This is a genomic window from Streptomyces sp. NBC_00775, from assembly GCF_036347135.1.
GTDB classification, from domain to species: domain Bacteria; phylum Actinomycetota; class Actinomycetes; order Streptomycetales; family Streptomycetaceae; genus Streptomyces; species Streptomyces lutosisoli.
Genome location: NZ_CP108938.1, coordinates 10428032 through 10542421, shown reverse-complemented (window position 1 = coordinate 10542421; position 114390 = coordinate 10428032). Strand labels below are relative to the sequence as shown.

General features: G+C 68.9%; 108 protein-coding genes and 11 pseudogenes (1 of these 119 running past the window's edge). 67 read left to right on the top strand and 52 right to left on the bottom strand.

Translation table 11 applies throughout. The features are described 5' to 3' along the window. Window positions 1-741 carry the 3' portion of a hypothetical protein gene (locus OIC96_RS47080; protein ID WP_330301922.1) on the top strand. The gene continues 156 nt to the left of window position 1, outside the view, so only the last 741 of its 897 coding nucleotides appear in the window; the start codon falls outside the window, past its left edge; it ends in the stop codon at window positions 739-741. A gap of 163 nt (window positions 742-904) precedes the next feature. Here OIC96_RS47080 and OIC96_RS47075 read toward each other — a convergent pair whose 3' ends face one another. Beyond that, on the bottom strand, window positions 905-2002 hold the full coding sequence (locus OIC96_RS47075; RefSeq protein ID WP_443058598.1) for an IS110 family transposase: 1098 nt from the start codon (window positions 2000-2002) through the stop codon (window positions 905-907). 1433 nt (window positions 2003-3435) lie between these two features. Here OIC96_RS47075 and OIC96_RS47070 point away from each other — a divergent pair. The 7 genes and pseudogenes from OIC96_RS47070 to OIC96_RS47040 form a co-directional block, all read left to right on the top strand. Beyond that, window positions 3436-3732, top strand: a pseudogene (locus OIC96_RS47070) (urease subunit gamma); the annotation flags it as partial. Beyond that, complete coding sequence (locus OIC96_RS47065) at window positions 3709-4212, top strand: urease subunit beta (RefSeq protein ID WP_330462176.1); 504 nt, start codon at window positions 3709-3711, stop codon at window positions 4210-4212. The pseudogene OIC96_RS47070 and the gene OIC96_RS47065, both read left to right, overlap by 24 nt. Next, entirely contained in the window at window positions 4209-6200 is a 1992-nt protein-coding gene (gene ureC, locus OIC96_RS47060) for an urease subunit alpha (protein ID WP_330301924.1), read from the top strand. Before OIC96_RS47065 ends, ureC begins: the two co-directional genes overlap by 4 nt. Window positions 6201-6315: 115 nt before the next feature. Beyond that, complete coding sequence (locus tag OIC96_RS47055) at window positions 6316-6990, top strand: urease accessory protein UreF (RefSeq protein ID WP_330301925.1); 675 nt, start codon at window positions 6316-6318, stop codon at window positions 6988-6990. A gap of 39 nt (window positions 6991-7029) precedes the next feature. Beyond that, entirely contained in the window at window positions 7030-7719 is a 690-nt protein-coding gene (gene ureG / locus OIC96_RS47050) for an urease accessory protein UreG (protein ID WP_330301926.1), read from the top strand. Continuing rightward, window positions 7716-8570 (top strand): urease accessory protein UreD, encoded by an 855-nt coding sequence (locus OIC96_RS47045; RefSeq protein ID WP_330301927.1) that lies wholly within the window; start codon window positions 7716-7718, stop codon window positions 8568-8570. Before ureG ends, OIC96_RS47045 begins: the two co-directional genes overlap by 4 nt. A 273-nt stretch (window positions 8571-8843) precedes the next feature. Further along, window positions 8844-11069 carry a haloacid dehalogenase-like hydrolase gene (locus OIC96_RS47040; protein ID WP_330301928.1) on the top strand — a complete coding sequence of 742 codons (2226 nt, stop codon included), beginning with the start codon at window positions 8844-8846 and terminating at the stop codon, window positions 11067-11069. A gap of 1063 nt (window positions 11070-12132) precedes the next feature. On the opposite strand, the gene OIC96_RS47035 is transcribed toward OIC96_RS47040, so the two are convergent. Beyond that, complete coding sequence (locus OIC96_RS47035; RefSeq protein ID WP_330301929.1) at window positions 12133-12723, bottom strand: isochorismatase family protein; 591 nt, start codon at window positions 12721-12723, stop codon at window positions 12133-12135. Between the two features lie 788 nt (window positions 12724-13511). On the opposite strand from OIC96_RS47035, the gene OIC96_RS47030 reads away from it, so the two are divergent. The 4 genes from OIC96_RS47030 to OIC96_RS47015 all read left to right on the top strand — a co-directional run bounded on the left by OIC96_RS47030 (window position 13512) and on the right by OIC96_RS47015 (window position 17461). After that, the gene (locus tag OIC96_RS47030; protein WP_330301930.1) at window positions 13512-14534 is read left to right on the top strand and encodes a polyprenyl synthetase family protein; all 1023 of its coding nucleotides are present in this window, start codon (window positions 13512-13514) and stop codon (window positions 14532-14534) included. An 81-nt stretch (window positions 14535-14615) separates the two neighbouring features. Next, window positions 14616-15677 (top strand): terpene synthase family protein, encoded by a 1062-nt coding sequence (locus OIC96_RS47025; protein WP_330301931.1) that lies wholly within the window; start codon window positions 14616-14618, stop codon window positions 15675-15677. Next, the gene (locus tag OIC96_RS47020) at window positions 15674-17209 is read left to right on the top strand and encodes an MFS transporter (protein ID WP_330301932.1); all 1536 of its coding nucleotides are present in this window, start codon (window positions 15674-15676) and stop codon (window positions 17207-17209) included. The genes OIC96_RS47025 and OIC96_RS47020 overlap by 4 nt, the downstream gene beginning before the upstream one ends. A gap of 69 nt (window positions 17210-17278) precedes the next feature. Beyond that, window positions 17279-17461 (top strand): hypothetical protein, encoded by a 183-nt coding sequence (locus OIC96_RS47015; protein ID WP_330301933.1) that lies wholly within the window; start codon window positions 17279-17281, stop codon window positions 17459-17461. Between the two features lie 289 nt (window positions 17462-17750). Here OIC96_RS47015 and OIC96_RS47010 read toward each other — a convergent pair whose 3' ends face one another. The 4 genes from OIC96_RS47010 to OIC96_RS46995 all read right to left on the bottom strand — a co-directional run bounded on the left by OIC96_RS47010 (window position 17751) and on the right by OIC96_RS46995 (window position 23742). Next, the gene (locus tag OIC96_RS47010) at window positions 17751-18611 is read right to left on the bottom strand and encodes a helix-turn-helix domain-containing protein (RefSeq protein WP_330301934.1); all 861 of its coding nucleotides are present in this window, start codon (window positions 18609-18611) and stop codon (window positions 17751-17753) included. Between the two features lie 87 nt (window positions 18612-18698). After that, window positions 18699-19667, bottom strand: coding sequence for an alpha/beta hydrolase (locus OIC96_RS47005; protein WP_330301935.1), 969 nt, complete (start codon window positions 19665-19667; stop codon window positions 18699-18701). Between the two features lie 165 nt (window positions 19668-19832). Beyond that, window positions 19833-20828 carry an alpha/beta hydrolase gene (locus OIC96_RS47000; protein WP_330301936.1) on the bottom strand — a complete coding sequence of 332 codons (996 nt, stop codon included), beginning with the start codon at window positions 20826-20828 and terminating at the stop codon, window positions 19833-19835. 121 nt (window positions 20829-20949) lie between these two features. Further along, on the bottom strand, window positions 20950-23742 hold the full coding sequence (locus tag OIC96_RS46995; protein WP_330301937.1) for a helix-turn-helix transcriptional regulator: 2793 nt from the start codon (window positions 23740-23742) through the stop codon (window positions 20950-20952). 817 nt (window positions 23743-24559) lie between these two features. Here OIC96_RS46995 and OIC96_RS46990 point away from each other — a divergent pair. Together OIC96_RS46990 and OIC96_RS46985 are read left to right on the top strand one after the other, a co-directional pair. Beyond that, window positions 24560-25285, top strand: a complete 726-nt coding sequence (locus tag OIC96_RS46990) for an alpha/beta fold hydrolase (RefSeq protein ID WP_330301938.1) — start codon at window positions 24560-24562, stop codon at window positions 25283-25285. Between the two features lie 250 nt (window positions 25286-25535). After that, complete coding sequence (locus OIC96_RS46985) at window positions 25536-26369, top strand: alpha/beta fold hydrolase (protein ID WP_330301939.1); 834 nt, start codon at window positions 25536-25538, stop codon at window positions 26367-26369. 17 nt (window positions 26370-26386) lie between these two features. Here the strand turns inward: OIC96_RS46985 and OIC96_RS46980 are convergent, their stop codons facing one another. After that, entirely contained in the window at window positions 26387-26893 is a 507-nt protein-coding gene (locus tag OIC96_RS46980) for a carboxymuconolactone decarboxylase family protein (RefSeq protein WP_330301940.1), read from the bottom strand. A 124-nt stretch (window positions 26894-27017) separates the two neighbouring features. On the opposite strand from OIC96_RS46980, the gene OIC96_RS46975 reads away from it, so the two are divergent. From OIC96_RS46975 to OIC96_RS46960, 4 genes and pseudogenes are all read left to right on the top strand, one after another. Then, complete coding sequence (locus OIC96_RS46975) at window positions 27018-27998, top strand: pirin family protein (protein WP_330301941.1); 981 nt, start codon at window positions 27018-27020, stop codon at window positions 27996-27998. A 10-nt stretch (window positions 27999-28008) separates the two neighbouring features. Beyond that, on the top strand, window positions 28009-28350 hold the full coding sequence (locus OIC96_RS46970) for a GNAT family N-acetyltransferase (RefSeq protein ID WP_330301942.1): 342 nt from the start codon (window positions 28009-28011) through the stop codon (window positions 28348-28350). 518 nt (window positions 28351-28868) lie between these two features. Then, window positions 28869-29333, top strand: a complete 465-nt coding sequence (locus OIC96_RS46965) for a hypothetical protein (RefSeq protein ID WP_330301943.1) — start codon at window positions 28869-28871, stop codon at window positions 29331-29333. 19 nt (window positions 29334-29352) lie between these two features. Then, window positions 29353-29664, top strand: a pseudogene (locus OIC96_RS46960) (helix-turn-helix domain-containing protein); the annotation flags it as partial. Window positions 29665-29711: 47 nt separating this feature from the next. Here the strand turns inward: OIC96_RS46960 and OIC96_RS46955 are convergent. Beyond that, entirely contained in the window at window positions 29712-29918 is a 207-nt protein-coding gene (locus OIC96_RS46955) for a hypothetical protein (RefSeq protein ID WP_330310431.1), read from the bottom strand. Window positions 29919-30213: 295 nt separating this feature from the next. Here OIC96_RS46955 and OIC96_RS46950 point away from each other — a divergent pair, with 295 nt between their 5' ends. From OIC96_RS46950 to OIC96_RS46920, 7 genes are all read left to right on the top strand, one after another. Further along, complete coding sequence (locus OIC96_RS46950; RefSeq protein ID WP_330301944.1) at window positions 30214-32961, top strand: helix-turn-helix transcriptional regulator; 2748 nt, start codon at window positions 30214-30216, stop codon at window positions 32959-32961. Window positions 32962-33050: 89 nt separating this feature from the next. After that, window positions 33051-33818 carry an alpha/beta hydrolase gene (locus tag OIC96_RS46945; RefSeq protein ID WP_330301945.1) on the top strand — a complete coding sequence of 256 codons (768 nt, stop codon included), beginning with the start codon at window positions 33051-33053 and terminating at the stop codon, window positions 33816-33818. 223 nt (window positions 33819-34041) lie between these two features. Next, on the top strand, window positions 34042-35292 hold the full coding sequence (locus tag OIC96_RS46940; protein ID WP_330301946.1) for a sugar ABC transporter substrate-binding protein: 1251 nt from the start codon (window positions 34042-34044) through the stop codon (window positions 35290-35292). Window positions 35293-35407: 115 nt separating this feature from the next. After that, the gene (locus tag OIC96_RS46935; RefSeq protein ID WP_406502229.1) at window positions 35408-36301 is read left to right on the top strand and encodes a carbohydrate ABC transporter permease; all 894 of its coding nucleotides are present in this window, start codon (window positions 35408-35410) and stop codon (window positions 36299-36301) included. Between the two features lie 11 nt (window positions 36302-36312). Next, window positions 36313-37128, top strand: coding sequence for a carbohydrate ABC transporter permease (locus OIC96_RS46930; RefSeq protein ID WP_406501221.1), 816 nt, complete (start codon window positions 36313-36315; stop codon window positions 37126-37128). A 161-nt stretch (window positions 37129-37289) separates the two neighbouring features. Continuing rightward, window positions 37290-38318: a helix-turn-helix domain-containing protein gene (locus OIC96_RS46925; protein ID WP_330301947.1), complete on the top strand. Its 1029-nt coding sequence runs from the start codon at window positions 37290-37292 to the stop codon at window positions 38316-38318. A 126-nt stretch (window positions 38319-38444) separates the two neighbouring features. After that, entirely contained in the window at window positions 38445-38870 is a 426-nt protein-coding gene (locus tag OIC96_RS46920) for an SsgA family sporulation/cell division regulator (protein WP_330301948.1), read from the top strand. Window positions 38871-38990: 120 nt separating this feature from the next. Here the strand turns inward: OIC96_RS46920 and OIC96_RS46915 are convergent. Continuing rightward, window positions 38991-39164 (bottom strand): annotated as a pseudogene (locus OIC96_RS46915) (hydrolase); the annotation flags it as partial. On the opposite strand from OIC96_RS46915, the pseudogene OIC96_RS46910 reads away from it, so the two are divergent. After that, a pseudogene (locus OIC96_RS46910) lies at window positions 39159-39323 on the top strand (transcriptional regulator); the annotation flags it as partial. The pseudogenes OIC96_RS46915 and OIC96_RS46910 overlap by 6 nt on opposite strands. Window positions 39324-39486: 163 nt before the next feature. Here the strand turns inward: OIC96_RS46910 and OIC96_RS46905 are convergent. After that, entirely contained in the window at window positions 39487-40506 is a 1020-nt protein-coding gene (locus tag OIC96_RS46905) for an aldo/keto reductase (RefSeq protein ID WP_330301949.1), read from the bottom strand. A gap of 33 nt (window positions 40507-40539) precedes the next feature. Beyond that, a complete protein-coding gene (locus OIC96_RS46900; RefSeq protein ID WP_330301950.1) occupies window positions 40540-41436 on the bottom strand; it encodes a helix-turn-helix transcriptional regulator in 897 nt (298 codons plus the stop codon). A gap of 243 nt (window positions 41437-41679) precedes the next feature. On the opposite strand from OIC96_RS46900, the gene OIC96_RS46895 reads away from it, so the two are divergent. From OIC96_RS46895 to OIC96_RS46865, 7 genes are all read left to right on the top strand, one after another. Then, window positions 41680-43158: an MFS transporter gene (locus tag OIC96_RS46895; protein ID WP_330301951.1), complete on the top strand. Its 1479-nt coding sequence runs from the start codon at window positions 41680-41682 to the stop codon at window positions 43156-43158. Then, a complete protein-coding gene (locus OIC96_RS46890) occupies window positions 43158-44042 on the top strand; it encodes an aldo/keto reductase (RefSeq protein WP_330301952.1) in 885 nt (294 codons plus the stop codon). The genes OIC96_RS46895 and OIC96_RS46890 overlap by 1 nt, the downstream gene beginning before the upstream one ends. Before the next feature lie 31 nt (window positions 44043-44073). Further along, window positions 44074-45144, top strand: a complete 1071-nt coding sequence (locus OIC96_RS46885) for an NAD(P)-dependent alcohol dehydrogenase (protein WP_330301953.1) — start codon at window positions 44074-44076, stop codon at window positions 45142-45144. Between the two features lie 172 nt (window positions 45145-45316). Then, window positions 45317-46117, top strand: coding sequence for an SDR family oxidoreductase (locus OIC96_RS46880; protein WP_330301954.1), 801 nt, complete (start codon window positions 45317-45319; stop codon window positions 46115-46117). Window positions 46118-46153: 36 nt separating this feature from the next. Next, window positions 46154-46537 carry a nuclear transport factor 2 family protein gene (locus tag OIC96_RS46875; protein WP_330301955.1) on the top strand — a complete coding sequence of 128 codons (384 nt, stop codon included), beginning with the start codon at window positions 46154-46156 and terminating at the stop codon, window positions 46535-46537. 374 nt (window positions 46538-46911) lie between these two features. Then, window positions 46912-47883: an alpha/beta hydrolase gene (locus OIC96_RS46870; protein WP_330301956.1), complete on the top strand. Its 972-nt coding sequence runs from the start codon at window positions 46912-46914 to the stop codon at window positions 47881-47883. Window positions 47884-47927: 44 nt separating this feature from the next. Next, window positions 47928-48650, top strand: a complete 723-nt coding sequence (locus OIC96_RS46865) for an alpha/beta fold hydrolase (protein WP_330301957.1) — start codon at window positions 47928-47930, stop codon at window positions 48648-48650. A gap of 105 nt (window positions 48651-48755) precedes the next feature. Here OIC96_RS46865 and OIC96_RS46860 read toward each other — a convergent pair whose 3' ends face one another. Together OIC96_RS46860 and OIC96_RS46855 are read right to left on the bottom strand one after the other, a co-directional pair. Then, window positions 48756-49883, bottom strand: coding sequence for a low temperature requirement protein A (locus OIC96_RS46860; RefSeq protein ID WP_330301958.1), 1128 nt, complete (start codon window positions 49881-49883; stop codon window positions 48756-48758). Window positions 49884-49933: 50 nt separating this feature from the next. Further along, a complete protein-coding gene (locus tag OIC96_RS46855) occupies window positions 49934-51301 on the bottom strand; it encodes a dihydrolipoyl dehydrogenase family protein (protein ID WP_330301959.1) in 1368 nt (455 codons plus the stop codon). A gap of 243 nt (window positions 51302-51544) precedes the next feature. Here OIC96_RS46855 and OIC96_RS46850 point away from each other — a divergent pair, with 243 nt between their 5' ends. From OIC96_RS46850 to OIC96_RS46830, 6 genes and pseudogenes are all read left to right on the top strand, one after another. Further along, entirely contained in the window at window positions 51545-52123 is a 579-nt protein-coding gene (locus OIC96_RS46850) for a Dps family protein (protein WP_330301960.1), read from the top strand. Window positions 52124-52278: 155 nt separating this feature from the next. After that, a complete protein-coding gene (locus OIC96_RS46845; protein WP_330462155.1) occupies window positions 52279-52533 on the top strand; it encodes a helix-turn-helix domain-containing protein in 255 nt (84 codons plus the stop codon). A 465-nt stretch (window positions 52534-52998) separates the two neighbouring features. Then, window positions 52999-54096 (top strand): LLM class flavin-dependent oxidoreductase, encoded by a 1098-nt coding sequence (locus tag OIC96_RS46840; protein WP_330301961.1) that lies wholly within the window; start codon window positions 52999-53001, stop codon window positions 54094-54096. Continuing rightward, a complete protein-coding gene (locus OIC96_RS46835) occupies window positions 54093-54707 on the top strand; it encodes an FMN reductase (RefSeq protein WP_330301962.1) in 615 nt (204 codons plus the stop codon). The genes OIC96_RS46840 and OIC96_RS46835 overlap by 4 nt, the downstream gene beginning before the upstream one ends. 53 nt (window positions 54708-54760) lie before the next feature. Beyond that, window positions 54761-54877 (top strand): annotated as a pseudogene (locus tag OIC96_RS50030) (IS200/IS605 family transposase); the annotation flags it as partial. Window positions 54878-55068: 191 nt separating this feature from the next. Then, window positions 55069-56289, top strand: coding sequence for a metallophosphoesterase (locus OIC96_RS46830; RefSeq protein ID WP_330301963.1), 1221 nt, complete (start codon window positions 55069-55071; stop codon window positions 56287-56289). A gap of 352 nt (window positions 56290-56641) precedes the next feature. Here the strand turns inward: OIC96_RS46830 and hypE are convergent, their stop codons facing one another. The 18 genes from hypE to OIC96_RS46745 form a co-directional block, all read right to left on the bottom strand. Then, complete coding sequence (gene hypE / locus OIC96_RS46825; RefSeq protein ID WP_330301964.1) at window positions 56642-57721, bottom strand: hydrogenase expression/formation protein HypE; 1080 nt, start codon at window positions 57719-57721, stop codon at window positions 56642-56644. Beyond that, complete coding sequence (gene hypD, locus OIC96_RS46820) at window positions 57714-58841, bottom strand: hydrogenase formation protein HypD (RefSeq protein ID WP_330301965.1); 1128 nt, start codon at window positions 58839-58841, stop codon at window positions 57714-57716. The genes hypE and hypD overlap by 8 nt, the downstream gene beginning before the upstream one ends. After that, on the bottom strand, window positions 58841-59143 hold the full coding sequence (locus OIC96_RS46815) for a HypC/HybG/HupF family hydrogenase formation chaperone (RefSeq protein WP_330301966.1): 303 nt from the start codon (window positions 59141-59143) through the stop codon (window positions 58841-58843). The genes hypD and OIC96_RS46815 overlap by 1 nt, the downstream gene beginning before the upstream one ends. Before the next feature lie 31 nt (window positions 59144-59174). Further along, window positions 59175-61559: a carbamoyltransferase HypF gene (hypF, locus tag OIC96_RS46810; protein ID WP_330301967.1), complete on the bottom strand. Its 2385-nt coding sequence runs from the start codon at window positions 61557-61559 to the stop codon at window positions 59175-59177. Further along, entirely contained in the window at window positions 61556-62311 is a 756-nt protein-coding gene (hypB, locus tag OIC96_RS46805) for a hydrogenase nickel incorporation protein HypB (RefSeq protein ID WP_330301968.1), read from the bottom strand. Before hypB ends, hypF begins: the two co-directional genes overlap by 4 nt. A 3-nt stretch (window positions 62312-62314) precedes the next feature. Beyond that, a complete protein-coding gene (locus OIC96_RS46800) occupies window positions 62315-62710 on the bottom strand; it encodes a hydrogenase maturation nickel metallochaperone HypA/HybF (RefSeq protein ID WP_330301969.1) in 396 nt (131 codons plus the stop codon). 144 nt (window positions 62711-62854) lie between these two features. Beyond that, the gene (locus OIC96_RS50025; RefSeq protein WP_406501228.1) at window positions 62855-62959 is read right to left on the bottom strand and encodes a DUF6893 family small protein; all 105 of its coding nucleotides are present in this window, start codon (window positions 62957-62959) and stop codon (window positions 62855-62857) included. Between the two features lie 11 nt (window positions 62960-62970). Then, entirely contained in the window at window positions 62971-63522 is a 552-nt protein-coding gene (locus OIC96_RS46795; protein ID WP_330301970.1) for a hydrogenase maturation protease, read from the bottom strand. Next, complete coding sequence (locus OIC96_RS46790; protein ID WP_330301971.1) at window positions 63519-64949, bottom strand: hypothetical protein; 1431 nt, start codon at window positions 64947-64949, stop codon at window positions 63519-63521. Before OIC96_RS46790 ends, OIC96_RS46795 begins: the two co-directional genes overlap by 4 nt. After that, window positions 64946-65629 (bottom strand): DUF6084 family protein, encoded by a 684-nt coding sequence (locus tag OIC96_RS46785; RefSeq protein WP_330301972.1) that lies wholly within the window; start codon window positions 65627-65629, stop codon window positions 64946-64948. Before OIC96_RS46785 ends, OIC96_RS46790 begins: the two co-directional genes overlap by 4 nt. Then, window positions 65626-66267, bottom strand: coding sequence for a DUF5947 family protein (locus OIC96_RS46780; protein WP_330301973.1), 642 nt, complete (start codon window positions 66265-66267; stop codon window positions 65626-65628). The genes OIC96_RS46785 and OIC96_RS46780 overlap by 4 nt, the downstream gene beginning before the upstream one ends. Beyond that, window positions 66264-66797 (bottom strand): hypothetical protein, encoded by a 534-nt coding sequence (locus OIC96_RS46775; protein ID WP_330301974.1) that lies wholly within the window; start codon window positions 66795-66797, stop codon window positions 66264-66266. Before OIC96_RS46775 ends, OIC96_RS46780 begins: the two co-directional genes overlap by 4 nt. Then, window positions 66794-68578, bottom strand: coding sequence for a nickel-dependent hydrogenase large subunit (locus tag OIC96_RS46770; protein ID WP_330301975.1), 1785 nt, complete (start codon window positions 68576-68578; stop codon window positions 66794-66796). Before OIC96_RS46770 ends, OIC96_RS46775 begins: the two co-directional genes overlap by 4 nt. Window positions 68579-68661: 83 nt before the next feature. Continuing rightward, window positions 68662-69750, bottom strand: coding sequence for a hydrogenase expression protein HypE (locus tag OIC96_RS46765; protein WP_330301976.1), 1089 nt, complete (start codon window positions 69748-69750; stop codon window positions 68662-68664). Between the two features lie 138 nt (window positions 69751-69888). Further along, window positions 69889-71694: an enoyl-CoA hydratase-related protein gene (locus OIC96_RS46760; RefSeq protein ID WP_406501230.1), complete on the bottom strand. Its 1806-nt coding sequence runs from the start codon at window positions 71692-71694 to the stop codon at window positions 69889-69891. Between the two features lie 94 nt (window positions 71695-71788). Next, window positions 71789-72046 carry a hypothetical protein gene (locus OIC96_RS46755; protein WP_330301977.1) on the bottom strand — a complete coding sequence of 86 codons (258 nt, stop codon included), beginning with the start codon at window positions 72044-72046 and terminating at the stop codon, window positions 71789-71791. Then, window positions 72033-72347: a DUF6400 family protein gene (locus OIC96_RS46750; protein ID WP_330301978.1), complete on the bottom strand. Its 315-nt coding sequence runs from the start codon at window positions 72345-72347 to the stop codon at window positions 72033-72035. The genes OIC96_RS46755 and OIC96_RS46750 overlap by 14 nt, the downstream gene beginning before the upstream one ends. A 663-nt stretch (window positions 72348-73010) precedes the next feature. After that, window positions 73011-74375, bottom strand: a complete 1365-nt coding sequence (locus OIC96_RS46745; protein WP_330301979.1) for a lipocalin-like domain-containing protein — start codon at window positions 74373-74375, stop codon at window positions 73011-73013. A 358-nt stretch (window positions 74376-74733) separates the two neighbouring features. On the opposite strand from OIC96_RS46745, the gene OIC96_RS46740 reads away from it, so the two are divergent. Further along, window positions 74734-75198, top strand: a complete 465-nt coding sequence (locus tag OIC96_RS46740) for a hypothetical protein (RefSeq protein ID WP_330301980.1) — start codon at window positions 74734-74736, stop codon at window positions 75196-75198. Window positions 75199-75442: 244 nt separating this feature from the next. Beyond that, window positions 75443-75850: an NUDIX hydrolase gene (locus tag OIC96_RS46735; protein ID WP_330301981.1), complete on the top strand. Its 408-nt coding sequence runs from the start codon at window positions 75443-75445 to the stop codon at window positions 75848-75850. A 399-nt stretch (window positions 75851-76249) separates the two neighbouring features. Here the strand turns inward: OIC96_RS46735 and OIC96_RS46730 are convergent. Continuing rightward, window positions 76250-77412 (bottom strand): IS3 family transposase gene (locus OIC96_RS46730; RefSeq protein ID WP_406501232.1). Its coding sequence is split into 2 segments (ribosomal slippage): window positions 76250-77143 and window positions 77146-77412, totalling 1161 coding nucleotides; the frame shifts between segments, so codons are not numbered across the junction. 183 nt (window positions 77413-77595) lie between these two features. On the opposite strand from OIC96_RS46730, the gene OIC96_RS46725 reads away from it, so the two are divergent. Next, window positions 77596-77931 (top strand): cupin domain-containing protein, encoded by a 336-nt coding sequence (locus tag OIC96_RS46725; protein ID WP_330301983.1) that lies wholly within the window; start codon window positions 77596-77598, stop codon window positions 77929-77931. A 3-nt stretch (window positions 77932-77934) separates the two neighbouring features. On the opposite strand, the gene OIC96_RS46720 is transcribed toward OIC96_RS46725, so the two are convergent. Both OIC96_RS46720 and OIC96_RS50020 read right to left on the bottom strand, forming a co-directional pair. After that, entirely contained in the window at window positions 77935-78318 is a 384-nt protein-coding gene (locus OIC96_RS46720) for a transposase (protein ID WP_330309947.1), read from the bottom strand. A gap of 115 nt (window positions 78319-78433) precedes the next feature. Next, on the bottom strand, window positions 78434-78649 hold the full coding sequence (locus tag OIC96_RS50020) for a transposase (protein ID WP_443058493.1): 216 nt from the start codon (window positions 78647-78649) through the stop codon (window positions 78434-78436). Here OIC96_RS50020 and OIC96_RS46715 point away from each other — a divergent pair. Both OIC96_RS46715 and OIC96_RS46710 read left to right on the top strand, forming a co-directional pair. Further along, a pseudogene (locus OIC96_RS46715) lies at window positions 78632-78898 on the top strand (transposase family protein); the annotation flags it as partial. The gene OIC96_RS50020 and the pseudogene OIC96_RS46715 sit on opposite strands and share 18 nt — an antisense overlap. Before the next feature lie 573 nt (window positions 78899-79471). Continuing rightward, window positions 79472-80278, top strand: a complete 807-nt coding sequence (locus OIC96_RS46710; RefSeq protein WP_330301984.1) for an SCO2400 family protein — start codon at window positions 79472-79474, stop codon at window positions 80276-80278. Window positions 80279-80364: 86 nt separating this feature from the next. Here the strand turns inward: OIC96_RS46710 and OIC96_RS46705 are convergent, their stop codons facing one another. Then, window positions 80365-80505 carry an NAD(P)(+) transhydrogenase (Re/Si-specific) subunit beta gene (locus tag OIC96_RS46705; protein ID WP_330301985.1) on the bottom strand — a complete coding sequence of 47 codons (141 nt, stop codon included), beginning with the start codon at window positions 80503-80505 and terminating at the stop codon, window positions 80365-80367. A gap of 152 nt (window positions 80506-80657) precedes the next feature. Here OIC96_RS46705 and OIC96_RS46700 point away from each other — a divergent pair. Together OIC96_RS46700 and OIC96_RS46695 are read left to right on the top strand one after the other, a co-directional pair. Continuing rightward, window positions 80658-81102: pseudogene (locus OIC96_RS46700) on the top strand (sigma-70 family RNA polymerase sigma factor); the annotation flags it as partial. A 277-nt stretch (window positions 81103-81379) separates the two neighbouring features. Beyond that, window positions 81380-83674: a serine/threonine protein kinase gene (locus OIC96_RS46695; protein ID WP_330301986.1), complete on the top strand. Its 2295-nt coding sequence runs from the start codon at window positions 81380-81382 to the stop codon at window positions 83672-83674. Between the two features lie 467 nt (window positions 83675-84141). Here the strand turns inward: OIC96_RS46695 and OIC96_RS46690 are convergent, their stop codons facing one another. Both OIC96_RS46690 and OIC96_RS46685 read right to left on the bottom strand, forming a co-directional pair. After that, window positions 84142-84975, bottom strand: a complete 834-nt coding sequence (locus tag OIC96_RS46690; RefSeq protein WP_330301987.1) for a PIG-L family deacetylase — start codon at window positions 84973-84975, stop codon at window positions 84142-84144. A gap of 484 nt (window positions 84976-85459) precedes the next feature. Continuing rightward, window positions 85460-85906: a DUF1772 domain-containing protein gene (locus OIC96_RS46685; RefSeq protein WP_330301988.1), complete on the bottom strand. Its 447-nt coding sequence runs from the start codon at window positions 85904-85906 to the stop codon at window positions 85460-85462. A gap of 91 nt (window positions 85907-85997) precedes the next feature. On the opposite strand from OIC96_RS46685, the gene OIC96_RS46680 reads away from it, so the two are divergent. Both OIC96_RS46680 and OIC96_RS46675 read left to right on the top strand, forming a co-directional pair. Continuing rightward, on the top strand, window positions 85998-86576 hold the full coding sequence (locus OIC96_RS46680) for a TetR/AcrR family transcriptional regulator (protein ID WP_330301989.1): 579 nt from the start codon (window positions 85998-86000) through the stop codon (window positions 86574-86576). An 805-nt stretch (window positions 86577-87381) separates the two neighbouring features. Beyond that, window positions 87382-87639, top strand: coding sequence for an ATP-binding protein (locus tag OIC96_RS46675; protein ID WP_330301990.1), 258 nt, complete (start codon window positions 87382-87384; stop codon window positions 87637-87639). A 20-nt stretch (window positions 87640-87659) separates the two neighbouring features. Here the strand turns inward: OIC96_RS46675 and OIC96_RS46670 are convergent, their stop codons facing one another. Continuing rightward, entirely contained in the window at window positions 87660-87887 is a 228-nt protein-coding gene (locus OIC96_RS46670; protein WP_330301991.1) for a helix-turn-helix domain-containing protein, read from the bottom strand. Beyond that, a complete protein-coding gene (locus tag OIC96_RS46665) occupies window positions 87887-88531 on the bottom strand; it encodes a DUF2975 domain-containing protein (RefSeq protein WP_330301992.1) in 645 nt (214 codons plus the stop codon). The genes OIC96_RS46670 and OIC96_RS46665 overlap by 1 nt, the downstream gene beginning before the upstream one ends. Before the next feature lie 352 nt (window positions 88532-88883). Here OIC96_RS46665 and OIC96_RS46660 point away from each other — a divergent pair, with 352 nt between their 5' ends. The 3 genes from OIC96_RS46660 to OIC96_RS46650 all read left to right on the top strand — a co-directional run bounded on the left by OIC96_RS46660 (window position 88884) and on the right by OIC96_RS46650 (window position 92066). Then, complete coding sequence (locus tag OIC96_RS46660; protein ID WP_330301993.1) at window positions 88884-89528, top strand: GAP family protein; 645 nt, start codon at window positions 88884-88886, stop codon at window positions 89526-89528. A gap of 814 nt (window positions 89529-90342) precedes the next feature. Next, entirely contained in the window at window positions 90343-90972 is a 630-nt protein-coding gene (locus OIC96_RS46655) for a hypothetical protein (RefSeq protein WP_330301994.1), read from the top strand. Between the two features lie 143 nt (window positions 90973-91115). After that, the gene (locus OIC96_RS46650; protein ID WP_330301995.1) at window positions 91116-92066 is read left to right on the top strand and encodes a discoidin domain-containing protein; all 951 of its coding nucleotides are present in this window, start codon (window positions 91116-91118) and stop codon (window positions 92064-92066) included. Window positions 92067-92188: 122 nt separating this feature from the next. On the opposite strand, the gene tnpA is transcribed toward OIC96_RS46650, so the two are convergent. Continuing rightward, entirely contained in the window at window positions 92189-92584 is a 396-nt protein-coding gene (gene tnpA / locus OIC96_RS46645) for an IS200/IS605 family transposase (RefSeq protein ID WP_330309948.1), read from the bottom strand. Window positions 92585-93093: 509 nt separating this feature from the next. Between tnpA and OIC96_RS46640 the strand changes: the two genes are divergently transcribed. From OIC96_RS46640 to OIC96_RS46610, 7 genes are all read left to right on the top strand, one after another. Continuing rightward, window positions 93094-93324 carry a hypothetical protein gene (locus tag OIC96_RS46640; RefSeq protein ID WP_330301996.1) on the top strand — a complete coding sequence of 77 codons (231 nt, stop codon included), beginning with the start codon at window positions 93094-93096 and terminating at the stop codon, window positions 93322-93324. Beyond that, window positions 93309-94148, top strand: a complete 840-nt coding sequence (locus OIC96_RS46635; RefSeq protein ID WP_330301997.1) for a DUF6192 family protein — start codon at window positions 93309-93311, stop codon at window positions 94146-94148. The genes OIC96_RS46640 and OIC96_RS46635 overlap by 16 nt, the downstream gene beginning before the upstream one ends. Before the next feature lie 2 nt (window positions 94149-94150). Next, window positions 94151-94564, top strand: coding sequence for a RacP protein (locus tag OIC96_RS46630; RefSeq protein WP_330301998.1), 414 nt, complete (start codon window positions 94151-94153; stop codon window positions 94562-94564). Window positions 94565-94663: 99 nt separating this feature from the next. Then, the gene (locus tag OIC96_RS46625; RefSeq protein ID WP_330301999.1) at window positions 94664-95527 is read left to right on the top strand and encodes an IS5 family transposase; all 864 of its coding nucleotides are present in this window, start codon (window positions 94664-94666) and stop codon (window positions 95525-95527) included. Between the two features lie 1041 nt (window positions 95528-96568). Next, window positions 96569-96907, top strand: a complete 339-nt coding sequence (locus tag OIC96_RS46620) for a helix-turn-helix domain-containing protein (RefSeq protein WP_330302000.1) — start codon at window positions 96569-96571, stop codon at window positions 96905-96907. A 52-nt stretch (window positions 96908-96959) separates the two neighbouring features. After that, on the top strand, window positions 96960-97502 hold the full coding sequence (locus OIC96_RS46615) for a helix-turn-helix transcriptional regulator (RefSeq protein ID WP_330302001.1): 543 nt from the start codon (window positions 96960-96962) through the stop codon (window positions 97500-97502). 169 nt (window positions 97503-97671) lie between these two features. After that, on the top strand, window positions 97672-98895 hold the full coding sequence (locus tag OIC96_RS46610; RefSeq protein WP_330302002.1) for an RNA-guided endonuclease InsQ/TnpB family protein: 1224 nt from the start codon (window positions 97672-97674) through the stop codon (window positions 98893-98895). A gap of 185 nt (window positions 98896-99080) precedes the next feature. Here the strand turns inward: OIC96_RS46610 and OIC96_RS50015 are convergent. The 3 genes and pseudogenes from OIC96_RS50015 to OIC96_RS46595 form a co-directional block, all read right to left on the bottom strand. Next, window positions 99081-99245: pseudogene (locus OIC96_RS50015) on the bottom strand (IS30 family transposase); the annotation flags it as partial. A gap of 290 nt (window positions 99246-99535) precedes the next feature. Beyond that, window positions 99536-99838: a hypothetical protein gene (locus tag OIC96_RS46600; protein ID WP_330302003.1), complete on the bottom strand. Its 303-nt coding sequence runs from the start codon at window positions 99836-99838 to the stop codon at window positions 99536-99538. 247 nt (window positions 99839-100085) lie between these two features. Continuing rightward, complete coding sequence (locus OIC96_RS46595) at window positions 100086-101657, bottom strand: S53 family peptidase (RefSeq protein ID WP_330302004.1); 1572 nt, start codon at window positions 101655-101657, stop codon at window positions 100086-100088. 366 nt (window positions 101658-102023) lie between these two features. Between OIC96_RS46595 and OIC96_RS46590 the strand changes: the two genes are divergently transcribed. Further along, window positions 102024-102455 carry an SRPBCC family protein gene (locus OIC96_RS46590; protein ID WP_330302005.1) on the top strand — a complete coding sequence of 144 codons (432 nt, stop codon included), beginning with the start codon at window positions 102024-102026 and terminating at the stop codon, window positions 102453-102455. Window positions 102456-102661: 206 nt separating this feature from the next. Here OIC96_RS46590 and OIC96_RS46585 read toward each other — a convergent pair whose 3' ends face one another. Beyond that, window positions 102662-102961, bottom strand: coding sequence for a hypothetical protein (locus OIC96_RS46585; RefSeq protein WP_330302006.1), 300 nt, complete (start codon window positions 102959-102961; stop codon window positions 102662-102664). Between the two features lie 727 nt (window positions 102962-103688). Here OIC96_RS46585 and OIC96_RS46580 point away from each other — a divergent pair. After that, window positions 103689-103910, top strand: coding sequence for a transposase (locus OIC96_RS46580; protein ID WP_443058491.1), 222 nt, complete (start codon window positions 103689-103691; stop codon window positions 103908-103910). Between the two features lie 565 nt (window positions 103911-104475). On the opposite strand, the gene OIC96_RS46575 is transcribed toward OIC96_RS46580, so the two are convergent. From OIC96_RS46575 to OIC96_RS46560, 4 genes are all read right to left on the bottom strand, one after another. After that, a complete protein-coding gene (locus OIC96_RS46575) occupies window positions 104476-104949 on the bottom strand; it encodes a hypothetical protein (RefSeq protein WP_330302008.1) in 474 nt (157 codons plus the stop codon). A gap of 206 nt (window positions 104950-105155) precedes the next feature. Beyond that, entirely contained in the window at window positions 105156-105677 is a 522-nt protein-coding gene (locus OIC96_RS46570) for a hypothetical protein (protein WP_330302009.1), read from the bottom strand. A 186-nt stretch (window positions 105678-105863) separates the two neighbouring features. Further along, window positions 105864-106370, bottom strand: a complete 507-nt coding sequence (locus OIC96_RS46565) for an SUKH-4 family immunity protein (protein ID WP_330302010.1) — start codon at window positions 106368-106370, stop codon at window positions 105864-105866. A 200-nt stretch (window positions 106371-106570) separates the two neighbouring features. Further along, entirely contained in the window at window positions 106571-107023 is a 453-nt protein-coding gene (locus OIC96_RS46560; protein WP_330302011.1) for a hypothetical protein, read from the bottom strand. Between the two features lie 83 nt (window positions 107024-107106). Here OIC96_RS46560 and OIC96_RS46555 point away from each other — a divergent pair, with 83 nt between their 5' ends. From OIC96_RS46555 to OIC96_RS46525, 7 genes are all read left to right on the top strand, one after another. After that, on the top strand, window positions 107107-108261 hold the full coding sequence (locus OIC96_RS46555) for an IS256 family transposase (RefSeq protein ID WP_330302012.1): 1155 nt from the start codon (window positions 107107-107109) through the stop codon (window positions 108259-108261). Beyond that, window positions 108258-108590, top strand: coding sequence for a hypothetical protein (locus OIC96_RS46550; protein ID WP_330302013.1), 333 nt, complete (start codon window positions 108258-108260; stop codon window positions 108588-108590). The genes OIC96_RS46555 and OIC96_RS46550 overlap by 4 nt, the downstream gene beginning before the upstream one ends. 651 nt (window positions 108591-109241) lie before the next feature. After that, window positions 109242-109544 carry a hypothetical protein gene (locus OIC96_RS46545; protein ID WP_330309949.1) on the top strand — a complete coding sequence of 101 codons (303 nt, stop codon included), beginning with the start codon at window positions 109242-109244 and terminating at the stop codon, window positions 109542-109544. Beyond that, a complete protein-coding gene (locus OIC96_RS46540; protein WP_330302014.1) occupies window positions 109531-109992 on the top strand; it encodes a hypothetical protein in 462 nt (153 codons plus the stop codon). Before OIC96_RS46545 ends, OIC96_RS46540 begins: the two co-directional genes overlap by 14 nt. A 47-nt stretch (window positions 109993-110039) precedes the next feature. Then, window positions 110040-110534, top strand: a complete 495-nt coding sequence (locus OIC96_RS46535; RefSeq protein ID WP_330302015.1) for a hypothetical protein — start codon at window positions 110040-110042, stop codon at window positions 110532-110534. 504 nt (window positions 110535-111038) lie between these two features. Continuing rightward, window positions 111039-112295, top strand: coding sequence for an SLC13 family permease (locus OIC96_RS46530; protein ID WP_330309950.1), 1257 nt, complete (start codon window positions 111039-111041; stop codon window positions 112293-112295). 5 nt (window positions 112296-112300) lie between these two features. Next, window positions 112301-112801, top strand: coding sequence for a universal stress protein (locus OIC96_RS46525; RefSeq protein ID WP_330302016.1), 501 nt, complete (start codon window positions 112301-112303; stop codon window positions 112799-112801). Between the two features lie 215 nt (window positions 112802-113016). On the opposite strand, the pseudogene OIC96_RS46520 reads toward OIC96_RS46525, so the two are convergent. The 4 genes and pseudogenes from OIC96_RS46520 to OIC96_RS46505 form a co-directional block, all read right to left on the bottom strand. After that, window positions 113017-113208, bottom strand: a pseudogene (locus OIC96_RS46520) (MMPL family transporter); the annotation flags it as partial. A gap of 8 nt (window positions 113209-113216) precedes the next feature. Continuing rightward, a pseudogene (locus tag OIC96_RS46515) lies at window positions 113217-113515 on the bottom strand (transposase); the annotation flags it as partial. A gap of 69 nt (window positions 113516-113584) precedes the next feature. After that, window positions 113585-113712 (bottom strand): annotated as a pseudogene (locus OIC96_RS46510) (transposase); the annotation flags it as partial. Between the two features lie 41 nt (window positions 113713-113753). Beyond that, window positions 113754-114155 (bottom strand): hypothetical protein, encoded by a 402-nt coding sequence (locus OIC96_RS46505; protein ID WP_330302017.1) that lies wholly within the window; start codon window positions 114153-114155, stop codon window positions 113754-113756. Window positions 114156-114390 lie beyond the last annotated feature (235 nt).

Genomic DNA, 114390 nt, shown 5'->3' with positions numbered 1-114390 from the left:
TTCCCGCGCTTCTTCGCCGTACTGAGCAAGTGGAAGGGTCAGGAGAAGGACCGCTCGTCACAGCTGTTCTACTTCGCACAGACTCAGCCCGGCGGACCGTGGAAGGCCACCGCCTCCATCTGGGCGCTCACCGAACCACTCAAGAAGCCCTCCGCCACCGATCCCGCGCCGGGTCCGACGTCGACCGAAAAGGGCCGCACCATCGTGCGGATGAAGCCCAAACAACTTCCCGCCCTGCGCCGCAATCCGGACGACACCGTGCAGCTGTCTCCGACCGGATCAGCGGAGCGCTCCGTGTGTGGCGCCTTCGCGGACTACCTCACGTTCGATCCTCCGCAGGGAAAACTCGCGGATCGGCGCTTCGCCCGCGGTCCCATGACCAGCGATCTCGTGAAGTTCTTCAATGGATGGGCGGACCCCGAACTCGAGCGCAGCCTGTCGCACCGGCCGGCGGGCACCGCGCTGCCGGTGCTGCGCCTGGACTCGGGTAGTTCGCTGGTGGCGTGCACCCTGCAGCAGACGCACCGGGTGGCCGGAGTCGGTGCGAGCGGAACAGTGGTGTTCGAAAAGGACTCGGACACCCAGATCATGCTCGGAGGCGGACCGGAGTGGCGCGAAGCCACGTCGATCAGCAGCATGACGGTGCTGCTCGAGGTGCCAGCCAAGGCAGGTGCTGCGGCGACCGTCCTGTCCTGCGACTGCTACGACCCGACCCTGTTGTCGGCGACCGGAGTGCGATGACGTCCTCAACGTCGGGCCAAGGCGCCGCAGGACAGCTGCTGCACCTGAGCCTCGACGTGGGCGCGATGCGGGAATGATGTCGCGCCGGGCCTTCACTTGCCCGTCCGCCGAACACGGAGTCCCCGCCAGCATCATCAGATCGGGGCTCCTCAAATCACAGCCCCTACGAGCGGGGGCCTGGCTGTAGCTGTTTGACCAGGTGGAAGACCTCCCGGGCCGCATAGCGCTTGAGGCAACGGACGATTTCGCGCCGGGTCTTGCCCTCCTTGATCCGACGCTCGTAATAGTCCTGGGTGCGCGGGTCGACCCGCAGGCGGGTGAACACGATGCGATGGAGCGCGGCATTGGCCTGCCGGTCGCCACCACGGTTGAGGCGACGGAACTGCCGGCGTCCCGAGGAACGCTCGACAGGGCTCACCCCGCACAAGGCAGCGAAGGACGCCTCGCTGTCCAGCCGTTCCGGGTTGTCCCCCACCGTGATCAGCAACGTGACCGCCGTGTCCGGACCGATCCCCACCACCTCGAGAAGCTGCGGGGCATGCCGTTCCACAAGCCGGGTCAGACGAGCCTCGACCTCCCGGATCTCCTCGGAGAGCTGGCCGATCCGGTGAGCCAGCAGGCCCAGCGTGATCCGGGTGGCCTGCAGCACCGACTCCTCGCCGACCTCCTTGCGACTGCTCACGTCAGCGAACCGCGCACAGGTACGGAAGAGTTCGGCATTGCCCAGTCCGGCCAGTTCTTCCCGCAAGGCGGGATCGGCAGTGATGAGGACGGCCTTGAGCTGATTGATGGCCTGCGTGCGGGCCTTGACGGCCGACGCCTTCGTGAGTTTGTACATTCTCGCGATCTGCACCGGCCCGTCGCCCGCTTTGGCCCGGGCGCGGGCCCGCCCGCTCAATACGGCTCGCGCCGCGTTCTGGGCATCGAGCGGATCCGATTTGCCGCGCCGACGGCGATCCGCCCGGTCCATCCGATTCACGTCAAACACGTCGCCCTGGGCCAGCAGATAGCGCGACAAGGACGCCCCGTAGGAGCCGGTCCCCTCCACCCCGGCCCGCTGCACGGCTCCCAACTTCCTGGCCCACTTCAGCAGATCCCGGTACCCCGCCGCGGTGGCCGAGAACTCGTCAGTGGCAAGCACTGTCCCCATCAACGAGAGCACCGCAGCCACATGAGCATCCCGGTGCGTGTCCACACCCAAAACCACCTCCCCCGCAGGGCGACGACGACGGGTCTTCGGAGTAGGCGACGTACTGGACATGGTCGAACTGGACATGCCCGTTCCCCCTTCCGGTGCGATGACGTGTCGCGTTGCCGGTACCGGGCCGCGTCGGGCGGTCAGAATCGTGAGGACGCCACAACGTTCGGCAGGCCCCTATCGGGACACACCCCGCCAGCCCGGCACCGACAACGCACCATCCCCGGCCAACGGCCGACACTGTGATACCGGGACCCTTTGGTCAGTCATGTCATGAGTCAGACCCCAGACCCGGGACAGCACCCGCCCATCCTCCCGCCCTCATCTCGATCCCGCTCAGGGGCCGCAGAACATGTTCAATCCCTCTCACGCAACACCCAGAGCTTGATCCCAGCCGACCACAACAACGCATAAAGGCAAGCGGCGCGTTCAGGGGGCGGGGTTGCTCGTCGGCAAGGGCACCGCCACCGACCAGCCCGGATGCGGCAGCCAACTCTGTTGTCAGAGGCAGGACTTACTCTCAAAGCATGACCCACAACGTGCTGCATCGCGGTCACGGGATAACTATCGACTTGAGTGCGTCAGACCTGGGTAACCCCGACCGCCCGGGGCTCCTGCAGGAGATTCACCGCAACTACAAGCCCAACCTTCTCTACTGCCTCGGGGCCCATCGACGGGGTGACGCGATCGGTGGGACCGAGGGCTCAGCGCCGGACTCCAGGTGGGCGCCGAGCCCTCGATCCTCACAATGGGCCGCGCCCTGCGCAGTCAGCGAGCCTGCTTCAGGCGAGCGAACTCCTGGGCGCGGACTGTCAGCCACGCGGCGCAGGAAGGCGACCGTGTCGTGTCCGTGGCCCCGGTCCGGGGCGCAGTCGACGGTCATGCCCGGCAAGTTTCCGGTCACCCGTGCGATCTCGTCGGCCGGGCTCCCCGTGAAGGCGAGGGCCTGGTTGAACTCGGCGACCTGACAGTCCCCTCCGGCCTCGATCATCTGCAAGTCGCGCCGCCCTGGCACCTCTTCGGGCCCGTCGAACCAGAGTCGACAGCCTTGTCTCCCCTAGCCGCCGGTGCCGGTGCTCATGACCTCTTTCAATGCGATGCCGCACCACGGGTGCGTGAGATGCTCGATGAGCACCTCCGGGTCCGTCCAGTGGGCGCGGGCAGTGTCAGGCGGAATCCGTAGGTGTCGGCGTGCTTGGTGAAGCCCGCCATGTCCAGCCAGTCGGCGGCCGTACGGAAGATCAGCAGCCGGCGCAGCAGCGCGCTGCCCAGCGGCGCCGCCGTGCGCCACGGAACCGGGCTTCTCCTGCTTGGCAGCGTGAAAACGGCGTACTCCGCGGATTCATCAGATGGTGTAGATCAGCCGCCGTTCGGCCGTCTCGCCGTTCTTCCCCGCTGATGATCGGAGAGCGGCCGTCGCCTTCCGGGGGAAACGGTGTCCGTGACCTGGGCATCCCCGGCCGCACGCACCATCCGACCAACAGAGACGAGTCATCGTGCATTTGACTCCGCATGAGCAGGAGCGCTTACTGATCCACGTGGCGGCCGACGTGGCAGGAAAGCGCCGCGACCGGGGGCTGCTTCTGAACTACCCCGAGACGATGGCCCTGCTATCCGTTCACGTCTTCGAGGCGGCGCGCGACGGTAAGACGGTCAGCGACATCATGGACTCGGGCCGGCGGGTGCTCACCCGTGACGACGTGATGGACGGCGTTCCGGAGATGATCAAGAACGTCCAGGTGGAGGCGACCTTCCCGGATGGCACCAAGCTGGTCACGATCCATGACCCCATCCCGGAGGCCACGGAGGAGCCCGAGGTCTACCCGGGCAAGGTCGAGCACCCCCAGTCGGCGCGCAGCCCGGAGTGCCCGGTCGCCTGCGACGACACCGACTCGTCCGCGTGTTGCGATGCGTGCGAGGACGCCGCGTCCTGGCACGAGGCGATCGCGTTCAACAAGCTCCTGCAGGGCGACAAGAAGACGATCAAGGTCAGGAACACGTCCGACCGTCCTATCCAGGTCGGCTCCCACTACCACTTCGCCGAGGTCAACCCCGGCCTCAAGGTGGTCGTGAACTCCTCCGGCGGGGGCATGACCTATGACGAGCTATGGACGTGCGCTGAGGCGAAGGGGCGACGGCTCAACATCGCCGCGGGCACGTCCGTGCGGTTCGAACCAGGAGACGAGTGCTGCGTTGAGCTGGTGAAGATCGAAGGCGACGCCAAGAGCGACACCAGCAAGATTCAGGGACTGCGCAAGGGAATCGTCCGATGAGCGGCCAGCCGGAGCAGACGGGCCGGCAGCGGCCGAGCAACTTGCTGAAGCGGGCGGACTACACCGCTCTGTACGGGCCCACCACCAAGGACCGTGTCCGCCTCGCCGACACCGATCTCACGATCGAGATCGAAGCCGACTGGAGCGGCGGACCGGAATACAGCGGCAATGAGATGATCTTCGGTGGCGGCAAGGTGATCCGCGAGTCGATGGGCATGTCCCACATCCCGAGGGACGGGGGCGGCAAGAAGGATCGCCGTCCCGTGGACACGGTCATCACGGGGGCGCTGATCGTCGACTGGTGGGGTGTGATCAAGGCCGACGTCGGCATCAGGGACGGCAAGGTTCATGCCATCGGCAAGGCGTACAACCCCGAGACGATGGACCCGATCTCGGACTTCGAGAAGCCCGCTCGTGAACAGGCGGGCGAGCAGCTGCCGGTGACGGCGACGAACTTCGTGGTCGGCCCGAGCACCGAGGTCATCTCCGGCAACGGCCGGATCCTCACCGCGGGCGGTGTGGACACCCACGTTCACTTCATCTGCCCCGAGGAGATCCACGAGGCCCTGGCCTCGGGCGTGACCACTCTCATCGGCGGCGGCACCGGCCCTGCCGAGGGCAGCACTGCGACCACCGTGACCCCGGGCGCGTGGCACATCACCCGCGTCTTCGAGGCCCTGGACGAATACCCGGTCAATATCGGTCTGCTCGGCAAGGGCAGCACGATGAACAAAAAGGCTCTGAACGAGCAGGTGGACGCCGGTGTCATCGGCTTCAAGATTCACGAAGACTGGGGCGCCACCCCTGCGGTGATCGACTTGGCGTTGAAGGTCTGCGAGGACCGAAAGGTCCAGCTCGCCCTGCACGCCGACTCGCTCAACGAGTCCGGTTTCCTGGAGGACACCAAGGCTGCCTTCAAGAAGCGTTCCATCCACATCTTCCATGTCGAGGGCGCCGGAGGGGGCCACGCCCCGGACATGATCGAGCTGGTCAAGGAGCCGAACGTCCTGCCCGCCTCGACCAACCCCACCCGGCCCTTCACGGTGAACACCGTCAAGGAGCACGTCGACATGATGGTCGTGTGCCACCACCTCAACCCGGACATTCCGGCGGACATGGCCTTCGCGGACTCCCGTATCCGCCCGTCCACCATGGCGGCGGAGGACCTCCTCCACGACATGGGCGCCATCTCGATGATGTCCTCCGATGCCCAGGCGATGGGACGCATCGGCGAGATGATCATGCGGACCTGGCAGACCGCGCACGTCATGAAGTGCCGCTATGGCCCGCTTCCCGAAGACCTGCAGAGCGCGAAAGTCCGCACGATCAAGGATGACGAAAAGGACCACTCCTACAATGAGGACAGGCTGAAGCCGAACGACAACTACCGGGCGCGCCGGTACGTCGCCAAGTACACGGTCAACCCGGCGATCACTCACGGCATCGACACATACGTCGGTTCCGTGGAGACCGAGAAGCTGGCAGACCTGGTGCTGTGGGAGCCGAAGTTCTTCGGCGTCAAGACGCACATGGTCCTCAAGGGCGGCCAGCTCGCCTACGCCCAGGTCGGCGACGCCAACGCCTCCATCACAACGCCGCAGCCCTACCTGCCGCGGCCGGTGTGGGGCTCCACCGGCCGCTCCCCAGGGAGCAACTCGGTGAACTTCGCCGCCCCCGGCGTGGCCGACAGGCTCAACACCCGTTTCGTCATCACCCAGGACAGCAGCAACAAGGTCACAGACGCAAAGACGCAGGGGCTCGGACTCAACAAGAAGTTCGTCGAGATCACGGACACCCGGGACGTCAAGAAAGACGACATGAAACTCAACGACACGTGGCGTCTCAGCCTCGAAGTCGACCACAACAGCTTCGAGGTCACCATCGGCGGCGCGACGACGAGCGACGCCCGCACCGAACTCAACGGTGCGACCGTACCGCGCTCCTACGTCACCGAAGTCCCCCTGGCACAGCGGTACTTCCTCTTCTGATCAGACACCTGCCCGGCCGCCGGCCCGCGGCCACGGCCGGGCCCCGGGGCGGGCTGATGCGCTCGCCTCGTCCACCGCATCACCATCCGACCCTGTGAAAGGCAGCCGCTCGCCCATGAGCCGCGCAGCCCTGCTCCTCCTGGCCGATGGCCGCTTCCCCGCCGGTGGGCACGCCCACTCCGGCGGCGTCGAGGCCGCCGTCGCCCACGGAGCCGTACACGACACCCACAGCCTGGAGGCGTTCTGCCGCGGGCGCCTGCACACCACCGGCCTGACGATGGCCGCCCTGGCCGCCGCGGCCGCCGGCGGATACGACCCGCTGTTGCTCGACAACGCCGCCGACGCGCGCACCCCCGCCCCCGCACTACGTGCCGTCGCCCGCAGACTCGGCCGGCAGATGATGCGCGCGGCCCGCGCCACCTTCCCGTCGACCGAACTCGAACACCTGGCCGCTGCCCGTCCCCAGGGCGCCCACCAGCCCATCGTCCTGGGCCTCGCCGCCCACGCCGCCGGGCTCGCCCCGCTGGACGCCGCCTATGCCGCCGCGTACGAGAACATCGGCGGCCCGGCCACCGCAGCGGTGCGCCTGCTGAGCCTCGACCCGCTCGACGCCTCGGGGCTGCTGGCCCGCCTCGGCCCCGAAACCGACGACGTCGCACAAGCCGCGGCCAGCGCCGCAACCCGCGCCATGACCGAGGGCCTCGACGCCCTGCCGTCGGCCTCCTCCCCCCTGCTGGACATCACCGGAGAGCAGCACGCCGCCTGGTCCGTCCGGCTCTTCGCCTCCTGACCAACACCCTGAACGCCAAGGGCCCCAAACGGAGTTGCCATGCACCTCGACCACTCTCTGCCTCACCAGCACGCCTCCAGCGCTTCGGCGACCCGGCCCGACGGCAGCCGCCGCGCTCTGCGCGTCGGACTGGGCGGCCCCGTCGGCTCCGGCAAGACCGCGACCGTCGCCGCGCTCTGCCGCACCCTGCGCGACCGCTGGTGCATCGCCGCCGTTACCAACGACATCTACACCCGAGAGGACGCCGAGTACCTGCTGCGCGAAGCCGTCCTGCCGCCCGAGCGCATCACCGCCGTCGAAACCGGCGCCTGCCCGCACACCGCGATCCGCGACGACATCTCCGCGAACCTGGAAGCCGTCGAGCACTTGGAAGCAACCCTCCACCCCCTCGACCTCGTGCTCGTCGAGTCCGGTGGTGACAACCTGACCGCCACCTTCTCCAAGGGCCTCGTCGACGTGCAGATCTTCGTCATCGACGTAGCCAGCGGCGACGACATCCCCCGCAAGGGCGGCCCCGGCATCACCACCGCCGACCTCCTCATCGTCAACAAGACCGACCTCGCCCCGCACGTCGGCGCCGACCTGGACACCATGGCCATCGACGCGAAACGACAGCGCGGCGATCTTCCCGTCGTCTTCACCAGCCTCACCTCCGACGACGGCATCGGCGAAGTCGCCGACTGGGTCACCGGCCACCTCACCAAGTGGCGTGCCGGGGCAGCCGTATGAGCCCCTCGTACCAACTCGCCGCAGCCCGAGCCACGTCCAGCCTCGGCAAACCTCCAGCCGGCGCCCAGGAGCCCGCCGGACACCCCGACGGCGTGCGAGCCACGGCCCGGATCCGCGCCGCGCACAACGGACGCGTCACCACCCTCCCGCAACTGCGCAGCGACGGCCCCTTCCACCTTCGACGCCTGCGCACCGACGGCAACGCCGCCACGGTGGGGATCATCAGCGCGATGAGCGCCCCGCTCGGTGGCGACCGGCTCACCCTCGACATCACCGCCGAGGACCGGGCAGAGCTGGAGGTCACCACGGCCGCCGCCACACTCGCCCTGCGCGGCCCCACCACCGACGCGGCCACCTACGACGTGCGCCTCACCGCCGGAGAACACGCGCATCTGCGCTGGCTACCACAGCCCCTGATCAGCGCCGTCGGCAGCAACCTGCGACAGACGTACACCGTCGAACTCGCCGCCACCTCACGGTTCGTACTGCGAGAAGAGCAACTCCTGGGCCGGGCCGACGAGGGACCAGGCCACCTCGTCAGCCGGATCCTGGTCCGCCGCGCCGGGCGCCCGCTACTCGACCAGCACACGGCGTACGGGGCCCCAGAACCCGGCTGGGACGGCCCGGCCGTCCTGAACGGGCACCGCGCCGTCGGCCAGCTCCTGGTCGTGGACCCGCGCCTCGACGTCCGACGAGACCCCGTGCTGCTCGGCGAAGGCGCCAAGGACGGGTGCGCCGTCCTCGCACCGCTGGCCGGTGGGCCCGCACTGCTCGCCACCGCCGTCGCGCCCACCACCTCAACGCTGCGGGAACTGCTCGACGAGGCGCACGCACACGCCCTCGCCCGCTAGCGCGGATGGGCCGCCGACCCGGCGTGCGACGGGCCCGCAGCGTCGGACCAGTCGCCACTGAGGTTTGAGATGAGCGGCTGCACCGGATCGTCGGTCACGGCGGCGGACGCGTGAACGCTGCTGGGTTGGATCGAGCCCGCCGAATCAGTCGAGGTCCACGCTTCGGCGCGTTGCTGGCGGAAGGGGGAGGTCGACGTGGCGCTGGTGTCTTCGATCGGGTGACAGGGCGGGGAATCGGCGTGGATGCGGTGGCGTGCCCGCGAGGCTCGGAGGATGCGTATCGCGGTGCTGGATGTGGACGGGACTCTGATTGCGGGCACGCTGGCCGGTCCGCTGCCGGCGATGCTTGCCGAGGTGGGGCTCGTTCCCCGGGACCGGCTGGCGCGGCTGCGCCGGGCGCAGGTGGCCTCGGATGCGGAGGATCCGCAGGCGGCGGCGCGGATGAACGAGTTGTTCGCCGCGATGCTGAGCGATGTGCCGTGCCGGGCAGTGTCCGCGGTGACGGCCCGGCTGTGGCAGCGGCAACGCAACCGGCTGTTCAACTTCACCAGGCCGCTGACCGCGGCGCTGAAGGAGGCCGGCTACGTGCCCCTGCTGATCTCGGGTGGCCCGCAGGAGATGGTGGCGTACCTTGCGTGTGAGCTGGGCGTGACCCTGTTCTGCGGCACGCGGTTCGAGGCGGCTGACGGGCTGTTCACCGGCCGGGTCGCCGCACCGGTCGCCGACGGCAAGGACAGGGCTGCACAGGCCCTGGCAGGCGCCGGGCGCATCGACTGGCCGGGGTCGCTGGCGGTGGGCAACTCCCTGGGCGACGTCTCGTCGCTGAGCCGGGTCGGCCGGCCCGTGGCGTTCGAGCCCTCCCCCGCTCTCAGGATGCTGGCCCGCCACCACTCATGGCCCGTGTGTGACCGCACCAGCCTGCTCACGTATCTGCGCGACCAGGCCGCCCTGCCCGTCTCCCCGCCAGCCCCGGCCCGCGACACGCGGTCGGCCCACCGCGCGGCGCCCCCGGCATCGGTGAGCAGCGCGACCCGGCGGCTGACCGAGCGGCTCCTCGCCCAGGTTGGCGGACAGGGAGCCGTCACGGGCGAGTGCAGCGGCCGGGTCACCGAGTCGGCCCTGATGCTGACCCTGCTGCGCCGTCAGAAGGCCCTGCCCGAGGTGCAGAGCAGGCTGCACGCCTACCTGTCGCGCAGCCGTGCGGCCGCAGACGCCTTCGATGCGGCGGTCATCGATGCCACCCTGGACGGCATTCCCGCAGGCGACCGGCACCGGCTCATCGAGCAGACCTTCGACGGTGCCGCCCAGCACTCCTCCGACCGCAAGAAGCTCGCTCTGGAGGCGATCCTCGCCGTCGTGGGACCCGAGCCCTTCCACGTCGACGCCCCGTCGCACGCGTTCGAGCACCACAACGAGGCCACCTGGACCCGCCTGCGGCAAATCGCCATCCACCACCTGCAGGTTCCCGACCCGGTTGCCCCGGAACTGACCGCGCGCCTGCTGCGGCTGACCGAACGCGGCCAGGACCGGGGAATCATCGAGGGCAACGTGTTCGCTCACCTGTTCGCCCTACTGTCGCTGCAGCGGACGGTGCCCGGCCACCGGGTCATCCACGACGGCATCATCGCGCTGGCCAAAGCCGTCCGCGACGACGGCGGCATGCCCTTCATCGCCAGCGAGGAGATCTTCTGCACCGCCACCGCCGGCCTCGCCCTGGCGCGCGCCGGCGCCGACCGGCAGGTGCTGCACACGATGGGCGACTACCTCGCATCGCAGCAGGCCGGCAATGGCGGCTGGGCCTACGCGCAGGACGTCGTACAGACCGACACGGACACCGCCACCCACGTCCTGTCCTTCCTGCGCGCCCTCGGCCCTGAGCGGTACCGGGCGAACCTCCACGCCGCCCGCCAGTTCCTGGCGGCGCACCTGGGCGAGGACGGCGGGATGCCCACCTATCTGCCCGGTCAGCCCTCCGAGCCGACCATGACCGCCAACACGATCACCGCCCTGCAGCCTTATCACTTCGTCCACGGCCCCCTGCTGGAGCGGGCAACCCGCTACCTCCTCAACGCGCAAAAACCCGACGGCACTTTCGAACGCAGCTGGAGCCTGAGCGAAGCCAACGCCATGCTCCGCGCCCTGAACGCCCTCACGCTCGCGCACCGCCACAACCCCTCAATGCATCACGGACGCCTGGGCCCGGCCATCGACTCCATCCACCAGCGCCTGCTCGTCACCGCCAACCCCGACGGCGGCTGGGGCCAGACCCCAGGGGAGGACAGCGACCCGATGAGCACCGCCTACACCCTCACCGCGCTCGCCCCCACCCACCGCACCCACCCCACCGCCCACAGCGGCCTGCACTACCTTCTGGGCGAACACAACCCCGACGGCGGATACACCTCACCCTCCGATCAAGCCGCCCCCCGCCCCCTGCGCTACACCATCCCCGTCCTCACCGACATCTTCGTCCTCCTCGCACTCACCCACTACGCGTGAAACAGCACCCGACCGGGCTCGAAGGGCAGGACACGGCTGCCGCACCAGGTGCTTCGGGGAGCCACCGGAACTCGTTGCTGAAGAGCGCAGGGGCCGCTCGTCGCCGAGTCGCCAGAGCTGGTTGTCCCAGCCCGAGCGGACCGGCCGAATCTCAAGGTCCGCCAAGTCAGGGGTGCTGGTCACCAACAAGATCACGGACAAAGCTCCTGCAGGTGCCGGCTCATTCCACGTGCTCCCCGAGTAGTGAGGGCGAGGGCCCGCGCAGATTCCCTCTGCGCGGGCCCTCGCTGTGTGGGCTTCATACAGGTGCTTTCCGCAGGCATGCGTTCAGGCAGACCGTGTGGTGAGGATCGCGGCGGCGCTGGCGGGCGGTCGGTGGCTATATGTCCCGTCGCGTCGAACACGGCGGTACCGCTGCCGGAGTTGTACGTCACCGACAGCCGGCTGCCGTCTGCGACCGGCGGCGGAGCCGAGGCGGAATCATCAGCCGCTCCACATCGCCCCTGATCGCAGCCATGCCTGGATGGAGGGAACTGCGTGTCGGCAGGAGCCGAGTCCGGACGCCGCCAGAAGGCCCTATCTCGTCGGCCCGTGGACTACCAACGCATGCCCAACTCGGTCAGTCTGCTGAGCCCTCGGAGTTGAGTCACTCAGGGCGGCGAACGCGGAAAGGAAGAAGCCCCCGTTGTTTGAGGTACTTGCCTCTCGGCCCGGAGGGCTGTTCCTTGCGGATCGACGACCCGGAACTGCGGGTCGCCGGGGCGAGACCGCGTAGCGCGCATCTCTATGGCAAGTTGGCCAGTTGTGCGGGCCCATCCCAGTGACGGTCGCTGACGAGCCATCAGGTCAATGTCTACCCCCAAGTGCCCCCGGCCTTGACCGTCCGGCGGATATCCGCGTGTTGACCAACTCAATCGCCTCCGTGGCACACGTTTGCCGGTCCCCCGGCCTGAGGGCTGCGCCTCCGCACGAGTCCAATAACAACCACTGCAGGCTCCGAGACTCGCAACACGGACAGCGCGCCCGTTGCGGGCTGGTCTCGCGGCGGAAGCGTCAGTGGTGTTCAGGTGAGGACGACTGGCTCGCCGCTCAGCGCCACACCTGCCTGACGTAGCTCACTGATCGCGGTGCTGGTGGTGTCGGCGGCAACGCCGGCGGTGTAGTCGAGCAGGACCCGTACGGCGAAGCCCGCTCGTACGCCGTCGAGCGCGGTGGCCTTGACACAGTGGTCGGTAGCGATGCCGACGACGTCGAGGTCACTGATGTGGCGGGAACGCAGCCAGTCGGCCAGCGACGTGCCGTCCTGGGCCGAGCCCTCGAAACCGCTCTTCGAGGCGGAGTATGCCCCCTTGTAGAACACCTCGTCCACGCCGCCAGAGGTGACGGCGGGCGCGAAGTCTGGATGGAATTCGCCTCCATCGCTGCCGACGACGCAGTGCTCGGGGAAAGAGCTCTGGAAGTCTGGGTGCTCGGAGAAGTGGGCCCCCGGGTCGATGTGGTGGTCACGGGTGGCGACGATGTGCGCGTAGCTTCCATCGGCACGCCTCACCAGGTCGGCGATGGCCACGGCCCTGCCTGCGCCGCCCTTCACCGGAATACTGCCGCCCTCGCAGAAGTCCTTCTGCACATCAACAACGATCAATGCACGGCGCACGGAGACCCTTTCCCTCGGGAGAACCCATTGCCGGTATGCTCGCTCCCTCCGTCGGTGGGCTGACGCAGCACTCGCCAGCACTCACCCGATAGGGACGCATTTGGTGAAAGCGTCCAGCTGCGGGTCGAGCACCTGGCCGAGAGACGAGCACCTGGCATAGCCCATGCGGTTGTCCGCCGTCCGGTGCATCGGGTCGATCGGCCGGCCTTGGAACCATGCGGTCGTCAGCCAGATGGTTCAAGGAAGTCGACCTCGACTGGGCCCGCAACCGCAGAGCTCCCTCTCTGTGGGGGCTGCGTAGAGCCGAGCCCGCACCCTTACGGGTGTGCTGGCTGGCCGGTGTCGGCGTACAAGGTCATGCGCAGAGGTCTGTACAAGATCACGTACAGAAGCCGGGTGCCACTCGATGGGGGCCGGCTGATAGCTGCCGAATTTCGGGCCGGGACGAGTTGTCCAGGGTGGGCGGAGCCCAGCGCGGAGCGCCGCCGTAGGCGCCCTTGACCACTCGGAGTGGCCCATAGACTTCCTCATCGGGCGACCCCACCACCCACTTCTTGCGGCTCAGTTGAGGCATCTGGATCTTTGTATTTGAGCCTGTACCGACCTGTGTACGTGAGCCAGTACCCCGACAGCCGGTATTGGCCGGGCGCGTGCGGCGCAGTGTGTCGTGCACGGGAGTGGAGTGGGTCAGGGGTGTGCGTCGGGCGCTGGTCGTCACACCCTGCCCCTCGTGCCGCTTGCACCCTGATGCTGGCGTGGACATGACCTGATCCCTGGAAGGGGTTCGAGTGGCTGACTCACCTCGTGACTGCGAGACGATTCTCGTGCAGGCCGCGACCTTGGTGCGGCCGTTGGTCCGGTCCCGGGTTCACGCACTGCCTCCTCAGGTCCGGCATGTCGCGGGGCTGCATTTCGGGTGGTGGACCGACGACGGCACGGTCCTGAACGCTCCGTCCGTCAGCAAGTGCGTCCGCCCGGCCCTTGCCCTGTTGGCGTGCCGGGCGGTGGGCGCAGACCCGTACGCCGCGCGGGCGGCGGCCGTGGCGGTGGAACTGGTCCACAATGCGAGCTTGCTCCACGACGACGTCATCGACCAGGATCCGCTACGCCGCGGCCGGCCCGCGCTCTGGGCTGCCAAGGGCGTTCCGGCGGCGATCCTCGCGGGCGACGCGCTGTTCTTTGCCGCCGTCCAGACCCTCGCCGAGGCGCCGGACGCGGGCCGGACGGTACCGGTGCTCCTGGCCGCCGTGCAGGCGCTGATCGAAGGCGAGTACCTCGACACCCTCATGGAAGCCGGCACCGACGTCAGTGAGGACCGGGCCGCGGCGGTCGCAGCCGGCAAGACCGGCGCGCTGCTGGCTTGCGCCTGCGAACTCGGCGCGATCGCGGGCGGCGCCACCGAAGAGCGTGCCCAGCTCCTTCACGCTTTCGGACGGCGTCTGGGTATCGCCTACCAGTGCGTCGACGACGTCCTCGGCATCTGGGGCGACGAGCCGGTGACGGGCAAGCCCGCCCTGTCCGACCTGCGCTCCCGCAAGGTCACCATCCCCGTCGCAGCCGCCATGGCCGGCCACACCCCACAGGCCCAGTCCCTGCGCGCCCTCTACCGCGCGAACGGGCCACTGGGCGAAACCGACCACGCGCGGGCCAGGGACCTGATCGAGCAGACCGGCGCACGGGAGGCCACGCTACGCCGCGCCCGCCGCCACACCACCGATGCCATGCACCTTTTGGACCAGGTGCAGCCGGAGCCGTTGGCGGCCGCCGAACTGGCGGCCCTCGCCGACCTGATCACCCGCCGCGACCGCTGACCCTTCTGGGGCAACGCTGTTCCCGAAGCCCACACCCGGTTCCTCACGCCGTTCGACCATCCGAAAAGGGAGAACTCAGAGATGAACCCTGCCGACCTCCCCGAGGGGTTCTGGACCTTCTACTGTCCCCTCGATGAGGAAACCGGTGCCGATGCGGAACGCCTGAGTGCCAACAGCGCCGCCTGGGCGCAGAAGTTCGACCTCGGCTGCGGTGACCCGAACCTTTCTGCGCTGTACGGGGTGGGAGGGGCCAGCTTGATCACCCATGTCTTCCCCCACGCCACCACGGACCCCGACCTGGCCCAGGCGTTGGCCGACTACAGTGGCTGGGCGTTCATGACCGACGACTTCATCGTGCCCGACCCGGACGCCAGGGCCGACGTCCTCCACACCGTGTACCGCTGGGCGCGCACCATGCACTGCCCGCGCTCCTGGGAGAGCCAGGGAACCCATCTCGACGACGCGCTGCGCAACGTCCTCGAGCGCCTGCGAGCCTGCATGAGCGATGTCCAGTACGAACGGTTCACCACCACGCAGGCGGGCTGGCTGCACGCCATGCTCTGGGAGAGAGCCCTGCGCGAACGCGGCACCGCTCTGACGGTCAACGACTACCTGGCCGTGCGCATCGACGCCGTCGGCGTCCACGCCACTCTCGGCTACCTCGACGCGGTCGAAGGCACCGAGACCACCGCTCAGGAATGGTCCTCGCCCCCAGTCAAAGCAGCAACCGAAGCAGGTCTCTTCGCCGCCGCTCTGGACAACGACCGCTACTCCTTCTACAAGGAGAGGGACCTGACGCAGGTCAACTACAACCTCTTCGGCGCACTCCAGCACGAACATCCAGACTGGACCCTCGCGCAGGCCATGCTCGAAGGCATCACGATCCGTGACACCATGCTCGCCTGCTACCTCCGCCTGCGCGACCAGATCCTCCCCGCTGCCAGCCCGGACCTACGCAAGTACCTCACCGGCGTGGAGCGGGTGATCAGCGGCGACATCACCTTCGGCACCACCTGCATGCGCTACTTCGCCCCCGAAACCGCCCCGGAAATCCGGCGCACCCCAACGCCCCCCACACACCTGAGCGATGAGCCGCTGCCCTACCCGACCATCGCCTGGTGGTGGGAGCACATCGCACCATGACAGCACCCCCGCATACCACGCACCCGCACAAGGCCCTGGCAGTGCTATGCACCGGACTGTTCCTGATCGGCCTCGACGTCACCGTCATGAACGTGGCACTGCCCAGCATCCAGTCCGAACTGGATCCGAGCCCGCAGGGCCTGCTGTGGATGGCCGACGCCTACACCCTCGCGCTGGCCTGCTGCGTCCTGGCAGCCGGAGCGTGGAGCGATACGCACGGCCGGCGCCGCGCCTTCACTCTCGGCCTGGCCCTGTGCGGAACGGCCTCGGCGGGCGGCGGGCTGGCCACCGGCACCGGCCAGGTCGTCGCGGCGCGGCTGGCGATGGGCTGCGGTGCGGCACTGCTGATGCCCTCCACCCTCTCGTTGATCACCGTGGTGTTCCCCGATCCTGCCGCGCGCCGGAAGGCCATCGCGGTGTGGACGTTCGTGGCCGGACTCGGGGCGCTGGCCGGGCCGGTCATCGGCGGCCTGCTGGTGGAGCACTACGGCTGGCGGGCCGGATTCTGGATCAACGTGCCCGTGGTCGTCGTGGCCCTGGCGGCGACCGGGCGGTGGGTGCCCGAGTCCCGGCACCCCCGCCCCGGGCCCCCGGACCGGGCCGGAATGGGGGCGGTCACCTGCGGGCTGGGGACCCTGGTCTGGTCGATCATCGAAAGCCCCGTCCGTGGCTGGACCGATCCTGCCATCGGAGCCGGATTCACCCTCGCAGCCCTGGTGTTCGCCTTCCTCCTGCGGTGGGAGAGGCGCCATCCCGCACCGCTCCTGCCGCCAAGGCTCCTTGCCGACCGCCGGTTCACCGCCGCCGCGGCCGCGCTGGCCTGGATGTTCTTCGCCCTCTTCGGCTCCCTGTTCCTGCTCACCCTCTACCTCCAGACCCAGCTCTACCTCACCCCCGCCCAGACCGGCCTGCGCCTGCTGCCGCTGGCCGCGGCCCTGGGCGCGGGGGCAGGCGCGTCGCTGCTGATCGCACCGCGCTGGGGCGACAGACTCCCTGTCACCACGGGGATGGTGCTGGTCGCGTCCGGGTTCGGATTCCTGGCCCTGGCCCCGCCCGCTTCCGGATACGGTCCCGCTCTCGGCTACCAGCTGGTCGCCGGCTTCGGCGCAGGGCTCGCGGCTGCACCCGCCACCGAGGCAGTCCTGGGCGCGGTGCCCGGCGAGCAGGCCGGCACCGGGGCCGCCATCAACGACCTGGTCCGCGAGGTCGGCGGAGCCCTCGGAATCGCCATCCTCGGCTCCCTCCTCGCCGCACACCACACACACCGCCCAGAACCCGGCACCCCACAGGGACCGTTGTCGCAGTCCACACCAGGTTCCTCCGCCGCGCCCCCGGAGGCGTCCTCGGTGACGTTCATGAACGGCCTGCACACCGCCTCCTGGGCCGCCGCGGCGGCCGCCCTGTCCGCCACGCTCATCGCCGCCGCCTGGCTGCCCCGCCGTGCAGGGCCCACGCACCCTGCCGGGCCTGCTCGCGCACCACAGCTGGAGAGTGAACCCCGAGGGACGTCACCTCCAGGCAAGCTCTACTGAACCGGCAAGGGCGTTGACCTGCGCCGGCAGACGTTCCTGCCGAAGTTCGACCTGAAAGACGCGTCCCGCGTGATCAAGCAGACCCTGGGTTGGAACCCGTCCGAAGCTCCGGGCTCCGAGGTCGGGGCGGTTGGCGTCTTCTCCGTCGAGGTTCGACGGCGTCGCCAACCGTCCGGCTATGACAGCGTCGCGACGAACCAACGCGACCCGGACGCGCCGGAGTTGGACGAGGACGACGACGGCGCGGAGTGAACCCGGGCGGGCACTCTTCGCAATTCATCGAAGCTGCAGCGATACGAGTCGTAGGCCAAGAACAGAAAGCACGGCTGCACGTTCCAGTCGGGTCGAACACCGAGGCGTATCCAGATCAACCCTCTGATCAGGCCTTTTGAATCGAACCTTCCGTGAGGCGGAAGCCGTATTGCGTCCCCGTGACGCCCTTCCGGACGATGTCGCCATCACCCAACGACGGGAGCCGCAGCCATGCCGCACATGACCGCCTTCGCCAGGAACCAGTGGTACTCGGCGAGCCCGGCTCCGGCTACGCGCATGCCTGCCATTCCCTGGGGGACATGCCGTAGGCGTCGCGGAACACCCGGCTGAAATGCGACGCGCTGCGGAAACCCCAGCGCCGTGCCACGGCGGCCACGGTCAGCTTTCTGTGTGACAGACGGCCCAGATCGTGCCGGCAGAATTCGAGCCTGCGCTGCCGCACCCACTGGCTCACCGTGGTGCCCTCGTTCTCGAAGAGCTTGTGCAGGTACCGGACGGAGATGTGGTGCGCGTCCGCGACCGACTGGGGTGACAGGTCCGGATCCATCAGGTGCTCGTCGATGAAAGCCCGGATCCGTGCCAGCGTCTCGGCGCTTACGTCTGCCGCGTCGGCTGTCTCCCGTCTGGTCCCCGTCCCCTCCGTGCAGAGTTCCATGACGAGCACGGCGAGCATGTCCACCGCACTGCGGGCGAGGCGATCGCCGATCCTCGACCCGTGAAGCTCCTCCTCGACGGCGAGCGAGGACAGAAAGACGGAGACCAGCGCACCCACACCTTCGCCACCCCGCACCGGAACGCCGACGACATGACGGAGGTCCGACTCCGATACACCGAGATGGCGCTTGGACACGCGGAAGACCGTCACCTGGCAATCGCCGTCGGACTGCACGACGTGGGGCCGATCGTGGTCGCAGAAAACCAGGTCACCGGGCTCCAGTGAGACCTGCGTCCCTTTGTGGGAGATCGTGGCCGCTCCGCTTACGTGCATTCTCAGGTAAAGGAATTCGGAGTCTCCCTTCTCCGGAAGCTGCGAGAGTACGTGGATGATCCCGGAATCAGTGTGCAAAGAGCGGGCGAATCGTTGCTTGAAAGGGGTTTTCGGCATGTGTGTCATCGTCAACTCCGCCATGAGAACTCCCACCGGGTCGTAGTTCGTTGTGCGTGATGGGGCTGCGCCGCTCCGGCGCCATCGCCGAGGTGTTCTCCGTACCGGGTGTCAGGCCCGACAGCAGGAGTGCAGCGCGTCGTGGAGGAATGCGCCGCCCTGCTGGGTCGCGGCCCTGGCGGCGCAGGTGTCCCTCATCGCGTTGAGCATGACGAAGTCATGGATGACGCCCTGGTAGCGCACGGCCGTGGTCAGCACGCCCGCGGCGCGCAGCTTGGCGGCATACGCCTCGCCCTCGTCGCGCAGGACGTCCGCCTCGGCCACGATGACCAACGCCTGTGGCAGCCCGCGCAGTTCGTCCAGGCTCGCCCGCAGTGGGGAGGCTGTGACCTGCGCGCGCTCGGCCGGATCGGTCGTGTACTGGTCCCAGAACCACTTCATCCCGTCGCGGCTGAGGAAGTAACCGCTCGCGAACTGCTGGTAGGAATCGGTGTCGAAACGCGCATCGGTGACGGGGTAGAGCAGTAGCTGCGCCGCGAGTTTGGGCCCCTTGCGCTGCTTGGCCAGGAGAGTGGTGGCCGCGGCCATGTTGCCGCCGACCGAGTCGCCAGCCACCGCGACGCGGTCCGGGTCGAGCCCGTGGGCGGCTCCTTCCTTCGAGATCCACAGCAGTGCGGCGTAGGTCTCCTCGATAGCCGTGGGGTACTTCGCTTCGGGCGAGAGGCTGTAATTGACGAAGACCGTCGCGGCGTGCGCGCGTACGGTGAGTTCGCGCACTAGCCGGTCATGGGTGTGGGCGTTGCCGAAGACCCAGCCGGCGCCGTGGAGGTACAGGACCACGGGCAGCGGGCCCTGGGCACCGGCCGGGCGGAAGACGCGTATCGAGACCTCGCCCGACGGGCCGCCCGAGATGGACAGGTCCTCCACGTCTGCGTCCGGGACCGGGACGTCGCCCTCCTGGGCTCTGTCCACGGCCTTTCGCCCCTCGACCGGGCCCAGGTCGTACAGGAAGGGAGGGTGTGCGGTCGCGTCGGCGAAGTCTTGCGCGGCCGCCTCGAGCATGGGTGGGACGGTGGACATGCTGTCCTCTTGCTGTGCGGGACGTGCCGCCAGAGGCGGCCTTACGCCCTTCACCCTCGCAAGCAGCCTGGCCCGCACGCATCAGTAAGTTGACGGTCCATCTCCGACGGCAGCAGCGACAGGTCGCCTCACCCGTCATCCGCGCCGTTCCTGTTGAGCCGGTCGTCAGCGCCGGTCGGCGAGAGCCTCCCTGAGGAAGTGGCCGCCCTGCTTGATCGCCGCCAGCGTCGGCGGGCTGTCCTGCAGAGGAATCAGGGACACGAAGTCGTGCACTGTCCCCAGGTAACGGGCGGCGATCACCGGGACGCCGGCCTGCCGCAGCAGGCGGGCGTACTGCTCACCCTCGTCCCGTACGACGTCCGCCTCCGCCGTCACGATCAAGGCGGGCGGCAGTCCCGCGAGGTCGGCCGTGGTCGCCCGCATCGGCGAGGCCGTGGGCTCCGCGAGTTCGCCCGCGTCGTCGGTGTACTCGTGCCAGTACGAGTCCAGAGCCTCACTCGTCAGGAGGTAGCCGGAATCGAACTGGTCCCGCGACGGGGTGGCGGAGTCCGGCTCGGTCATCGGGTAGTAGAGCAGCTGTGCGCGGATATCGGGGCCGCCACGCTGCTTGGCCATCATGGTGAGCGCCGCGGCCATGGTCGCGCCAGCGCAGTCGCCGGCCAGCGCCAGCCTGCGGCCGTCCAGGCCCAGGGCGTCGGCCTGCTCCGCCACCGAGGTCAAGACCGCGTAAGACTCCTCCAGCGCGACCGGGTAGCGGGCCTCCGGGGTGCGGGTGTATTCGGGCACCACGAAGGCGGCAGCGCTCGTGGTCGCCAGCTCGCCGATCATTCGCGCGTGGGTCCGGGCGTCGCCCAGCATCCAGCGGCCGCCGTGCAGATACACGACCACGGGAACGGGGCCCGTCGGCCGTGTCGGCCGGAACAACCAGAAGCCGACCAGCCCACGCGGGCCCACCGGTGCCACCCGGAACTCGGCGTCCAGGCCGAAGTCGTCGAACGTGTGGCCTTGGATCTCCAGCAGCGCCTGCCGTCCGTCGGCCGGACCGAGCTGGTGCAGGTAGGGCGGTGTGGAAGAGGCGTCGACGAGCCGTTGCACGAGGGGATCCAGGACGACGGCGGGGCGTTCCGGCCCGCCTCGGCCCCTTACGGGCTCGAATTTCAACGGTTCACCTTTCCTTCCATCGTCACGATCGATCGTCCGCTGGATGGTCTCCGACATCGCCCTACCCCGAGGGGCCCCGGTGACACTGCGGGAGCGGCCAGCGGTGCGGCTCGCGGTGGGATCACAGATCGTCGAACAGATCGCGGAGCTGGTTGCGGCTGCTGACACCGAGTTTCGGATACACGTTATAGAGGTGCGAACTGACGGTGCGCGGGGAGAGCATCAGTTGCTCCGCGATCTCCCGGTTGCGCAGGCCTCGTGCCGCGAGCCGTACGATCTGGCGCTGCTGGGCGGTCAGTTCCGCCAGTGGGTCGGCCTGGGCGGGAGCGGTGGCCACGCCGCTCGCCCGTAGCTCGGCGCGGGCTTCCTCGGCCAGGGCTGACGCTCCGAGCCGGGTGAACGACTCGAGCGCGGTGGCCAGGAGCGGGCGGGCCTCCAGGGAGCGCCGCCGTCTGCGCAGCCACTGCGCGTAGTGGAGCCTCGCCTGCGCCCGGGCCAACGGCCACTGATCTCCCACCGGGTTCACCGTGGCGAGTCGGAAGTGGTGTTCGACGTCTTTCGGATCACCGGTCAGCGCGGCGGCGTGGTGCATGAGCAGCGTCATCCGGTTGGTCGGCCGCGGCCCCGCCGCGGCGCGCACTGCCGCGAGGACGTGTGCCGCCTCGTCCTGCCGGCCCGTCCGCTGGGCGGCCGCGGCGAGGTCCGCGATCGACCTGGGTGACAGGAAGTAGTGCAAAGGCGTGCCGTCGTCATCGAACAGCGACCGGTACTGCCGGAACGCGCTGTCGAAGTCGCCGGCCGCCGTGGCAGCGGTACCGGCGGCCCGCAGGATGCGTGCGTGGGTGGCACGGTTCTCCTCCAGTGCGACTGCCGTCCAAGCCGGGTCCGCCGTCATGCCGACGGTGTCGCCGCGCAGGGCCCGCAGGGTTGCCCGCAGTGCCTCGACGTCAATCTGCACAAACGTCAGCTTGTGCACCGCCGCCAGCGCCGCGGTCCTCTCCAGGTGTTCGTCGGCCTCCGCCCACCGGCCCGTGTCGATGAGCGCCCCCGCCATCGCTGTGAGCGTGGGCACGGCGGGGCCCATGGCACCGTACGCGCTGAGCAGGGCGTACACCCGACGGAAGGTCTCCACGCACAGGTCGGACTCGTCGGCGTACCAGGCCACCCCGCCGATCCCGAGGGCCCGGGTCATCTCCGCGACGCTGGTCGCCGGCGCCGGCGCGCCCGCCCGCCGACGGATACCCCGCAACATCTCGGTGGCCTCTGCCGGGTCGGCCGCGGCCAAGGTCACGGCCCGCACGGCGGCCCAGCTGTCACTCGTCGCCAGTTCGGAGTAGGGCGTGTCGCGGTTCCTGGCCCCGGCCTCGTCCACCAGGCCGGCGACCGGGCGCCCGACCTCGGGCAGGCCCGACTGGTACGCGACGGCCGCGAGCACGCTTGCCACGGCGAACACGGTCATGCCGGACTTGGGGGGATCCGGCTCCAGCGCGCTCATCAGCACCCGGGACGCCTGGCGCTGGTAACCGAACAGCGACAGGGCCATGCCCGCACCACAGGCCGCCATGCCCAGCAAGTCACGGTCCTCGGTCAGTGCGGTGGCCTTGTCGTACAGCTCGCTGACCCACGAGGGGTCGGCGGCGTTGGTGGCGGCGTGCAGCGCCTTCACGTACCGGCGCGCCCGGTCGGCGGTCGCGGGGCTGCACTCGGCGGACCGCTGCAGCGCCTGGGCCGCCGCGTAGAAGCCGCCGCGCCGCTCGGCGAGTTCGGCGGTGTCCTCCAGCGCCGCGGCCACGGACTCGTCGTGGCCGATGCATGCGGCGGCCAGGTGCCAGGCGCGGCGGGCCGGTTCGGCCGTGAGTGCGGCCGCCAGATCCCGGTGCGCCTGTTGTCGGAGGTAGGCCGGTGCCGTGTGGTAGGAACCCGTGCGTGCCAGCGGGTGCCGGAAGAGCACCCGCCCGTCCATGATGGCCACGAGGCCTGCCTCCTCGGCCGAGGCCCACGCCGAGAGATCGGGCCCCATGCCCGCGGCGGCCATGATCGTGGCGAGGTCTTCGCCTTGCGACGCCGCGGCGTACAGGATCAGCCGCTGGGTCGTCATGGGCAGGCCGCGCAGCCGGGCGGCGTACAGCTCCTGGATGCGCTCCGTCTGCGGCAGTGCGCTGCCCGGCAGCACGCCCGTGCCGTCTGCTCCGGGCGCACGGCACAGTTCGATGATGGCCAGCGGGTTTCCTCCGGCCTGCCGCAGCAGTTCGATCCGCGTCCGGCCGGTGGGTGCCTGCGGCTGGGCGTCCAGGAGTTCGGCCGCGGCCTGTTCGGTCAGCGGCCCCAACAGCACGGTAGGCAGGTCTGCCGTAATCCCCGCGGGGGCCGTCTGCCCGCGTGCGGTCAGCAGCACGGGCACGTCCTGTGCCGTGATACGGCGCATCACGAAACCGAGCACGTCGAGGGAGTCCCGGTCGAAGTCCTGGACGTCGTCGAGGGCCAGCAGGACGCGCTGCCTGTCCGAGACCTCGCTCAGCAGGGTCAGAACGGCCACACGCAGCAGCATGGGGTCGGGCGGACTCTCGGCGGGAGCGATACCGAACGCCGTTTCGAGCGCATTGCGCTGGTGGTCGGCCAGGGTGGCGACGTCGGGCAGCACGGGCAGGAGCAACTGGTGCAGGGACGCGAAGGACTGCTGCGACTCGGTCTCGACGCCCTGGGAGGCCAGGACGAGCGTTCCACCGTCCCGCGCGTGGTCGACGGCGACCGCCAGCAGCCTCGACTTGCCCGTGCCGGCCTCGCCGAGCAGAAGCAGCATCCGCGGTTGGCCGCGGCCCTCGACGATCGCCAGGAGGCGGGCGATCTCCACCTCCCGGCCCAGCAGGGACCCACCAGGTTCGTACGGGCGCAGGGTGCTGCGGCTACTCACCATGCCGGGCCTCGGCTCCAACGCCCGCGCAGGTTATCCGGGGAACATCCTTCAAGAGTTCGGCCAACACGATGTTCTCCCTTGCCACGTGCACACCACCCTGCCCGTCACAGCGCGGGGCAGGTGGCCCATATCTTGCCATCTGTCTCATTCGGCCTGTCCCGAAGAGCGATCTTGGGCAGAGCCAGATCACGGTGGGGCGCGCCAAAGCCACAGGCTCACCGAACCGTAGCGCGCCACCCTCGCGGAGCTGGGCGTGGATTGGGCGTGACACCAGCATCGGGCGGCCGTTGAACCGGCCGGGCACACCCAGCAATGTCACCGGGATGCCGTGTCTGCGGGCGCTCGCATCCGGGCAGCGATGGGCAAAGCGGAGCCGCCAAGCCACCCGCGTGATCGGCTCTTTGGGGCAACGGCTCAGCTTCTCGGCGAGCGCGGAGGGCGACCATCTCGCCGCCTGTTGTCCTCGAACGCACCGCTTCTTGCCTGGAAGTGACAGGAAGGGACGTGTCCCGTGTCCCGCCCCGCTGCTGCGCAAGGCCTTCGCGGACGTCCATCCCCGCACCCCTCAAAGACGCGGACGGAACACAGCTGGTGCACCAACAGACAAGGCGCCTCCCCCGGCCGCCCCTAGCGTGCTGCTCAAGCCTGCGGCCTACCACCCGACTCGGACACCGCCTGCGCCACTCCCACCCGGCAATGCGCCTCGACCAAGGCAACCGTCCATGCCTCGTGGCGCCACTCGTTCCCAGCACAGGCAGCGGACCCGACCCCGGCCGCACATCATCCGATCACCACGACATCAACAGGGAGTTGTACCTTGTCCCGTTCCGACAGCCCGACCGTCGTCCTGGTCCACGGCGCCTTCGCCGACGCGTCCAGCTTCGCCCGCGTCATCCCCGAGCTGATCGCCCGCGGCCTGGAGGTGGTGGCGCCTGCGGTGCCCAACCGCAGCCTGCTCGGCGACTCCGCCTACATCGCCTCGATCGTCCGTGAGATACCCGGACCGGTCATCCTGGTCGGACACTCCTACGGCGGTGCCGTCATCACCGTCGCCGGTGTGGAGGACAACGTCAGGGCGCTGGTCTACCTGGCCGGGTACGCCCTGGAGGAGGGCGAGAGCCTGGGCGAGCTGCAGGGTGGCTTCCCGGACTCCGACCTCGCCGCCGCGCTCGTCTACACCCCCTTCCCGATCGAGGGCTCCACCACTGCCGGCACCGATGTGACGGTCCAGATCGACAAGTTCCCGTCCATCTTCGCCGCCGACGTCGACCCCCGCCTCGCGGCCGTCCTCGCCGTCTCCCAGCGTCCGCTTGCCGCACAGGCCTTCACCGAGAAGGCACCAAAGGCGGCGTGGAAGACCAAGCCCTCCTGGGGTCTGGTCGCTGCAGCCGACCACACCATCAACCCTGATGTGGAGCGCTACGGCTACCAGCGGGCCGGCATGACCACCGTCGAAGTCGACTCCTCGCACCTGGTGATGCTCGCCCACCCCGAGCGCGTCATCAAACTGATCGAGGAGGCCGTCCGGGCCACCGCCCACTGAGTTCGGCCTGCCCCTCGGCCGGTTGCCGTCGGGCGCCGACCACAGGCCGACAGCCGCTTCTCCGCGCCCTGACGCTCAGGGCCACGCCGCCCCCGCATGACGGCTTTGACCGGCGGCACTCTCCCGCTGCCCGACCGCGCGATCATCTTCGGACGCGGCTGATCCGGGCTGCCGCCGAACCCTGAGGCGACTGCTCACGCGCCCCCGTCCCGTCCCGGGACACATCCCTTCCCCCGGTAGGAAGTCAACGATGAACTCACCGATCTCCCGCCGCACCGTCACCGCCTCCCTCCTGGCCGGCGCCGCCGTCCTGGCGACCCCCCGCGCCGCGTTCTCGGCCACGTCACAGGCGGACCGGTCGGCCGACTCGCACCAGCACCCGGCCAAGCCCACGATCGTCCTGATCCACGGCGCGTTCGCCGACGGCTCCAGTTGGAGCGCCGTCGTCGCGCGCCTCCAGCGGCAGGGACACCACGTACTGGCACCAGCACTGCCGTTGCGTGGGCTGGCGAGCGACGCTGCCTACATCCGCAGCGTCCTGGACAGCGTCCCGGGACCGATCGTGCTCGTGGGCCATTCCTACGGCGGATCGGTCATCAGCCAGGCCGCGGCCGAGTTCCCGCGGGTCAAGGCACTGGTCTACATAGCCGCCTTCGTCCCCGACGTCGGTGAAAGCGCGCTGGAGTTGACGAACAAGTACCCCGGCAGCACCCTGGCGCGGGCCACGTCCACCCAGTCCTACCCGCTGCCCGGCGGCGGCACCGGCGAGGAGCTGATCATCAAGAGAGGCCTGTTCCGCGAACAGTTCGCGGCCGGCGTCCCCGTCCCGACCGCCCAGGTGATGGCCGCGGGTCAGCGTCCGATCGCCGTGGCCGCCCTCCAGGAGAAGGCCACCGCGGCCGCGTGGAAGAAGATCCCCAGCTGGTACCTCGTGGCCACCGAGGACCGCAACATCCCACCGGCCGCCGAGCAATGGATGGCCGACCGGGCCGGCGCCCGCACCATCACCGTGCGCGCACCCCACGCGGTCGCCGTGAGCGACCCCGGCCCCGTCACCGACCTGATCCTGCGCGCTGCCCGCTGAGCGGACCGAGGTGGGGATCACTCACGTGGGGAACCGGGCATCAGGGGGATCCCGCGGACGGGATGCTTGCTCAGGACGGAGACCCGGTTGAACGCGTTGATGGTGATCGCCACCCAGATCACCGCGGAGATCTCGTCGTCGTTGAGAACTTGGCGAGCTGTTTCGTAGGCGCCCTCCTGCGCGACGGCGTTCGCGGGCTCGGTGGTCGCCTCAGCCAGGGCAAGCGCCGCGCGTTCCCGTTCCGTGAACAGTTCGGTGTCGCGCCAGGCGGCCAGCACGCCCAGACGCTGGGTGGTCTCGCCGGCGCGCAGCGCGGCCCTGGTGTGCACGTTGAGGCAGTAGGCACAGCCGTTGATCTGTGACACGCGGAGGTTGATCAGCTCTACCAGGCTACGGTCCAGCCCCGCCTCGGCGGCGACCGTGCGGACCGCATCGGCCGTCTCGACCAGTGCGTGGTAGGCCTTGGGGCTCTGCTTGTCGATGAAGACCCGCCGGCTCGCGGGGTCTGCCGTGGTGTCACTCAACGTGGACTCCTTCAGGGCCGCTCCCGGCCCTCGCTCGCTCTGCCGTGCATGTGATGGGGCATGGAATTACTATCAGGCATGATTGTTGAATATGAAATCATCCTCGAGCGTGAGAGGGCATGCGATGAGCAACGTCGAAGCGGATCCCACCGAACTGCGCTGCGGCGCCGCGGACCACGGTGATGCCGCGCCACAGGTCGACGTGCTGACCGCGCGGGACGTCCCGTTGGGCGGGCCAAGGGCGATGCCGGTACGGCGCACGCTGCCGCAGCGTGCCCGCACGCTGATCGGAGCCTGGTGTTTCGTCGACCACTACGGCCCCGACAACGTCGCCGACACGGGCGGCATGGACGTCGCTCCCCATCCGCACACCGGCCTGCAGACCGTGAGCTGGCTGTTCAGCGGAGAGATCGAGCACCGCGACAGCCTGGGCAGCCACGCGTTCGTACGGCCCGGTGAGCTGAACCTCATGACGGGCGGGTACGGCATCAGCCATTCGGAAGTCTCCACCGCCCGCACCACGATCCTCCACGGCGTCCAGTTGTGGGTGGCGCTTCCCGATGAACACCGGTACACCGGCCGGGACTTCCGGCACTACGTGCCGAGCCCGGTCCGGGTGGGCGGGGCAGACATCAGAGTGTTCCTGGGATCCCTCGCCGGTGACACCTCTCCGGTACGGACGTTCACGCCCTTGCTCGGCGCCGAACTCGTCCTCGATCCGCGCTCGACGGCCACACTCCCCGTGGATGCCGCGTTCGAGTACGGCCTACTCGTCGACCAAGGCGAGGTCCGCATGGCCGGAACACTCCTGCGCCCGGCGGAACTGGGCTACCTCGGCACGGGAATCGACACACTGACACTGACGAACGAGACGGACACCACCGCGCGGGCGGTCCTGCTCGGCGGGACGCCGTTCGAGGAACAGATCGTCATGTGGTGGAACTTCATCGGCCGCAGCCACGAAGACATCGCCGAAGCCCGGGATGCGTGGGAGAGCGCATCCGACCGCTTCGGCAGCGTCGATGGTTACGACGGCGACCGCCTTCCCGCGCCTGCCCTTCCGAACGTCACCATCACACCGCGCAAAAACCCGACGCGCCGCTGAAAGGCATACGATGACACAGCCCACCTCCGCTCCGATCGTCCTGCAAGTGGACGCCAAGCACAGGTACGAAATTCTGGTAGCCGGCAAGACCGCCGGCCTCACCGCGTACCGCGACCGCGATGACCAGCGCGTCTTCTACCACACCGAAATCGACGACGCCTTCGCCGGGCAGGGCCTGGCCTCGCGCCTCGTCCAGGAGGCCCTGACCGACGTACGTGCCTCCGGGAAACGGATCGTGCCGGTCTGCCCCTACGTTGCGAAATTCCTCAAGAAGCACGACGAGTTCGCCGACATCACCGACCCCGTGACCCCCGAAGTCCTGCAGTGGCTGGAGACCGCGCTGGCGAGGTGAACTCCAGGCACTCATTTCGTCTTGCGGACTCGAGTGCGATCTCGTCCGTATCCACCAGAACAGCCGCCCGAGGCACATGGCCGACGGCACCAGGCCAGGCCTGTGCTGGCGCGGGGCACGGGTGTTTCTTTGTGTAGCACCCCACTGTGCGGTGAGGGACAACAAGCAGTGCGCGGCCACGAGGGTCGTGCTCAGTTCGCGCTCAGCTTGTCCCTCAGCCGGCCGCGAGAGGTGATCCCGAGCTTTCGGAAGATGCGGTACAGGTGCGCGCCGATCGTTCGCGGTGACAGCTACAGTCCTGGCCTGTCTCCTTGTTGGAGAGGCCTTCCGCCACGAGCTGGGCGATCTGCAGCTCTTGAGGTGTCAGCAGGTCCCACTCGGTACGGCTTCGACGCTTGCTCTGCCCTCGCCCGCTGAGCGGAGTTCCTGGCGGGCGCGTTCATACCAGGGCTCCACGCCGAGGGCCGCGAAGGACTCTCGGGCGATCCGGAGCAGGCCGATCGGAAGCACTCTTCCGCATGCTCATCGGCGGAGAGCAGCGCACGGGCGAATCCCAGGTCTATCCGGATCAGTTGGGCCTCACTGGATCCGGCGGACGCGTCGAGCTGTTGCAACGCGACTCTCGTCATGGCTCGTCGATCGTCATCCGTTGCAGCCTCGGCCAACTCCGCGATGGCGATGGTCTGCAGGGACGGATGGTAAGCCGGGTCGGTCGGGTCGAACACCCGCCAGACGCAGTGGAACGCCTCGGCGTCGTTGCCGGCGGCGAGCCCGATGCGGCCGCGCGTGATCTGGATGAACGCGAGGTTGGAGAGATTGGCCACGGACAGCCCTTGCCGCTCCGCCTCGTCGATGGCAGAAAGCGCCGTGTCCAGATCTCCGTGCAATGCGGCGAACTGAGCCTTCGCGATTCGCGCGCCGGTCAGTCAGCGCGGCTGGGGGTTCTCCTCGGCCAGACGCGTCGCCTCGGCGACAGCCGGTAGTCCGGTCTCCCAGTCGACCGTGTGCACGGTGCTGAAAGCAAGGGACACCGGTGTTTGGGCCAGCAGGCCCAGACCGACTTGGTGGCCACCCTCATCACCGAGCGTGCCATCGGTGACGTGGAGGGCACGCTCGATTCCCGATACGCCCAGGCCTGGGAGGTCTGCGCCAACGTGGAACGACACCTTTCAGCGCCGTCGGCTGCAGGAGTGTGCCAGGGATCTCGCCCGGGGCGACAGCGGTGAGAGGACGGTCGTCGGCGTGGTCCGGCGTTGGGGTTTCACCAATCCGGCCCACTTCAGCCGGCTCTTCCGCGATACGTACGGCATGACTCCGAGCCGGTGGTGCGACACTCGGGCGGCGCTGCGTCGTCCGAGCCGTCAGCCGTGGTGGACGGGCCTTGCCCGACGCCAGTGGAGAACAACTGCATTGCGCCGGAACAGGTGCAGCGGGAGGCTCGCCATGGCTGTGGCGAGCAGTGCCTTCACGATGATCAGCAAGTGGAGCGGACCGCTGATCGCGTCCGCCTCCCACTCGACGTCGAGGAAGACGATCTCCGTCGTGCTCCGCGTGCTTACAAGAAGCACGACCTCAGACCCGCAGTGACAGAGCGCTCGGAGACGGTGGGCTCGACCTGCCGCGAGGCGGCCACGCATGGCGTGCCCGCGGAGAGCCGCGACCTGCTGGACTTCACGCACGCCCTCGGGCGTTTCCACGCCGACGTAGAATGTGAGCCCGCCACCGATCTGCCGCCCGAGGTGCTCGCCGGTCCTTCCGGCTCTGAAACCCCAGCACCGGCAGGCGGCCCCGGAGGGCGCAGTCACGAGTCGGCATGGGCTGAGCCCTGTTTCGGCCGACGAGTGCGGACAGGAAGGCGCGTGAATGGCGGGGTCAAGCGGATCGCTGTCCCGTAACGGTCTGCGCGGTCGAGAGGTCGAGCTCGAAGAGCTGCAGGCATTGATCGCCTCGGTGGCCCGGACCGGAAGCGGCGGGTTGGCCCTGATCCAGGGGGAACCCGGCATCGGTAAAACCACGCTGCTCGCCGAGACCGTCACCAGGGCCAGGGCAGCGGGATTCTCGGTCGGCCTCGGTAAGGCCGATGAGCTGCATCACATGGTGCCGCTCTCGTCGTTGGCGGCCTCCCTCCTGCACGGCGATCAGCCGCTGCTGTCCGGCGATGCCTTTGCCGACCTTGCGCGCAATCAGGATCAGCGGATCTGGCTGGTGGAGCGCCTGGCGGAGGCGATCGAAGCCAGAGCCGGCAGCGTGCCGGTAATGATCGCCCTGGACGACGTGCAATGGGCCGACCCGCTGAGCCGGTTCGCCCTGAAGCAGCTTCCGAGACGCCTGCGGACCTCACCGGTTCTGTGGATGCTGGCCGGGCGACTGGAGCCCGCCGGCCCAGCGGAAGAGGTCGTCGCCGCCGCGACGGACGCACTCCCGACGCTCACTGTGCCCTTGGGGCCGCTGTCCGGCGCGGCCATCGGCCAACTGGCCGGCGACACGCTGGGTGCCGCCGTTGACGAGCGGGTACGGGACTTGCTCGACGGGGCCGGCGGGAACCCGTTTCTGGCGGTCGAGATGCTCGCGGGACTGCGGACCGCCGGGGCCTCGGGTGAGCTTGTGCCCCCAGGGCTGGTGGTGGGTGTGCGCGGCAGACTCAGGTCCCTGCAGCCCAGCACCCTGCGCTTCCTTCAGATGGGAGCGGTGCTGGGACACAGGTTCGCCTTCCACGACGCCGCCGCGCTCTGCGGCCAACCGTCCACCGCGTTGATCGCGGCGCTCGAGGAGGCGGTGCGCGCCGGGCTTCTGGACGACGACGGCGATCAGCTGGTCTTCCGGCATGATCTGCTGCGCCAGGCGGTGTACGTCGACATCCCGCCGTCAGCTCGCAAGGCCCTGCACCGAGAGGCTGCCCACCACCTTGTCTCCGCAGGCCACCAGCCGATCGACGCGGTGCCGCACATTCTCAAGGGTGCCCTGCCCGGAGACGAGGAAGCCGTGGCGCTGCTGCGGCGAGCCGCTGACGAGCTAGTGCCCGTCTCGCCGGGCCTGGCGGCCGACCTGATGACGCGCGCCCTGGAACTGGTGCCGTCTGCCCGGCCGCTGAGGTTCGACGTGGGTGAGCAGGCGATCGTCTGCCTGACACGGGCCGGCAGGAATCGAGAGGCGTTGTCGACCGGCGACCAGCTGCTGGCCTGCCGACCGCCACTGGAGGCGTTCAGCCGGCTGCAGGCCGCCCTCGGCAAGACGCTGTGGAACATGGATCTCGCCGACGAGTTGCGCCGCCGGGCCGAAACGGCCCTCGCGATCGGGGGCGCCGCCCCGGAGGTCGGGGCGAGGCTGGCCGCCCTGCGTGCGTTGGCTCTGTCCCGGGGTCACGATCTTGTCGCGGCGCGTGAGGCCGGCGAGACCGCGCTGGGTCTCGCTACCGCGATCGGTGACCGGGAGGCGCACGTCCTGGCCCTGTCCGGGCTCGGCGAGATCGCGCAGAACGCGGGTGAGAACGCCGTCGCACTGGAGCGCTTTGCCGCGCTCAGCGCCGTCGATTCCGCCTTCCTTCCCGAAGAGATCGTCGCGCACCAGCACGTGGACGACTTCGTGTCGAGCGAACGACTGCTCCTGCGGGCAGCCGACAAACCCGGGGCGATGCGTCAGGCAATGGTGCTGTGGGCACAGGGCCAGCACGATCTGGCGCTCGGACGGCTCGACGACGCCGACGCCGACTTCGTGACCATGGAGCGCCTGGAAGACGACGTGCAGGTCCCCGTCCAGCAGGTGAACTCTCGCGTGATCCGCTCCCAGATCGCCCTGCTGCGCGGCGATCGGGAAGCGGCGCGGGAGCACCTGGCCGCAGCGCAGGAAAGGCTGGCGGTCAAACCGAACCCGGGCAACACGGCCGCGGTGCGCTTCCTGGAAGCGGTCCACGCCGAGGCCGACGGGGAGATCGGGCTTGCCATCGACAAGATTCGCCAGGTGCAGCAGGAAGGTTTCTTCATGCGCTGGCGGCTGTTGCGCACCTGGGTCGATTCCGCGATACGCATGGCTCTGCGAGGCGCGGAGCAGGAGCTCGCCGAGGATCTGGCCGCACAAGCCGAAGCCCACGCCGAACGCAACCCGGCCGTGCCCACCGCCACGGGCATCGCCGCGCAGGTCCTCGGGCTCGTGAAAAACGATCTCGCCTTGCTGGAACGCTCCGTAGCACTGCTCAAGGCAAGCCCTCGCCCGTTGGTCCGGGCCGCCGCCTACGCCGATCTCGGACAGGCACTCCTGGCAGCAGGCCGCAGACCTCAGGCCGTGGCCGCCCTGACGCACGCCCACGGCACCTTCGCCGAGTCGGGCGCCCACGCGGCAGCGTCACGCGTACAGCGCGATCTGGAGGGTGCGGGTGCCGGCAGCCGCGGGGCAGCGGCCATGCAGCGCCCTGTCCAGGGATGGGGGGCCCTCACGGTCTCGGAGAAGAAGGTCGCGCACCTCATCGCGGAGGGTCACACCAACCGGTCGGCCGCCGACGTACTCATCGTCTCCCCGCACACGGTCAACACCCACCTGACCTCCGTCTTCCGCAAACTGTCGGTCAGCTCCCGGGTTCAGCTCGCCAACGTGGTCATGGCCTTGCCCGACAGCTGAGGGGACCTGTTGGTACGTTCGCGCGATGCCCCGCCCTACCTGAATGCGTTTGGCTGAGGCACCCCCAAACTCAGTCGGAGGCCACCGGCATGCACGAACCCACCCCCACAGCGCCGATCATCGTGCTTGTACATGGGGCGTTCACCGATGCCTCATCCTGGGCGGGGGTCATCAGCCTCCTTCACGCCACCGGATCAACGGTGCGCGCCCCGGCGAACCCGCTGCGCGGCCTGGCGCAGGACGCCGCCTACATCAGGAGCGTGGTGCGCGACATCGACGTCCCCGTCGTGCTGGTCGGCCACGGCTACGGTGGCGCGGTCATCACACACGCCGCCACCGACGCAGACAACGTCATCGCGTTGTGCTACGTCGCGGCATTCGGCCTCGACGCCGGCGAGTGCGTCCTGGACATCACGAGCCGCTTCGCCCCCATGCCGGTGGCCGACCCGACCGTCACCGCCGCACTCCCCGCCCGGTTTCCCGACGGCCCGGAAAGCGAGCTGTACATCCGTAAGGAACGGTTCCCGCAGATGTACGCCGCCGACCTGCCCTCCCGCGTCACGAGTGTGATGTCCGTGGCACAGCGCCCGATCGCCCGGAGCGCACTGACCGGTAGATCCGGCCCGCCGGCATGGGCCTCCAAGCAGTCCTGGTACGCCATCGCGATCGCCGACCGGATGCTCAACCCCACCGCTCAGCGCTTCATGGCACAGCGGATGGCGGCGACCGAATATGTGCTGGACGGTTCGCACGCCGTTGTACTGTCGCAGCCCCGCGCCGTGGCAGCGATGATCCGGGAAGCCGCCGGACAGGGCACTGGGCGCGACGACGGCGATGGGCTTCGACCAACCTTCTGAGCAGGTGAAGGAGGTGATCGCAGAGTCTCTCCGAGCGCCGCTTCACTGACAGTCGTTCGAATCGGATGACGCTGGTAGGGACCGTCTCATCTGGCGACCTCGGGCGCCTGGCCTTCGCCCGCGCGCTTAGGCTGAGCGGGTCGCCACGGGAGGTCCTGGACTCCGCTTTCACCTTCCGACACCGACACTCCGGCCACAGACGTCACTCGGTAAAGGCACCACCATGATCTCACCGGCCAGACCGCCGGCGCGGCGGATCGCCGCCCTCCTGGGCACCGTCGCCCTGATTCTGGCTGCCACCGGGTGCGGTGGCGGAACCGGCACCGGATCCGCCACAGGCAAGGTCACCTCGATCACCGCACTTGACTATTACACCGACGAACCTGAACACGCTCAATGGGGCGAGTTGCTCACCGCCTGCGGCAAGAAGGTCGGCGTAACGGTCGAGCACACAAGCGTTCCGGGGGCGTCGCTCGTCCCCAAGGTCCTTCAGCAGGCATCGTCGCGGACCCTGCCCGACCTGCTGATGCTGGACAACCCCGACGTGCAGCAGATCGCGCAGTCCGGCGCGCTGACCCCGCTGGACCAGTACGGCATCGACTCCAGCGGCTTCGCCAAGGGCATCCTGTCGGCGGGCACCTACAAGGGAAAGGTGTACGGGCTGGCGCCCAACGTCAGCACGATCGCCCTCTTCTACAACAAGGACATGCTCTCCAAGGCCGGCGTCACCGTGCCGAGGACCTGGGACGAGCTGAAGGCTGCGGCGGCCAAGCTGACCCGCCCGGGGCGCTACGGCATGGCGGTCGACGCGAACGCCACTTTTGAGGGCACCTGGCAGTTCCTGCCCTTCCTGTGGTCCAACGGCGGAGACGAGAAGCAGTTGGACACCCCGCAGGCCGCGCAGGCACTCAAGCTGTGGGTCGACCTGGTGAAGAGCGGATCCATGTCGAAGTCGGTGCTGAACTGGACGCAGGCCGACGTCCACGATCAGTTCGTCGCCGGCAGGACGGCCATGATGATCAACGGCCCCTGGCGGATCCCCGCCCTGAACAAAGACAAGAACCTGCACTGGGGGGTGACCCCCATCCCCGTCCCGCAGACGGGGCAGACCCCTGTCACACCGCTCGGCGGTGAGGTGTGGACGGTCCCGCAGAGCGCTTCCAAGGCCCGGCAGCAAAAGGCGGCCCAGGTCCTCGCCTGCCTGAACGAGTCCACGAACATGCTCACCCTGGCCAAGCAGCACTTCACCGTGCCCTCCCGCTCCACGGTGGCCTCCCAGTACGCCGAGCAGGTGCCGTCGATGGCTGCCTTCGTCAAAAGCGTTGAAGCGGCACGGGCCCGTACCAGCGAACTCGGCGTCAAGTGGCCCAAAGCGGCGACCGGGATCTACACCGCGATCCAGTCCGCGCTCACGGGCGAGCAGACACCGGAGGAAGCGCTCAGACATGCGCAGCAGATCGCGACCGGTTCCTGACCCGTCCCCGGCCCTGCGGATGCGCACCGGGCAAGACGACGGCGACGGCGACGCCGGGACACCCGCCGGCGGCGCGGCTAAGAAGGACGAGGACGCGCACGCCAGGGACCGGGCCGTGGCCCGGGCACGCCTTTGGGAGCCGCTCGCCCAGTGGATGTTCATCGTGCCCGCCGCGGCATACCTGCTGCTGTTCTTCGGCTACCCGATCGTCAAGAACATCGTGATGAGCTTCCAGCAGTACACGACCACGACGTTCTACACCGGTGCCGCGCCGTTCGTGGGGCTGCAGAACTACGCGAAGATCCTGTCGTCGGACCTGTTCTCCAAGGCCCTGCTGACCACGGTCCTGTTCACCGCTGGTTCGCTGGTCGGGCAGTTCGTGCTCGGCCTGGGCTTCGCCCTGTTCTTCCAGCGCCGTTTCCCGCTCGGCCGCGTTCTGCGGTCGCTCCTGTTGCTGCCGTGGCTGCTGCCGCTGGTCGTCTCCGCAACGACGTGGAGGTGGATGCTCGACCCCGACACGGGAGTCGTCAACCACGCGCTGCGCGGCCTCCATCTCTCGTCGTCCGGCATCCCCTGGCTCACCGACACCTCACAGGCGCTCGTGTCGGTGATCCTCATCAACATCTGGGTCGGAATCCCCTTCAACACCACGATCCTGTACGGCGGCCTGCAGGACATCCCGACGCATCTGTACGAGGCGGCGAAACTGGACGGCGCCGGCCCGCTGGCGTCGTTCCGCCATGTCACCTGGCCTCTGCTGAGGCCCGTGGTAAGCGTCGTGCTGGTCCTGGGCGTGGTCTACACGGTCAAGGTGCTGGACATCATCCTCGTGGTGACGGGCGGAGGACCGGCCAACGCCACAGAGACCATTGCCACCCAATCCTACGAACTGTCCTTTCAACAGTTCGAGTTCGGGCGCGGTGCCGCGATGAGCAACGTACTCATCGTCATCTCGCTCGCCTTCGCCCTCGTCTACCTGCGCGCCAACCGTCGCGCCCGGAACGTCTGAAAGGCCATCCCGTGAAGCGCGCACCGGGCCGTGGCTGGCCGTCCACCATCGTCGGGATCATCCTGCTCGCGCTGATGCTGTTTCCCGTCTACTGGATGGTGAACGCCTCCCTCCAGCCGGCGGGCAACACACTGCAGGGAGGCTGGTTCCCCTTCCACCCGGACTTCAGCGGTTACGCCACCGCGCTGCGCGATCAGGGACGCAACCTCGTCACCAGCCTCGTCGTAGCCCTCGGCAGCGTGACGCTCAGCCTCGGGCTCGCCGCCCCAGCGGCCTACGCACTGGCCCACTTCCCCGTCCGAGGAACCAACCTCGTGCTCTTCGGCATCCTGATCACCCAGATGGTGCCGGGCATCGTCGTGGCCAACGCGCTCTACAGCGCCTACAACGACCTGGGACTCCTGAACTCCTACCTCGGACTGATCCTCGCCGACTCCACCGCCGGGGTCCCCTTCGCGATCATCATCATGCGTTCGTTCATGCAGAGCATCCCCAGGGAGATCATCGAGGCCGCGCGCGTGGACGGCGCCGGGAAGCTGCGCACCTTCCGCTCCGTGGCACTCCCGATGAGCACCAACGCACTGATCACTGCCGCCCTCTTCACCTTCCTCTTCACCTGGAGCGACTTCCTCTTCGCCCTCACGCTGACCACCACGGAGACCGTACGGCCCATCACCCTGGGCATCTACCAGTACATCGGGGCTCACACGAACCAGTGGAACGCCATCATGGCCACCGCCGTTCTGGCATCCATCCCAGCGGCCGTGCTGCTCGTCGTCGCTCAGCGCTACGTCACCGCCGGCGCCTCCAGCGGAGCCATCAAGTAGTGAGGGCGGTCCCGTCTCCGCCCAGTCCGTCGTCGACCTGCCGGTAGTCATCGCAGGTTCCAGCTCTCCTGCATCCCTGATCTAGCGGATTCACGCGATGTGCTGCCCCAGGCCCGCTGGCACGGTGTTTCAGAAAGCACACCGGCTGAAGGGCGTAGACCATGTCGCCGAATTCCTCGATACTGGAGCCCGAGCAGGTCCGGGGCACCCTCTACACCACGGATTCGGTGCCCGCCCACCGCAGACGGGCGTACTGGCGCGAAGCCCTGTCCCGGACATTCGGCGCCGTGGACATGACCGTCCCGGACGAGGTGTATTCCGGCACGATCCGCACGGCACCGCTCGGCCGCCTCCAGGCAGTTACCGTGGAGGGCGACTGCCTGTCCGCCCTGCGAACTCGCCGACTCGTCGCGCAGGGCAGCGAAGACGAGTACGTGGTCGTCAAACTGCTGGACACAGGAGTCGCCCGAATCGAGCAGGACGGCCGCGAAGCGCTCCTCGGGCCGGGGGATGTTTTCGTCTATGACATGGCGCGCCCCGTTCGGCTGAGCCTTCCCCAGTCCTTCCGGACGAAGTCCCTCGTCCTGCACAGAGACGTTCTGGGCCTGAGCGAGTCCGAGATGGCTCACGTCACGGCCTCCCCACTCGGCCCCGACACCCCCCTGGGCGCGCTGCTGTCGCCCTTCCTGGCCGGGCTCGTGGACGACGCGGGAACCTACCCGCCACGCACCAACGAGCTGATGGCCCGCAGTGTCGTGGACCTGCTCGGTGTGCTGGCCGACGAGCGGCTTGGCCGGACGAGCACGGACACGCCCGGAGGGAACCGGGCACTGCTGCTGCGAATTCAGGCGTTCATCGACCGTCACATCGCGGACCCCGACCTGACCCCGCAGGCCATCGCCCGAGCCCACCAAATATCCCTGCGCTATCTGCACAAGCTGTTCGAGAGCGAAGACGCCACTGTCGGCCGGTACATCCAACGACGTCGACTGGAGGAGTGCCGGCGTGATCTGGCGCGCCACGCACATGGCTCCACGATCGCCGCGGTGGCGCACCGATGGGGCTTCATCAGTGCCGCGCATTTCAGCCGGGTGTTCCGGGCCGCCTACGGGTTGTCCCCCCGTGAATGGCGCGACACCAAAGGCCTGATGCCGCACCCCCTGTCACCCACGCAGCTCATCGACACCTGAACCCGGTTCCCGGTTCTTCATCGGGCTACATTCCGTGCATTCCTCGACAAGATGCACCCTCTATGGGGTTTTAGGGTCATTCACAGGAAATCCGCTCCTGGAGCCATCCATTGTTGGGGGAATGAAATGAACCAGCCTCTTCCCTCGGTCATGTGCATGGTGACGGTGCACGTCCGTGTCCCGGACGAGCTGCCCGCCCCGCTGCCCGCGGAGCTGCACTACGACATGACCGACCCCTACGCCGTCCGACTTTCCCTCGGCGCACCCGCGGCCAGACCCGTGGACTGGGTGTTCGCCCGCTCACTGCTCACGGAGGGCCTGCGCCGGACCACCGGTACCGGGGACGTGCTGGTGATTCCCCCGCATCGTTGCCAACCGGGCTCTGTGCGCATCGTCCTGAGGTCCGCCGCCGGCCACGCACTGGTCGACATCGCGGCGTCAGCGGTCGCCGCGTTCCTGCAGCGGACGGTCTCGCTGGTGCCCCCGGGGACGGAGAGCCTTCACATCGACATGGACCGTGCCCTCGCCGAGCTCACGGGCAGGCAGGACTGAGACGCACTCGACCTGCCGGAATGCCGGGGAAGTCTACGGCGTGTCGCCCAGCGAGTGGCGGGCTGCCTCGGCCTTGTCGGACGCGGACGCGCCCGTTCCTGCCCGATCCCGCCCGATCCAGATCTTGTTGCCGGGGAAGACGTCCGCGAGCTGCGGCATGATCGGGCCGGAGAAGGACTCGGCCGCCACGGTGCTCAGTACGGCCGACACGTCGAACGCCTTCGCGGCCTTGGCCAGGCCCACCGCGGAGTTGATGATCGCGGTGCGGTCGCCGCTTCCGGTACCGAAGGCGAGCTCTGCCTGGACTGGGACAGTCTCACCGCCGGCACCGATCCCGACCAGCAACTCGTCGTCTGGACCGCTGAAGTCGGCTCCACCACCCACGATGGCCTGCGCATCCTCGCCTCCTGGGCCGCAGACCAGTACCAGGCCACCGCAGAACCGGCCGAGTGAGGCCACCTACCTGGTCATGCCGTCCTACGTACTGGCCGTACACCGGTGATCGGCCCGGCCCCGGAGACGAGCAGAGTCTGCGGACCCTCGGCGGCGGTGCGCCTTTCCTGGTCGCGGGGAAGTCGGTGCGGCTGGCCGGCGTGACCGGCCAGTCCGGGACGCGTCAGCGGCGTCGCTGGTCGGCGCGCAGTTCGAAGTCGCCGTAGCTGTTGTCGACCGGGTTGACCGTGACGCCGGACGGGACGATCTCGTCGATGGCGTCGAGCACGTCGGACGACAGCGTGACGTGGGCGGCGGGCAGGAACGCCTCCAGCTGGTCCATGGTGCGCGGTCCGATGATCGCCGAGGTGACGCCGGGGTGGTTGATGACGAAGGCGACGGCCAGTTCGATCAGCGTGAGGCCCGCTTTCTCGGCCAGGAGTGCGAGCTGTTCGACGGCGTCGAGCTTGCGCTGGTTGGCGGAGGTGCTCAAGTCGAAGCGGGCCTGGGGGCGTGCCGCGGAGGCGGGGCCCTCGGTGGCGTTCTTGCGGTAGCGGCCCGAGAGCCAGCCGCCGGAGAGCGGGCTGTAGGTGAGGGTGCCCATGCCGTGGCGGCGCGCGGTGGGCAGGACGTCCTCCTCGATGCCGCGGACCAGGATCGAGTACGGCGGCTGCTCGGTCACGAACCGTTCCAGGTGGCGCTCCCGCGAGGTCCACTGGGCCTCGACGATCTGGGAGCCGGAGTAGGACGAGGAGCCGATGTAGCGGATCTTGCCCTGGTGTACGAGGTCGGAGAGGGCGCCGAGGGTCTCGGCGACGTCCGTGTCGGGGCTGGGGCGGTGGACCTGGTAGAGGTCGATGTGGTCGGTGTCGAGCCGGCGCAGGGAGTTCTCGACCTCGCGGATGATCCAGCGCCGTGAGCCGCCTCGCTGGTTGGGGTCGTTCTGGTCCATTGGCATGAAGAACTTGGTCGCCAGGAACACGTCCTCGCGGCGGCCCTTGAGGGCCTTGCCGACGATCTCCTCCGAGACGCCTGCGGAGTACACGTCCGCGGTGTCGACGAAGTTGATGCCCGCGTCCAGGGCACGGTGGATGATCCGGATCGAGTCGGCCTCGTCCTCGTTGCCCCAGGGGCCGAACATCATCGCGCCCAGGCAGAGCGGGCTGACCTGGACACCGGTGCGGCCAAGCGGTCGGTACTGCATGAAGTGGTTCTCCTCGGGTGTACTCAGTCGTCATCAGTCGTTCGCGGTCGGGACGACGGTTCCGGTGTTTGCCCAACTGGCCAGCAGGCCCAGGGCCTCCCTTGCCGGGGAGTCCGGTTCGGGCGTGTAGAAGTTGAGGCGAAGTCCGGGATCGGCCGGCAGCTCCATCGCCTCGTAGGGCAGGGCGAGATCACCGACTAGCGGGTGGTGCAGGTTCTTCACTCCGGAGCGGTGGAACTTCACGTCGTGGCGGGCCCACCGGCGGGCGAAGTCGTCGCTCTTGGTCGTCAGCTCCCCGATCAGGTCGGTCAGCGCCTTGTCGTGGGGTGCCCGGCCCGTCTCGTTGCGCAGAAAGGCGACCGCGTCGTCAGCGCCCTTGTCCCAGTCGACCCAGAAGTCCTTGCTCGCGGGGTCCAGGAACATGAAGCGGGCGCTGTTGATCGGGCCGCGCTGGGCGAACAGCGGCGAGTCGAAGAGGGGTGCGTACAGTGCCCGCCCCAGCGTGTTCGCGGCCAGGATGTCAAAGCGCGCGTTGCGCACGTACGCCGGCACATCGGCCATTGAGTCGAGCAGGCGCAGGATCGTGGGCCGCACCCGGGACGCGGTCGCCGTGGGGCGCCGGCCCGACGGGGTCGCCGCGTGGGCCAGGTCGTAGAGGTGAGTGCGCTCGGCCTCGTCCAGCTGCAGCGCGTGCGCGAGGGATTCCAGTACCGAGTCCGAGGCGCCGGAGAGGTTCCCGCGCTCCAGGCGGACGTAGTAGTCGACGCTCATGCCCGCGAGCAGCGCGACCTCCTCACGGCGCAGGCCCGCAACGCGCCGGTTGCCGCCGTAGACCGGCAGTCCGGCCTGCTCGGGGGTGATCCGGGCACGCCGGGTGCTCAGGAACTCGCGGACCTCGGCGGCCACGCTCTTCTTGTCTCTGTCTGCCATCGTCCAGATTCCTGAAATCGCTCCGCCGCCGGTGATCGCGCCCCGGTGGGACGGTCCAGCCCGACCTACGACGGTCCTGCCTTGAACTTCACCGTAGGTCCGTCCGCGAGGGCCTGCGAGGTACTGCCAGTACCTGGAAGACCAGTGACTCCCACCCCTGTACCCGCGCGGGGTTCTCTTGGAGAGAGAAGCGAGGACCAGGAGTCCGACACCAGGCCCTCACCCTGAAGTGAAGGACACACCGTGCGCGCAGCACCGAGGTACGACGGGACCGGCGACGTCGCCATAGCGGAACCCATGCCGCCCATGGCGGTGCGTGCGCCAGCCCCTGCCGCCCCGGCCCGGGCGACGCTGATCCTCACGATCATCTGCGTCAGCTACTTCATGGTCATCCTCGACAACTCGATCGTCTTCACCGGCCTGCCGCAGATCCGCTCCGACATGGGGTTCTCCGAGACCGGCCTGTCCTGGATCACCAACGCCTACGTCCTGGTCTTCGGCGGCCTGCTGCTGTTGGGGGCCCGGGCCGGTGACCTGTTCGGACACCGCAGGGTGTTCCTGTTCTCCCTGGTCGTCTTCGCGCTGACCTCACTTCTTGTCGGCGCCGCACAGAATCAGTGGTGGCTGATCGGAGCTCGGGCGCTGCAGGGCGTCGGGGCGGCGGTCCTGGCCCCCTCCGCTCTGTCCCTGCTCACCCGCAGCTTCGCCGAGGGCCGGGTCCGTAACCGGGCGATGGCCGCCTACAGCGCGGTGGCCGGGCTCGGCGCGGCTCTCGGCCTGGTGGTGGGCGGTCTGGTCGCCGACCTGATCTCGTGGCGGGCCGGGTTCTTCCTCAACGTCCCGGTCGGCATCGCGATGGTGGCGCTGGCCGTGCGGCTCCTGCCCGAGACCGAGCGCCAGGGCGGCCGCTTCGACGTCGCCGGGGCGCTCCTGGCGACTGCGGGCTCCACCGCTCTGGTCTTCGGCATCGTGGACGCCACCGACATCGGCTGGACCGCTCCGGCCACCCTGATTCCGCTGGTGGCGGGACTGGTGATGCTGGCCCTGTTCGTCCTGGTGGAGCAGCGGGCCGCGCAGCCGATCGTGCCGCTGCGGCTGTTCGCGAGCCGGGAGCGCAGCGGCGCCTACGTCACCCGGATGCTCTACATGGGCGCGATGATCGGGTTCTTCTTCTTCACGGCGCAGTTCGTGCAGAGCGTCTACCACTGGACGCCGCTGCAGGCCGGTCTCGCCTTCCTGCCGATGACGCTGGTCAACTTCGTCTTCGCCGTCCAGGTGCCGCGGCTGCTTGAGCGGGCGAGCAGGCCGCAGGTGCTCACCACCGGGCTCGTCCTGACCATGGTGGGCATGGTGTGGCTCAGCCGCCTCGACCTGCACACGCCCTACCTGACGGGCGTGGCGTTGCCGATGGTGCTCATCGGCGCCGGCCAGGGCCTGGCGCTGGCCCCGCTGACCTCCAGCGGAGTGGACGGGGTCGCCCCTGCGGACGCGGGAGCCGCCTCGGGCCTGGTCAACACCGTGCACCAGATCGGCAGCGCGCTGAGCCTGAGCATCCTGACCGCTGTGGCCGCCTCTGTCTCCACCGGCCATGGGGCCGTCGACATCGCGGCCCGCTCGGGTGCCGCGCTGACCGGCTCCGCCGTCCTGCTCGCCATGACTCTCGCGGCCACCCTCACCCTCATCGTCCCCGCACGTACCCGCCCGCACGAAAGGTCCCTCTGATGCAGACCCTCACCCTCAACAACGGCGTCGAGATGCCCGCCCTCGGACTCGGTGTCTTCCAGACCCCGCCGGACGAGACCCGGGCCGCCGTCACGGCCGCGCTCGAACTCGGCTACCGGCACATCGACACCGCCGCCGCGTACGGCAACGAACGCGAGGTCGGCCAGGCCATCCGCGCCTCCGCCGTACCCCGCGACGACATCTTCATCGAGACGAAGATCTGGATCAGCGACTACGGCTACGACGAGACCCTGCACGGCTTCGACAAGAGTGCCGCCAAGCTCGGCGTGGACCAGATCGACCTGCTGATCCTGCACCAGGCGCTGCCGTCGGACTTCGACAAGACCCTCGCGGCCTACCGGGCCCTGGAGCAGCTCCTGGCAGACGGCAAGGTCCGGGCGATCGGCGTCAGCAACTTCATGGTCGACCACCTGACCACGCTGCTCGACACCACCACGGTCGTGCCTGCCGTCAACCAGATGGAGATCCACCCGTACTTCCAGCAGCGCGCGGTCCTCGACTTCGACGACGAGCACGGCATCCTCAACCAGGCGTGGTCCCCCATCGGCGGCATCACCTTCTACCCCGGATACGGAGAGGACCGCAGGAGCGTCCTTGAGGACCCGGCCGTCACCGCGATCGCCGAGGCGCACGGCAAGAGCCCGGCCCAGGTACTGCTGCGCTGGGGCATCCAGCAGGGCCGCTCGGTGATCCCCAAGTCGACCAAGCGCCACCGCATCGCGGAGAACATCGACGTCTTCGACTTCGCCCTGACCACGGACGAGCTGAAGGCCCTCGACGCCCTGGAGACCGGCCGACGCGGCGGCCCCGAGCCCACGAACGTCACCCTCGCGGCCTACGGCCGCGCCATCCCCGAAGCCTGACAGCACCTCATACCTGCGCAAAGGAACCACCATGCCCACCACCGTCAACGCGTTCGGCACCCACGAAGCAGGCAAGCCACTCGTTCCCGTCACCATCGAGCGCCGCGACGTCGGCCCGCACGACGTCAAGCTCGACATCCTGTACTGCGGGATCTGCCACTCCGACATGAACTACGTCGACGGCACGTTCGGCCCGCTGGCCATCAGCCCGCTCGTCCCCGGCCACGAGATCGTCGGCCGGGTCACCGAGACCGGCCCCGACGTCACCCGCCACCAGGTCGGCGACCTGGTCGGCATCGGCTGCATGGTCAACTCCTGCCGCACGTGCGAGAACTGCCGGGCAGGCCAGGAGCAGTACTGCCTCAAGGGCAACACCCTGGTCTTCGGGGCCCTTGACCCCGCCGAGCCCGGCGCCCACACCCAGGGCGGCTACTCCGAGGCGATCGTCGCCCCGGAGGACTTCGTCGTCCGCGTTCCCGAGACTCTCGACCCGGCCGCCGCCGCTCCGCTGCTGTGCGCCGGCATCACCGTCTACTCCCCGCTCAGGCGGTTCGGCGCCCGGCCCGGCACCAAGGTCGCGGTCGTCGGCCTCGGCGGGCTCGGCCACCTCGGCGTGAAGATGGCCAAGGCCATGGGCGCCGACGTGACCGTCCTGTCGCAGTCCAGCAGCAAGCGGGAGGCCGCTGCGGCCCTCGGCGCCGACCACTACGCCGTGACCGGTGACGGCTCGGCGTTCACCGAGCTGGCCAACGCCTTCGACATCATCCTGAACACCGTCAGCGCGCCTGTGTCCCTCCCCGACTACCTCGGGATGCTGCGCCTGCACGGCACCATGGTGAACGTCGGTGTGACGACCGAGCCGATGCCGATGGAGGTCTTCGCCCTCCTGCAGAACGGCCGGTCCTTCGTGGGATCGCTGTTCGGCGGCATCGCCGAGACGCAGGAGATGCTCGACTTCGCGGCCGAGCACGATGTCACGGCCGACATCGAGCTGATCGACGCGCAGGACATCAACACCGCCTACGAGCGGATCCACGCCTCCGACGTCCGCTACCGGTTCGTGATCGACGGCGCGACCTTCGCGAAGCCGAAGCAGGCATGACGAACCACCACGTGGTCGCCGTCCACGGGCGCGGGAATCGCCCTTGTACGAGAGTGACCTGCGGCGACGGCAGCGCAGGATGAGTCGCCGCACAGAGCCCGTGATCGTGACGCCCGAGTGAAACTGTCGACATGGGCTCCCCATTGCGCCCACCTCCTTCAAGGAAATGAACATGGCAACACACCCCCTGACCGTGCTGGTGGTCGGCGCCACCGGCAGCATCGGACGGCTCGTGGTGGCCGAGGCGATCGCTCGCGGGCACACCGTCCGGGCCCTGGTACGTGACCGCGCGAAGGGCGCCCAGCTGCTCCCCGCCGACGCCGAGCTTGTCGTCGGCGATATCACCCGGCCCGAGGCCCTGCCCGAGGCGGTGGCAGGTGCCGACGCCATCGTGCTCACCCTCGGCTCCTTCGGCACCGGCGCTTCCTCGCCGGAGACGGTGGACTACGCAGGCGTACGCAACGTCCTCACCGCCCTGGCCTCCGTGGACGCCGCACGGCCCCGCATCGCACTGATGACCTCCATCGGGGCCACCACCCGCAGCAGCAGCTACGGCCACCTGCTGGAGTGGAAGCGCCGCTCCGAACGTCTGGTACGGGCCAGTGGCCTCACGTACACCATCGTGCGGCCGGGCTGGTTCGACATGAACGGACCCGACGAGCAGCGCCTGGTGTTCCTCCAGGGCGACCGCCGCCGCTCCGGCGGCCCTGCCGACGGATGTGTCGCGCGCGCCGACATCGCACGGGTCCTGGTGGCGGCCCTCACCGCTCCCGAGGCGGCCGGCCGTACCTTCGAGCCGGTGGCCGAACAGGGAGCCGCACCAAGCGACTTGGGGCCGTTGTTCGCGGCGCTGGACCAGGACCCGCCCGGCTCCCTGGACGCGGTACGGGACGAGGCCAACATGCCGCTCGACGCCGAGCCGCAGCGGGTCCGCGACGACCTCGACGCCGTCCGGGCACGCGCCGCGGCCTGACGACAGCCCAGGCCCGCCACGCAACAAGGAGTCAGCGTGCCACCCACCCCCAGCCAGACGGACCGGGAGGCCATCCTCCAGGCCCACCACGCCTACTTGGACGCCATGGTCGAAGGAGACACACCGTCACTCGACGACCTGCTCGACGACGGTTTCACCCTCACCCACATGACGGGCTACGTGCAGCCCAAGGCGGAGTGGCTGGCCGAGATGAGGGCCGGGCAGTTCGTCTACCACTCCATCGACGAGGTGGACACGGCGCTCGACCTCGGCGGCGGCACGGCGCGTCTGACCGTCCGGACCATGACCGACGCGAAGGTGTACGGAAGCCGGGCCGACTGGCGGTTGCTCCTGACCACCGACTACGGCCGCCGCGGCGAGACGTGGGTCCCTCTGAGAACGGTCGCCACGACATGGTGACCCGCAGCAGCCGAGGGGCCATGGGAGCCCTGAGGACTCCCATGAATCCAACAGTCCCAACGGCCCCGAGGAGACTGCGTCGTGGCGGCCCTTGAGTTCGTCGTGCATCGTGCTGACCGCGCTCGGCGTCGAGGGAGTCGTGGCGCACGCACCGAAGCGTCTGCGTGTCCCGGCAGTGCACTGGATTCGTTCCGGCAGTGCACTGCCTCCCCTTCCATGCGCTGCGGGGTCAGCGCCGGTGCGCTGGTGGTCAATTGCCGCTGCCTTCGCGGTTTTAGCCTGATGATGGCCGGCTCCGCAGATCTCTGTGTCCGACCGGAGTCGCCTCACCTCGCCGGAGAGACCGGCGCACCACATGAACCCGGGAGAATCACATGTCCGACGCCGTCGTACCGGTCCAGCCGGTCCTGGAGCCGGCCGCCGCCGCGTTCGCCGAGGCCACCGCCAACCCGCCCTACCTCTTCGACCTGCCGCCCGCCGAGGGCCGCAAGGCGGTCGACGAGGTGCAGTCCGGCGAGATCGACAAGCCGCAGATCGACGAGGAGTGGATTACTGTCTCCGGCGGTCCGACCGGCAGTGTCCGGGCGCGCATCGTCAAGCCGGCCGGTGCCACGGGAACGCTGCCGGTGATCCTCTACATCCACGGCGCCGGCTGGGTGTTCGGCAACTCCCACACGCACGACCGCCTGGTGCGCGAGCTCGCCGTCGGAGCGAACGCCGCCGTGGTGTTCCCCGAGTACGACCTCTCTCCCGAGGTCCGCTACCCGGTCGCCATCGAGCAGAACTACGCGGTCGCCCAGTGGGTCGTCGAGCAGGGCGCGTCCAAGGGCCTGGACGGCTCCCGGCTGGCCGTCGCCGGCGACTCGGTCGGCGGCAACATGACCGCCGCGCTGACGCTGATGGCCAAGGAGCGCGGCGACGTCCCCCTGGTCCAGCAGGTGCTGTTCTACCCGGTCACCGACGCCAACTTCGACACCGGCTCCTACCACCAGTTCGCCACCGGGTACTTCCTGCGCCGCGACGGCATGCAGTGGTTCTGGGACCAGTACACCACCGACGAGGCCGAGCGCGCCCAGATCACCGCGTCCCCGTTGCGCGCCACCACCGAGCAGCTCACCGGACTGCCGCCGGCACTGGTCATCACCGGCGAGGCCGATGTCCTGCGCGACGAGGGCGAGGCCTACGCCAACAAGCTGCGCGAGGCCGGCGTCCCGGTCACCGCCGTCCGCTTCCAGGCCATCATCCACGACTTCGTGATGCTCAACCCCCTGCGCGAGACCCACGCCGCCGAGGCCGCCATCACGCTGGCCACCGGCACCCTGCGCACCGCGCTCCACGGTCACTGACCCAACACCCCGCAATCACCGAAACCAAGGAGGAGAACCCAGGCATGGCCACCCACACCACCCCCACAGCCGTTCTCGTGCACGGAGCGTTCGCGGACGCAGCCAGCTGGTCCGGGGTCATCGCAGAACTGCAGAACCACGGCATCCCCGTGGTTGCGCCGCCGAACCCGCTGCGCGGCCTGGCGGCCGACTCCGCGTACATCGCTTCCGTAGCTGCTCAGATCGACGGTCCGGTGGTACTGGTCGGCCACTCCTACGGCGGTGCGCTCATCTCCGTGGCCGGCACCACCGAGAACGTCGTCGGGCTGGTCTACGTCGCCGCGTATGTCACCGAAGAGGGCGAGAGCCTGGTCGAGTTGCAGGGGCGTTTCCCCCTCTCGTCGCTCGTCAGCAACCTGAAGGAGGCGACGTACCCCGTGGAGGGAGCGGAGCCCGCGGTCGAGGTCACCATCAAGACCGAGGCGTTCCCGGACATCTTCGCCGCCGACGTCCCGGCCGCCGTCACCAAGGTCCTGGCGGTGGCGCAGCGTCCGCTGGCCGCCGGGGCGTTCACGGAGACGGCCTCGGCCGCCGCGTGGAAGACCAAGCCCTCCTGGGCGCTCGTGGCCGGCGCGGACGAGGCGATCAACCCCGAGGTCCAGCGCTTCGGCGCGAAGCGGGCCGGGGCGACGATCGTCGAGGTCGAGGGCGCCTCGCACGCCGTGGCCGTGTCCCAGCCCAAGGAGGTCGCCGATCTGATCCGTGACGCGGTGCGCGCGACGAGCTGACAAGGCGAGGGGCGGCATGGCGGCCGCGCGGACGGACTCCCCGTAGGGTGCCCGTCCGCGCGGCCCGTCCGTCGTGGCCGGCGGTGAGATCCCGCCGCGGGCCCCTCACCGACGCGGCACCGTGACCACGACAACCAGGACCGCCAGCAGCGCACCGGCGGCGAGGGCAGGTGCCGGGGACCAAGCGGCCAGCAGGACGCCGACCGCGACGACGAGATACGGAACCCTCTCGGCCGCGCTCCTTTGGTGAGGCCGCAGATGCACGGCCCACACCGTGATCAGGAAGACGGCCGCAGGGACGGTGACCGCCGAACCGGCAGCCGGCGACGAGGCCTCGGTGTGCCGCGTGACGTGATCGGCGTACGCGGCCAGGCCGGCTCCCTCCGCGGTCGCCGAAGCGAAGATCAGGTAGTGGCCGTAGGCCCAGGGGAATCGCCTGCGATGGGCCTGGTGCGTCGTGGCGAGCAGGGTGTGCGCGGGTCTGGCGAAGTACAGCCACCACATGGCATAGGCCATGAGCAGGCCGCCGGCCGCCACCGCGTACAGCGAACCGGTGCCGTGATGCCGGTCGAAGGCGCTCCGGACGGCGACGGTGGCCGCCGCGACGGACTCTCCGAGGACGATGAGGGTGAAGAGTTCATAGCGCTCGGCGATGTGGCGCGGATGCCATGGGGTCATCCCGGCGGACTGCGCCCACACGGGGACGGAGACCTCGGCGAGGATCATCACCGCGATGCCCGGCAGCCGCACCGGTGCCGGGAGGCCGAGCAGGGTGATCCAGCCGAGCTGACACACCGTCACTCCGGTGGCGAAACGCAGAGTCGTCCTTCGCCGAGCGGGGTCGGACAGCGCGGCCCGGAGCCACAGCGCGGCCAACACCGTACGCAGCACGACGTATCCGAGGGCGATGACCCGCAGATCGCCCTCCTCGAACGCGCGGCGAACGCCGGCAGCGAGGACGAGTGAGCCGGTGATCTGGAGCAGCACCATCAGCCGGTACGGGACGTCGTCCGGGTCGTAGGCGGAGGCGAACCAGGTGAAGTTCATCCACGCCCACCAGATGGTGAAGAAGACCAGCGCGAAGCGCAGGACACCGGTGGCGTACTCCCCGTGGGTCAGCGCCTCGTGCAGGCTCGCGGACGCCTGCGCCACCGCGATGACGAAGCACAGGTCGAAGAGGAGTTCCAGCGAGGTGGCAGACCTGTGCGGCTCGCCGGGGTCGCGGCCCGGCATGGTGCGCCATCGCCTGGGCGCCGGGTCGGCGTGGGCGATCGGGGGGCGGCTCAGCGGAGGGCTCCGAGCGCGGCCTCTACCGTCCGGTGGAAGGTGGGATAGGTGTAGATCATGTGCCGCAGCCGGTGAACGGGCACCTCGGCGTGGACAGCCACGTTCAGCCCGTAGAGCACCTCGCCTCCCGCCGGCCCCGCCGAGGTCGCGCCGACCAGCACGCCCCGGTCGGCGTCCTCGACGAGCTTGATGAATCCCTCGTTGCCCGGTCCGTGGATCCAGCCTCGCGTGGAGGAGGCGATGGTCAGCACGCTGGTGCGCACCCGCAGCCCCTGCTCACGCGCCTGACGCTCCGTCAACCCCACGGCTCCGATCTCCGGATCGGTGAATGTGACGCGGGGCAGCGCCCGGTAGTCGGCGTCGGGACCGGGCTGCCCGAGGATGTCCTGGACTGCGATCCCCGCCTGGTACATCGACACATGGGTGAAGGCGCCACGGCCCGTGATGTCGCCGACCGCCCACAGCCCCTCCCCTGCCCGCATCTGCCCGTCCGTGTGCACGGCTCCCGCCGTCGGATCGAGCCCCACCGTGTCGACCGCGAGCGCGGCCAGATCGGCGTGGCGCCCGGTGGCGACCAGAAGCCTCTCGGCACGCAGCGGCTCCCTGTCACCCTCCAGCCATACGGTGAACTCGGTGCCGTCATGGCTGACCTGCCGTGCCCGAGTACCCGTGAGTACGGTGACGCCGTCCGCCCCCAGAACCTCCGCGGCCAGCACCCCGGCTTCCGGTTCCTCCTGCGACAGCAACCGGTCCTGCCCCTCGATCACCGTGACGGCGCATCTGAAGCGGGCGAAGACCTGCGCGAGTTCGACGCCTATGGCGCCCCCGCCAAGCACGAGCATCGACGTGGGCAGCTCCTTGGCCGCCATGGCGTCCCGGTTCGTCCAGTACGGCGTTTCCTCGAGCCCTGTTATCGGGGGGATCCTGGGCCGCGTGCCGGTGGCCAGCACGACACCGCGTCGGGCTTCGAAGGTGCGGTCGCCGACCGTCACCCGGCGCGGCCCGGAGAGGCGGCCCGTTCCCCGGACGAGTCGACCACCCTTGGCCGCGAGACGATCGGCGGCCACCTGGTCGTTCCAGTCGTCGGTGGCCTCGTCCCGTATACGCCTGGCAACCCGGGCCCAGTCCGGGGTCACGACCGCTTCGCCGGCGAGGGCGGGCACCCGGCCCGCCTCGGCGAGCAGGTTCCCGGCCCGGATCATCATCTTGCTGGGCACGCACCCCCAGTACGGACACTCGCCTCCGACGAGTTCCGCCTCGACCCCCACCACGTCAAGGCCGGCCTCGGCCAGCGTTCCCGCGACGTACTCACCACCCGGACCCAGCCCGACGACCACCACATCCGCCTGCTCGTTCGCGCTCATGCCTGCCTCTCCTCGCTCCTCGGGCTCCACGGGCGTGGGCTGTACCGCCGAGGCTAGATCGGCCGACTGACGGCCCGTGCCCGCCAGCGCACGGGTGCTTGCCCGAGAGTGAACGACGGGCACGGGACACCGCGCACAGTGCGCTGGTGGGCACCACCGCATGCGCTACCGGGCAAGGCGCCGTGCGTCGGGGCACCTAGCGTCACTCGGGTACGCACAGCTCGGCACCGCAGGAGGCAGACCATGACCCCCAGTTCCAAGCCCGTGAGCAGCAGCCAGCCGTGGCTGCACCAGAAGGGCGAGGTGATCCAGGAGTTCGGCACCGTCAAGCAGTTCCCGGTCGGCCTGTCCTACGAGGCGCGGATGTACTCCTGCCAGCGCCTCAACAAGGTCCTGGCGGACACGCAGATCCTCTACGGCCTCTACAAGAAGCATCACTGGCTGATGCGCGGCGCGACCTTCTACCAACTGCACCTGGTGCTGGACAAACACGCGGGAGAACAGCTCGAACTCATCGACACCATCGCCGAACGCGTCCAGTCCCTGGGCGGCGTCGCGGTGGGAGACCCCAGGCACGTCGCGGAGATCACGTCGATTCCGCGGCCTCCGGACGGGGTGGAGGAGGTGCCGGCGATGCTGTCACGGCTGCTGGAGGCCCACGAGAGCATTCTCATCGATGCCCACGACGGCGCTGCCCGGACCGTCGAGTTGGGTGACGACGGCACCAACGATCTGCTGGTCTCACAGGTGATCAGGACCGGGGAACTGCAGGCGTGGTTCCTGGCCGAGCATCTGGTCGACACCCCGCTGGTCCGCGCCTGAAGAATGGCCTCGGTCCGCCGCCTCAAACGTACGCGAGCAGGGACCTGAAGAGGCATGAGCCGGCACCCGCACACGCTCCGCCGTCCGCATACGATGCGGCGAAGTTCGAAGACCGTCGCCTTCGTACCAGACCGAGCGCTGCTGGACCGGAGCGGATGGTGGATCTGCGGCAGATGGAGGTCGTCGTCTCGGTGGCGGATGCCGGCGGTTCCACTGCGGCGGCAAGGCAGCTATCACGTGTTCAGTCCGCCGTGCCCAGCTCAGTCCGGGCCCTCGAACGGGAACTGGCAACCCCTTGTTCGACCGCACCACGCACCGCGTCGCCCACCCCCGGCCGGAGAGGCGTTCGTGCCCGCCGCACGCGCGGTATTCCGGGCGGCACGCGCCGAACTGGAAAATCACTGTGGTGAGACCTCGCGGCTAGGCGCCCCTGGTGGTCGCCGCTCTGCTGCGGCACAGCACTTGACGGCGACCGGGGCGCCTCTCGGCCATCCCAGCCGTCACACGTCGAACATCGTGCGGGCTGTGGGCCTGTATTGAGCTGACGGAGCTCCGCGCGAGCAGGGCGCGGACCGCCCGCCGCTGCGGCGAGGTCGGCGAACGGGCCGTCGACGCGTCCGCGCCCATTGCCATGGCGTGGCCGTGACGCGCCGCGCCGCGCCGTGACGCGCCGCGAGGGAGCCAACCCCCTCTGCGAGCACTGCCCTCTCTGTGTCGCAAGCCACGGCTTGCGATTCGGAAACCTCCGCTCGGATGACCGGGGCAGGAGAGGAGAACGCCGTGGGACCACTTCCCGTGCACGCACAGTCATCCCAGCCATGCGGTGGACTCCTACCGTTCGAGAACCACTCAATTACCTGATAACTGGAGGAATCTTGCAGTTCGGGATCTTCAGCGTCGGCGACGTCACCCCGGACCCGACCACGGGCCGTACGCCGACCGAGCGTGAGCGCATCAAGGCGATGGTCGCCATCGCGCAGAAGGCCGAGGAGGTCGGGCTCGACGTCTTCGCGACCGGCGAGCACCACAACCCGCCGTTCGTGCCGTCGTCGCCGACCACGATGCTCGGCTACATCGCCGCGAAGACGGAGAAGCTGGTCCTGTCCACCTCCACCACCCTCATCACCACCAACGACCCGGTGAAGATCGCCGAGGACTTCGCGATGCTCCAGCACCTGGCCGACGGCCGGGTGGATCTGATGATGGGCCGCGGCAACACCGGCCCGGTCTACCCCTGGTTCGGGCAGGACATTCGCGAGGGCATCAACCTCGTCATCGAGAACTACGCCCTACTGCACCGGTTGTGGCGCGAGGACGTCGTGAACTGGGAGGGCAAGTTCCGTACGCCGCTGCAGGGCTTCACGTCCACGCCCCGCCCGCTTGACGGCGTGCCGCCGTTCGTCTGGCACGGGTCGATCCGCTCGCCCGAGATCGCCGAGCTGGCCGCCTATTACGGCGACGGCTTCTTCCACAACAATATTTTTTGGCCCGCCGACCACACCAAGCGGATGGTCGAGCTGTACCGGAGCCGGTACGCGCACCACGGGCACGGCACGGCCGAGCAGGCGATCGTCGGCCTCGGCGGACAGGTGTTCATGCGGCACAACTCCCAGGACGCCGTGCGCGAGTTCCGGCCGTACTTCGACAACGCTCCGGTGTACGGGCACGGGCCGTCCCTGGAGGACTTCACCGACCAGACCCCGCTGACCGTCGGCTCGCCGCAGCAGGTCATCGAGAAGACGCTGAGCTTCCGCGAGTACGCCGGCGACTACCAGCGGCAGCTGTTCCTGATGGACCACGCCGGACTGCCGCTCAAGATCGTCCTGGAGCAGCTCGACATGCTCGGCGAGGAGGTCGTGCCGGTGCTGCGCGAGGAGTTCGCCAAGGGGCGCGCGGCCGGGGTGCCAGAGGCGCCCACCCACGAGTCCCTGCTCGCCGCCTCCTCGGAACCGGAGGAGGTGACCGCCGCGTGAAGCTCGTCGCCGTCTCGGCGGGGCTGAGCGTCCCGTCCTCCACGCGGCTGCTCGCCGACCGGCTCACCGATGCGGTCCGCGACGAGCTCGCCGACCGGGGCCACGAGGTGGAGGTCGAGGTCATCGAGCTGCGGGCCCTGGCCGTCGCCATCGCCAACAACCTCGTGACCGGTTTCCCCGCACCACAGCTGGCCACCGTGATCGAATCGGTCACGGGCGCCGACGGCCTGGTCGCCGTGACTCCGGTGTTCACCGCCTCGTACAGCGGGCTGTTCAAGTCCTTCTTCGACCTGATCGATCCCGAGGCCCTCACTGGCAAGCCGGTCCTGATCGCGGCAACGGGGGGCACAGCCCGCCACTCGCTGGTCCTGGAACACGCCCTGCGCCCGCTGTTCGCCTACCTGCGCGCCGTCATCGTCCCCACGGCGGTCTACGCCGCGTCCGAGGACTGGGGCTCCGGCGGCGATGCATACACGCAGGGCCTGCCCGCACGCATACGGCGGGCAGGTGGGGAGTTGGCCATGCTCCTGGCCGCCAGGGCAGCCGATCCGGCACCCGAAGACGACGTCACCTCGTTCGAGAAGCAGCTCTCCGACCTGCGCTTCGACTGAGCGCAGGTCAATCGCATTCCCGTGGGTCACATAGCACCTGGCGAACGGCCCTCAACCTGGTACGGCACTACTGGCGCGCCAGCAAGCTGTGGTCGTCCGGGTCCTGCTTCGCCGGGTCCGTCGGCGGCGGCGCCCCACTCTCGGTGGTCAAGCAGTACATCGAACAGCAGAAACTGGCCGGTGTGAGCCGCTCCACCCCCGGCCTGAAGGCCGGAGCACTACGAATGAATCCTGGTAGCGGCCGTAGTGGTCGGCGTCGTGCGTTCTGCCCAAGGGGCCGCGGCCATGAACGCCGGTCCGGCCGGCCCGAGGGCGACCGGATACAGTGCGCGGGACGGCAGCCTGGTTTGTGAGGGGAAGCGTGACCGACACCAGCGACACCCGACCCGCCGACAGTGAAGCGCAAGCGCCGCGGCAGAGCCGACTGCTCCGCCTGATGCGCTACCTCCCCCTGATCGCCCCCGTCCTGCTGTGGGCCGTGCCCTGCTGGGTGCTCCTGCACAGCGGCCAGCACTGGCCGCTGCCCGTCACGCTCGCCGGCACCGCCCTGTTCGCCCTCGGCCTCGTCGGTATGCCGCTCGCGATGGTGCGCGGCCACGGCCGGCGGCAGCAGGACTGGGCGGCGATCGTCGGTGACACCCTGCTTGGAGTCAGCTGGGTACTGTTCACTTGGTCCGTCCTGCTCGGCGTCCTGCTGCGCCTCGCCCTGACCGTGGCCGGCGTAGGCGACGGTCAGAACCGGGCCCGGATCGTCACTTGGGCGGTCCTCGGCGTAGCCGCCGTGCTGCTCGCCTGGGGGTACGCCGAGGCCCGCCGCGTGCCACGCGTGCGCCGACTCGACGTGCAACTCCCACGGCTGGGTGCCGGGTTGGACGGCATCCGCGTCGTCCTCATCACCGACACCCACTACGGTCCCCTCGATCGCACTCGCTGGTCGGCACAGGTATGCGAGAGGGTGAACACCCTGGAAGCCGACCTGGTCTGCCACACCGGTGACATCGCGGACGGCACGGCCGAACGCCGCCGCGCCCAGGCCGCCCCACTCGGAACCGTGCGGGCCACCCGGGCCCGTGTCTACGTCACCGGCAACCACGAGTACTACAGCGAGGCCCAGGGCTGGGTCGACCTGATGGACGAGCTGGGCTGGGAGCCGCTGCGCAACCGCCATCTGCTGCTCGAACGCGGAGGCGACACCCTCGTGGTCGCCGGCGTGGATGACGTCACCGCTGAGTCCTCCGGCCTGGCAGGCCACCGCGCCCACCTTGCCGGAGCGTTGAACGGCGCCGACCCCGACCTACCCGTCCTGCTCTTGGCCCACCAGCCCAAGTTCATCGACCGGGCGGCAGCAGGCGGCATCGACCTCCAGCTCTCCGGCCACACCCACGGCGGCCAGATCTGGCCCTTCCACCACCTGGTCCGCATCGACCAGCCCGCCCTCGCCGGCCTCAGCCACCACGGCCCCCGCACCCTCCTCTACACCAGCCGCGGCACCGGCTTCTGGGGCCCGCCGTTCCGCGTCTTCGCCCCCAGCGAGATCACCCTGCTTGTGCTCCGCTCCCCGCAGCGGCCTCCCACGCGATAGCACGGAGTGGGCCGACAATCCCTCATGGACCGGTTCACCGAGTCAGATCCTGCCTCGTCCTCCCTTGCGCGGACGCCGCCGGTCGGCCATTTCAACCCAGAACGCATCTCTGACCTTGCGCCGCCATCCGACGCGCACCGCCGTTGAAACCGCTGGACAACACAGACTGCGGCCAACCTTCCCGGTCAGAGCTCTTCCCCGCGTGCGCCGACACCTGGGCACCGGGGCCGGGCGGCACCAGGGACGCTTCTGCCACAACCGGCGTGGACCCACAGGACCCGCCGTCCGGGCGCCGACCGGGTTGACGGTCCCGGCGCCTGGACGGCCGACTCCTCGACGAGCGACGCCCCTGTCAGCAGATCCGCGGCAGTTGCTCCCCGATCGGCAGATCGACCACCCGCGTTCCCCCCAGGCCGGTGCGGGCCACGACCATGCCGGGATGTGCCTCGACGGCCTCACCGATGATCACGGAATCCGCGCCCAGAGGATGGGCTCGCATCGCCTCGAGGACGGCGTCGGCGTGCTCGCGCGGGACGAAGGCCACCAACTTGCCCTCATTGGCGATGTACATGGGGTCCAGTCCGAGAATGGCGCAGGCATTGGCCACGGTCGGCGGGACCGGGACGTCGCGTTCCCGGATGACCACCCCTGCGCCGGAGGCCTCCGCGATCTCGTTGAGCGTGGCCGCCAGGCCGCCACGGGTGGGATCGCGCAGTACGTGCAGATCCGGGGTGACGGCGAGCATGGCGTCGACCAGGCCGCCGAGCGCCGCGCAGTCGCTCTTGATCTCCACTCCGAATTCCAGGCCTTCGCGCACGCTCATGACCGCCACCCCGTGGACACCGATGGCGCCGCTGACGATCACGACGTCGCCGGGGACGACCCGCTGAGGACGCAGATCGACACCCGCCGGGACGAGACCGATGCCCGCGGTGTTGATGTAGATCCCGTCGCCGTGGCCGGCCTCCACCACCTTGGTGTCACCGGTGGCCACCTCCACACCGGCGGTGCGCGCGGCCGCGCCCAGCGCCTTCGACACCCGCGTGACCACGTCCAGCTCGACGCCCTCCTCCAGGATGAATCCGCAGGAGAGGTAGGCGGCGCGGGCGCCGCTCATGGCGAGGTCGTTGACGGTGCCGTTGACCGCCAGGTCACCGATGCTGCCGCCGGGGAAGAACAGCGGCCGCACCACGTAGGAGTCGGTGGAGAACGCCAGCCGGGCACCGCCCAGGGAGAAGACGGCGGCATCACCCATCTGGGCGAGCACCTCGCCCCCGAAGGCGGGGGCGAAGATCTGCTGGACCAGTTCGGCGGAAAGGGCTCCACCGCCGCCGTGGCCCATGACGACGCGGGGCAGGTCGCGTACCGGTGCCGGACACGTCCACGCCTCGATGTCCAGGGCGGGGGCGGGGAGATCGGTGGTGTCAGACAACGGGGGTCGCCTCCCGGGCCTTGGTGGCGGGCAGGTCCAGACGCCGGTAGAGGTAGTACGCCGCGCAGGCGCCCTCGCTGGAGACCATGGTGGCTCCCAGGGGGGTGCGGGGGGTGCACAGGGTGCCGAAGGCCTCGCACTCGTGCGGCTTGAGCAGTCCCTGCAGGACCTCTCCGCTGCGGCACTCGGCGGGTTCGGCCGTCTGGATTCCGCCGACCGAGAAGCGGTGCTCGGCGTCGTGGTCGCGGTACTTCGACGACAGCCGCCAGCCGCTGTCGGGGATCACCCCGATGCCGCGCCAGGCGCGGTCGGTGACTTCGAAGACGTCCTCCAGCATGGCCCGGGCGGCCGGGTTGCCCTCCGGGCGGACGGCACGGGCGTAGGCGTTGTCGACGGTGTGCTCACCGCGTTCCAGCTGGCGGACGGCCCGGCGCACGCCTTCGAGGATGTCCAGTGGCTCGAAGCCCGTCACGACGATCGGGACACGGAAGCGTTCCGCCAGTTCCGGGTACTCCCCCATGCCCATCACGCTGCAGACGTGCCCGGCCGCGAGGAAGCCCTGCACACGGCAGCTCGGCGACGACATGATCGCCTCGATGGCCGGAGGTACGCGGACGTGGGACACCAACATGCTGAAGTTCGGGATGCCGAGCTTCCGGGCCTGGTGGACCGTCATGGCGTTGGGGGGCGCGGTCGTCTCGAAGCCGATGCCGAAGAACACCACCTCGCGGTCCGGGTTCTGCTGGGCGATCCGCAGCGCGTCGAGTGGCGAGTAGACGACGCGCACGTCGCCGCCTTCCCCGCGGACCTGGAACAGGTCCCGTCCGGTACCCGGCACGCGCAGCATGTCACCGAAGGAACAGAAGATCACCCCCGGTCGGGACGCGATCTCCAGAGCCTTGTCGATGACCTCCAGCGGGGTGACGCATACCGGGCAGCCAGGCCCGTGGATCAACTCGACCTCGTCCGGAAGGAGTTGGTCGATGCCGTGGCGGATGATGCTGTGCGTCTGCCCTCCACACACCTCCATCAGGGCCCACGGCCTGGTCACCGTGGCGTGGATGTCGTCGAGGAGCCGCCGTGCCAGCTCCGGGTCCTGGAACTCGTCGATGTACTTCACTACTTGCGCACCTCTTCCACCGGGTCCACGCCCGCCTCTGCCGCCGCCGTCTCCCAGGGGTCGCCGAACTCCTCCTGCAGCATGCCGAGTTCGGCGAAGAGTTCGAGGGTCTGCCGCGCCGACTCCTCGTCCAGCCGTTGCAGGGCGAACCCGACGTGGACGATGGCGTACTCGCCGACCTCAAGGTCGGGCAGGTACTCCAGGCACACCTCCTTGACCACGCCGCCGAAGTCGACGGTGGCCATCCGGGTGCCGTCCCGTTCCTCGATGTCCAGCACTTTGCCGGGTACCGCCAGGCACATGAGCCTCTCCTCGCTGTGGGTCGCGCGTTGCTCAGTCGGGGGAAGTGGCCCGAGCGGCCACCATCAGCTGGCCCAGCGCCAGGCCTCCGTCGTTGGGCGGCACCAGGTGGTGCCGCAGGACCGTGAAGCCGTCCTCGCGCAGGGTGGCGGCACAGGCCGAGGAGAGCAGCGTGTTGGCGAAGACGCCTCCCGTCAGGGCGACCGTGTCCAGCCCGTGCCGCTCTCGCGCCCGCACGCAGATCCGGTGCACCAGAGCGGTCACGCCCCGATGGAAGCGAGCCGCGACCAGGGCCGGCCCGATGTCCGCGCGCAGGTCGTCGACGATCGCCGCGAGTACGGGTGCCGGATCGGCCCGTACGACGCCGCCCCCCTTCTCCGCCGACGTGTGAAGGGCGAAGGCGTACGCGGTGGGGTCCTCGGCGGGTGCGTGCAGAGCCGCACCCTCCAGCTCGACGGCGGCCTGTGCCTCGTATCCGGCTCGGTGGCACACCCCGGCGAGAGAGGACACGGCGTCGAAGAGCCGGCCCATGCTGGACGTGGGGACACAGTTCAGGCCGCGCTCCAACTGCCGTTCCAGGAGGCGGAGTTCGTCGGGCGGGCAAGCAGCCGTACAGGCGAGGTCGTCGGACCAGCCGATCCCGGCCGCCCTCAGGTGGGCCAGCGCCATGCGGTACGGCCGGCGCACCGCAGCGTCGCCACCGGGCAGCGGGACGTACGCGAGGTGCCCGAACCGGGTGAAGCGGTCGTAGTCCGCGAGCAGGAACTCCCCGCCCCACACGGCGCCGTCGTCGCCGTGGCCCGTGCCGTCGAAGGCGACGCCGATCACCGCCCGGGTGCCGTCCAGCCCGTGTTCGGCCATCGCGGCGGCGACATGTGCGTGATGGTGCTGGACGCGCACGACGGGACGACGGGAGGCGTTGCGGTCGGCCCAACGGGCGGAGCGGTAGCCGGGATGCCGGTCGGACACCAAGGTCTCGGGCCGTACCCCCGTGATGGACTCCAACTGCGCCGCCGCGCGCTCGAAGGCCCGCTGCGTACCGACGTCGTCCATGTCACCGATGTGCGCCGACAGCCAGGCGCGACGGCCCGCCCCCAGGCAGAAGGCGTTCTTCAGGTCTCCGCCGACGGCGAGAGCCGGCCGCACGGGCAGCGGGAGGGAGACCGGCAGCGGGGCGTAGCCACGCGAGCGGCGGATCACCAGCGGCTCCCCGTCGCAGACGCGGACCACGGAGTCGTCGCACGGGACGTGGATCGGCCGGTCGTGCGTGAGCCAGGCGTCGGCCAGGTGCGCGAGCCGCTCCAGCGCCTCCGCGTCGTCGGTGACGATCGGCTCACCGGACACGTTGCCGCTGGTCATCACGAGCAGCCGGGGGCCGTCCGCGTCGCCGGGCAGGCCGAGCAGCAGATGGTGCAGGGGCGTGTACGGCAGCATCACGCCGAGGTCGGGGCTGCCGGGCGCGACGTCCTCGGCGGGCCTCGGGTCCCCGGCACTGTACGAAGGGTGCGGACGCCGCCTCACCAGGACGACCGGTCTGGCCCGGTCTTCGAGCAGGCTTCGCTCCTCGGGGCTCAGCCGGACGAGGTGACGGACGTCGTCCGCGGTCCTGGCCATGACGGCAAACGGCTTGTCCCCGCGCGCCTTCCGGCGTCGCAGGAGGGCCACTGCCGCCTGGTTCGTGGCATCGCAGGCGAGGTGGTAGCCGCCCAGGCCCTTCACGGCGAGGATCGCGCCCCGCGTCAGCAGGGTGCGCGCCTCGGTGACCGGGTCCGCACCGTCGACACTCCTGAGCCCTGGCTCCTGGGCGACGAGCAGCCGCAGACGCGGCCCGCAGGCCGGGCAGGCGACCGGCTGCGCGTGGAAACGGCGGTCGGCCGGATCCGCGTACTCCCGAGCGCATTCGGGGCACATCTCGAAGTCGGCCATGGTGGTGTTGGCCCGGTCGTACGGCACGCCGGTGACGATCGTGAAGCGCGGGCCGCAGTGGGTGCAGTTGACGAACGGGTGGCGGTAGCGCCGGTCCGCCGGGTCGGCCAGCTCCGCGAGGCAGTCGGCGCAGGTGGCGGAGTCCGGGGAGACCAGGGTGCGGGCCGGTCCGTCGGTGCGGGAGGTGAGGATGGTGAACGCGGTGCCGCCGACGGGAGGCATCTCCCGGTGGTGGACGGACTCGACGCGGGCGAGCGGGGGTGCCTGGGCGGCGATCCGGTCGCAGAACCGGGCCACGGCCGAGGCGGTGCCCTCGACCTCCACGACGACGCCCTCCGGGGTGTTGGTCACGTGTCCGGCGAGGGCGAGTTCGGTGGCGAGGCCGTACAGGTAGGGCCGGAAGCCCACGCCCTGCACCACTCCCCGGACGGTGACCCGGCGGCGTCGCGGAGTGTCCTCGGCGACGGCGGCCGGGGCCTGCGGACCGCTCACGAGTGGGTGTGGGCCATGGTGCCGGTGGCCTCCGTGTGCGCGTGGGTGTGACCGTGGTGATGGGGCAGCCGGGCCATGACCGGCGAGTGGACGGGTGCGCCGTCCGCGGCCGCCAGCGCCCTGTCGAGCAGCGCGCCGACTCCCTGCCCCCGGCGTGCCGAGGTCAGGACCACTTCGACTCCCGGGTTGACCTGTTCCACATTCGCGCGGAACGCGGCCTCGTCGAACTCGACGGCCTCCGCGATGTCGGTCTTGGTGACCACGATCAGGTGGGCGAGGCCGAAGGCGGTGGGGTACTTGAGCGGCTTGTCCTCGCCCTCCGTCACGGAGGCGAGGGTGACCCTCAGCGTCTCCCCCAGGTCGTAGGAGGCCGGGCAGACCAGGTTGCCGACGTTCTCCACGAACAGCAGCCGGGTGTCGTCGGGCAGCCACCCGTCCAGGTGCCCGGCGAGCATCCCCGCTTCCAGATGGCACAGTCCGTCGGTGAGCACCTGTTTGACCGGGACGCCCGAACGCGCCAGGCGCGCCGCGTCGTTCTCGGTGGCGAGATCGGCGGTCAGCGCGGCGACAGGAACGGACCGCTCTCGTGCCCGCAGCAGTTCGCGCTCCAGCAGCGCGGTCTTGCCGCTGCCCGGACTGGACAGCAGGTTGACGACCGCGGTGCCTCGGGCCGCGAGGTGTGCACGCAGTTCGTGGGCGCTCGCGTCGTTCTTCGCGAGTACGGCCTGGCGCAGGTCGACGACACGACACATGGTTCAGCGCTCCTCGGAGATCGGTTCGCGGGTGGGCACGTGCGTGGGGCCGTCCTCCCAGTGCACGTCGACGATCTGCAGTTCCCGGCCCGCGAGCAGCTCGGTACGCGTCCCGCCGCACACGGGGCAGGTCAGCCGGGGCGGCATGCCGACGGCCCATTCGTGCGCACAGGGCGTGCAGCGGGCCCGCCCCGGCACCGCTTCGGTAACCAGTTCGGCGCCTTCCAGCAGGGTTCCGGCGCAGGCCAGTTCGAAGGAGAAGGCGAGCGCATCGGGTACGACGCCGGCCAGTTCGCCCACCTGGAGCCGTACCGATCGCACCGCCGAGACGTCACCGGCCCGCGCGGCGGCCTCTGCCACCTGGTCGACGACGGCCAGCGCGACGGACATCTCGTGCATGGGTCTCCGTCCTTCCGCGGCCTGTCTCCGGTCGGCCTTCATTAGAGGCGCGCACACCCGGGTCGCACGGACCGGCACGCCGTCACCGGCCGACAGGTACGCCGTTCGACGCAAACCGCACGGCACACCGGTGGCGCCCACGGTTCACATCCGTCGGATCCGCAGGTAGCGCCTGAGGTCGGGAAGCACCTCGGCGAAGACGGCGACCATGACGGCAAGGGCCGCTCCGCCGATGACGATCTTCTTCATCCCGTCTCTCCTCATGTCGAGATCCCCCCGGCCGTGGCCCGCGGCGCGGACTCTCCCGGCTCACCGTTCCGCAGCAGCTCTTCGATCAGCCGGACGGCCTCCGGTACGGCGTCGGACACCGGCGCACTGAGACCGATGCCCTCGTCCACCGTGGCCGGTTCGCATCCGACGACCAGGACGCGGCGTGGTGGCTCGCCGCCGGTCCCGGCACAGAGGGTGCCCAGTAGCGCCAGGACGGCGTCGGGGGTCATCCGGTGGCCGTCCAACGCGGGGGTGCCGGGCACAGGGCTCCCGCCGCCGACGTCGTGTTCGATCACATACAGCGTGCCGGGGGCTCCGCCGCGTGCCGTGGCGTCCACGAGGACGAGCGTGTCGTAGCCGTCCAGGAGCTGATAAGCCAGGTGCACCCCACGCACCCCGATGTCCACGACCTCGATGTGTCCGGGCAGGTCGCGCTCGGTGAGCCGGCGTGCGGTCTCCACGCCGAAGCCGTCGTCTCCGAGGAAGATGTTGCCGATGCCCGCCACGAGAGTCCTTGGACCTGCCTGTGCGGGAAGGTTCATACGTCGTCCTCCAGCGGTGTGACCTCGTCGGGCTGGAAGTACAGGAACCGTCCCTGCTCGCGGCGGATGTCTGCGCCCGGGTCGCCCTCGACCGTGACCGCCAGGTGCACGCCGCCGTCGACGTCGTGCAGCACCGCCTCGACCTTCGCGGTGCGGCCCCGCAGGAAGATGTCCTGGGCGTCGGTGCGCCGCAGGCCCGGGTGCAACTCGACGCGGCTGCCCTTGCCCACCGACCGGCCGTCCACGACCACACGGTCCTGCGCCGGGTCGAAGCCCGCCTCGCTCGCGGGGTCCCACCAGGGGGTGTCCGGCCGCTGCACCCCATACTCGTCGGGGAAGCCGCCGTCCGGGGCGGCGGGGCCCGGGCCGGTCACCTCGCGCAGACTGCGCACCGCCCCGTGCAGACGCTCCAGCACCTCGGCGGGCATCGAGTCCGCCAGCTCGATCACGGCGGCCGCCCGCTCATCGGTGCCCCGGGCCTCGCGTTTCTCCTCGTCGGTGAGGGCCGCGGTGCGCAGCGCGAGGATCTCGTCGATCTCGGTGGCGTCGTAGAGCGCGCCGGGGCTCTCCGGCGCGATGGCCGGATGGTCCTCCAGGATGATCGGTGAGGACAGCACGAGGTCGGCGCGGCCGGGTTCGCCGGCGAGTACGGGCCAGGTGTGCAGGTTGCGGCATGCGGCGACCGCGCCCTTCGCCCACTCGGGGGGATCGGTCATCGACAGGAACGATCCGGCGCTGAGGGCCATGAGGAGATGGGTGGCCACCAGCGAGCGCGGCAGCGCCGTGTCCCGGTCGGCGCCGCGGCCCTCGGGCGGTGTCCAGTCGCTGGTGTTCTCGACGACGGCGGTCAGCCGCATGGCCCGGTAGGGACCGTCGAGTTCGCGGGCGGACAGCCGCACCGTCCCGCTGATCTCCTCGCACCGCCGGACCAGTCGGCCGACGGTTCGGCCGGCCGCGTCCAGGACCGGTTCGGTCTCCTCCCGGGCGGGGCGCCGGAAGGGATGCGTGACGCCGTCGCCGAGGAGCTCGTCCATCGACGCGACCACCTCGACGCGCTCCTCGCCCCCCTCGTCCCAGGGCACCAACACCCGGTCGTCTAGGCGGAGTTCGGCAACCGTGTCGAAGCCGCCGTCCGGGCGGGCCCGCTGCACCGTGCGCCGCCGGGCGTGCAGGAAGCGCACCTCGACCGAGAGGATCGCGCCCGCCTTCGGTTCCATCAGGCATTCGGTGTGCTGGAAGTCGTGCTCCTCGCACTCGGCGCCCCAGCCGGGCGGTACGAGCACCCCGAACTGCCAGCGCAGCCGGTTCTTGGCCGCCGAGGCGCGGTACGGGTAGAGCACATAGCCCTCGAAGAGGACGGCGTCGGCCACCTGCCGGGCGAGGGCGAACCGCTCCTCCGTCTCGGAGGCGAACGCGGTCACGGTCACGGATCGGTCCTTCCGGTGGTGGCGGTGAGGGCACGCAGCGGGTCGTGCGCGGGCGGGTCTGCACTGTCCAGCAGCGCCTGGACGGTCGACTTCCAGGAGGCCAGGGCGTGCCGTGAGCGGTAGGCCAGGAGGGCGTCCATGGTGTCGCGCGGCAGCCGGATCCAGCCGCACCCGGGGAAGTGCTGCTCGAGCATCTCCCGCCAGGTGGCGACCGGCATCCGGAAGGCCGCCTCCCGGTCCCACGGGACCGGCTCGACCTGGAAACCGCCAGCTCCGGTGAACGCCGTGCCGGAGAACAGCATCAGCAGCGGGACCTCGCCGCCGGTGAGGGCGGTGAGGTAGCGGGTCGCGGCGACGTCCATGTCGTAGGTGCAGGGCACGACGAGGTCGGCTTCGATCTCTCCGGTGAAGCTGGGGACCATGACCGAGACCTGGGCGAACTGCACCGGCTGGAGCGTGCTGCCCCAGCGTGAGCGCTCGCCGAAGAGGTCCGCGAGGCCGTCGGCCTCGGCGGACTCGTAGCCGCGGCGGGCGGGTTCGATGCGGATCTGACAGCGCAGCGCGAGGGCGTGCACGCGTGCGTTGCCGGCGGCGGTGACGCGCAGCCGGAAGACGAGGGTCGGTCCGGCGGCGAACCGGTCGGCGCGGACGCCGGTGCAGGCGAAGGAGAACTCCGTCACGGCCGCACCGCCTCGCCCACCGGCCGGGCGCGTCGCGCGACGTCCGCGAAGAACACGTCCAGAGCGGCGCGGGCTTCGGCTCCGCCGTCGAAGCCCTGCCACAACAGGCGCATGCGGCCGACGAGTTCGTAGCAGATGTCGATCGGTACGAGGTGGCACTCGCATCGGCCGTCGGTGCGGCGCAGCAGCAGCGCCTCCACGTCGGGTTCGAGCAGTTCGGCAAGGCGGCTGCCGCCGAGGACCTCCGTCCACGTGGCCGCTTCAAGTTCGCTCTCGGTGGCTCCGGCCGGGCTCGGGTAGAGGGCGACCAGCCGGTCGAGCGCCGCGTTGCGGAAGAGGAAGGCGACGCCGACCGGGATCTGCAACGCCTCCCACGCGCTCTCGTCGAGGCGATGCCCGGGGTCGGCGAGGTAGCGGGCCGGGACCGTGCGGAAGCGGCCCGCCGCGGCACCCGGCTGTTCCATCAGCAGCGCGCAGGGGGTGCAGGCGCAGACGAGGGCGCGCTTCTCGGTGTCGACGAGATGACGGTGGTCCGCCTCCACCGTCACGGCGCACAGCTCGCACCGCTCGGGCTGCGGGGGTCTCTCGGAGAGGAACCGCCGCAGGCCGGGCGTGCGCGTCACCGGGGACGCCGTCATCGGGCCCCCGTCGGTGCCGTGCTGATCTGGAGGAGCGTGGGACCGGCGGGTGCGGTCTGTACGTCGACGACCCTGACCTCCGGTGCGAAGCAGGCGAGCGCCGTCTCCGCGGCCTCCCGGGCGCCCGCGCCGGAGCCGCAACCGCAGCCACCTGCCTCCCGGGCCCGCAGCTTCAGGGTGCCACTGTCCTCCTCGAAGTCGACGACCTCCAGGGCGTGTTCCCGGACGCTGTCGAGGGCCCGGGCGATGCGGGTGTCGCGGTCCTCGGGGTGCAGGTCGTGCAGGACGAGCAGGCTCGCGACCAGTTCGTCACCGAGCAGTCCCGCAGGCGGTTCGCCGGGAGCGGAGGACAGCAGGTGGAGAATGCGGGCCAGGCCGGCACCGTAGAAGTCCATGAGGGACCGGACGAGTTCCTCTGCCGCCTCGGCGGCGGCCGGGTCGCCGCTCGCGGCCAGTCGGTCCAGCACCTCCTCGACACGGCGTCCGGTCTGCTCCGCGTTCACCGGCACGGCCGCAGTCCCCGCGCTCATCCGCCCAGTCCGCTCAGGCCGGTGGGCACGTGCATCGACTTCACCGTCTTGCCGCCCCCGACGTACATGTGGACGCCACAAGGCAGACAGGGGTCGAAGCTGCGGACGGCGCGCATGATGTCGATGCCCTTGAAGTTCTCCGGGGTGTTCTCCTCGAAGATGGGGGTGTTCTGCACGGCGTCCTCGTACGGGCCCGGCGTGCCGAAGGTGTCCCTGGTGCTGGCGTTCCAGGGGGTGGGCGGGTACGGGTGGTAGTTGGCGATCTTGCCGTCGCGGATCACCATGTGATGGGAGAGGACGCCTCGTACCGCTTCGGTGAAGCCGACGCCGATGCTCTCGTCCGGGACCTCGAACTTTTCCCAGGTCTGGGTGCGTCCGGCCCGGACCTCCTCCAGGCCCTTCTCCGCGAAGTGCAGCGCGACGGCGGCTGTGTAGGCCTGGAAGTAGGTGCGCGCGCGGTTGCGTTCCAGCGCGTTGCTCCACTTCGGGATCTTCCACTCGAAACTGGTCTCGGGCTTGGTCATCGTGCGCGGCAGGTTGATGACCACGCTGTGGCCGGTGGCCTTCACATAGCCGGTGTCGACGAGTCCGGACAGGGCGGTGGACCACAGACGGGCGATGGGGCCGCCGCCGGTGTCCAGGGCCAGGTGGTCCTTGCCGTCGAACCAGCGGGGCGACATGACCCAGCTGTACTTGTCGTCGAAGTCGCGCTTCTGCGGGGCGGGGATGGTGTGCTGGTTCCACGGGTGGCGCGGGTCCACCGGGTTGCCGAGCGGGTCGTGGGTGACGAACTGTTCCTGGCCCTGCCAGTCCTCGTAGTAGGAGCTGCCCAGCAGGATGCGGATGCCGAGGTTGATCTCGGTGAGGTCGTTGGTGACGAGCTTGCCGTCGACGATGATGCCGGGCGTGACGAACATGCGCCGGCCCCAGTCGGTCATGTTGGCGTAGGTGAAGTCGCAGTACTCGGGGTCGTTGAGCGCGCCCCAGCAGCCGAGCAGGACACGCCGCCGGCCCACTTCCTCGTACCCGGGCAGCGCCTCGTAGAAGAAGTCGAACAGGTCGTCGTGCAGGGGCACTACGCGCTTCATGAACTCCACGTAGCGCATCAGGCGGCTGAGGTAGTCCGTGAAGAGCTGCACGGAGGCGATGGTTCCGACGCCGCCCGGGTAGAGCGTGGAGGGGTGCACATGGCGGCCCTCCATCAGGCAGAACATCTCCCGCGTGTAGCGGCTCACCTGGAGGGCCTCGCGGTAGAACTCGCCCTCCAGGGGGTTGAGCGAGCGCATGATGTCGGCGATCGTGCGGTAGCCGTGCTCGGCGGCGTGCGGAGCCTCGGTGCGCTCGGCGAGTTCGAGGACGCCGGGGTTGGTCTCCTTGACCATCTTCTCGCAGTAGTCGACCCCGACCAGGTTCTCCTGGAAGATGTTGTGGTCGAACATGTACTCCGCGGACTCACCGAGGTTGATGATCCACTCGCCGAGGTGCGGTGGCTTCACGCCGTACGCCATGTTCTGCGCGTACACCGAGCAGGTGGCGTGGTTGTCCCCGCAGATCCCGCAGATGCGGCTGGTGATGAAGTGGGCGTCGCGGGGGTCCTTGCCGCGCATGAAGACGCTGTAGCCGCGGAAGACCGACGACGTGCTGTAGCACTCCGCGACCCGCTTCTGCTTGAAGTCGATCTTCGTGTGGATTCCCAGGCTTCCCACGATCCGCGTGATCGGGTCCCAGGCCATCTCCACCAGGCCGCTGCCGTCGCCGGCCGCCTTCGTCTTCGGTGCCATCTGTGTGCCGTGCCCTTCGTTGCGCGGGAGGTTCGTGTGGGGGGAGTGCACGAAGCAGGGAGCGGATTACTTGCGGCGGATGCTCACCACGGGGGTCGGTATCCGGTGGTGATCTTCTCTCCGGTACGGCGCCACTTGGGCTCCTTGTCCACCGTCTTGGCCGTGATCGACCTCAGCCTGCGGACCACGGCGCCGTACGCTTCGCTGGCGCCGCTCGACACCTTGGCGCCGGGCGGCTCGTCCATGAACGGCATGAACTTGTCGGGGAACCCGGGCATGGTGCAGGCGATGCAGATGCCGCCGACGTTGGGGCAGCCGCCGATCCCGTTCATCCAGCCGCGCTTGGGCACGTTGCACTTGACGACCGGGCCCCAGCAGCCGAGCTTGACCAGGCACTTCGGCGAGTCGTACGACAGGGCGAACTCACCCTGCTCGTAGTAGCCCGCGCGGTCGCAGCCCTCGTGCACGGTGGCCCCGAACAGCCAGGTCGGGCGCAGCTTGTCGTCCAGCGGGATCATCGGGGCGGCGCCGGCCGCCTGATAGAGCAGATAGGTGAGCGTCTCGGAGAAGTTGTCGGGCTGGATCGGACAGCCGGGGACGCACACGATGGGGATGCCGGCGTGGGACTTCCAGTCCCAGCCGAGGTAGTCCGGCACGCCCATCGCGCCGGTCGGGTTGCCCGCCATGGCGTGGATGCCGCCGTAGGTGGCGCAGGTGCCGATGGCGACGACCGCCAGTGCCTTCGGGGCGAGCCGGTCGATCCACTCGCTGGTGGTGATCGGCTGGCCGGTCTCCGGGTTGTCGCCGAAGCCGCACCAATAGCCCTCGGGCTTGATCGCCTCGTTGGGGACGGAGCCCTCGACGACCAGGACGAACGGGTCGATCTCGCCCCGCTCCCCCTTGAAGAACCACTCGATGAACGTGTCCGAGCCGCCGACCGGACCGCACTCGAAGTCGATGAGCGGCCAGTGGACGGCGATCTTCGGAAGACCCGGCAGCACACCGAGCACGATCTCCTCGATGCTGGGCTGCATCGCCGCCGTCAACGCGACCGAGTCGCCGTCGCAGCTCAGCCCCGCGTTGATCCAGAGAATGTGGATCGTGGGTGTCTCGTCGGCGGGCGCGCCGTCTGCGTCCGCAGCGCCGACCGTGCCCGGCGTCGCCTCACTCATGGGACCGCCTCCTGGGGAGGTAAGGGGCGAAGGCCTGCATTTCGACCTTCACTCTTCTTCGTATCAGCCGTTGGGCCGTGACGAAACGCCATCGAGGGCCGTTCCGGTGACATCGGCGACGGAGGGGATCGGACCGGTTTACGCAACCGCGGGCGGACCGAGGTGCGGCGGGGTGCACGATGGCCGCTCCTTGTGGACGAAGGAACGACGCAGAGCGTGAAACGGGGCGTCCGGGTCGTCGAAGGTCCGGCGCATCCGGGCCAGCTCCTGCTCGCGGAAGCCGGCCAGCGGGGTCACGCTCTCCAGCCGGTCCAGCTCCGTCTTCTTGGCGGTGATCCGCGACGCCGTCGCCGGAAGTTGCGCCAGCCGCGCCGCCAGGCCGCCGGCCTCCCGCGCGAACTCATCAGGACCGCAGTCGACCACCCGGTCGACGAGCCCGAGGCGCAGTGCGCTCGCCGAGCTCACCGGCAGAGCCTCACGCATGAGCCGTTCGGCCGTCGCGGGACCCACCCTGCGCGGCAGAGTGTGCGTCCAGTACTCCGAGCCGTACAGGCCCATCAGACGGTAGTGAGGGTTCAGCACGGCGCCCGAGCGGCACCACACCTCGTCGGCCGCCAGGGCGAGCATCACCCCGCCCGCCGCGGCGTTGCCCGCGACCGCCGAGACCACCAGCCGGTCCGTCGTCGTCAGGACCGCCTCGACCAGATCGTCGATGGCGTTGATGTTCGCCCAGGCCTCGGCAGCGGGGTCGGCGGCGGCCTCGATGACGTTGAGGTGGATCCCGTTGGAGAAGAAGTCCCGTTCGCCGCCCAGCACCAGCACCGACGTGGGCCGCGCGCACGCTTCCCGGTAGGCGTCCAGCAGACGTCGGCACTGCTCCGTGCTCATGGCGCCGCCGGGGAAGGAGAACGAGAGGAAACCCACGTTCCCGTCCTCCCGGTAGCGGATGTCCGTCCAGGTACGGTGCCGCACCTCGGGCAACAGGGGCGGGGCGTGCTCGGGCAGCGGCGGCAGCCGGTCGCCCAGGGCCCGCACGGCAGGCAGTTTGAACGTGGGCGGCTGCCCGGGCCCGCGCCGGGGCCGCAGTTCGGGGATCCACACGGAGCCGTCCTTGGTGGCCCGGCAGACCGCCCCGGCCCGGGTGGCCAGCAGTTCGCCCGGCCGACCCCGCAACACGCTCTCGGGATGACCGCCGTGCAGATACCACTCACCGCCGAGCAGCACGTCCAGCACGCCGGGCTGCGAGTCCGCCGCCCTCAGCTTGCGCAGGACGTCCTGTGTGGAGTCCTCGGCCCAGTCGATCCGCCGGACGCTCTGGTCGAGGTACGGACGGGGGCGCAGGCGAGCGTCGGCCGTGCGTGCCGTGTCCTGCTTGCGCGGTACGTGGGTTCCCCCGGCGAAGCGCTCCACCGCGAGCAGGACGGCCGCGAGCGCGGCGTCGGCGATCTCGCCCCGGTACAGCTCGCTCTTGGGCACCTGAGGAATCCGACAGGGTACGGAGGCCCACACGTCACCGGCGTCCATCTCCCCGTCGGCCTGCAGGACGGTGACGCCCCACTGATCGACGCCCTCGTGAATCGCCCAGTCCAGGGAGGACGGTCCGCGGTCGCCCACGGGCCCCGGATGGACGACGAGACACGTGTGCGCCGTCCACACCTCCTCGGGAATCACCGTCTTCAGCATCGGCGCCACGATGAGCTGTGGTGCATGCCGCCGCACGGCGTCCGGCAACGAGCTGCCCGGCAGGGCGAGTTCCACTGCCACACTGTGGCCGCGGTCGCGCAGCTCGGCGTGGGCGCGCTGGGTGAGGCTGTTGAACGCGCTGGCTAGGAGCAGGATGTCCACGGCTGCCTCCGGGCGGACGAACGGCAGGCAGGGTTGGCCGCCGACCGCGATCCTCGGCCACGGCGGCCCGCCGTCCCCGACGACAGACGGCGAGGTCATCCGAAAGCAGCTGCCGATCCGCCGTCCGGCCTCACCGGCCATCGCCCGCGGCGGCACCGACGACCCGGCTCAGCGAGTCAGCCGTGGTAAATGATCACCGTCGTCGCAGGCCGCTGGTGATGCGCTCCCACGGGGAGCGGGTAGCACCGAAATGGGTCTCGTGTGTCCAGATGTGGGTGCACGACCGGCACTGCAGGTGGAGCAGGCTGCCGACGTTGGAGAGCAGGTAGCGCCAGTGCTCGGAGCAGGTGCGCCCTTGCTCGCAGCTGGCGCACCCGCGACGGTCGTCGCAGTTCGGGCAGGCCACCCAGGCGCGACGCCCGATGTCGGCCTGCGGGTCAAGCGGCAGCATGGCCGCCCCCTCCCCGCGGAAGCACACCGGCCGAGACCAGCTCGTCGTACACGCGCTGCTGCTCCGCGCTGAGGCCGGAATACAGCAGCTCATACGCCGCTTCCTCGCCGCGCAGCGCGGCGACGGGGTCCCAGTCGGGGCCGAGAGCGGCCAGGACATGAGCGCGCCGAAGCAGTTCGTGTGAACTCAGGTCGACGTCCAGGTCGACCAAGGGGAGGGCGCCAGGTCGGTCCGCCGCAGGCCTGCTCGCCGCAGCGGGTTCGTCCGGTTCGCCAGGGAGGGCACGGCCATGGGGGAACATGCGACCGAACGTAGGTAAGCGTTCCTCGCCCCGGCAAGAGCAGGTGGGAGAAGTCACAACAGGCCCGCGACCCCCGGGGCCCGGAGGCGGACCCCACATCGACCGGGTGGAGCTGGGCGAATTCCTCGCACCGCACGGGTACGCCCCGGGAGGAGGCCCGCCGCGGACCTCGGCGCGACTCCCCCAGCCGACGCACGGCAGCGGTCGGCGCCTCGTCGGACGGCACCCGCACCTGATGGCGTCCCTAAGGCGTGGCCCGACAAGATGTGGCCCGACTCGGTGAAGAAGTGCACGACCTGTCGGGGCGAGGGGCGCACCGTCCTCTGGTCCGGCTGGACCGCCGGGCCTGGCAGTGGCGGCGGACCAGGGCCGGGGCCGCCGGGGCGGGTGTCAGTGGCGGCATCCGCCGCACGGGATCGCGCGGACCGTTCCGTCTCCGCTCCGGGGCCGGAGAGGCCCCTGCGGAGGTCAGCAAGACACACGCGCGTCTGATCGGTCGGTGCGCCCGCCGTCGTGGCTGACCTTCGTCGACTGAGGCACCGACGACCCCCGAGATCCGGGCGCCGCCGCACCCATGGACGGCGACGGCACCTCAGCCGCTTGACTCGGTGATTTGAGACTCCAGCCCAAAGCCGTTCCGCCGACCTCGTCCCTTGGTGACCTCTAGGAGCTGCCGCTCGGTTTTGGCTGCTGGGATGACATCTCAGGGAAGTTCTTGGTGAGGTTGGTGGGCAGTTCGAGGAACGCCTTGCCGATGATCGGGCCGGTGAGGGAGTCCTTGCGGATCCAGGAGGCTCCCTCGTAGAGGGTGATGCCGCTGGTGCCGTAGGGCTTGTAGCCGAGCGGCATCTCGTAGGACTCGAAAATCGGGGTGTAATACCACGTCCCGTAGGGCGTGGACAGACGCGCGTACACGGGGTAGTTACGTCCGGAGACCGGCGACTTCCACGTCTGCAGCGGGACCCATTGGACCGCCTCTCCGAACCCGTACTCGGGGTTGGCGTTCGGGGTTCCGTGCATGTAGCGGCCGATGTTCAACAACGGCTTGTTCTGCTGGTCGTACCACTGGCGGAACGTGAAGATCGAGCCGTCGTTGAACTGGATCGCCGACCACACGTAGGCCGTGCCCCACGGCTGCTTCGAGATCCCGAAGTTGCCCCACTGGTGCTCCATCCACAGCGATCCGGTGAGGTGCCGTGTCTGGTTGCCGATAGTGACGGTTCCGGTGACGTTCTGCTTGGGAGCGCCGTAGTAGTAGGACAGCGATCGCATCGTCTGCGGGTCGGCCTTGCCCTGCCAGGGCGTGTTCTCGTTCTCCACGCCGAAGGGCGTCATGGGTGTGTAGCCGTAGGGGCTCTGCGTCTTGGTCTCCAGGTCCATGGTGATGGCCTGTTTGACGTTCTTGGCCTGACTCTTGAAGTGCAGGTTCCAGGTGTCGGGGGAGGCGCGGTAGACGGTCGTGAAGGTCGTACCGCTCTGCGAGACGCTGTACTGGAAGTCGTCGCGCGAGGTGGACTGCGGCGGAGCGATGGCCGTCAGCGGCGCGGTCAGGGTGTCGGCCGTCCACACGAAATCGTGCGTCTTGAGGTTGCCCAGCGAGAAGTACGGGCGGTACTGGTATTTGCCGGGCGAGACACCCTCGTGGAAGACGTTGTAGAAGAGCCCGAACTCCTCGCCGGTGTCCTTGTCGGTGACGTACCCGGTCCAGTAGTGCCACTCCTCCAGGGCGCCGGTGTCGTAGAACGGGCCACCGTGCCACTTGTGGTCCTGCGGGAGGGTGTAGAGGGCCTGGGCCGATTTGGTGGCGATCCGGTCGCTGGACGCATTCGACGACGCCCCGGTGGACTGGCTGCTGGCCTCGCCCTCCGCCATGACGGAGCTGCACCCTGCCAATGGCGCAGCGGCCGCCACCGCCAGTCCCGAGAACAGGACGCGGCGCCGGCTGGGGGCCGCACCGGTGGCATCGCCCATAGCGGGCTCGCCTTCCGCGGCGCTGTGGGCCGACGGTGTCTCCCCGCTCGCGTTCATGCGCTGTCCCTCCGGCCACCACGCCAGTCACCGAAGGCAACCAGGTGTTACCGTGTGTGATGTATGCCGTCACTGTATGACGGCGGTGCATTCACGGCATCTCGAACAGGCGCCCCCATCGGCAGCCCCGGGCAGACAGCCAGCCCGTCTCAGTTTCCGTCTCATTCAACGACGGTCATCGGCGTTCATCAGGGACTGGAAGGCCAGCACGGATGAACGCCCGCACAGGCGTGAACGCAGGTGAACGGCCCCGCACACAGCCCGGGCGACCACCAACAGACTTGGAAAGCGTGTTGGGGGTGGCCGAGTTGGGCTTACACGCCTTCCGGGGGCCGACGAAACGTGCTCCGCTTGGGCCATGGCAACCATCGTCGCCAGTGCCGTAGCTGTCCTGGGAACCCTGCTCGGCGCGGGAATCACCCTGGCGTTTCAGCAACGCGCCACCGACAGAAACCACCAGTTCACCCGTGGTGAGAGGCTCCGGCAAGAACGACTCGACGCATACTCCGCCTACGGCAGCGCGGTGATCAACCTTCGCCGCTGCTTGATACACCTCTGGTTCTGCGAGCACGAACAACCGCCGTCTGAGGACCCTGAGGCTGTGCGGAACCGCGGATTTGCCCTGCGCTCCAGCGCGCAAGAGGCACTGTTCAAGGTCCAGATGCTCACGGATGACGAGACGCTGAGCCATGCCGCGGATTCCGTACTCGATGAGGTCAACGCTCTTGCCAGGGCGGAGAGCAGAGCCCAACTCGAAGACGGCAGAGCACGGACCGGTATCGAAATCAGACGACTCATCAGGTCAGCCAAGCAACATCTCTGAATCAGCTTCGGAGCCTTCGTTGGTACGGCCGTCTGCCGATGCCTCACGCAGACGGACCGCACCACAAGCGCACCAGATCCTTCGGGGAGCAGCGGGGAACCACGGGGAAAGCAGCCGAGCCCGGTCCCCAAGGATCGCCACTACGCTTCCGCCGGCACAGCTCCCTCATACGGACGTCGCCAGCAGCGTGGCTGAGGCTGGACGGTGCTGACGCAGACGATGACCTCCGATACGGTCCCGAGCCATGGCGAATGGCAATGGTGTACCGGAGAAGGTGGCGTGGATCCTGGTTCGGGACGCCCGAGTGTTGGTGACGCGTAGTCACGGCAGAGATCGCTTCTACTTCCCGGGCGGTCATCGTGAGCCGGGCGAGACCGACGGCGAGACTCTGGTGCGGGAGATCGCCGAGGAACTGCAGGCGACGATCGACCCCGGTTCCATGGTGCACTTCGGCACTTTCGAGATCGGTGAGGGCCATCCGGATCACGACCCATTCCGGATGATCTGTTACACCGCCGATCATCGTGGTGACCTGACCCCGTCGAGGGAGATCGCCGAGAAGGCGTGGTTCCGCTATGCCGACCGGGACCGAGTCTCGGCCGTCGACGAGCTGGCTTTCGACGCGCTTCACGAGGCCGGGCGGCTTTCCTGATCCCGTGACAGCTGCACAGCAGCGAAGTACAGCAACCACAACGACCGCAGCCGACCGCCAACAACCGTCGATGGCCACTGAGCTTGAACTCGGGTAGTCGTAGCTGCTGACAAGGCTTGATCGTCGCGGTACGCCGGTGTCATGAGGTACGCGCAGGGCGTGGGCGTGAGTGAAGAGCGTACGCAGTTCCGCGAAGAGATCCGGATGCTGGCGTCCGAGCGGTTTGCCGTGGGTGAGCCGAATTCGGTGATCGCGAAAGAGTTACGGGGCAGCCGCCGTAGGCGGTAGTGCGCGCCTCTGGGCGAGATGCTTTGCTCTGCGCATGCAGGCTGTCTACGCAAGCCTTGTAGCTGTGTTCGGCACGCTAGGGTCTGCTGCAGGTTTGGGTGACAGGTTCGATCACGCGGTTTGGAGGGCCGGTGTGGTCATGACGGTTTCGAATTCGACGGGGGTCAGTCGGCCGAGCGAGGCTTGTCTGCGGCGTCGGTGGTAGGTCCTCTCGATCCAGGTCACGACCGGGATCCGCAGTTCCTGACGCGTGGCCCACGAGCGGCGGTCGAGGACGTTCTTCTGCAGCAGGCTGAAGAAGGACTCCATGGCCGCGTTGTCGCCTGCCGCCCCGGCCCTTCCTATCGAACCGGCCATCTGGTGGCCGCCGAGCGCCCGGACGAATTTCCGTGACCGGAACTGCGACCCACGATCAGTGTGCAGAATGCACCCGGCAACATGCTCACGCCGGGCAACAACGTTGTTCAGGGCGGTCACGGCGAGGCGGGACTTCATCCGCGCGTCGATGGAGTAGCCGACGATCCTCTTGCTGAAGACGTCCTTGATCGCACAGAGATACAACTTTCCTTCGCCGGTGGCGCGTTCGGTGATGTCGGCGAGCCACAGCCGGTTGGGGCCATCCGCGGTGAAGTCGCGGCGGACCAGGTCGTCGTGCACCGGCGGACCGGCCTTTTTGATCCTGCCGCGCCTCTTCCCGAACACGCTCCACCAGCGGTTGTCCCGGCAGATCCGCCACGCGGTCCGGTCGGCCATGACCTCCCCCGCGCCGCGGGCTTCATCAGCCAGGAAGCGGTAGCCGAACTCCGGATCGTCACCATGGGCGTCGAACAGCGCGTTCGCCCGGTAGGCCTCCTCCAGCACGGCATCGGTCACCGGCCGGTCGAGCCAGCGGTAGTAGGGCTGTCTGGCGAGCCTGAGGACCCGGCACGTGACCGTGACGGGAACCCCGTGCGCGGCCAGCTCCTTCACGAGCGGGTAGATCCTTTTCCCGTCAGATTCGCCTGCGACAGGTAAGCCGCGGCCCGGCGCAGGACCTCGTTCTCCTGCTCCAGCAGCTTGATCCGCTGACGCGCGGCCCGTAGTTCCGCGTTCTCCTGCGTGGTCGTTCCGGGTTGCAGCCCGTCGTCGATGTCCGCGCGGCGCATCCACTTCGACAGCGTCACCGCGTGGACGCCGAAGTCGGCGGCCACCTGCTCGAGTGTCACGCCCGGTCCGCGGTTCCTCGCGACCCGCACGACGTCCTCCCGGAACTCTTCGGGATAAGGCTTGGGCACAGCGACATCCTTCCCACCCGCCCTACAGGGCAAGCCAGTTCAGATGTCACCCGATCGCGCAGCAGACCCCCCGCGTGAACACCGAAACGTTCTGGCAGCTCATCAATACCGCGCGCGTATCCGAAGAACTCGTCACAGGATCAAGGGTGTTGCGCTCCCCGGGCCCAGCATTAGGGTCCCGTCATGGAGATCATCAAGGGCGCAGGCGTGTGGACGCACCCCGGCGAAGCGGGCAATGACTGGATCGAACAGCTACGGACGTCGGATCTGTCGGTGGGGACGTACTGCATCCCGGTCGGCGGGCGAGATGCCCAGAGCCCGCACACCGAGGATGAGATCTATGTCGTCACAGCCGGACGCGCCAAGATCGAAACACCAGGCCGGACGGACGAGGTGAGTCCCGGGACGGTGATCTTCGTGCCGGCCGGTGAAGAGCACCGATTCACAGAAGTGGCCGAAGACCTGGTGCTGCTCGTGGTGTTCGGACCTGCGTACGGTTCGCGCTCGCCCAAGTCTTGACGATCAGGAGGTGGCTCTCCTCAGACGCCGCCAGCAGATCAGGCCGCAGGCCAACGACAAGAAGGCATCGTGGAGTTCGACGCGTCGTTCCCAACGCACGGCGAGGCGTTTGAACTGATGGAGCAGGGCGAAGGTCTGCTCGACGACGCAGCGGAGCTTGCCCAGGCCCTTGATGTTCGGAGCGCCCTTGCGGGAGATCACCGGCATGATCCGGCGGCGCCGCAGATCACTCCGCACGGCCTTCGAGTCGTACGCCTTGTCACCCAGGACGGACTCGGGCCGACACCTTGGCCGGCCGGGCCGCCCGGCGACGGGCGGGATGCCGTCTACCAGGTGGAGGGTCTGGGTGACGTCGTTGACGTTGGCGGCAGTCGTGATGACGTGCAGCGGGGTGCCCTTGCCGTCTCAGATCAGATGGTGCTTGCTGCCCGTCTTCCGCCGGTCGACCGGCGACGGACCGGTCGCGGCACCCCCCCTTTTTTCGCGCGGACGTGGGAGCCATCTACGCACGCGCGACTCCAGTCGAGTTCGCCGACCGCATGCATCTCGGCGAGCAGCAGGCAGTGCAGTTGCTCGAAGACCCGGCCTTCTGCCAGCGATCCAGGCGCCGCCAGCACGTTTGTCCAGAGCCGAACCCCAGCTCCAGGGGCAGGAGTTGCCAGGAGATGTCCTGGTGCAGGACGTAGAGGATGCCCTGCAGTCCGGGCTTGCCCGGCACTGCCAGGGCGTGACGGTGCTCGGCGACGGCGCCCGTCTCAACTGCGCCCTGGCGGTACCGCACTGAAAACGCCCGGGGCGGCCTCTACTCCCGGGTGAGGAGGACGACAACGCCGCCCACCGCAAGGTCCGCACCCGCGTGGAGCACGTCATCAGCCGGATGAAGAACTACAAGATCCTCCGTGACTGCCGCCAGCGCGGCGACGGCCTCCATCACGCGGTCCAGGCCGTCGGATCAGCCGCACACTGAACGGCCGGCCAGGACTCCCCCGCCCTGCGAGCCCTCCTGGCCGGCGGGCCACGTCCCCGTCCACGGCGTGTGCCAGGAGTTCGCCCTCGCCGTCGACGAGCGCCGACTCGACCTTGGCCCAGTGGTGCTCTTCCACCCCTGCGTCGTCGCCGAGAACAGCGACCAGATCCTCGAAGCACTCGACGCCGGACAGGCAGAGGCAAGCGGCTCATCGTTCGGCCCGCCGACGGAGAACACTTCCGGCTTCTCCGCCTCTCCGCCGCAACCGACGCCAAGCCGGCCCCCGTCCCACCGCGCCTGCCCGGCTTTCCCGAACCCCGCTGACGGCACAGTTCCTCGGTACCGCCGCCCACCGTGGCCGCACATCTGCTGAACAACACCGGTCCGAACCGAGAAGCGGGCCAAAGTCGTGCAACCAACGGATATGGCGCGCGGATGCGTCGTCCAGCGGTCACGGCCCCGGACACATCTGCGCAGGAGTGTCACACAGGCTGCACACACCCTTTCGAATGCCTCGCTACCTTTACTCGCGGCTCGCTCCCCCGTGCGAAAGCGAACACAGGAAGATCGCAGATGGACTACTGCTCCACGTGCCGTCGGCACCTCAACGGCGCCCTGGCGTGCCCTGGGTGCGGCTCCTACGCCCCAGGCATCGCTCCCCTCGCCGACGGAACGCCCGCACCGGGCGCAGCAGCGTGGCAGGCCCCGTCACACCTGTGGCACGACGCGGAGCCCGGCGCCGAGGAATTCAGCGAGGCACCGCAGGAGCACCCGTACGACGGCCCGGACTCCCCCTCCCCCACGCCGATGGGCCGGGCGGCACGGCGTCGCCAGCGGGAGCGCTGGAGGAAGACCCAGCGCAGGGCCCTGGTGGCCACCGCGGTCGCCCTGGTCGGCGGCGGCCTGACCGTCGCGTCGATGGACCGGCAGTCCACGGATCGGACGCAGGCTGCATCCGCGCCTGACAGGGAGGCCATGGGGATCGCGGAGGAGCAGGCCACGGAGTCCACTCCGGCCTCGTCGACGCCGACCGAGACGCGCCGGTCCCAGCGCACGTCGTCCGCCACCCGCTCCTCCACGACGAACGCACCGCGCGAGCAGTCCGCCGCAGCGCCCCAGGCCACGCCGACGACCCAGGCGATCCAGCAGGCCAGCGGCACGACTCCCCTGACGACAGCGGCGTCCTCTGCCGAGTCGCAGGCCGCCTCCACGGTGTCCGATGCCACGAACACCGTTACGGAGACGACGGCCTCGCCCACGCCCTCGGCCACCGACAGCACCAACACCTCAAGCACGGACACCTCGCCGGCGACCACCTCACCGTCCGACTCCTCCTCGCCGTCAGGGCTCTGCCTGCTCGGGCTGGTCTGCATCAGCTGATCCCGCGCACCTCGGTGGACCCCGTATCGTCCACGGGGCCCACCTCATAGCCGGACGTCGTCCGAGGAACTCGCCCACGACGACACTCAGTTGGCCTTGTCGACCTCGACGTTCGGCATGCTGAAGATTGCCTTCCCGGGGCGACCCGCGATCGGGTTGGTCACTCCGTTGGCGCCGATCACCAGAGCCACGTCCGCCTGCGGGAACTCGGCGTTGACATCATCCATCCCCGTCGGCCGGGTGCACGGCGTAGCCGACGTCGACGACGTGGTCGGTCAGCAGCCCGGCTGACTCGCCGAGTTCATGCCCGGTGGCGGACGGTTCACCCCCGTGTCGGCGAGGCGCACCGCGAGCGCGCGGCCGTGAATCCGGGAAAGGGCTGAGCCCGCTGGTCTGCTCCGTCGTCCACGCGCACCGGTTGTCTGACGCCGACGGGCACGAGGTGTACCAGACGGTGTGGTTCCGCTTCGCCCAGCACCTGGGCGGATCCGCAAACCGGAGAAAGCAGGGTCGTGGTTGGCCAGCACCACGCGGCACGAGTGCCTGAAGCTACTCGGGAACTTGGGCCGGCTGGCCTCGACGGACGATCCGCACCTGCCCGGCCGCGTCAGCGAGGACCGTACGTTCGAGTAGTCGCTCCTCGACTCCGAGGAGGCGGCGGCCGAGACCGAGCGCATCCGGCGGATGTGGCAGGAGTTCGAGGATCTCGGCGAGCGCTGTAGGTAGTTGCCGCGCATGCTGATGACCTCTCCGCCCCCAGCTATCAGGAGATTTCCGCTGCCCTGGGCATCTCGGTCGGCAGCATTGGCCCGCTGCGCCAGAAGATCACCAACAGCATCCACAACGAGGGGAAGATCTACTTCTCACCCGTCGCCAACACGTTCCGTGCCTCTCGCAAAGAGAACCGTAGCGGGGCGAACCCTGAGGAACCCCGGCGGCGTTCGGCTGTTGTGCGAACCACCGCACCCGCCTGGCACTCTCCGTGCGCGAAAGCCCGGAGTCACCCCGAAATGTCGCAGCGCCCGGCTATAACATTCCGGTGCTCTCCGCCTGCTGCTGGCGGATCCCCTCGAGCAGTAGGTAGACAACAGGGAGTTCTTCGTGACGCTGCCCCCTCGCATAGGTCCGTACAGACCGCTGCACCGCATCGGCGCCGGCGGTATGGGAACGGTCTACTTCGCGTACCACCCCGAGACCGGGCAGCCGTCCGCCATCAAGGTCCTCAGCTCGGAGTACGCCAGCGACCATCACTACCGGCAACGCTTCGCGCGTGAAGTCGAGGTCCTGCGGAAGATCTCAGGGCCGTATCTGGTCCCGCTGACGGACGCGGACACCGCAGCAGACGTCCCCTGGCTGGCGATGCCCTACGTGCCGGGCGAAACGCTGCAGCAGCACGTCCAATCCCACGGACCGCTCCGGGGGGAGAACCTCCTCACCTTCGCCGCCGCTGCGGCCCTCGCACTTGCCCACATACACGCGGCCGGCGTCACCCACCGGGACCTCAAGCACGCCAACGTCATACTCGCCAAGGACGGGCCATACGTCCTCGACTTCGGCATCGCCGGCCACGTCGACGTCACAGCCTTCACCCGCACATCCATGCCACGGTCGGGAAGCCCCGGCTGGATGGCGCCCGAGCAGCTGTCCCGCGGTGAGACGACTCCGGCGTGCGACATCTTTGCCTGGGGGCTCCTGGTTGCCTACGCGGCGGCCGGAAGCCATCCCTTCGGGTTGCCCACCGCCATCGAGCACCGAATTATTCACGCGGAACCGAACCTGGGAGCTGTTCCGGACCGGCTCCGTCCGCTGGTTTCCCAGGCTCTCCGCAAGGGCCCCGACGATCGGCCCACCGCCGCGCAACTAGCCGAGCAGACCGCAGGCTTGCTGGGCGCCTCCGGCACCGTGGTCCTTCCCACCGTCGCCTACACGCGTCAGGCCTCCACGGCCGAGGACCCGGCATCGGCGCACAACCTGCCCTGGACAATCGACGACCACGGGCTCGACCTCACCAAGTCCTTCCCTTTCCCCAGCGGCGGAGGCTGGCGCACCGGATCCGAAGCACGGGCCTTCCTCGACGACGCGACGGGCACCCTGTCCCGTCTGCGAGAGACACTGGAACGCACCAAGCTGACGCGCGCGGACATGTCCGCCGCGCGTCAGGCTCTGGCTGCCGCGGACACCGCGCTGACTGCCATCCGCACGGAGTACGACCAGGCCGGTGCCGCCGACTGTGAACCGGCAACCCGAGCCGTGGAGGCGGCCACGGCGGCTGTTTACGACACCCTCGCCAGGCAGGTCGCGCACCAGACGGCACAGGAGACCCCGGGCCGGAGGACCCGAGCCCCTGGACGACGAAGAGCTCTAGCTGCTGCCGGCACCGTCGCTGCCGTCGCCCTCACCGGCGGCATGGCCTACACCCTCGGGCGGCCGACGCACTCGACCGCGCAGCCTCGGGCCGAAGCGAGCACACATCGCGCAGCGGCAAGCGACGCCCCCGTTACCCATACCGCCAGCAGCCCTTCCCCCACCGACACCTCGACGGCTGCCTCTGCGACTCCCACAGCGGCCCCTGTCACCCTGTTCGGCGGCCTGCGACTCACCCTCCCAGTTTCTTGGGACACGAGCCTGGTGCCCCAGGACAGCCTGAACTTCGACGACGGCATGGACAGCCGATACGCGATGGACCTGGTCCCCAACGACGGCAGCGACACCGGAGGCCTGGCCGTCGAGTGGGCGCCTGGAATGACCAGCATCAAGGGAGGCTCCGGAGGCACCGAGAACGACGACTTCGGCATGTTCAGCACCCGCTTCACCACAGGCGGCCCAAACCCATCCGCAGGCGGCACCTACGAATTCGCCGAAGACGTTCGTGAGCAGACCGTGACACGCGCCAGCGCGATGAAGCAGGTCACTGTGGCAGACGAACAAGCACAAACGTGGACCGTCGACACCGACGTCCTGCCGGACCACAACCACACACGAACTGCAGTCCACCGCGTATGGTTCCTGCCGTCTTCCCACTACGTGCTGTACGACTACGGAACCCTGAAACCCAAGCGCACAGCGGAGATTGACGCCATCGTGAAGTCAGCCAAGCTCACGAAGGTCGACATTCCGCTGGACTGCGCAGACGCCGTCGACTACCTCGATACCGCTGCTGCCGGCGGGAGTCCACAGGGAGACGACCCGTCACAGAGCTGCCTCGACATGACCGTGAACTCCGCAGGCACACAGGACACGGCCGCGGACGAGAACGCGCTGGATCCGGGGACCACGAAGTCCATGACCGCATCCGCCTGCCTCAGCCTGATCAGCGTATACAGCGTCACGTACGTGGAGGGCGACGCCAGCTATACCCGGGCCCGAAGGGACTGCGACTTCCCCAGGAGCCGATAGGCGTTCCGCCACACGGCCTCGGCGGCACACGACGTGGCCGCCAACGCCGCTTTCCTCAACCAACTGCTCGCCGCGTAGGACGCGCTCGACACGTGCGTCCCCCGAATTCTGTGTGTGGGCGGCACTCCCTGCGGGGTGCCGCCCACACACAGGTGCACCGACGAAAGCCGCTGGCGAGCGGCTTTCGAGGGTCTGTCTTGATCGGAGCAGGCCACCGGGCTTGTGACCTGGGCTTTCGCGCACCCTTCCGAGTCAGCAGCCCGCAGGTCTCCCACCTGTGCGGTTGCCAGGTGGTCTGGGGACGAGCGCGGTGCAGGTCGGCAGTGCGGGCACGCGTCGACGCCGCCGGCGAGGGCCTGGACGCGGGCTGCCGGAGCAGAGCGCGTGGACAAGCCTCTGGGTGTGTGACCCGCACGATCGCGCTGTGCGGCTGGTGAGCTTTCCCAGGCCCCGGTCGGTCGGGCGGATCAGCGCAGTCCGGCGAAGAGATCGTTCTCGGGTACGGCCGCGCCGGTGGCGTCCTGGACACGTACGAAGGTCTCCATGCCCATCAACTCGCCGAACCTCTCCTTGCCCATCTTGAGGAAGAAGATGTTCTCGCCCTGACTGGCGTGCGCGGCCAACGCGTCGAACTTCTGACCGCTGAACGCGGTGGCGTCCACCCACGTGGTGATCTCATCGTCGGGGAGGCCGATCTCGGCCAGCGCGGCGGCCTCGGCAGGATCCGGCTCCGGCATGTCCTCATGGAACTCGCGCATGATCTCCCCGAACCGCTGCATCATCGAACGGGGCATCGTCGTCCAGTACACCTTTGGTGTCAGCGCGGTCATCTCCAGCGCCGCCATCGTGATGCGGTGGGCCTGGATGTGGTCGGGGTGGCCGTAGAAGCCGTTCTCGTCGTAGGTGACGACCACATCGGGTCGGTAGTGCCGCATGAGTTCCGCGAGTCGGGCGGCGCCTTCCTGCACGGGGGTCTGCCAGAAGGATCCGGGGGCGTCGTTGCTCGGCCAGCCCGTCATCCCGGAGTCGGCATAGTCCAGCATCTCCAGATCGCTGACCTTCAGGACCTCACAGCTCGCCTCGAGTTCTTGACGGCGCATCAGGGCGACGGCCGCCGGATCGTGCCCGGGGTCGCCCGGCTTGACACCCCCCGGTCCGTCACCGCAACCGCCGTCCGTACACGTCACGAGAACCGTGCGGATACCTTCCGCCGCGTACCGCGCCAGGACCCCTCCGGTTCCGGTGGCCTCGTCGTCGGGGTGGGCGTGCACTGCCATGAGCGTCAAGGGCCGGTCAGTCATGAAACAGTCCTCCTGCAGAAATACGTTTTGGTCCAAGTAGCGCGGCGGGCGTACCGCGATCCCGGGGACCGGATCCTGGTGGGGCGGACGACCTTGTGGTCTCCGTGCTCCCCGCCCGTGCGGCGCCGGTCCCTCGACCGATGCAACCGTGCCGACCGGACCTGCTGTTCCCGGCGCGGCCGCTTGGACTTCCAGGCGTCGGGGTTTCAACGCGAACGAGGTACAGGCGCGACCTGTTGTCCTGTCGCAGCGCATCTGTCAGATAGCGAGCCGTTGGCCTGCTGGGATGCCAGGTCGTTTGAGAAGGTGGAGGACGGGGGTTCTCGAACGACCTGGCTTTCGCGGAAGTCGCGCTCTCGATAGAGGCAGAACCTCCGGTAGAGGGGGTCCTGGGTTCCGAGGGCGGTGCAGATCCGTGCGAATCATCGGCTACCACCCGCGGAGTAGAGGAGTGCCGCCATCTGCGCGGTCTCGGCCCGCGGGCTCAGGCGAGGGCGGCGGCCAGCAGGGCGAAGGCGGCGATGATGACGGCGACGCGGACGTAGTGGAAGCGGTCCCAGCGGTTCATCTGCTCCTTCCAGTCCTCGGGCCGGTTCTCGGGGGTCCACGTCTTGCCCCGGTTGTTGATCGGGACGAGCAGCAGGAGCGACATGATCACGCTGAGGATCAGCAGCGCGGCCGCGATGACGACGAGGCCGGCGCCGTCGTGGTGCCATCCGGCGACGGCCCAGACCGCGGCGAGGACGAGCGAGCCGATGTACCAGAACGGCATCACGGCGCCGAGCATCCGGCCCCCGTGGGCGCGGCCGAGCTGGCCACTGTCCTCCGGGAGTGCGTTGAAGATCGGGTTCATGACGAAGGCGACGGAGAACTCCACCCCCACCATCACGCCGACGACGACGGTGGTGAAGACCCCGAGTGCGTTGAGCATGATGACCCCTCCTGAGATCTAGTGTTGCTAGACGATGAGGCAACGCTAGCGCTACTGCCGATCGATTGTCTAGCGGTGCTAGGATCGAACCATGTCGGTACAGGAACGCAAGGAGCGCGAACGGGCGAGCCGCGAGCGCCTCATCGTGACGACGGCCCGCGAACTCGCCGAGCAGCAGGGCTGGGACGCGGTCACCACCCGCCGGCTCGCCGAGCGCATCGAGTACAGCCAGCCCGTCCTCTACAGCCACTTCCGCGGCAAGCGGGAGATCATCGGCGCCGTCGCCCTCCAGGGCGCCACAGAGATGGCCGCCGCGGTGCGGGCCGCGACCGCCGCCGCGGACGGCCCGCGCGAGCGGGTCACCGCCCTCGCGCGCGCCTACCTCGACTTCGCCGCACGCAACCCGGCGGTCTACGACGCCATCTTCCAGCTCGACGGCGGTCTCGCGTACGCACAGGAGGACACCCCGGAACCTCTCAAGGACGCCTTCGCCGCCCTGCTGGAAAGCCTCGGCGAGGTCGCTGGGGACGGCGTCCACCCGGGACTGTTCACCGAGGTGTTCTGGGCGGCCCTGCATGGGCTGGCCACCCTGACCCGGGCGGGACGGCTGCCGCCGGCGGACGCCGAGCGGAGGGTGGAGCTGCTGGTGGACCGGCTCGCCGTGGTCTGACACACCGTCCGAACTGACGGGCAGCCGGGGTCTTCCGGCCCGGCTGCCGGCCTACGGCATCGCATCTGGTCACTCGCGCCCACGCGGCGGAGCCGCAGATCACAGGGACCCCGCGCCCCTGACGGGGCGCCCGCCTCGGAAGCTGCGGCCGGATGATGACACCCACCTTTACGGTTGGGCCGACCTGACGAGTGAGCGCGCTGAGCAGCTGTCCTGTCGAAGCGCATCTGTCAGATAGCGAGTCGTTGGCCTGCTTTCGCGGAGGTCGCGATCTCGAGAGGCGGACCAGTCTTCGACGATTCTCCGCGCCATGTCGAGGGCTCGTCTGGTCTGCCGGTGACGGCGGGCGAGCTGGTCGAGTCGACGCTGGGCGTCGATGACTTCCGGTAGGACGCCGAGCGGGATGTCGTGAGCCTCCGGTCTACAGCCGAGCGTGGCCCGCCGGAGCGGGTGGTCATAGGGTCCGCGGGCATCGTCCCTCGCGCTGGCACGTCCGGCCTCCCGCCGGCCGTTTTGTGGACCCCCAGGGTCAATCCATCACCGCCAAACTTGCCGCCATGCCGAGGTAGGCGCCGATGGTTCAACCCCGATCCACCACAGAACTCCCTTCCCCTGCACGGGCGTTCCGATGACCGCCTCCGCCACGGTCTTGCCGTGCTCGGTGACGACGAGGCGCCGGGAATCCGGCGAGGTGCGCTCCGTCGTGTAGCGGTCCAGCCGGGGGAGGTCTGGTGTGGGGAGCGGGGCGCGCATGTACCGCCACAGATCAGCGCCCGTGAAGCCTGCCTCGGTCAGAGCTGCACGGGTGGCGGGGCGGTGGCGTACCGGCAGGGCCTCAAGACCGACCTTCGGACGCTGGGGCGAGGTCTTCGGCGACGACACCGTCGCCGCCGCGATGATCGACCGCCTCGTCCACCACGCGAAGGTGATCTCGTTCAAGGGCTACAGCTACCGCGAGCGCGGCCGCGACCTCGGACGGGTTCCCGCCGCCAACACCGGGAATGACCAACATCAACTGACGCAGTGGGGGGGGGCACTTTTCACCCGCCGGACCTGGGCCTAGAGCCCTCGCGGGCCCGGCGCTCAGTGCGGGCGGTGACTGAGAAGATCGCCTGGCTGGCACTCCAGTACCTCGCAGAGACGAGTCAGGGTGGTGAACCGCACGGCCCTCGCCCGGCCGTTTTTGAGGATCGACAAATTCACGTGGGTGACTCCAACCCGGTCGGCGAGCTCCGCCAAGGTCATCCCGCGTTCCTCGAGCAGCTGGTCGAGATGAACCTCGATCGCGTGCTCCTGCTTCTCCTCGGACATCAGACTGTTCCGTCGAGGTCTTCGCGCATGGTGATGCCGACGCGCATGATCCGAGCGAAGGACAGGACGCCGAGGCCGGTGAGGATCGCCATGAAGGGAACGTCCCACGACCACAGTCCGGAGACAGCACTGATGCCGCTGTCGCGGCTCAGGGAATCGATGAGAGCCTTTTCGGCCGTGGACACGGCAATCGCGGCGAGCACGCTGCCGACCAGCAGCCACCAGCCCAGCTTGCGCAGCCGCTCCGCGGTCCGTGCGGTGTAGAGGCCGTCGCGCTCCGCACTTCGGATCAGCTGGAGGACGAGCAGGAGTGCTCCGACGGTGAAGACGAAGGGGGTCAGCTGGGTTGCGGTGTTGAGCAGGCTCTGGACCGTACTGGGGGCTTCCGTGCAGTAGTTCGGGTGGGCGTTCAAATTGACCGTGGCTCCCGGTGCAGGTTTGAAGCCCGGGGTCGGCTCCTCGCCGACGCTGGCCGTCGTGGTCGTATCCGCGACGCAAACTGACTTGTCGCCGATGCCGAAGATGTGCACTCCGTCCGCGAACAGCGCGCCGAGCAGGGCCGCGCCCATCAGTACCGCGATCAGCGTCACGGCGGTCATGACCGCCGTCGACATCGGCTCCAGCGGATTACGTACCCTCGCCATGACAGCCCCCGTATCGATTATCGATGTTATCGAAAAACGATACATAGACCAGTGGGGGCTCGGCAACCCTCGCGGCCAAACATGATCATTTCCGTTCTTGACGCAGAGGGATCACGTAGGAGTCACGGGATTGGTCAACAACGCGACGTTGCCCCCGGCGGGCTCCCAGGCCATGCTCGCCCGGGAGCCCGCCGGCAGCTAGTGCCGCCATGCGGGCGTGGCCTGCTTGACCAGCCGGAACGCCGCCTGCAAAGTCGGGATGCGGCACCGTAGCAACACCGCCTCACTCTGCCGACCGGTCCGCCCGTCCACAGGTGGCGGACGGCCCTGACACCCAGGAGCGGCTGATCCGATGGTCCTCGACCTGGTTGTGATCGGTACGGCCGTCACCCTGGGGCCTTTGCACAACAGCGCCTTCATCCTGCTGCTCTCCTCGCGGCACGGCGTTCGCCAGGGCCTGGCGTTCCTGTTGTCGTGGCTGGCCGACCTGATTGCGGTGATCGCCTGTGTGATGCTGCTGACCGGCGGTCAGCCCCCGGCCCGTCACAGCGTGCCCTCGACCGCCGCGATCGGTGCGAAACTCGCCATCGGCCTGGCACTGGTGTTGTACAGCGCACACCGGCACCGCCGCCCGCACAGCCCACACGGCCCGCCACGCTGGACCGCCCGGATCGACAACGCCTCCCCGGCCTCGGCAGCCAGCCTGGCATGGCTGCTGCAGCCCTGGGCACTGGTCGGGGCTGGCGCCGCGACCGCCGTCGACGCGAACCTCTCCACCCCCGCCGACTGGCTCGCGCTGACCGGCTACTGTCTGCTGGCCACACTCAGCCTCATCGTCATGGAGATGTACGTGGTCTGGGTGCCCGCGGTCGCGAACGCCCGGTTGAACGCCCTGCGGAGCTGGCTCGCGCAGCACCAGGAGCAACTGATCGTCACGCTCGCCCTGCTCCTCGGCCTATGGCTGACGGCCCGGAGCATCGCCGAGCTGGTCGCCTGACAGGGACGGCCCCGGCGGCGGCACCCCCACACGCGTCCCCGGTGGTGGGCTGACCTCCCGGAGTATCTTCTGGGAGGGCTTCGGTCGGCTGACCGTCTTGACCATGAGGGTGACGGCAGCGGCTGCGCGCCGCAGGTTGATCTTGTCCATGACCCAGTAGCGGCGAGCCAGTCGGCGGCTTCGGCGTCGGTCACGAGCAGCACCTGCGTCTGGTGGACGGTGCCAGCCTGTACGACGAGGCCGTCTTCTGCCCGGTGTTCTACAAGCTATCGCTCGCGCGGCGGTCTCCCGCGGTTCCAGATCATCGCACCATGCGGGGGGCTCATGCGGGCCGCAGCGCACGCTGCTGGTGGCCGCCCAGGGCGTACCGGGCGGCAGTACACCGCCCGCGTCAAGGTGGGCCGCGCGAACCCGTGCGTCCGGGAGGGGTTGAACCCTGGCCCGCCCAACAACAACCGGGAGCAACGGTGCAGAGCGACCCTCTGGCCAACGAGCTGAAAACCCTGGACGTTCTCGGCGATGACGACGTGCTCGCAGCAAAAACAGCTCTTTGGTGCGTGCTCGGTCTCATGGGCCCTCAACCAGAATTCTGTAAGGCGCTCAGGGACTACCGACGCGCCGTCCTGGTGGCCTGCGCCCGGCACCACGAGGTGCGCCCCAGCGGGACCGTTCCCTCTGTAGCGTGCGACCCCGTCGCTCACCGCGACGGGGCCCGCTCTTGTCACATCTGCGACACGAAGCGTGCACGGCCCATCCACTCCAAGTCACACAGGCGCCAGAATGGCGAGGCTCAAAACCGTCCTTGGGGGGGACCATGCACGCCAGATCCGCACTCATCACCGTCGCCATCCTCGCGACGACACTCACCGCCTGTGCCGGGACAGACCACCAGCAAGGCAAGGCCGAACGTGCCACAGCCGACGCCCCCAGCTCGTCCAAGTCGCCCGACTGCGGCCCCGACTCGACGCTCTCGCAGTCCGACTGGATCGATCAGTGCTCCAGCGCGACACCGACCGACAAGCAGGCGAACACCGAACTCGCGGTCGGCGACACCTTCGCCTACAACGACGGCGCGAAGGTCACCATCGCCAGCATCCGGCGCCTCACCGCGTTCGGCGAGTGGGACGACCGGCCCGATGCCAACCAGACCGGCTACCGCGTCACCTGGACCATCCTCAACGGCACGAAGAAGCCGCTCGACATGGATCAGTGGTCCGAGACAGAGCAGGGAGCCACGAACGGCGGCGATGTCACCCTGCTGTCCATAGACAAGGGCTCCCGGTCGATGACGGGCCGCATCGCCCCGGGACAGACCGGCACCTTCACCAGCGAGGGCGCCCTGGACAAGACGAACGGCACGAAGATCGTCATCACCATGACCCGCATGGACGAACAGGCCGATCTCCTGGCCGAAGACCCGCACTGGACCGGAACGATCAAGTAGTGCGCCGCTTTCGCCAGCGACGAGCCGACCACCAGGTGGGCCGGTAGATCTGCCACAGCGTCGGCAGGTACCAGAGATCGTCGCGGCACGCCTGGATGAACGCTCCGAGAGCCTCTCCGAAGGCCTTGCTGTCTTCTCGGGGCGTGGAAGGCGATCGTCGAGCAGTACAACCGCAACACCTCGGCCCCCTCGTCCTGGACTGCGAGACCCTGTACTTCAACTCCACCAGCACCGTGGCCGACCACTACGCGCGCATGCTCCAGCTCCAGACCTGGGCCCGCGAGGTCGCCCCCGACCAGGTCATCGGCTGGTACGGCCTGCTCAACAACACCAGCAGCGCCAACTACCCCTACTACCGGGACCTGATCGCCGCCGACCCGAACGCCGCCTTCTTCCCCTCCCTCTACACGTCCTCGGTCAGCGAGACGGACTGGAACACCACGCTCACCGCGGACATCGCCAAGGCCGAGGCAGTCGACCCGGACGTGCCGCTCCTCCCCTACATCTGGCCGCAGTACCACGGCGGTTCGACCCCCACGAGCCTGGACTACACGTTCATCCCCGCACCGCAGTGGTCCGTGCAGCTCGCCACTCTGCGCGAACTCAGCCTGCCGGGCGCGGTCGTCTGGGGCGGCTGGGCGATCAGCGAGACCTGCGACGACGCCTGCCAGACCGAGGCGCCGACCGCGGGCTGGCTCGACGCCACCCGCTCCTTCCTCGCCGAGACAGCCACCCCGCACACCGACCTCGCCCTGGGCAGGGCCGCCACCGCCTCCAGCGTCAAGGCATCGGGCCGCGAGCCCGCCCTGGCCGTGGACGGTGACGCGACCACCCGCTGGGGCAGCGCGTACGCCGACCCGCAGTGGATCAGCGTCGACCTGGGCGCCACGTACGAGATCACCGGCGTGCGCCTGATGTGGGAGACCGCCTACGCCGGCGCATACGAGATCCAGACCTCGACGGACGGCACCACCTGGGCGACACTGCACTCCACCACGGCAGGCAGCGGCGGCGTCGAGCTGATCGACAACCTCACCGGAACCGCCCGCTACCGGGATTCATTCGCAGTGCTCCGGCCTTCAGGCCGGGGGTGAAGCGAACCTGATGGTGGCGACGCGGAGCGTCGCGGATTCCGGTCCGGCGGAGCCGGACTCCGCGTATTCACCACCGTGGCGCGGAGCGCCGCGATGGCTGGTCCGGCGGAGCCGGGCGATGCTCACACCGGCCGGTTCTGCTGTTCGATGTACTGCTTGACCACCGAGAGCGGGACGCCGCCGACGGTGCCGGCGAAGTAGGAACCGGACCAGAGCTTGTTGGCCCGCCAGTAGTGGCCTGCCAGGTCGGGGAACTCCTGGCGCAGTCGGCGGGAGGAGACGCCCTTGAGGGAGTTGACGAGTTTGGTGACGGCGACCTTGGGCGGGAAGTTCACCAGGAGGTGGACGTAGTGGTCCTCGCCGTCGAACTCCACCAGCTCGCACTCGAAGTCCGCGCACACCGACCGCATGATCTCCTCCATGCGGGTCAGATGAGCATGGGTGAGCACCTTGTGCCGGAGCTTGGTCACGAAGATCAAGTGCGCATGCGTCAGTGCCCGTTTCTCAACCTCCGGTATGGATCTTTGGGCAGGTCTAGTCTGGTTTGGTGGCCGAGATCAACGGGCCTGTACGCGGACGGCGTTGCCCGGGCTGCGGTGACTGGCTGAGTCCGGATGCCGGCCTGCGGGCGGTGTTCTGCTCGGGGGTGTGTCGTTCCAGGCAGTGGCGTCGGCTGCGGCGGGTGAAGTTGCGGGCGGCCGCTCTGGAGCGGGACGAAGGCCGGCGGGTGTGCCCGGTGTGCGGGGCGGTCTGGGTGGCCGGGGTGGATCACCGCCGCAATGCGGTGTACTGCTCGCCGCGGTGCCGCCGGAGGGCATGGGCGGCGCGGAAGGAACCGTTCGCCCAAGCGTCCGGATAAACGCTTCCGCGAACGGTTCATGTGTCCGATTTGCTTTCGAATGGTCAGTAGCTGTCATAGCTGGTGTTGGATCTCGAAGTGGGTTGACTCTGGCGGGAGTTGGGCCGGGGTGTTGTCGCTGGTGGTCCGGTCTGCCGGGCCCTTGCTCCTGAGAGATGGTGAAGGGTTATGCCCACCGCCGTGATCGGCCGCATATCCCGCGAGCGCTACGAGCAGATCATTGCTGCCGACCGGGAACTGGTCGGGCAGATGCAGCGCATCCAGTTCACCATCGGTGACCACGCCAATGAGATCGAGCCGGTGCAACAGGTCGGCGGCGCGCATCCGGCCCCGGCGAGGACCTGTCCGGCGTCGACGCCTCGTTGCAGATCTATGCCGATGACTTGGGGCTGTCGCTGAGTACGGTCCGCAGCTACCGGTACGCCGCCCACCGCTGGCCCGAAGAGCAGCGTCGTCACGGCGTCTCCCACAAGGTCCACTACATCCTCGCGGCCATCCCGGACGACGCAGAGCGCTTCGAGACGATCGCCGCGCCCCCGTTGGACGAGCGCGCCCGGGTGCGCCGCTGGACGACGGACCTGGCGAAGAAGCATGTTGGGCAGCGCCCGGACCGTCCTGAGACGGTGCCGCAGAAGGTGGCGGCCATCCACCGCCTGGCCGACGACGACGAGGTCGCGGCCCAGGTGGCTACGGACATGCTGCGCCGTCCGGCGGTGGCGGCCAAAGTCATCACGGACGACACCGCCCAGCACATGGTCAACAAAGCGCAGACCACGCAGCACAAGACGGAGATTGTCCACGACCTCATCGAGGACGACACGGTCGCGGCGCAGGTCGCCTCGGACGTGCTGCGCCGACCGGAGGTCGCGTCCCGGGTGGTCGCCGACGACACTGCCCGGCACGCGGTGAACCGGGCGCAGACCGACCGATCCCAGCAGCAGGCGGACGCCTTCCGCCGCCAGACGCCGGCGGGGCGGACGGTGCGGAAGATCGAGCGGACCGAGGAGTTCCTGGACCTGGTCGGCGCCTGCCACCGGTTCGTGTCCGCCTGCGGGAAGACGGTTCCCCAGCTGCGCGACCGGCACCTGTCGGACGACGAGCGGGCCGTCCTGGCGCAGAATGTGGCCCGTTGCCGGGCCGTCCTGGACTGGATCGAGACCGCCGCCGAGACCGGCGAGGTCGACATGGACGAGGAACTCGCCCGCATCCTGCGGGGCGAGTAACCGTGGCCAAGCGCTCCCCGACCGCGGAGCGCCACGCCGACCTGATCCGCACCGCCCTGTTCGAGGTCGCGCCCGCCGGCATGGTCCTGGGCCGGCTGATGGGCTCGTGCGAACTCAGCCGCTGGCAGACCAGACGGGGGCTGGCCACGCTGCGCGACCTGTGCGCCGAACGCAGCTGGCCACCCGTCATCTGGACGCGTGACCTGGGCTATCACTTCTGCGCGAGCAAGGCCGAGCTGGCGGAGTGGGAGCGTGCCTGGCTCAGCGAGAAGCTCACCCAGTTCCGCCGGATGATCACGGGCACGATCGGCCCGCACCTGGCCCTGTTCCCCAAAAGCACGTGGGCCGGCTACCTCAGCGACCAGATGAAGGCGATCGAGTCGAACCTCGCGATGGCCGCCCGGCCACCGCGCTGACCCCGCTTCACGGCCACGACGCTCACCGAAGAAACAGGAGACCGGGGTCCGGTCCACGCGTCCGCAACGCTCCCCACCCGGGCCGGGCCCCACCCCCTGATGCGCGAGCCCCGCTACCCCTCCGACATGACCGATGCCGAATGGCGCCTGATCGAGCCGCTGTTGCCCGTCCCGGCCTGCCAGAAGCCGACCGGCGGACACCCCGAGGCCCACCCCCGGCGGGAGATCGTCGACGGCATCCGCTATCTGGTCGATAACGGCATAAAATGGCGCGCGATGCCAGCTGACTTCGCGCCCTGGCGGACCATCTACGGGTTCGCACGGCGCTGGTCCGCCACCGGAATCATCGGCGTCATCCGCGACCATCTCCGCCGCCGGGTCCGTCTCGCCAGCGGGAAAACACCCCGTGCCGCTTCGGCGATCGTCGACTCCCAGAGCATCAAGGCGTCCGAGACCGTCGGCAAAGACACCCGGGGATGGGACGAAGCCAAAAAGATCAACGGGCGGAAAAGGCACCTGATCTGCGACAACAGAGGTCTGGTGCTCCTGGTGATGGTGACCGCGGCGAACGTGACCGACCGCGACGCGGCGAAGGAGCTGCTGTTCCGCCTCGCTCTCATCCACCCCGAGATCGCCATCGTCTGGGCCGACTCCGCCTACGCCGGAAAGCTCGTGACCTGGGCCAAGACCTACCTCGACATCACCATCAAGACTGTCCGCCGCCCACCGGAGGCGAAGGGCTTCGTCGTCCTTCCCCGCCGCTGGGTGGTCGAGCGCTCGTGGTCGTGGATCATGCGGGCCCGCCGACACTGCCGCGACCACGAACGACTCCCCGAGATGAGCGAAGCATTGATCACCTGGGCCGCGATCACGCTCATGACCCGGCGGCTCACCCGCCGCGCGAATCGTCCAGCCGAACGCCGCGACACTGCCCACGACTACGTGATGCCAGAAGCCGCCTGAGCCGACAGTGCTCGTCCAGCAGTCGTTGACTCTGCTCGATCAGCGTCTGAGCCGTCCACCGCAACTTGCGCGACAACTCACACGTCACGTCCAGCCGCTCCCCCAGAGCGGTCCGTTCCGCTTCCACCACCACGCGGACCGGATACCCACAACACGTGCCGCCATGTCGGCCTCAGACGCAGGCTCTCCAGTGCGCTGTGCTTGTGCCCCGGGACTGCGCCCGTCGACCGGGCCGTGTCGGCTTCGCACCTGCCCGCGTCACTGTTCGAAGCCGACTGTCTCACCCTCGAACGCGCGGAAATCTGTGTTTGTTGGAGTAGACATTGGGATGGGAGCGTGGTTATGGTTTCTCTCGTAGCCGAGATCAAACAGGGCCTGGCAGACACGAACTGCCGGGCAGCACTACAAGCAGGTGCAGTACGCAGGACGGTGCGGTGGTGGAGTTGCGAAGCCAGGGTTGTTGCAGGACGGCGACGGGACTGGCGACCGGACCGGGTGGCCCGCAGTGATCAGGAGCCGCCGTGAGCAGGACCGCGGTTGACGCGGTGGCAGTACCCGTAAGTGCAGTTCGCGGTACCCAGCAGTGAAGTCAGTGAGCAGCACCTCGGTGAAGGCGTCGGCTGCGGACGCGCGCACCGGGAGGTTCGGCAGTGGGGTTCCAAGCCAGAGTAGACGCAGGACGGGCGACGGGGCTGGCTGCCGAAGAGTGGCGCTGTCACAGGCCGCTGAGCAGTTCGCATCACCAGCAGTACGCAGTACCCACTTGTAGGCAGTTGATCCCAGAGGGAAGAACGGAGGAGCCGAGCGCCATCAGGATCGCCCGGGCCGACATCTTGAACCCGGGTACCGCAGGACATCGATAGTGAGGTGGTCTCCGGTCAAGCAACCGCGATCCCAGCACCCCCGACAGCATCAAGGTCAGGGCTGCGGAAACAGACGGCCGACGCCCTGTCAGGGTCGGCAGATGGTGTAGCAGTTCCTTCGGGGCCTTGGTGCCGTACGGCACCAAGGCCCCTCGACGCGTTCCACAGAGAGGTGCAGATGACAGCAGACGACTCGTTCGGCCGTATCGACGACGAGGACTACCCCGCCTACACGATGGGCCGGGCCGCCGAACTTCTCGGCACCACCCAGGGCTTCCTCCGCGCCATCGGCGAAGCCCGCCTCATCACCCCGCTCCGCTCCGAAGGCGGACACCGCCGCTACTCCCGCTACCAGCTGCGCATCGCCGCCCGCGCCCGGGAACTCGTCGACCGCGGGACCCCCATCGAGGCCGCCTGCCGCATCATCGTCCTCGAAGACCAGCTCGAAGAAGCCCAGCGCATCAACGCCGAACACCACCGCACCGCCCAATCAGCGGACCCGACGGCCACGGCCTGAAACGGCTATGCCCTGAGGGCTCGCCCAGGAGCTTCGCGGCTGCCGCCCACGCATGCTGCTCGGAACGCAGGCGTTCCGGACAACTTCGTCTTTTGCGGACACCAAACGGCGACCGTCGCGCCGGCTGTGGCACACCCTGTCCGGGACAATAGGCGAGCCCGATTTCCGGCAGTTCCGGACAGGTGTCCGCGGCGAGTCGCCGACAAGGGTGGTGAAGGCGCTGAGCGGTAGGAACAGCCAGGCTGAACGCTGGACCTTCCTGACTAGCCATGCACGGGTACTGCTGACCCTTGCCCGCGACCCGACCGCGCGGCTACGGGACATCGCCGCAGCATGCGGGATCACCGAACGCACTGTCCTGGCCATCGTGACCGACCTTGAACAGGCCGCCTACCTACATCGGGAACGCATCGGCCGACGCAATCAGTACACCCTCCACCTGGACGGATCGTTCCGGCACCCAGCGGAGGCCGACATGCCCATCCGCGTCCTCTTGGAACTCTTCACCGGCCGCGAAGAAGGAGCCGCACCACCCCCGCCGCGCAAAGCACTGCCGCCACAAGGAGAACCCAAGGCACAGCCCCGGCCTGACTAACGCCTGCACAGGCCGTCCAGCGTGCGGCCGACCAGCACGAACGACCCACGGCCCTGACACTTGGCCAATGGCATGCCCGCTTCAGGAACAGGCACTCACGCAAATACAGTGTCGGCCAGTTCTGATCTTCTGCATGCCGCCGGTAACTCAAGTGTCTAGCGTGACGGTCATGCAGCTTCGGTACAGCTTCCGCCTGTACCCGGACTCCGACCAACGCGCCGCGCTGGCGAGGGCGTTCGGGTGCGCCCGCGTCGTGTTCAACGACGCCGTGCGCGCCCGCGAACACGCCCACACAGCGGGCGAGGCCTTCCCGACGGCCGGCGAGTTGTCCAAGAAGTTGATCACCGCTGCGAAGCAGACCACTTCACGGGCCTGGCTGGGCGAGGTCTCCTCAGTGGTGCTCCAGCAGGCGCTGCGCGACGCGGAGGCTGCCTACAAGAACTTCTTCGCCTCCCTCAAGGGCCAGCGGCAGGGCGCGAAGACGGGTGCGCCCCGCTTCAAGTCCCGCAAGGACAACCGGCAGTCGATCCGCTTCACGGCCAACGCCCGCTGGTCGATCACCGACTCCGGGCGGCTGAACCTGCCCAAGGTCGGCCCGGTGCGGGTGAAGTGGTCACGGACCCTGCCCACCCCACCCAGCTCGGTCACCGTGATCAAGGACGCGGCCGGACGGTACTTCGCCTCCTTCGTCATCGACACCAACCCGCACGCCGACGCCACCCGAATGCCCGACACCGACCAGACCATCGGCATCGACCTCGGCCTGACCCATTTCGCGGTCCTGTCCGACGGCACGAAGATCGACTCCCCGCGGTTCCTGCGCCGCGCGGAGAAGAAACTCAAGAAGGCCCAGCGGGAGCTGTCCCGCAAACAGAAAGGCAGCAAGAACCGCGAGAAGGCCCGCCTCAAAGTCGCCCGCGCCCACGCGAAGGTGACCGACGCGCGCAAAGAATTCCACCACCAGCTCTCCACCCAGCTGATCCGCGACAACCAAGCGATCGGCGTGGAAGACCTGGCAGTCAGGGGACTCGCGCGCACCAGACTGGCCAAGAGTGTCCACGACGCCGGATGGGCGCAGTTCGTGACCATGCTGGAGTACAAGGCGGCCCGGTACGGCCGGACCCTGGTCAAGACCGGCCGGTTCGAGCCCACCAGCCAGGTCTGCTCGGCCTGCGGGGCCAAGGACGGACCCAAGCCCCTGCACGTACGGTCATGGACCTGCACCGCCTGCGGTGCGGTCCATGACCGCGACCACAACGCCGCGATCAACGTCAAAACGGCCGCCGGACTGGCGGTTGCAGCCTGCGGAGCGCCGGTAAGACCAGGACTCGTCCCGGCACAGCGCGAAGAAACAGGAAGCCACGGATCCCCGCCCGAACCCCGTGCCGCGTAGCGGCACAGCAACGGACGAGAAGACCAGAATCCCCGGGCTTCAGCCCGAGGAGCAAGTCAATCGCTGTGGGACTTCGAAGGTGTACGGCACGGCGGTGGGCTGAGCCCGGAACAGCCCCAAGCAGCCCACGCGGCACGGAGCCCCGGCCGGGTCGGCGAACGCAGGTGCGCGGACGGCCATCAGCCGACGAGGGGGCCGATTGCGGAACCCTGGCCGCGTCCGACGATGAGGTCATCTTCCCAATACCCCGGAACTGTACGGTCGTTGACCTCGACGGGTCGGTCGTGGATGAGCGTCATGTTCTTGATCTTGTTCAGGGTGGCAACGCCTCGGCGTTGCTTCTTGCGTCGGTGAAGTGCGACCGACCACCGCGTCGCCACCCTGATCCAGGTGATCTGCCTGGCCCCGCTGGTGTTCCGCCTGATCAAGCACCAGGCCAGGCGGGCATTGGGCCCGCAGCACACGATGACCGGTCTCTACCCGGACAGCCGCCGGGTGCGGCCCACCGGCCGGATGGTCCCCTACCCCCTCGACGAACTGACGCTACGGATCGGCCACGCGGCAGCCCCGCCCCCCCCGTCCAGATCACCCGAGGAGTCCAGCTCCATGGCTGAAACGCCTCAGCCGGCGGATGAGCGCTTCAGGCGGCGAGCTGGTTCGCGGAGAGCAGCCAACTCCAGCGCCGGCGCTCCGTGACGACGGTCGCGGCGGCCAGTACGGTCACGGGCACCGCCGCCCAGGCAGGCCAGGCGAACCAGGAGGAGATCACGGCAGCGGCCAGCTGGAGCAGCACCAGCAGGATCGTGGCCCATCCCGGCACCGCGATGATCACGTTGGCCTTGTCCCCCGGGGTGGACAAGAGGGTCGGAAGACCGATCAGGACCACCACGGACAGGGCGGCCAGCAGCCACGAGTGCTCGGCCAGGGCCCAGGGGGTGGCCACCCAGGCGACAAGTTCCGTTGCGAACCGCAGGGCGGACGCGGTGCGGTCATCGGGCCGTTTCGATGAGGGCGTTTCTCCACCAGCGGTGTCAATCACCTGCGGACGATCTCATGGCGCGCGACCAGATGCCAGGTGTTTCGGAATGACGTAGCCGCACAACCCCTCCGCCGCACGCCCCCAGCGACAACAAGCCGAAAGCCCGCCCGGCACCCCTCAGAGGCGCCTGGCGGGCCCGACTCCGGGAGCCTCAGCCAGGCACCGCCTCCCGCAGGGAGGCGAGCAGTTCCGTGCCGTCGGGGACGCCCAGACCCGTACAGGCATCCCAGCCGGGGGCCGCACGGAAGTCACCGTTCGTACCCACAGTGATGTCACGGAATCCGCGCGGGATGTGTCCGGGCGTGACGTTGGCGTACAGCAGGGGCTGGAGCATGCCGAGCGGATGGCCGAGCGCCTCGACGAGTCGGCAGGTCAGGGCAGCCCAGAGCGGGGCGACGGCACTGGTGCCGCCGATGACCAGGCGTTGACCGTCCACCAGTACCTCGTAACCGGTGGCCGGGTCAGCGACGCCCGAAACATCCGGTACGCCGCGGCCCGGAGCACCTCCGTTGTGCGGAACGCCAACGCTGGTCTGCCAGGCCGGAAGGCGGAACGCTTCGCTGACCCCACCGCCGGTGGCGCCACCTCCGTCGCCGCCCCACACTTTTTCGCTGCTCACGGCACCAGTGTCGGGGTCGGCGTCCAGACGGGTGCCTCCGCAGGCCAGCGCATGCGGGCTGGACGCCGGGAAGTCGGTGTGCGGCTGACCATCGCCGACCCCGTCGTCACTGCCGTCGTCACCGGCCGCGACACACACCGTCACGCCGAGCGCCGCGGCGTCGGCGAGCGCCTCGTCGAACACCGCGCGGGCCTGGTCGGTCCAGAAGATCTCCGGCGCGCCCCAGCTGATGCTCAACGCTGCCGGCGTCGGGGTGGCGTGCACCGCAGCGCTCACCGCGTCAACAAAGCCTTGGTCGTCGTTGTGCGCGAAGTACACCTGCTGGTGGGCGCCGGGTGCCAACGCGCCCGCGACCTGAATGTCCAGCAGCACCTCCCCGTCGGCGCCGTCCGGGTCCGCGCCCGGCACGTTGCGGCCGGTTCCGACACTCACCATGGTCACCCGGGGCGTCGGCACGCCGAGGGACGTGAAGTACGTCTCCAGTTCGGCCGGGTCGGCGCCACCGCCCAGTTCGATGATCGCCAGCGTCTGGCCGCTGCCGTCGGTGCCGGGAGGGAACCGGTACACCTTGGAGAGCTGATTCGGTTTGTAGGAGATCTGGCGCCCCCTAGCCCGTGCGCGCCGCAGACGGGGACGGGCTTGCGGCCGGTCGTCCAGTCCGAGCACCGCCACGACCACGCCGTCCAGCTCGTCGGGCACATGCAACGGGCCCTCGCGGTGGCGGTGCTCGATGGGCGCACCGCCGGTCGGGTCCGGGCTGGAAACCCGGGACAGCTGGGTCCCGAACGCCGCGGCCATCTCGTCCGCAGTGCCCGTCACCTTGGCGCGCCGGGAGGCCAGATCGACATCGGTAACCCGAAGACCTTGGCGGCCCAGCACATCGCGCACCAGGTTTGCATCGGCCGGGTCGGCACCGTACTGCTCGGCCAGCTCGGCCTGCGAGATCGTCTCGGTCCCCACGATCAGATCGCGCGGAACCTCCGCTCGACGGCGCAGCATGACCGTGGCCTCGATCGGCGTCGAGCCATCGACGGGCCCCACGTAGAGCGCGCTGGGCGCGGCCGAGCGCTCACTCCCGGGAATGGTGGAAAATCGTTCGCTCATGGCACAAAGTATCGACCCGACTACTGTCAGTCCGCACATCGAACGGCGTCGACCCGGCATTCAGTACGCCCGTGATACGTCCGGCCCGATCTCGTCTTCCCTGGGTGTCCCGGGCGCGCCAGCAGGCGCCGGCGGGACCGACGCCAGGGTGCGGCACCGCGGGACGGCCTCGGCCCTCATGGTCCGCGTCGGCCAGCCCTCGGCCCGGGAGGGCCCAGGAGCCGGCCGGGCCAGGCCAGGCCAGGCCAGGCCATCGAGTGAGTCACATGGTGGTCAGTCCGTCTCGTATTCCGGTCGATGATCCGATGCCGGGCGCACACTGGATGCAGATGGCCATGTGTCGTGAGCCGAACATGGAGGTGGGCCATGAGCACCCTCGAAGAACACATCGACGTCGGAGTTCCGATCGACACGGTCTGGGAGAGCCTCCACCGGGTGGAGGACTATCCGCGCTTCGTGGAAGGAGTGCGCGAGGTCCGCACGGAAGAGGACGGCCGAGCACATCTGGACCTCGAGGCCAGCGGCCGGGTTCGGGAGCTCGAGGCCGAGGTCTCCGACCGCAAGGGGGAGGGCGTGATGGAGTGGCGCACCACGGGCGCCCCCGAGCTGGTGGGTTCCTTCTCGCTGCAGCCGATCAACGAGAACCGCACTCGGGTCCAGGCACGGCTTGAGTACGACCCCGGCACGATCAGGGAGGCCCTCGGCGGGCCGAAGGGATTCGCCCAGGCGAACGCGATCGAACGGCTCGTCCGCAGCGATCTGGAGCATTTCAAGGAGTGCGTGGAGCAAGGACGGTGAGCAGGAGAAAAGGCGGGTGCTGCCAGGCCGTCAAGGACTGCAGCCTCCGCTAGGAGCCGCCGCGCGGCGAGCTGGGGTCCTGCAGCTCGTGCTCGCGGTGGTGTGTCGACGATGGGTCGGGACGCGTCGCACGAGCGCGTGGACGCGGGTGACAGCGGCGGAATGCTCTCCCCCGGAACAGCGACATCAGGCAGGCGGTACGCCGGTCAGGTCTCGATCACGGCATCGCAGTCCGGGCAGACCACAGATGCGTACGCCTCGGGGTACCAGGGCGCCCCGAGGCGCTCGGAAGGCTTCCAGTCGGCCGTCTCCATGGCGAAGGTGTCCTTGCCGCAGAGGGTCCGCGGTCCCGTGGCGGCGGGTGCCCCCGGGGCGAAGGGCGCCGCGTGCACCCTGCGGACGGACCGTTCCGCACCAGCCGGCATCCCCGGGGAAAAGCGCGTGGCCCTCGGCTTGTCGAGCTCGTACACGACGACGATCCCGCTCATTCCTCCGAAGTCGCTCACTCCTCCACAGTAGGCGGCCACGCGGCCGCCGCGCCCGCAGCCTCGAGCCGGGTGGTCATCCAGCCCCGCCCACCGGTTCGAGCCTGGCCACCTCGAACTCCACCATGATCTCGTCGGCCAGCCACAACGCGCCCAGGAACGCGGTGTAGGGCTTGATTCCCCAGTGGATTGCGTGACGGTCGCCCGGCCGCGCAACAGCCCGTCGCCATTGTTCTTCCCGTGCATCGTCACCGGGTGGGTCCGGGCTTTGATGGTGAGCTCGCCAGTGATCCCGTAGGACTGCGGCGTTCCCGTGATGCGGGTGGAACGGAAGCTGTCGCTGCGCCTTCAGCCCGCCCGTTCCCTCCCGGACCCCGCAGGGTTCCACGGCCGGCTGCGGGGCAGGGCAGGCCCGGGAGGCTGCCGGGCGCCAAGCGGAGCCGAGTGCCGCGGTCATCGACTCGCGGTCGGTGAAGGCCGGCGCGGTCGTCGGCTCCGGCAGGCCGGGGGCTATGAGGGCGGCAAGAAGATCAACGGCAGGCGCCGGCGCCTGATCTGCGACACCACGGCCTACTGCTGATGATCAACGTGACCGCGGCCTCGGCCGCCGACCGCCAGGCGGTCGCCGACATGCTCCCCGTCCTGCGTGCGCGTTTCCCCACGATCACCAGGCTGTGGGCCGACGACGGCTACACCGGCGTCCTGATCACCTTGGCCCTCGCCGTCCTTCCTGCACCTGGTCGTCACTGTGATCAAACGCAGCGACGACGTCGGCGACTTCGTGGTGCTACCACGCCGTTGGGTGGTAGCACGATCTTTCGCCTGGCTGCTTCGCTCGCGCCGTCTGGCCCGCGACTACGAGCGGCGCCCGGACTCCAGCGAGGCGATGATCATGTGGTCGATGACCCAGCTCATGATCCGCCACCTCGCAGCCCCGGCGCGAACGCGGACCGCCCCGAAGACTCCTTGACCAGCCGGCCCCTCGCCACCAGCCGGTTCGTCTGCGACCGCACCCCCTCGGTCTTCGAGCGCACCGGCGCCACCCCGAGCGCCGACACGATCTCCTTGCAGCTTCAATGAGCCACCCTGGGCAGCAAGGACCGCCGGCAGCCGCCCTTAGTCCGCCGACAGCACCGAAGCCTCATGCCCCTCACACCACACCGGCACCACCGACCTCGGAACCGGCATCGGCATCGGCATCGGGTTCTCGGTCGCTGGACCATCGGCCCCGGCCGTAACGTCGTCATGGTCAGGGCCAGCGAGGACCTCGACCACCGTCTCCCGTGAGATCACGAACCGCTCTACAACCCCGTTCCGCGTCCCGCAGCTGGGCAAGGATCCGGTCCGCCTCCTCCCGCAGCACCTCCACCTGCCGAGCGGCTTCCCGTGGACGCTCCTCCACAGACCGATCACTGAGGGCATCCCTGGACCTCCACCACCGCGACGACACGACGCCCTCTGCCTGCCACGGAACCCACGACGCCATGCCTGGCCAGCGGAAAGTCAGCTGTCACGTCCGGAGGGACAACAGCTTCTCAGGCCGTCAGCCACTTCTCGGTGTCCCGGTGCTCGCCAAGGCCCACGCTAGTGAACTCATCGTCCCGCTCACCAGCAAGTGCGCCGAGTTCACGCAGGGCCCGGCAGACCGGGGTGCCTTCGGCCGACGGCGGCTCACCCTCCACGAGGTGAAGCGGCCCCAGGGCGAGTTGCCCGTTACGCCAGACCGCCACGTTCTCCTCGCCTACGCCCCCGAAGTACTCGGATTCGACATAGGCAACCGGGCCTTCTTTCGACCACTCGGCCAGTACACGGTCGAAGCCGGCTGGAAGGCTCCAGAAGTCGGTACGACGCTCCTGGGCGGCATCGGTAACCGCACCCGACAAGGCTTCAGACATGGGTATCAGTGCCAGGTCTTGCTGCAGATCTACAACGCGAGCGGCAGCCATACCACTCGTCACCGTTGCCAGCAGACCGCTCCTCGCGATCACTGCCTTCAGGTCATAGCTCAACTCTCTCGCCCTCCCCGTTGCTCTTCATTCCGCTGATCTTGGCACCCCGCGTCACCTCGATCGGTGGGCATGCCCAGCCCACGCACACCCCGGACGTGACAGCCCCAGAGAGTCAGTACCGAAAGCTGGCCTTCTCCTCTGAGAGATAGATCATCCAAGGCCGGATCGTCTCACCGCCGTCCACGGGCGGCTGTGACCCACGGCCTTCATGCGGCGGGTTCCACGTTCCAAGCCTCGGGCAGATCGCTGCCGCAGAAGACGCAGACGAAGTCGTCCTCGCGCACGATGTTGCGCTCCTGGCAGTCAGGGCACCTCCGGAACACCACCTCATGGGTGAAACCGGACGGACGCCCGAGCTCTACGTCGTCCAGAGCACGGGCGACTGCTGACCAGGAGCTGACGTCCGGGCAGTACCCGGTGGAGTGGTTGCTGACGTCGCCCACGGCCCATCGGCCTGCCTCGCGCAAGAAGCAGATCTCACCGGCGCTCAGAACCATTGCTCCGCCGGCACAAGCCACGTGCTCGCTTCGCCGCGGCGCCAGCCGAAGCACACCGTCCGTGCCGACCACGAAGGTGAACGGTTCGGCCAACTCCGCCGCCGATCTCTCAGCGACCCAACTTCCGAAGTCAGCCACCGAGCTGATCCGACACCCTCCGCTGCCAGGCCGGACCGCAGCCTTCAGCTCGACCGGTCCGACATATCGGTAACTCCGCCCCCGCACGCTCATGCGAGCCAACCTAGAACACTTCCGACACACGCCCTAGTAGCAGCTCAGCAACCGCCTCACCCGCTGACCCAGTTCACAGACGCTCTCCAACACTTCGGGACGCTTCGCCATCACGGCTGGTGACGAACTGCCACTGCCCGATCCATTCGGGGACTGGCCAGTTGGTGATCCCGGACCAGACTGGGCTCACCAAACCCAATTCGCATAGTCGCCCATCCCCACGTCGTCGCAGAACGTCTCCCAGAACCCGTCCTTTGCGAGAGCAGTGCCATCGATCGCAGAGATGACCTCGCGAACCTCTTCCGCCACCTCCTCGCATCTCTCTTCATCGTCCTCATAGAACGGGAAGCGTGCGATCACGGCTGCGACGCATCGGTTGAAGGACTTGAGGTCTTTGTTGACGTGGTTGGCCACCGCTGACGCGACCTCGGGGACGTGCACCATACGACCAGTGGCCGCATCGATGGCGACCCGTCCAAAGAGGCCACTCGTTGCGATGGCCACGAGTCCACGCTCACCAGTCCCATCGAGGACCGCCGCCTCGCTCAACGGCCGGTACTCGTAACCGATCAGGCCTCCTGGGATGCCGGTCTCACGGAGATCGGCAGCGATCTGGGCAGGCACCCCGGATGAGGTCTTGACATGGATAACGATGAACTCCGGCTTCGGCAGCTGCGGCAGAGGTTGGCTCACGAGGAAGATCCTTCTCTACTCGGCCGCGCTGCGACTGCGGCACTCTGTCACACCAACGCGACCGCCGACTCGCAAACTGTTGCGCTCCAAACTCGCGAAGCGAGGGTACGTGTTCCTCGGCACGGTCACCGCCGCTGCTCTGGTGTGGCTCCGTTCGTGACCGCCCGCGCCGGAGGATGTCCACGCAGGGCGATGCGTGATCAGAAGATGGCCCAGGCTTCCCTCGGCAGAGGGTGATAGACGTCGTCGATGGCAGCGGCAGGCAGGAAGACTGGACGTGTGGCCAACCGATCGCCGGCCCGCTGCACGCACAGCACCAACCCGAACGTCAGCGATCCAGCATCCGCTCCGGGCAAGTACAAGAGCTCCGTATAGGGTTCCCGGCTCTCAGCACGATAGAACAGCCACTGCTCCAGCTCGGAGGGAACTCGGCCGACCAGTGCCGCCCCGTCGGCGAGAACCTGCGGACCCCGCAGCGCGTCGATCGAAGCGCCGCACAAGCTCTCACAGGCCGCGAAGTAGAGTGTCAGGCCGATCTCGGAGTAGGCGTGGCACGCGATGTCCCCATGCGGGTCGTGCTGGCGAACGCCCGCGCGGAGGCCGCCGAGCGCAGAGCAATCCTCAGGACTTGTGGATCGGTTCCAGGAGGTCACGTGGACGGCGTACCTTCCCGAATGATCCTGTGATGGTCACCGAGTAGGCCCGAGTTCGCAGCGCGGGTCGGGAAGGCACGCCCGTGCTCAGCGCAGTCACCGACGACGGTTCCATCCAGTCCGGCTCCTTGATCGACGAGATCGTCCGCGAGGGCGCCCGCCGCATGTTGGCCGCCGCTTTGGAGGCTGAAGTCGACCAGTACATAGCCGAGTTGGTGGCTGGGACCGACGATCACGGGCGGCGACTGGTGGTCCGCAACGGCCACCACCCGCCCCGGACCATGGTCACCGCGGCCGGGCCAGTCGAGGTCCGGGTCCCGCGCGTGAACGACCGCCGTGTCGACGAGGCCACCGGCGAGCGCAAGCGGTTCTCCTCGACGAACCTGCCGCCGTGGTGCCGCAAGTCCCCGAAGGTCTCCGAGGTGCTGCCCCTGCTCTACCGGCACGGCCTCTCCTCGTGGGACTTCGTGCCCGCGCTGGAGCAGTTCCTCGGCTCCGCGGCCGGCCTGTCACCAGCCACGGTGACCCAGCTGACCAGTCAGTGGCAGGACGACCACGCCGCCTTCAAAGACCGCGACCTGTCCCAGACCGACTACGTCTACGAGTGGGCCGACGGCGTCCACCCCAAGGTCCGGCTCGGACAGGCTCACTCCTGTGTCCTGGTCCTGCTCGGCGTCCGCCTGGACGGCACCAAGGAGCTGATCGGCCTGACCGAGGGCCTGCGCGAGTCCACCCGGTCATGGGCCGACCTGCTGCGCGACTGCCGCCGACGCGGCATGCGCGACCCCGAGCTGGTCGTCGGCAACGGCGCGATGGGACGGTGGAGCGCACCGGCCGAGGTGTTCCCCGCAGCCCGCCACCAGCGCTGCGGGGTCCACGAGGCTCGCAATGTCACGAACGCCCTGCCGAAGTCCGCTCAGCCGAGCGCAACGAAGGCGATGCAGGAGATCTTCAACGCCGAGGAACTGCTGGCGTTCTACGACTTCCCGGCCGAGCACCGGATCCACCTACGGACCACGAACCCGATCGAGTCGACGTTCTCCACCGTCAAGCTCCGCACCAAGGTCACCCGCGGCGCCGCCAGCCCGGCCGCGGCGCTTGCGATGGTGTTCAAGCTCGTCGAGTCCACCCAGGCTCGCTGGCGCGCGATCACCGGCGCCCACCTCGTGCCCCTGGTCCGCGCGAGTGCCCGGTTCAAGAACGGCGTCCTGGTCGAGCGAGAGGAGGCAGCCGCATGAGCGAGATCCCCGGCCCCGGCAGCCGTCGTAGCAGCGTAGAACTGCAGATTGACCGGGTCATCGTCGCGTCCCTCGAAACGGCGACTGTCAGTGTGCGCTGCCTGCGGGGGCCGGTCCGTCGCGGTGCCCGCTTCAACTGGCTCAGCGGTTCAGCACAAGCGATTGACCTGACGCTGACGCAGGCCGTCGTCTACGGGCATCGGATGGCAGAACTCGACACTGGCCTTACCGCCTTCGTGGCTCTCCGAGGAGATGGCGTCCAGCGTCTCATGTCGGGCACCTTGGCCTCCGGATGGCAGGTCATCCAAGGCGCCAACCCGTTGTTCTAACCCAGCGATCCACAGGAATTGACAATTAAGGGCTGTCCCGTAACGGGACAGCCCTTAGTCAAGGGAGAAGTCGATGCGCCCCAGACAGCACCAGGTCCCGGCAGCGACTGTTCGCTGCCGGGACCTCTTGCCGCGCCCTGGCCATCCCCACGGCGATTGTGCGGACCGGGCGGGAGTCGTCTCCGCTGCAGGACGGCGCGCCCGGGGCATCGCGTGAGGACTTATGCGTTAACCAATCCGCGGTCCTGGTTTGGGTCTTCGGGACGGTCTGCCAGCTCCTTGTGCAGGCGCCCGCCCTCAACGTCGACGTTGGACAGGACCCGGTCCAGCCACTTCGGCAACCACCACGCCTTGTGGGCGAGGAGTGCTCTGTCAGCTGCACCATCCTCACCTCGTTGATCACGGCGTAACAGGCCGCGATCAGGGAGCAAGTGATGGATGTACGCGATGAGCTGATGGAGGGCCAGCAGGTCACTCCGTGGGACGAGTTCGAAGAGCACTTCGACAAGCGCAAGGTCGAACTCGGCGCATGCGGACGCCCCTACGGCACCCCCTGCCAGCATGAACACGCCCCGTTGACTGAACGAGCCACGTTGATTACGCAGTTCAGGGCACAAGTGAGGTCGTCGCCCAGTACGGTCTGCGGTCGTGATGGACGATCGTGCGCCCGAGCGGGATCTGTCGAGGCTGGCCGTTCCTCGGTGGGGTCGGCTGGTGGAAACCGGCGACAACCTCGTCGCCCGCATCGCCAAGGCCGAGCGCGAGGGCTGGCTCGGCGAGGTCGAAGGACTCCGGGTTAGCCTGGCCGGCGCCGAAGACGAGCTTGCTCAAATGGACCGACGAACTCCCGGCGGCACGGCGATCAACCTCGGCATGCCACGCACAGCCCGAGCTCAGCCCGTCCGGGAGGAGGGAACGGCTCTGCTGAGACAATCCCTGGATGACCAGCAATGAGATCCGGTTCGACTGCCGACACCGGGGCGACGGCGGCCCGCTCGTGATCGTCCCCCGCATCGACGGAGCACCACTCACTGAGCTGATCGACGGGTTCGAGATCGCGGCCGGGATGCAGCCCGCAGGCGATGCCTACGGCGGTCTGATCCCGGAGTTCTTCCGGTTCGGCCCGATGCAGGACCACTTCCTCGGACGGTCCACCAACGCGATGGGGCCGAAGACACCTGTTCTCGGTTGTGAATGCGGAGAGTGGGGATGTTGGCCTCTCATGGCCCGAATCACCGCAACAGCCGACCTCGTGACCTGGGACGCCTTCGAGCAACCGCACCGCGAGACCCGCGACTATGCGGCATTCGGTCCGTTCCAGTTCGACCGTCACCAATACGGTGACGCCTTGCGGGCCCTGAGCGCGTTGATCGACTCCGACGTCGACAACACACGCGCATGAGCACCACCGGGCGCGGCCTGCTGGGCTGACGGACGGGGAAGCAGTTCATGGAAAGATTCGAGACAGAGAGCCTGGCGCTTATACCTGGCCAGAACGTTCGGGCCAGAATCCTGAGCCATCACCCATGGGGTGTGGTCGTTGAGATTGCCGGTTACGAGGAAGCCGGCCTGTCGGCCTCCATCGACATGATCGAACAGTTTTCCCGGACCACGAGCAGCCACGACGAACTACTCGCGCTCTTTCCACCCATCGGTTCGCAGATCGATGCAGTAATTGAGCAAATACACCGCTGGCATCCGCCGGTATCAGTGCGGCTCAGCATCCGACCTGCCGACCTGGAGTCGCTGGCCTGGCGCTGCGACTTCTGTGGTGAACGAGTCACGTTGAGCCCAGGTGGAGACGCCCTCGTCCTGGACTCGCGGAGCAACGACGGTCCAGGAAGCCACACCATCATCTCTCACCGGCACTGCTTGGCCGAGCGAATCCGCCCAGAGAACACCGGAGAGCGGGCGCGAGCATTGAAGATCGGGAAGATGTGCTGAGGGTCGTACGGTCCGCGCCAACTGCCCACCGGCATGGCTGAGCCCGACAGCTCATTCGGCAGGAACCAACCGGTAGTTCAGAGAAGCCTGCATCCGGTGTCGCATGCTCCAGGTCAGCCCGAAGATGATCAACCGGCTTGACGACCTGGAAGCCGACCTCATCACCCGCAGAGCCCGCGCCCAAGCCGAGGGCTGGGCCGGTGAGCTCGAAGGGCTCGACCTCACCCTCCAGTTCCTCCGCGCCAAGCGCGACGACACCCAACGCCGAACGCTCCACCGTCGGCCTCGGGATCCCTACTCCACGCACCGCAGGAGCCCCATGACAAACCGGCCCAGGACCATCCGAACGACAACCGGCGCCAAGCCGGCGTGCGGACGGCACCAGGCCCCTGAGCATCGGCGGCGTACCGCTAATTTCTCTTCCGATACTTCCCACCGGCCGCGACGTCCGCTGCGTCCGCTGCGTCCGCTGCGCCAGGATTGCACCCCAGAAAGGCTCAGACCCTGAACGCCTCACTCGCAGAAGCACTCTCCGTCGCCCTGCTCCTGGCGGTGCTGGCCTGCGCGGTGATCCGGCCGTGGGGCTGGCCGGAGGCGGTCGTGGCCGTCCCCGCCGCCGGGGTGGTCATCGCCACCGGCGCGATCTCGCTCGACCACGCGGCAGCCGAGGCCGCCCGGCTGGGCCCAGTGATCGGCTTCCTCGCGGCCGTGCTGGTCCTGGCCCAGCTGTGCGACGACGAGGGCCTGTTCCACGCCTGCGGCGCCTGGATGGCCCGCAGAGCCGCCGGCCGCCCCCGCCGCCTGCTGATCCTCGTCTTCGTGACCGCCTCACTGATCACCGCGGTCCTCAGCCTGGACGCCACGGTGGTCCTGCTGACCCCGGTGGTGTTCGCCACCGCCGCCCGGCTGGGCGCCCGCGCCAAACCGCACGTCTACGCCTGCACCCACCTGTCGAACACCGCCTCGCTGCTGCTGCCGGTCTCCAACCTGACCAACCTGCTGGCGTTCGCCGCCAGCGGCCTGACCTTCACCCGCTTCGCCGCGTTGATGGCCCTGCCGTGGCTGGTCGCCATCGGTGCCGAGTACGTGGTGATCCGACGCTACTTCGCCACCGATCTGGACGCGGGCGCCGAGGCCCCGCCCGCCGACGAGCCCCGCAAACTGCCGCTGTTCGCCCTGCTCACGGTGGTGGGCACTCTGGCGGGCTTCGTCCTGACCTCGGCGGTCGGCATCAACCCCGCCTGGGCGGCGGCCGCGGGCGCGGCCGTCCTGGCGGTCCGCGCCCTGGTCCAGCACCGCACCACCCCCACGGCGATCGTCCGTGCCGCGGCCCTGCCGTTCTGCGCCTTCGTGCTGGCGCTGGGCATCGTGGTCCGGGCGGTGGTCGACAACGGCCTCGCGGACGCGCTGAGCCACGTAGTTCCCGGCGGCACCGGCCTCTGGGCCCTCCTGGCCATCGCGGCACTGGCGGCCGTACTGGCGAACGTCATCAACAACCTGCCCGCCGTCCTGGTCCTGCTGCCCCTGACCGCCCCCACCGGCCCGGGAGCCGTCCTGGCAGTCCTCCTTGGGGTCAACATCGGCCCGAACCTCACCTACGCCGGCTCGCTGGCCACCCTGCTGTGGCGGCGCATCGTGCGCGAACACGACACCGACGTGGACCTGGGCGAGTTCACCCGGCTCGGACTGCTCGCCGTGCCCGCCGCCCTGCTGCTCGCGGTAGTGGCACTGTGGGTCTCGCTCCAAACGATCGGAGGCTGAACGCCATGACCGTCATTGTCTGGATCGTGGAGGGCACCTGGCCCGCCTGCGTCGACGCCGCGCGCACCCACGCACCCGCGGACGCCGACATGGTGCTGCTCCACGTCACCGGCCACGATGTGCCGGGCGCCGCGCACGGCGCCTACGCCGGACTGCTGGGCCGCGCACGCCCCGACCGCGACCCCGGCACCGCAGTGGAACACCTGGCCGCCGCCTCCGCCGAACAACTTCTGGCCGCCGCGGCCGAGCGGCTGGGACGCCCGTGTACCCGGCAAGAGCGCTCGGGCCGCGTCGAACGGGAAGTCGCGGCCGCCGCAGAAGGCGCCGACCTGCTCATCCTCGCCCGCGACGGCGACCGCACCCACCTCGGACCCCGCAGCCTCAGCCCCGCCAGCCGCTTCATCGTCGACCACGCCCCCTGCCCCGTCCTGCTGGTCTGGCCAGAGACCGCACCCGGCACTGCCACCATCCCGCCACCACCACCCCACCCGCCGCACCACCGCTAGCCACGGCTCCGCGCGGTAACGCTCGCCGCCTGGCTGGAGGCGATGGCCTCGTTCGAGAACCGGGCCCGGGAACGCGGGGACGTCGAGGATGCGGCACCGCTCGTCGAGCCAGCGACTCGCTTTGCTCGCGTCTGCCCGCGGATACGCGTCACCTGAACACGCGACCTCACCAGTCGGGCCACACCACACCGATACGCACCCATCCGAGCGAAGTGCAGATAAGCGAGCACTGCCGGTACGACGGCCATGCGGATGATGAACGTATCGAAGAAGACCGCGATTGCCAGGCGAAAGCCCATCACCTTGAGCATCTGCTCGCCGGAGCTGATGAAGCCGGAGAAGACCGCGATCATGATGACTGCTGCGGCGGCGACCACCCGGGCACCGTGCTGGCACCCGGTGACGATGACCGGAGCGACACATCATCGACCGCCCAGGCATCCGGGCCGATCTGAGGCACCATCCGCTCCGCAATCCGACACCGCACCGGCACCGAATCCCAGGTCGACTGGTTCACGAACTGCTGCAGGTTCTGCTCGTTGCCATCCGGCAGCCGCTCCGCCATCGGCTGGATCGACTTACGCCGCCCGCCCAGCATCAGCCCCCGCAGACAGCAGTCACCCTTCGCCCGCTGATGCGCGGCACCGACGCGAACACATCAGCTACGAACAACGCCAACTTTGCCCGAGCACGGTTCACTTCATGTGAGCCCACACACCAACATGCCCCCAAAACAGGACCGCGAGACAGACCTGACGGAGTCCTACTACTACTAGTGCCGCATCAGGCAACGTTCGCCGTGTCCACGATCTCGCGAAGGCGTTCGTCGGCGGCGTGCTTGTTCCGCCAGAAGATGTAGCGGCGGATCATGCTGCCTGCTCCTTGTGGCTGGCGTGCTCGGTTCCGTCCAGCCTGACGGTCACGCGCCACCCAGGACAGGACCGGTGGCGCGTCAATCACTTCTATAGACCTGCCACCGCCGGTCTGTCAGTGCTCGGGTTAGTTCGGCGTCGTACTGATCGGCGTCGAAATAAAACGCTGGGGGCCGCACCCTGTCTATGGGCACCTGCCAGTCGGACCACTCCACGATCCCGCCGTGACGCTGCACGAATACGGACAGGTAGCCACAGCATCCGCCCGTGCACTCAGGCTCGCCCAGCACTACACGTCGCCCCTCGCCGGTCGCCCAGAAGGGACCGTGACCGTGGGCGGGCAGCGCCTCCTCCGCAAGCGGGCCGCGGCCTCCCTCGCCGACCGCCTCTGCCACCACTTCCTCACCGTCGATCCGGAACTGCAACTGGGCAGCCCATCGGCGGCCCGATGGCAACGCACTGACCTCAAGCCGATTGAGCACCCGAGCACCCTACGTGCGTACTGGCCGTCACAGGTCCTTTCCTGCGACCAGGTGTGGGCGTCTGGCCAACTATCAGTCGACGTCCCCAAGAGGCGAACGTTGCCTGATGCGGCACTAGGACCTGATCCAGGCAATCGAGAGGACCAGAGCCGTGCCGATCACAGTGCCGACAGATTCCAGGATCGCGTGAACAACTAGGCCAGAGCGGTCAGCCACAGCCCAATCCCGGCCTGCA

Coding starts and splice junctions, on each gene's coding strand:
- OIC96_RS47075 (WP_443058598.1), bottom strand. CDS start 2,002: ATGTCCAGTACGTCGCCTACTCCGAAGACCCGTCGTCGTCGCCCTGCG.
- ureC (WP_330301924.1), top strand. CDS start 4,209: ATGAGCGGCCAGCCGGAGCAGACGGGCCGGCAGCGGCCGAGCAACTTG.
- OIC96_RS47055 (WP_330301925.1), top strand. CDS start 6,316: ATGAGCCGCGCAGCCCTGCTCCTCCTGGCCGATGGCCGCTTCCCCGCC.
- ureG (WP_330301926.1), top strand. CDS start 7,030: ATGCACCTCGACCACTCTCTGCCTCACCAGCACGCCTCCAGCGCTTCG.
- OIC96_RS47045 (WP_330301927.1), top strand. CDS start 7,716: ATGAGCCCCTCGTACCAACTCGCCGCAGCCCGAGCCACGTCCAGCCTC.
- OIC96_RS47040 (WP_330301928.1), top strand. CDS start 8,844: ATGCGTATCGCGGTGCTGGATGTGGACGGGACTCTGATTGCGGGCACG.
- OIC96_RS47025 (WP_330301931.1), top strand. CDS start 14,616: ATGAACCCTGCCGACCTCCCCGAGGGGTTCTGGACCTTCTACTGTCCC.
- OIC96_RS47020 (WP_330301932.1), top strand. CDS start 15,674: ATGACAGCACCCCCGCATACCACGCACCCGCACAAGGCCCTGGCAGTG.
- OIC96_RS47010 (WP_330301934.1), bottom strand. CDS start 18,611: ATGGCGGAGTTGACGATGACACACATGCCGAAAACCCCTTTCAAGCAA.
- OIC96_RS47005 (WP_330301935.1), bottom strand. CDS start 19,667: ATGTCCACCGTCCCACCCATGCTCGAGGCGGCCGCGCAAGACTTCGCC.
- OIC96_RS46995 (WP_330301937.1), bottom strand. CDS start 23,742: ATGGTGAGTAGCCGCAGCACCCTGCGCCCGTACGAACCTGGTGGGTCC.
- OIC96_RS46985 (WP_330301939.1), top strand. CDS start 25,536: ATGAACTCACCGATCTCCCGCCGCACCGTCACCGCCTCCCTCCTGGCC.
- OIC96_RS46975 (WP_330301941.1), top strand. CDS start 27,018: ATGAGCAACGTCGAAGCGGATCCCACCGAACTGCGCTGCGGCGCCGCG.
- OIC96_RS46970 (WP_330301942.1), top strand. CDS start 28,009: ATGACACAGCCCACCTCCGCTCCGATCGTCCTGCAAGTGGACGCCAAG.
- OIC96_RS46965 (WP_330301943.1), top strand. CDS start 28,869: ATGCTCATCGGCGGAGAGCAGCGCACGGGCGAATCCCAGGTCTATCCG.
- OIC96_RS46950 (WP_330301944.1), top strand. CDS start 30,214: ATGGCGGGGTCAAGCGGATCGCTGTCCCGTAACGGTCTGCGCGGTCGA.
- OIC96_RS46945 (WP_330301945.1), top strand. CDS start 33,051: ATGCACGAACCCACCCCCACAGCGCCGATCATCGTGCTTGTACATGGG.
- OIC96_RS46940 (WP_330301946.1), top strand. CDS start 34,042: ATGATCTCACCGGCCAGACCGCCGGCGCGGCGGATCGCCGCCCTCCTG.
- OIC96_RS46925 (WP_330301947.1), top strand. CDS start 37,290: ATGTCGCCGAATTCCTCGATACTGGAGCCCGAGCAGGTCCGGGGCACC.
- OIC96_RS46920 (WP_330301948.1), top strand. CDS start 38,445: ATGAACCAGCCTCTTCCCTCGGTCATGTGCATGGTGACGGTGCACGTC.
- OIC96_RS46905 (WP_330301949.1), bottom strand. CDS start 40,506: ATGCAGTACCGACCGCTTGGCCGCACCGGTGTCCAGGTCAGCCCGCTC.
- OIC96_RS46900 (WP_330301950.1), bottom strand. CDS start 41,436: ATGGCAGACAGAGACAAGAAGAGCGTGGCCGCCGAGGTCCGCGAGTTC.
- OIC96_RS46890 (WP_330301952.1), top strand. CDS start 43,158: ATGCAGACCCTCACCCTCAACAACGGCGTCGAGATGCCCGCCCTCGGA.
- OIC96_RS46885 (WP_330301953.1), top strand. CDS start 44,074: ATGCCCACCACCGTCAACGCGTTCGGCACCCACGAAGCAGGCAAGCCA.
- OIC96_RS46880 (WP_330301954.1), top strand. CDS start 45,317: ATGGCAACACACCCCCTGACCGTGCTGGTGGTCGGCGCCACCGGCAGC.
- OIC96_RS46870 (WP_330301956.1), top strand. CDS start 46,912: ATGTCCGACGCCGTCGTACCGGTCCAGCCGGTCCTGGAGCCGGCCGCC.
- OIC96_RS46865 (WP_330301957.1), top strand. CDS start 47,928: ATGGCCACCCACACCACCCCCACAGCCGTTCTCGTGCACGGAGCGTTC.
- OIC96_RS46860 (WP_330301958.1), bottom strand. CDS start 49,883: ATGCCGGGCCGCGACCCCGGCGAGCCGCACAGGTCTGCCACCTCGCTG.
- OIC96_RS46855 (WP_330301959.1), bottom strand. CDS start 51,301: ATGAGCGCGAACGAGCAGGCGGATGTGGTGGTCGTCGGGCTGGGTCCG.
- OIC96_RS46850 (WP_330301960.1), top strand. CDS start 51,545: ATGACCCCCAGTTCCAAGCCCGTGAGCAGCAGCCAGCCGTGGCTGCAC.
- OIC96_RS46845 (WP_330462155.1), top strand. CDS start 52,279: ATGGTGGATCTGCGGCAGATGGAGGTCGTCGTCTCGGTGGCGGATGCC.
- OIC96_RS46815 (WP_330301966.1), bottom strand. CDS start 59,143: ATGTGCCTGGCGGTACCCGGCAAAGTGCTGGACATCGAGGAACGGGAC.
- hypB (WP_330301968.1), bottom strand. CDS start 62,311: ATGTGTCGTGTCGTCGACCTGCGCCAGGCCGTACTCGCGAAGAACGAC.
- OIC96_RS46800 (WP_330301969.1), bottom strand. CDS start 62,710: ATGCACGAGATGTCCGTCGCGCTGGCCGTCGTCGACCAGGTGGCAGAG.
- OIC96_RS50025 (WP_406501228.1), bottom strand. CDS start 62,959: ATGAAGAAGATCGTCATCGGCGGAGCGGCCCTTGCCGTCATGGTCGCC.
- OIC96_RS46795 (WP_330301970.1), bottom strand. CDS start 63,522: ATGAACCTTCCCGCACAGGCAGGTCCAAGGACTCTCGTGGCGGGCATC.
- OIC96_RS46780 (WP_330301973.1), bottom strand. CDS start 66,267: ATGACGGCGTCCCCGGTGACGCGCACGCCCGGCCTGCGGCGGTTCCTC.
- OIC96_RS46775 (WP_330301974.1), bottom strand. CDS start 66,797: ATGAGCGCGGGGACTGCGGCCGTGCCGGTGAACGCGGAGCAGACCGGA.
- OIC96_RS46770 (WP_330301975.1), bottom strand. CDS start 68,578: ATGGCACCGAAGACGAAGGCGGCCGGCGACGGCAGCGGCCTGGTGGAG.
- OIC96_RS46765 (WP_330301976.1), bottom strand. CDS start 69,750: ATGAGTGAGGCGACGCCGGGCACGGTCGGCGCTGCGGACGCAGACGGC.
- OIC96_RS46760 (WP_406501230.1), bottom strand. CDS start 71,694: ATGACCTCGCCGTCTGTCGTCGGGGACGGCGGGCCGCCGTGGCCGAGG.
- OIC96_RS46755 (WP_330301977.1), bottom strand. CDS start 72,046: ATGCTGCCGCTTGACCCGCAGGCCGACATCGGGCGTCGCGCCTGGGTG.
- OIC96_RS46750 (WP_330301978.1), bottom strand. CDS start 72,347: ATGTTCCCCCATGGCCGTGCCCTCCCTGGCGAACCGGACGAACCCGCT.
- OIC96_RS46745 (WP_330301979.1), bottom strand. CDS start 74,375: ATGAACGCGAGCGGGGAGACACCGTCGGCCCACAGCGCCGCGGAAGGC.
- OIC96_RS46740 (WP_330301980.1), top strand. CDS start 74,734: ATGGCAACCATCGTCGCCAGTGCCGTAGCTGTCCTGGGAACCCTGCTC.
- OIC96_RS46735 (WP_330301981.1), top strand. CDS start 75,443: ATGGCGAATGGCAATGGTGTACCGGAGAAGGTGGCGTGGATCCTGGTT.
- OIC96_RS46725 (WP_330301983.1), top strand. CDS start 77,596: ATGGAGATCATCAAGGGCGCAGGCGTGTGGACGCACCCCGGCGAAGCG.
- OIC96_RS46710 (WP_330301984.1), top strand. CDS start 79,472: ATGGACTACTGCTCCACGTGCCGTCGGCACCTCAACGGCGCCCTGGCG.
- OIC96_RS46705 (WP_330301985.1), bottom strand. CDS start 80,505: ATGGATGATGTCAACGCCGAGTTCCCGCAGGCGGACGTGGCTCTGGTG.
- OIC96_RS46690 (WP_330301987.1), bottom strand. CDS start 84,975: ATGACTGACCGGCCCTTGACGCTCATGGCAGTGCACGCCCACCCCGAC.
- OIC96_RS46685 (WP_330301988.1), bottom strand. CDS start 85,906: ATGCTCAACGCACTCGGGGTCTTCACCACCGTCGTCGTCGGCGTGATG.
- OIC96_RS46680 (WP_330301989.1), top strand. CDS start 85,998: ATGTCGGTACAGGAACGCAAGGAGCGCGAACGGGCGAGCCGCGAGCGC.
- OIC96_RS46670 (WP_330301991.1), bottom strand. CDS start 87,887: ATGTCCGAGGAGAAGCAGGAGCACGCGATCGAGGTTCATCTCGACCAG.
- OIC96_RS46665 (WP_330301992.1), bottom strand. CDS start 88,531: ATGGCGAGGGTACGTAATCCGCTGGAGCCGATGTCGACGGCGGTCATG.
- OIC96_RS46660 (WP_330301993.1), top strand. CDS start 88,884: ATGGTCCTCGACCTGGTTGTGATCGGTACGGCCGTCACCCTGGGGCCT.
- OIC96_RS46655 (WP_330301994.1), top strand. CDS start 90,343: ATGCACGCCAGATCCGCACTCATCACCGTCGCCATCCTCGCGACGACA.
- OIC96_RS46640 (WP_330301996.1), top strand. CDS start 93,094: ATGCCCACCGCCGTGATCGGCCGCATATCCCGCGAGCGCTACGAGCAG.
- OIC96_RS46625 (WP_330301999.1), top strand. CDS start 94,664: ATGCGCGAGCCCCGCTACCCCTCCGACATGACCGATGCCGAATGGCGC.
- OIC96_RS46620 (WP_330302000.1), top strand. CDS start 96,569: ATGACAGCAGACGACTCGTTCGGCCGTATCGACGACGAGGACTACCCC.
- OIC96_RS46615 (WP_330302001.1), top strand. CDS start 96,960: ATGCTGCTCGGAACGCAGGCGTTCCGGACAACTTCGTCTTTTGCGGAC.
- OIC96_RS46610 (WP_330302002.1), top strand. CDS start 97,672: ATGCAGCTTCGGTACAGCTTCCGCCTGTACCCGGACTCCGACCAACGC.
- OIC96_RS46595 (WP_330302004.1), bottom strand. CDS start 101,657: ATGAGCGAACGATTTTCCACCATTCCCGGGAGTGAGCGCTCGGCCGCG.
- OIC96_RS46590 (WP_330302005.1), top strand. CDS start 102,024: ATGAGCACCCTCGAAGAACACATCGACGTCGGAGTTCCGATCGACACG.
- OIC96_RS46570 (WP_330302009.1), bottom strand. CDS start 105,677: ATGAGCGTGCGGGGGCGGAGTTACCGATATGTCGGACCGGTCGAGCTG.
- OIC96_RS46550 (WP_330302013.1), top strand. CDS start 108,258: ATGAGCGAGATCCCCGGCCCCGGCAGCCGTCGTAGCAGCGTAGAACTG.
- OIC96_RS46545 (WP_330309949.1), top strand. CDS start 109,242: ATGGACGATCGTGCGCCCGAGCGGGATCTGTCGAGGCTGGCCGTTCCT.
- OIC96_RS46540 (WP_330302014.1), top strand. CDS start 109,531: ATGACCAGCAATGAGATCCGGTTCGACTGCCGACACCGGGGCGACGGC.
- OIC96_RS46535 (WP_330302015.1), top strand. CDS start 110,040: ATGGAAAGATTCGAGACAGAGAGCCTGGCGCTTATACCTGGCCAGAAC.
- OIC96_RS46525 (WP_330302016.1), top strand. CDS start 112,301: ATGACCGTCATTGTCTGGATCGTGGAGGGCACCTGGCCCGCCTGCGTC.